The organism is Scytonema hofmannii PCC 7110, assembly GCF_000346485.2.
Taxonomy (GTDB): domain Bacteria; phylum Cyanobacteriota; class Cyanobacteriia; order Cyanobacteriales; family Nostocaceae; genus Scytonema; species Scytonema hofmannii.
Genome location: NZ_KQ976354.1, coordinates 5516457 through 5631799 on the forward strand (window position 1 = coordinate 5516457; position 115343 = coordinate 5631799).

95 protein-coding genes, 5 pseudogenes and 1 CRISPR repeat array (1 of these 101 only partly in view) are annotated in these 115343 nt (G+C 40.9%); of the genes and pseudogenes, 49 read left to right on the top strand and 51 right to left on the bottom strand.

All coding sequences use genetic code 11. The annotated features are described in order from the left end of the window. Positions 1-110: 110 nt before the first annotated feature. Positions 111-734 carry a Uma2 family endonuclease gene (locus WA1_RS22905; RefSeq protein ID WP_017744351.1) on the bottom strand — a complete coding sequence of 208 codons (624 nt, stop codon included), beginning with the start codon at positions 732-734 and terminating at the stop codon, positions 111-113. 57 nt (positions 735-791) lie between these two features. After that, positions 792-1370 carry a Uma2 family endonuclease gene (locus WA1_RS22910; RefSeq protein WP_017744350.1) on the bottom strand — a complete coding sequence of 193 codons (579 nt, stop codon included), beginning with the start codon at positions 1368-1370 and terminating at the stop codon, positions 792-794. Between the two features lie 451 nt (positions 1371-1821). On the opposite strand from WA1_RS22910, the gene abc-f reads away from it, so the two are divergent. Next, complete coding sequence (gene abc-f / locus WA1_RS22915) at positions 1822-3444, top strand: ribosomal protection-like ABC-F family protein (RefSeq protein ID WP_017744349.1); 1623 nt, start codon at positions 1822-1824, stop codon at positions 3442-3444. A gap of 79 nt (positions 3445-3523) precedes the next feature. Here abc-f and WA1_RS22920 read toward each other — a convergent pair whose 3' ends face one another. Together WA1_RS22920 and WA1_RS22925 are read right to left on the bottom strand one after the other, a co-directional pair. Then, positions 3524-3814, bottom strand: a complete 291-nt coding sequence (locus WA1_RS22920; protein WP_026134752.1) for a type II toxin-antitoxin system RelE/ParE family toxin — start codon at positions 3812-3814, stop codon at positions 3524-3526. Between the two features lie 5 nt (positions 3815-3819). Further along, a complete protein-coding gene (locus tag WA1_RS22925) occupies positions 3820-4101 on the bottom strand; it encodes a type II toxin-antitoxin system ParD family antitoxin (protein WP_017744347.1) in 282 nt (93 codons plus the stop codon). A 396-nt stretch (positions 4102-4497) separates the two neighbouring features. On the opposite strand from WA1_RS22925, the gene WA1_RS22930 reads away from it, so the two are divergent. Beyond that, a complete protein-coding gene (locus WA1_RS22930; protein WP_017744346.1) occupies positions 4498-5451 on the top strand; it encodes a pentapeptide repeat-containing protein in 954 nt (317 codons plus the stop codon). A 116-nt stretch (positions 5452-5567) separates the two neighbouring features. On the opposite strand, the gene WA1_RS22935 is transcribed toward WA1_RS22930, so the two are convergent. Next, complete coding sequence (locus WA1_RS22935; protein ID WP_017744345.1) at positions 5568-6890, bottom strand: serine/threonine protein kinase; 1323 nt, start codon at positions 6888-6890, stop codon at positions 5568-5570. Positions 6891-7087: 197 nt separating this feature from the next. Between WA1_RS22935 and WA1_RS22940 the strand changes: the two genes are divergently transcribed. From WA1_RS22940 to WA1_RS22950, 3 genes are all read left to right on the top strand, one after another. Next, on the top strand, positions 7088-7423 hold the full coding sequence (locus WA1_RS22940; RefSeq protein WP_017744344.1) for a DUF6825 family protein: 336 nt from the start codon (positions 7088-7090) through the stop codon (positions 7421-7423). Between the two features lie 68 nt (positions 7424-7491). Then, positions 7492-9177 (top strand): ABC1 kinase family protein, encoded by a 1686-nt coding sequence (locus tag WA1_RS22945; protein WP_017744343.1) that lies wholly within the window; start codon positions 7492-7494, stop codon positions 9175-9177. Between the two features lie 16 nt (positions 9178-9193). Continuing rightward, entirely contained in the window at positions 9194-9919 is a 726-nt protein-coding gene (locus tag WA1_RS22950; RefSeq protein ID WP_017744342.1) for a Stp1/IreP family PP2C-type Ser/Thr phosphatase, read from the top strand. Between the two features lie 45 nt (positions 9920-9964). Here the strand turns inward: WA1_RS22950 and WA1_RS22955 are convergent, their stop codons facing one another. Then, complete coding sequence (locus tag WA1_RS22955) at positions 9965-10198, bottom strand: hypothetical protein (RefSeq protein WP_017744341.1); 234 nt, start codon at positions 10196-10198, stop codon at positions 9965-9967. Between the two features lie 481 nt (positions 10199-10679). Here WA1_RS22955 and WA1_RS22960 point away from each other — a divergent pair, with 481 nt between their 5' ends. Then, positions 10680-10877, top strand: coding sequence for an NblA/ycf18 family protein (locus tag WA1_RS22960; protein WP_017744340.1), 198 nt, complete (start codon positions 10680-10682; stop codon positions 10875-10877). A 448-nt stretch (positions 10878-11325) separates the two neighbouring features. Here WA1_RS22960 and WA1_RS22965 read toward each other — a convergent pair whose 3' ends face one another. From WA1_RS22965 to kdpA, 10 genes are all read right to left on the bottom strand, one after another. Next, positions 11326-12900: a serine/threonine protein kinase gene (locus WA1_RS22965; protein ID WP_017744339.1), complete on the bottom strand. Its 1575-nt coding sequence runs from the start codon at positions 12898-12900 to the stop codon at positions 11326-11328. A gap of 136 nt (positions 12901-13036) precedes the next feature. After that, positions 13037-14548, bottom strand: a complete 1512-nt coding sequence (locus WA1_RS22970; RefSeq protein ID WP_017744338.1) for a group II intron reverse transcriptase/maturase — start codon at positions 14546-14548, stop codon at positions 13037-13039. A 748-nt stretch (positions 14549-15296) separates the two neighbouring features. Next, positions 15297-15746 (bottom strand): hypothetical protein, encoded by a 450-nt coding sequence (locus tag WA1_RS22980; protein ID WP_017744336.1) that lies wholly within the window; start codon positions 15744-15746, stop codon positions 15297-15299. Between the two features lie 126 nt (positions 15747-15872). Beyond that, complete coding sequence (locus WA1_RS22985) at positions 15873-16094, bottom strand: type II toxin-antitoxin system HicB family antitoxin (RefSeq protein WP_026134751.1); 222 nt, start codon at positions 16092-16094, stop codon at positions 15873-15875. 102 nt (positions 16095-16196) lie between these two features. Then, the gene (locus tag WA1_RS22990; RefSeq protein ID WP_066612980.1) at positions 16197-17585 is read right to left on the bottom strand and encodes an RNA-guided endonuclease InsQ/TnpB family protein; all 1389 of its coding nucleotides are present in this window, start codon (positions 17583-17585) and stop codon (positions 16197-16199) included. 161 nt (positions 17586-17746) lie between these two features. Continuing rightward, the gene (locus tag WA1_RS22995; RefSeq protein ID WP_017744334.1) at positions 17747-18967 is read right to left on the bottom strand and encodes an anhydro-N-acetylmuramic acid kinase; all 1221 of its coding nucleotides are present in this window, start codon (positions 18965-18967) and stop codon (positions 17747-17749) included. Between the two features lie 90 nt (positions 18968-19057). Next, positions 19058-20227, bottom strand: a complete 1170-nt coding sequence (locus WA1_RS23000) for a universal stress protein (RefSeq protein WP_017744333.1) — start codon at positions 20225-20227, stop codon at positions 19058-19060. 58 nt (positions 20228-20285) lie between these two features. After that, positions 20286-20891 carry a K(+)-transporting ATPase subunit C gene (gene kdpC / locus WA1_RS23005; RefSeq protein WP_017744332.1) on the bottom strand — a complete coding sequence of 202 codons (606 nt, stop codon included), beginning with the start codon at positions 20889-20891 and terminating at the stop codon, positions 20286-20288. Positions 20892-20961: 70 nt separating this feature from the next. Next, positions 20962-23052 carry a potassium-transporting ATPase subunit KdpB gene (gene kdpB, locus WA1_RS23010; protein ID WP_017744331.1) on the bottom strand — a complete coding sequence of 697 codons (2091 nt, stop codon included), beginning with the start codon at positions 23050-23052 and terminating at the stop codon, positions 20962-20964. Positions 23053-23225: 173 nt separating this feature from the next. Further along, positions 23226-24923, bottom strand: a complete 1698-nt coding sequence (kdpA, locus tag WA1_RS23015) for a potassium-transporting ATPase subunit KdpA (RefSeq protein WP_026134749.1) — start codon at positions 24921-24923, stop codon at positions 23226-23228. A 435-nt stretch (positions 24924-25358) separates the two neighbouring features. Here kdpA and WA1_RS23020 point away from each other — a divergent pair, with 435 nt between their 5' ends. The 4 genes from WA1_RS23020 to WA1_RS23035 all read left to right on the top strand — a co-directional run bounded on the left by WA1_RS23020 (position 25359) and on the right by WA1_RS23035 (position 32119). Beyond that, positions 25359-26039: a response regulator transcription factor gene (locus WA1_RS23020; protein ID WP_017744329.1), complete on the top strand. Its 681-nt coding sequence runs from the start codon at positions 25359-25361 to the stop codon at positions 26037-26039. Positions 26040-26221: 182 nt separating this feature from the next. Next, a complete protein-coding gene (locus tag WA1_RS23025; RefSeq protein ID WP_017744328.1) occupies positions 26222-26464 on the top strand; it encodes a DUF2281 domain-containing protein in 243 nt (80 codons plus the stop codon). A 72-nt stretch (positions 26465-26536) separates the two neighbouring features. Next, positions 26537-26866 carry a PIN domain-containing protein gene (locus WA1_RS23030; protein WP_272819203.1) on the top strand — a complete coding sequence of 110 codons (330 nt, stop codon included), beginning with the start codon at positions 26537-26539 and terminating at the stop codon, positions 26864-26866. Between the two features lie 669 nt (positions 26867-27535). Beyond that, positions 27536-32119: a Calx-beta domain-containing protein gene (locus WA1_RS23035; protein ID WP_017744326.1), complete on the top strand. Its 4584-nt coding sequence runs from the start codon at positions 27536-27538 to the stop codon at positions 32117-32119. 8 nt (positions 32120-32127) lie between these two features. On the opposite strand, the gene WA1_RS23040 is transcribed toward WA1_RS23035, so the two are convergent. Together WA1_RS23040 and WA1_RS53085 are read right to left on the bottom strand one after the other, a co-directional pair. Next, a complete protein-coding gene (locus WA1_RS23040; RefSeq protein ID WP_017744325.1) occupies positions 32128-32445 on the bottom strand; it encodes a hypothetical protein in 318 nt (105 codons plus the stop codon). A 170-nt stretch (positions 32446-32615) separates the two neighbouring features. Then, a complete protein-coding gene (locus tag WA1_RS53085) occupies positions 32616-32909 on the bottom strand; it encodes a papain fold toxin domain-containing protein (protein WP_081403137.1) in 294 nt (97 codons plus the stop codon). A gap of 5 nt (positions 32910-32914) precedes the next feature. On the opposite strand from WA1_RS53085, the pseudogene WA1_RS53090 reads away from it, so the two are divergent. Together WA1_RS53090 and WA1_RS23050 are read left to right on the top strand one after the other, a co-directional pair. After that, positions 32915-33336: pseudogene (locus tag WA1_RS53090) on the top strand (NF041680 family putative transposase); the annotation flags it as partial. A 79-nt stretch (positions 33337-33415) separates the two neighbouring features. Further along, on the top strand, positions 33416-33955 hold the full coding sequence (locus WA1_RS23050; protein ID WP_017744323.1) for a DUF349 domain-containing protein: 540 nt from the start codon (positions 33416-33418) through the stop codon (positions 33953-33955). 84 nt (positions 33956-34039) lie between these two features. Here the strand turns inward: WA1_RS23050 and WA1_RS58755 are convergent, their stop codons facing one another. The 5 genes from WA1_RS58755 to WA1_RS23070 all read right to left on the bottom strand — a co-directional run bounded on the left by WA1_RS58755 (position 34040) and on the right by WA1_RS23070 (position 37773). After that, positions 34040-34225, bottom strand: a complete 186-nt coding sequence (locus WA1_RS58755; RefSeq protein WP_201789112.1) for a hypothetical protein — start codon at positions 34223-34225, stop codon at positions 34040-34042. Between the two features lie 4 nt (positions 34226-34229). Continuing rightward, positions 34230-35354 (bottom strand): mechanosensitive ion channel family protein, encoded by a 1125-nt coding sequence (locus WA1_RS23055; RefSeq protein ID WP_017744322.1) that lies wholly within the window; start codon positions 35352-35354, stop codon positions 34230-34232. A 9-nt stretch (positions 35355-35363) separates the two neighbouring features. Next, positions 35364-36506 carry a mechanosensitive ion channel family protein gene (locus WA1_RS23060; protein ID WP_017744321.1) on the bottom strand — a complete coding sequence of 381 codons (1143 nt, stop codon included), beginning with the start codon at positions 36504-36506 and terminating at the stop codon, positions 35364-35366. 109 nt (positions 36507-36615) lie between these two features. Beyond that, positions 36616-36966, bottom strand: a complete 351-nt coding sequence (locus tag WA1_RS23065) for a hypothetical protein (protein WP_017744320.1) — start codon at positions 36964-36966, stop codon at positions 36616-36618. Between the two features lie 330 nt (positions 36967-37296). Next, complete coding sequence (locus tag WA1_RS23070; RefSeq protein WP_017744319.1) at positions 37297-37773, bottom strand: alpha-amylase family protein; 477 nt, start codon at positions 37771-37773, stop codon at positions 37297-37299. A 641-nt stretch (positions 37774-38414) separates the two neighbouring features. Between WA1_RS23070 and WA1_RS23080 the strand changes: the two genes are divergently transcribed. Next, positions 38415-38741: a hypothetical protein gene (locus WA1_RS23080; RefSeq protein WP_017744317.1), complete on the top strand. Its 327-nt coding sequence runs from the start codon at positions 38415-38417 to the stop codon at positions 38739-38741. 514 nt (positions 38742-39255) lie between these two features. Here WA1_RS23080 and WA1_RS23085 read toward each other — a convergent pair. Continuing rightward, a pseudogene (locus tag WA1_RS23085) lies at positions 39256-39606 on the bottom strand (HdeD family acid-resistance protein); the annotation flags it as partial. Between the two features lie 101 nt (positions 39607-39707). Here WA1_RS23085 and WA1_RS23090 point away from each other — a divergent pair. Then, complete coding sequence (locus tag WA1_RS23090; protein WP_336389845.1) at positions 39708-40031, top strand: DedA family protein; 324 nt, start codon at positions 39708-39710, stop codon at positions 40029-40031. 13 nt (positions 40032-40044) lie between these two features. Further along, positions 40045-40668: a DedA family protein gene (locus tag WA1_RS23095; RefSeq protein ID WP_017744314.1), complete on the top strand. Its 624-nt coding sequence runs from the start codon at positions 40045-40047 to the stop codon at positions 40666-40668. An 88-nt stretch (positions 40669-40756) separates the two neighbouring features. Here WA1_RS23095 and WA1_RS23100 read toward each other — a convergent pair whose 3' ends face one another. The 3 genes from WA1_RS23100 to WA1_RS23110 form a co-directional block, all read right to left on the bottom strand. After that, positions 40757-40975 carry a hypothetical protein gene (locus WA1_RS23100; protein WP_017744313.1) on the bottom strand — a complete coding sequence of 73 codons (219 nt, stop codon included), beginning with the start codon at positions 40973-40975 and terminating at the stop codon, positions 40757-40759. Positions 40976-41503: 528 nt separating this feature from the next. Beyond that, positions 41504-43159, bottom strand: coding sequence for an alpha/beta hydrolase (locus WA1_RS23105; protein ID WP_017744312.1), 1656 nt, complete (start codon positions 43157-43159; stop codon positions 41504-41506). A 223-nt stretch (positions 43160-43382) separates the two neighbouring features. Then, positions 43383-44240 (bottom strand): hypothetical protein, encoded by an 858-nt coding sequence (locus WA1_RS23110; RefSeq protein ID WP_017744311.1) that lies wholly within the window; start codon positions 44238-44240, stop codon positions 43383-43385. A gap of 423 nt (positions 44241-44663) precedes the next feature. Here WA1_RS23110 and WA1_RS23115 point away from each other — a divergent pair, with 423 nt between their 5' ends. Next, positions 44664-45974 (top strand): glycoside hydrolase family 15 protein, encoded by a 1311-nt coding sequence (locus WA1_RS23115; RefSeq protein ID WP_017744310.1) that lies wholly within the window; start codon positions 44664-44666, stop codon positions 45972-45974. A gap of 76 nt (positions 45975-46050) precedes the next feature. Here WA1_RS23115 and WA1_RS23120 read toward each other — a convergent pair whose 3' ends face one another. Further along, entirely contained in the window at positions 46051-47526 is a 1476-nt protein-coding gene (locus WA1_RS23120) for an IS5 family transposase (RefSeq protein WP_026135401.1), read from the bottom strand. 153 nt (positions 47527-47679) lie between these two features. Here WA1_RS23120 and WA1_RS23125 point away from each other — a divergent pair, with 153 nt between their 5' ends. From WA1_RS23125 to WA1_RS23155, 7 genes are all read left to right on the top strand, one after another. Then, positions 47680-48813 carry a glycoside hydrolase family 15 protein gene (locus tag WA1_RS23125; protein ID WP_272819442.1) on the top strand — a complete coding sequence of 378 codons (1134 nt, stop codon included), beginning with the start codon at positions 47680-47682 and terminating at the stop codon, positions 48811-48813. Between the two features lie 21 nt (positions 48814-48834). After that, positions 48835-49857 (top strand): TIGR03885 family FMN-dependent LLM class oxidoreductase, encoded by a 1023-nt coding sequence (locus tag WA1_RS23130; protein ID WP_017740191.1) that lies wholly within the window; start codon positions 48835-48837, stop codon positions 49855-49857. Continuing rightward, the gene (locus tag WA1_RS23135; protein ID WP_017740190.1) at positions 49830-50387 is read left to right on the top strand and encodes a hypothetical protein; all 558 of its coding nucleotides are present in this window, start codon (positions 49830-49832) and stop codon (positions 50385-50387) included. Before WA1_RS23130 ends, WA1_RS23135 begins: the two co-directional genes overlap by 28 nt. After that, on the top strand, positions 50384-50569 hold the full coding sequence (locus tag WA1_RS23140) for a hypothetical protein (protein WP_017740189.1): 186 nt from the start codon (positions 50384-50386) through the stop codon (positions 50567-50569). The genes WA1_RS23135 and WA1_RS23140 overlap by 4 nt, the downstream gene beginning before the upstream one ends. Before the next feature lie 76 nt (positions 50570-50645). Next, positions 50646-51083 carry a hypothetical protein gene (locus WA1_RS23145; RefSeq protein WP_017740188.1) on the top strand — a complete coding sequence of 146 codons (438 nt, stop codon included), beginning with the start codon at positions 50646-50648 and terminating at the stop codon, positions 51081-51083. Positions 51084-51098: 15 nt separating this feature from the next. Continuing rightward, entirely contained in the window at positions 51099-51959 is an 861-nt protein-coding gene (locus tag WA1_RS23150; protein WP_017740187.1) for an HAD family hydrolase, read from the top strand. 667 nt (positions 51960-52626) lie between these two features. Continuing rightward, the gene (locus WA1_RS23155) at positions 52627-58197 is read left to right on the top strand and encodes a translocation/assembly module TamB domain-containing protein (RefSeq protein WP_017740186.1); all 5571 of its coding nucleotides are present in this window, start codon (positions 52627-52629) and stop codon (positions 58195-58197) included. A gap of 337 nt (positions 58198-58534) precedes the next feature. Here WA1_RS23155 and WA1_RS23160 read toward each other — a convergent pair whose 3' ends face one another. Both WA1_RS23160 and WA1_RS23165 read right to left on the bottom strand, forming a co-directional pair. Beyond that, positions 58535-58915, bottom strand: a complete 381-nt coding sequence (locus WA1_RS23160; RefSeq protein ID WP_017740185.1) for a response regulator — start codon at positions 58913-58915, stop codon at positions 58535-58537. Between the two features lie 216 nt (positions 58916-59131). Beyond that, positions 59132-59491, bottom strand: coding sequence for a hypothetical protein (locus WA1_RS23165; RefSeq protein WP_017740184.1), 360 nt, complete (start codon positions 59489-59491; stop codon positions 59132-59134). Between the two features lie 20 nt (positions 59492-59511). On the opposite strand from WA1_RS23165, the gene WA1_RS23170 reads away from it, so the two are divergent. Together WA1_RS23170 and WA1_RS61355 are read left to right on the top strand one after the other, a co-directional pair. Continuing rightward, positions 59512-61191 carry a hybrid sensor histidine kinase/response regulator gene (locus tag WA1_RS23170; RefSeq protein WP_051076989.1) on the top strand — a complete coding sequence of 560 codons (1680 nt, stop codon included), beginning with the start codon at positions 59512-59514 and terminating at the stop codon, positions 61189-61191. Positions 61192-61390: 199 nt separating this feature from the next. Beyond that, positions 61391-61688 (top strand): annotated as a pseudogene (locus WA1_RS61355) (four-helix bundle copper-binding protein). Between the two features lie 26 nt (positions 61689-61714). Here the strand turns inward: WA1_RS61355 and WA1_RS23175 are convergent. Then, a pseudogene (locus WA1_RS23175) lies at positions 61715-62050 on the bottom strand (transposase); the annotation flags it as partial. A 4-nt stretch (positions 62051-62054) separates the two neighbouring features. Here WA1_RS23175 and WA1_RS23180 point away from each other — a divergent pair. Continuing rightward, entirely contained in the window at positions 62055-62204 is a 150-nt protein-coding gene (locus tag WA1_RS23180; RefSeq protein WP_017740181.1) for a hypothetical protein, read from the top strand. A gap of 831 nt (positions 62205-63035) precedes the next feature. Here the strand turns inward: WA1_RS23180 and WA1_RS60125 are convergent. Both WA1_RS60125 and WA1_RS60130 read right to left on the bottom strand, forming a co-directional pair. Further along, complete coding sequence (locus WA1_RS60125) at positions 63036-63203, bottom strand: hypothetical protein (protein WP_017740180.1); 168 nt, start codon at positions 63201-63203, stop codon at positions 63036-63038. A gap of 54 nt (positions 63204-63257) precedes the next feature. After that, positions 63258-63437, bottom strand: a complete 180-nt coding sequence (locus WA1_RS60130) for a hypothetical protein (protein WP_017740179.1) — start codon at positions 63435-63437, stop codon at positions 63258-63260. 39 nt (positions 63438-63476) lie between these two features. Between WA1_RS60130 and WA1_RS23190 the strand changes: the two genes are divergently transcribed. From WA1_RS23190 to WA1_RS23215, 5 genes and pseudogenes are all read left to right on the top strand, one after another. Then, positions 63477-63863 carry a HigA family addiction module antitoxin gene (locus tag WA1_RS23190; protein ID WP_272819205.1) on the top strand — a complete coding sequence of 129 codons (387 nt, stop codon included), beginning with the start codon at positions 63477-63479 and terminating at the stop codon, positions 63861-63863. 384 nt (positions 63864-64247) lie between these two features. After that, a complete protein-coding gene (locus WA1_RS23195; RefSeq protein WP_017740177.1) occupies positions 64248-73862 on the top strand; it encodes a DUF4347 domain-containing protein in 9615 nt (3204 codons plus the stop codon). Between the two features lie 374 nt (positions 73863-74236). Continuing rightward, the gene (locus WA1_RS60135; protein ID WP_017740176.1) at positions 74237-74542 is read left to right on the top strand and encodes a hypothetical protein; all 306 of its coding nucleotides are present in this window, start codon (positions 74237-74239) and stop codon (positions 74540-74542) included. A 241-nt stretch (positions 74543-74783) separates the two neighbouring features. Next, a pseudogene (locus tag WA1_RS23210) lies at positions 74784-75506 on the top strand (tyrosine-type recombinase/integrase); the annotation flags it as partial. A 196-nt stretch (positions 75507-75702) separates the two neighbouring features. Then, complete coding sequence (locus WA1_RS23215; RefSeq protein WP_017740174.1) at positions 75703-76002, top strand: hypothetical protein; 300 nt, start codon at positions 75703-75705, stop codon at positions 76000-76002. 102 nt (positions 76003-76104) lie between these two features. On the opposite strand, the gene WA1_RS23220 is transcribed toward WA1_RS23215, so the two are convergent. The 3 genes from WA1_RS23220 to WA1_RS23230 form a co-directional block, all read right to left on the bottom strand. Further along, positions 76105-76350, bottom strand: coding sequence for a hypothetical protein (locus WA1_RS23220; RefSeq protein WP_017740173.1), 246 nt, complete (start codon positions 76348-76350; stop codon positions 76105-76107). A 489-nt stretch (positions 76351-76839) separates the two neighbouring features. After that, positions 76840-77019 (bottom strand): hypothetical protein, encoded by a 180-nt coding sequence (locus WA1_RS23225; RefSeq protein ID WP_201789113.1) that lies wholly within the window; start codon positions 77017-77019, stop codon positions 76840-76842. A 126-nt stretch (positions 77020-77145) separates the two neighbouring features. After that, complete coding sequence (locus tag WA1_RS23230) at positions 77146-78261, bottom strand: type I restriction endonuclease (protein WP_017740171.1); 1116 nt, start codon at positions 78259-78261, stop codon at positions 77146-77148. 470 nt (positions 78262-78731) lie between these two features. On the opposite strand from WA1_RS23230, the gene WA1_RS57185 reads away from it, so the two are divergent. After that, positions 78732-78872, top strand: coding sequence for a hypothetical protein (locus WA1_RS57185; RefSeq protein ID WP_158516680.1), 141 nt, complete (start codon positions 78732-78734; stop codon positions 78870-78872). Between the two features lie 153 nt (positions 78873-79025). Here the strand turns inward: WA1_RS57185 and WA1_RS23240 are convergent, their stop codons facing one another. Both WA1_RS23240 and WA1_RS23245 read right to left on the bottom strand, forming a co-directional pair. Continuing rightward, on the bottom strand, positions 79026-79325 hold the full coding sequence (locus WA1_RS23240; RefSeq protein WP_017740169.1) for a type II toxin-antitoxin system RelE/ParE family toxin: 300 nt from the start codon (positions 79323-79325) through the stop codon (positions 79026-79028). Continuing rightward, the gene (locus WA1_RS23245) at positions 79318-79545 is read right to left on the bottom strand and encodes an addiction module protein (protein ID WP_272819206.1); all 228 of its coding nucleotides are present in this window, start codon (positions 79543-79545) and stop codon (positions 79318-79320) included. The genes WA1_RS23240 and WA1_RS23245 overlap by 8 nt, the downstream gene beginning before the upstream one ends. Positions 79546-79959: 414 nt before the next feature. On the opposite strand from WA1_RS23245, the gene WA1_RS23250 reads away from it, so the two are divergent. Further along, positions 79960-80295, top strand: a complete 336-nt coding sequence (locus WA1_RS23250) for a hypothetical protein (protein WP_017740167.1) — start codon at positions 79960-79962, stop codon at positions 80293-80295. Between the two features lie 206 nt (positions 80296-80501). Next, positions 80502-81038: a universal stress protein gene (locus WA1_RS23255; protein ID WP_017740166.1), complete on the top strand. Its 537-nt coding sequence runs from the start codon at positions 80502-80504 to the stop codon at positions 81036-81038. A gap of 7 nt (positions 81039-81045) precedes the next feature. Here the strand turns inward: WA1_RS23255 and WA1_RS23260 are convergent, their stop codons facing one another. Then, positions 81046-81291, bottom strand: a complete 246-nt coding sequence (locus WA1_RS23260) for a DUF7219 family protein (RefSeq protein WP_017740165.1) — start codon at positions 81289-81291, stop codon at positions 81046-81048. A gap of 170 nt (positions 81292-81461) precedes the next feature. Here WA1_RS23260 and pnuC point away from each other — a divergent pair, with 170 nt between their 5' ends. Together pnuC and WA1_RS23270 are read left to right on the top strand one after the other, a co-directional pair. After that, the gene (gene pnuC, locus WA1_RS23265) at positions 81462-82031 is read left to right on the top strand and encodes a nicotinamide riboside transporter PnuC (RefSeq protein ID WP_017740164.1); all 570 of its coding nucleotides are present in this window, start codon (positions 81462-81464) and stop codon (positions 82029-82031) included. Further along, a complete protein-coding gene (locus tag WA1_RS23270) occupies positions 81995-82987 on the top strand; it encodes an AAA family ATPase (RefSeq protein ID WP_033334517.1) in 993 nt (330 codons plus the stop codon). Before pnuC ends, WA1_RS23270 begins: the two co-directional genes overlap by 37 nt. A gap of 253 nt (positions 82988-83240) precedes the next feature. On the opposite strand, the gene WA1_RS60140 is transcribed toward WA1_RS23270, so the two are convergent. Beyond that, positions 83241-83402: a hypothetical protein gene (locus tag WA1_RS60140; RefSeq protein ID WP_017740162.1), complete on the bottom strand. Its 162-nt coding sequence runs from the start codon at positions 83400-83402 to the stop codon at positions 83241-83243. A 185-nt stretch (positions 83403-83587) separates the two neighbouring features. Here WA1_RS60140 and WA1_RS23275 point away from each other — a divergent pair, with 185 nt between their 5' ends. The 3 genes from WA1_RS23275 (at position 83588) to WA1_RS23285 (ending at position 84880) form a co-directional block, all read left to right on the top strand. Then, a complete protein-coding gene (locus WA1_RS23275; RefSeq protein WP_017740161.1) occupies positions 83588-83848 on the top strand; it encodes a UPF0175 family protein in 261 nt (86 codons plus the stop codon). Between the two features lie 74 nt (positions 83849-83922). Beyond that, positions 83923-84420, top strand: a complete 498-nt coding sequence (locus tag WA1_RS23280) for a hypothetical protein (protein WP_017740160.1) — start codon at positions 83923-83925, stop codon at positions 84418-84420. 178 nt (positions 84421-84598) lie between these two features. After that, positions 84599-84880, top strand: a complete 282-nt coding sequence (locus tag WA1_RS23285; protein ID WP_017740159.1) for a hypothetical protein — start codon at positions 84599-84601, stop codon at positions 84878-84880. Positions 84881-84894: 14 nt separating this feature from the next. Here the strand turns inward: WA1_RS23285 and WA1_RS23290 are convergent, their stop codons facing one another. From WA1_RS23290 to WA1_RS23300, 3 genes are all read right to left on the bottom strand, one after another. Beyond that, complete coding sequence (locus tag WA1_RS23290; RefSeq protein ID WP_017740158.1) at positions 84895-85422, bottom strand: PIN domain-containing protein; 528 nt, start codon at positions 85420-85422, stop codon at positions 84895-84897. Positions 85423-85639: 217 nt separating this feature from the next. Beyond that, the gene (locus WA1_RS23295) at positions 85640-85870 is read right to left on the bottom strand and encodes a hypothetical protein (RefSeq protein ID WP_017740157.1); all 231 of its coding nucleotides are present in this window, start codon (positions 85868-85870) and stop codon (positions 85640-85642) included. Between the two features lie 8 nt (positions 85871-85878). Further along, complete coding sequence (locus WA1_RS23300) at positions 85879-87489, bottom strand: patatin-like phospholipase family protein (protein ID WP_017740156.1); 1611 nt, start codon at positions 87487-87489, stop codon at positions 85879-85881. A gap of 97 nt (positions 87490-87586) precedes the next feature. On the opposite strand from WA1_RS23300, the gene WA1_RS23305 reads away from it, so the two are divergent. After that, positions 87587-88174: a DUF4291 domain-containing protein gene (locus tag WA1_RS23305; RefSeq protein ID WP_017740155.1), complete on the top strand. Its 588-nt coding sequence runs from the start codon at positions 87587-87589 to the stop codon at positions 88172-88174. A 259-nt stretch (positions 88175-88433) separates the two neighbouring features. Here WA1_RS23305 and WA1_RS23310 read toward each other — a convergent pair whose 3' ends face one another. Continuing rightward, positions 88434-89396, bottom strand: a complete 963-nt coding sequence (locus tag WA1_RS23310; protein ID WP_026134327.1) for an NAD-dependent epimerase/dehydratase family protein — start codon at positions 89394-89396, stop codon at positions 88434-88436. A 692-nt stretch (positions 89397-90088) separates the two neighbouring features. Beyond that, a complete protein-coding gene (locus WA1_RS23315) occupies positions 90089-91513 on the bottom strand; it encodes a PAS domain-containing sensor histidine kinase (RefSeq protein WP_272819207.1) in 1425 nt (474 codons plus the stop codon). Positions 91514-92031: 518 nt separating this feature from the next. Between WA1_RS23315 and WA1_RS23320 the strand changes: the two genes are divergently transcribed. After that, entirely contained in the window at positions 92032-92409 is a 378-nt protein-coding gene (locus WA1_RS23320; protein ID WP_017740152.1) for a response regulator, read from the top strand. Positions 92410-92567: 158 nt separating this feature from the next. On the opposite strand, the gene WA1_RS23325 is transcribed toward WA1_RS23320, so the two are convergent. Then, the gene (locus WA1_RS23325; RefSeq protein ID WP_017740151.1) at positions 92568-94127 is read right to left on the bottom strand and encodes a zinc ribbon domain-containing protein; all 1560 of its coding nucleotides are present in this window, start codon (positions 94125-94127) and stop codon (positions 92568-92570) included. A 53-nt stretch (positions 94128-94180) separates the two neighbouring features. On the opposite strand from WA1_RS23325, the gene WA1_RS23330 reads away from it, so the two are divergent. Beyond that, positions 94181-94366 carry a hypothetical protein gene (locus WA1_RS23330; RefSeq protein ID WP_272819208.1) on the top strand — a complete coding sequence of 62 codons (186 nt, stop codon included), beginning with the start codon at positions 94181-94183 and terminating at the stop codon, positions 94364-94366. Positions 94367-94479: 113 nt separating this feature from the next. On the opposite strand, the gene WA1_RS23335 is transcribed toward WA1_RS23330, so the two are convergent. The 3 genes from WA1_RS23335 to WA1_RS23345 all read right to left on the bottom strand — a co-directional run bounded on the left by WA1_RS23335 (position 94480) and on the right by WA1_RS23345 (position 101633). Beyond that, on the bottom strand, positions 94480-96123 hold the full coding sequence (locus tag WA1_RS23335; protein ID WP_026134326.1) for a hybrid sensor histidine kinase/response regulator: 1644 nt from the start codon (positions 96121-96123) through the stop codon (positions 94480-94482). Further along, the gene (locus WA1_RS23340) at positions 96120-98000 is read right to left on the bottom strand and encodes a histidine kinase dimerization/phosphoacceptor domain -containing protein (RefSeq protein WP_017740148.1); all 1881 of its coding nucleotides are present in this window, start codon (positions 97998-98000) and stop codon (positions 96120-96122) included. The genes WA1_RS23335 and WA1_RS23340 overlap by 4 nt, the downstream gene beginning before the upstream one ends. A gap of 141 nt (positions 98001-98141) precedes the next feature. Then, positions 98142-101633, bottom strand: a complete 3492-nt coding sequence (locus WA1_RS23345; protein ID WP_066612985.1) for an ATP-binding protein — start codon at positions 101631-101633, stop codon at positions 98142-98144. Positions 101634-101866: 233 nt separating this feature from the next. Between WA1_RS23345 and WA1_RS23350 the strand changes: the two genes are divergently transcribed. Next, positions 101867-102847 (top strand): magnesium transporter CorA family protein, encoded by a 981-nt coding sequence (locus WA1_RS23350; protein ID WP_017740145.1) that lies wholly within the window; start codon positions 101867-101869, stop codon positions 102845-102847. A 450-nt stretch (positions 102848-103297) separates the two neighbouring features. After that, positions 103298-103660: a hypothetical protein gene (locus tag WA1_RS23355; protein WP_017740144.1), complete on the top strand. Its 363-nt coding sequence runs from the start codon at positions 103298-103300 to the stop codon at positions 103658-103660. Between the two features lie 33 nt (positions 103661-103693). On the opposite strand, the gene WA1_RS23360 is transcribed toward WA1_RS23355, so the two are convergent. Beyond that, a complete protein-coding gene (locus WA1_RS23360; RefSeq protein WP_017740143.1) occupies positions 103694-104854 on the bottom strand; it encodes an FAD-dependent oxidoreductase in 1161 nt (386 codons plus the stop codon). 131 nt (positions 104855-104985) lie between these two features. Here WA1_RS23360 and WA1_RS23365 point away from each other — a divergent pair, with 131 nt between their 5' ends. After that, positions 104986-105630 carry a TetR/AcrR family transcriptional regulator gene (locus WA1_RS23365; RefSeq protein WP_272819209.1) on the top strand — a complete coding sequence of 215 codons (645 nt, stop codon included), beginning with the start codon at positions 104986-104988 and terminating at the stop codon, positions 105628-105630. 124 nt (positions 105631-105754) lie between these two features. Here the strand turns inward: WA1_RS23365 and WA1_RS23370 are convergent, their stop codons facing one another. Then, the gene (locus tag WA1_RS23370; protein WP_017740141.1) at positions 105755-108364 is read right to left on the bottom strand and encodes a glycogen/starch/alpha-glucan phosphorylase; all 2610 of its coding nucleotides are present in this window, start codon (positions 108362-108364) and stop codon (positions 105755-105757) included. A gap of 399 nt (positions 108365-108763) precedes the next feature. On the opposite strand from WA1_RS23370, the gene WA1_RS23375 reads away from it, so the two are divergent. From WA1_RS23375 to cas8a1, 4 genes are all read left to right on the top strand, one after another. After that, complete coding sequence (locus WA1_RS23375) at positions 108764-109666, top strand: Tll0287-like domain-containing protein (RefSeq protein WP_017740140.1); 903 nt, start codon at positions 108764-108766, stop codon at positions 109664-109666. Positions 109667-109988: 322 nt separating this feature from the next. Continuing rightward, a CRISPR array of direct repeats spans positions 109989-110454; the repeat unit is 36 nt; unit sequence GTGCTCAACGCCTATCGGCTATCAGAGGAAAAACAC. A gap of 745 nt (positions 110455-111199) precedes the next feature. Beyond that, positions 111200-111865 (top strand): type I-MYXAN CRISPR-associated protein Cas6/Cmx6, encoded by a 666-nt coding sequence (gene cas6 / locus WA1_RS23380; RefSeq protein ID WP_017740139.1) that lies wholly within the window; start codon positions 111200-111202, stop codon positions 111863-111865. Then, positions 111858-114269 (top strand): CRISPR-associated helicase Cas3', encoded by a 2412-nt coding sequence (gene cas3 / locus WA1_RS23385; protein ID WP_017740138.1) that lies wholly within the window; start codon positions 111858-111860, stop codon positions 114267-114269. Before cas6 ends, cas3 begins: the two co-directional genes overlap by 8 nt. Beyond that, a protein-coding gene (gene cas8a1, locus WA1_RS23390; RefSeq protein WP_017740137.1) for a type I-MYXAN CRISPR-associated Cas8a1/Cmx1 crosses the window boundary here: on the top strand, positions 114266-115343 show its 5' portion. Its footprint extends 476 nt past the window's final position; 1078 of the gene's 1554 nt are visible here — the first part of the coding sequence; its start codon is at positions 114266-114268; its stop codon lies beyond the right edge, outside the window. Before cas3 ends, cas8a1 begins: the two co-directional genes overlap by 4 nt.

Consider the following 115343-nt stretch of genomic DNA (forward strand, 5'->3'; position numbering starts at 1 on the left):
GGGGGGGGGGCCCCCCCCCCCCGCCACTCATACAGTACGGGCGGGGACGCCCGCACCACAGGAAATTTTGGGATATTACCCGTTCCACAAGAAATTTTAGGATATTAAATCTACAATATCGAATCAAAAATTTGCTGTGCAGTTAGATTCAGTTGCGGAAAAGTAGGAGATACGATACGGTCAGTTTTTCTAAATGGTGTCATCTGGTATTCACCATCAACAAGTTCGCACACAAAAATTGTCGGTTGTTTGGGATTGCCAATAAATTTACGCCCGCCTAACGCCGCATAATCCACAATCCAGTATTCGGGTATTCCCATCTCTTCATAATCCCCAAATTTATCGTGGTAATCATCACGCCAGTTAGTTGAAACGACTTCGACCACTAACGGCACAGTTTCCGGGTAAATAACGGTTGATTGTTTTTTCCACAATGGTTCATTTTTTAGATTGTCACGGTTTACTAACAATACGTCAGGTATGTAGGCAGATTCGGCGGCTTTGGTTCTAACCATAGCTGATTTTAGGATGCGGTAGGGTAGCTTGCACCGCTCAAATTCTGCTGCTATTTTTTGGGTTAAAAAACCTACAACATCTTCATGGTCGCCAGTTGGTGGGGGCATCTCTACAATTACTCCCTTGTGTAGTTCGTATCTTAGTCGTGAATTTTCTGGATACCGTTCAATAAATTCATCAAAGGTAAATAGTTTTATTTCGGCTTGGGTTTGGGTCATCAGCTACTTAGCTTTCTTTAATTTGTATTGAGTGTTTTCTTATATAATAAGTTGTATTTATACCCAAATTCGTTGCATATTCAGTACAAAACCAGGTAAAATATTTTCTCCTGAAAGAGTTGGAGGTAATTTTAAAACTTCCACCTCTTGTCCTGGACGATAAATTTCTACTTCTTGTTTTTTTCTGTTTATCAGCCAACCTAACCGACAGCCATTGTTTATATACTCATGCATTTTGTCTTGAACTTTTTTTAAAGTGTCGGATGGTGACATTATTTCAATAACAAAATCGGGACACAGAGGAATAAATTTTTCTTTTTGTTCTTTAGTCAAAGCCTCCCAACGAGATTTTGCTACCCAAGAAACGTCAGGAGAACGGTCAGCACCATTTGGTAAAGTAAATCCAGTTGATGAATCAAAAACTTCGCCTCCATTGGTTTGATTGTTCCAAAACCATATTTGGGCGTTAATAGTAGAATTACTTTTTCCCGTTTCCCCTCCGGTAGGTGCCATTATAATCAACTCTCCTTGGGCGTTGCGCTCCAATTTTAGATCGGGGTTTTCTTCACACAATTGATAAAACTGCTCTCTAGTCAGTTTAATTACAGAATTGAGGTTTAACGTAAGTGCTGTCATAGGAGTACTACCCCTTTTTGATTCGCTAACTGGGTCACAAACCTGTATCCATTATAAGGAACAGCTATAACGTACCGTTTATTTTCACATTTTTAGTTGCCTTTCCGGAATTCTGTGCTACCATAATGTATCTAGAACCAAACCTCAATACGCCTCAAATAGCTGAAATGAAGTAGTAGCAAAAAACCGTTGCTCAAAAGTAACGGGAACTGACAAAAGAATTTTTTGGCTTTAAGCAATGTCTCACCTCTTGTGGGATGGGCGTCCCGCCCGTCACATTTTGTGGACAACAAGTATTCAAGTTACTGAATAGACGCATGGATTGCCCTCATCCCCAACCCTTCTCCCAATGGGAGAAGGGAGAAGAAATTTAGTAGTTTTCCCTCTCTCTTTGGGAGAAGGAATAGTGAGGGAACTATGCGCTACATAGTTTTATTGAGGTTTGGAAAGAATGCAGAAAAAATCAATATTGTTAGCTGAAAACTTGGGCTATGAACTAAGCGCAACTAGGGCTTTATTTAAAGGCGTTCATCTGAGTATTGTAGAGAACGATCGCATTGCTTTGGTTGGTTCTAATGGAGTGGGAAAATCAACTCTCTTAAAAATTTTGGCTGGTCAACTCAATCCCACAAAAGGTTCTATTACGCGTCAAAGCACAATATACTACTTACCTCAAATCAGCACTATCAGACAGGAAATCAAAGCAGACACAGTTCTTGATTTTCTAACTTCTGTTTCTGAGGAATGGTGGAATATTGAGGCAATTCTGGAAACAAAATTCAATACCAAGCTTGACTTATCCTTACCGCTTTTCAATCTCAGTGGTGGTGAACTCACAAAGCTATTCTTAGCTATTGGTTTAGCGCAACAACCAAAAGTGTTGTTGTTAGATGAACCAACCAACCACATGGATTTGATAGCGCTAGAAAGTTTAAAAGACTTTCTCAATAACTTTGAGGGAGCATTTGTCATTGTTTCCCACAAACCCTTTTTTCTAGACCAAGTGACAGATACAACTTGGGAACTTACGCCAGAGGGAGTTAAAGTTTACGGAGGTCATTTTTCTTTATACCGAGACCAAAAAGAAACAGAGTTAGAAGCAGCCTTGCGATCGCACGAAGTTGCCAGAAAAGAACTCAAACGTGCCAAAGCCTCAGCATTACAAGAACAGCAAAGGGCAGCCCAATCCCACAAAAGAGGTCAGCAACTAGCAAATAGCGGTAGCATTCCTAAAATTGTAGCGGGAGCAATGAAACGAAAAGCAGAGGTGACAGCGGGAATTGCAAAACAAAAACATGAAGTCATTGTCGAGAAGGCAACACAGAAATTTACAGAGACAAAAGTCAGAACGACAAAAGCAACACATATTCAATTGGAAGAAAAAAGTCAAAAACGGAAAAATCTCATTGATATTCAGGGTGCAAATCTTTGGGTAGGTGAACGCTTACTGATTGAAAACATTCAGCTTCATATTTCTTCTGGCGATCGCATAGCCATAGCTGGTGCAAATGGTTCTGGCAAATCAAGTCTGGCAAAAGCTATTTTGGCAATATTGGTAACAGATGATACAACAGAGCTAACACATAAGTTATCGTTCGAGCCTACATTTGCTTTAACATCCACAACCAAAGCTGTATATCTCGACCAAGCTTACGAAATCGTCAATCGCAAGCAGACAATTCTCGAAAATATGCAAGCTGCTAACCCCAATCTTAGCTATCAGCTTTTGCGCCAACAGTTGGGACACTTCCTCTTTAAATATGATGATGTCAATAAACCAGCATCAGTGTTGAGTGGAGGTGAATTAGCAAGGTTAGCGATCGCTATTATCAGTATTTCCGAAATCGATTTACTGATTCTTGATGAGCCAACAAACAATTTGGATATTGAAACCGTCAATCAAATGGTAGAAGGTATCAATGAATATCAAGGTGCGCTTTGGGTTATTTCCCACGATTTGGATTTCTTAAGCCGCATTGATATTACCCAAGCTTACAAGTTGAGCGAGCAAACCTTGCAAATGACCACATACCTACCCAGCGAACCCGAACAATACTATCAAGAGTTGTTGTAAAATGTACTGCCCAATGAGTAAAAAATCTTTCCCCCTCTGCGACTCGCAGCATACTCAACATCGCTATCGCCCCATAGATCTAGATCTCGATATCTGGCAGATGCCTTGCACCATGGACTACACGCACAACTTCAATGCCGTTAAGAATCTCCCGATAAAGAATTAAGTAGTGACCCACAGGGAAATAACGCAAATCTGGGGCAATATCAGGTCGTGCTGAACCAACCCCCGCACTATTAGCCAGCATTTGGCATTTGGCATCGATCCGGTTCACTAATTTATCGGCTGCTTGCTGATTATCAGCAGCAATATACAGCCATATTTCAATTAAATCTTCTTCTGCTCGCGCAGTGCGAATAAGGCGTCCCATGGTCATCAAACTTCTTGATTAGAAACCTGCCCTAAGCGTCTACGGGCTTCCTGCTTGATAGCCTCAATATCGCTATACTGACCAGACCCACTTTCAATGCCCTCCTGCCAAAGGTGACGCAATTCATCAATATTCTGTAACTGAAGCAAGCGCTTCTGCTTCCAGTCACGCAGTGCCTCGCGAATCACTTCGCTGCTGCTAGCATATTCGCCTGATTCCACGGCGTAGCGGACAAAAGCCGCCATTTCTGGTGTCAAGGCAATACTGATTTTTTCAACGTTTGGCATGACTTTTTTCCTATTTTACTCTAAAGTAGCAAAGATTGCTACCAAATCACAATAAAAATCGTTGACGTCACGATATCTCGGCTCCATCAGCTAATTCTTTAACTTGCACAGCCTAACTCTTGTAGAACGGGCGTCCTCGCCCGTCCTACTCTACATTCTTAACCGAAGAAATTCTCAGTATAGGTCTTACACTTTGAAGGGGCTAGTAGGGTTAAACGCGCTGTTTGAAACGTTTCTACAATCCAAAAAATGTAAATTTTTGTACAATATAAAGGATATATGCTTAGATCTAAAAGCCTTATCCTCTTGTTTTAATGTACCTTAGAGTTAGTGCTTTAACTGTCATCTTTATACCTTAACTTTCTCAAATTTAGGAGGTGATAAAACTTGAAAAATATGCAACGCAATATAATCACCTTTTGGAAAAATCACCTAAATAAACTCTGGTTTCGTGTAGTCATTGCTTTTACTATTGCTTACACTGTCATGGTAATAGCTAGTTTTATAGATAAATGGTCTAACAATCAAGAATTGTGCCGACTCCAAGAACCTTTAGCGAATTGTTATTTCAGACAAGCGATCGCTATATTTACACCAAGCAATATTGAAGGTTTTAGTATATTAACCGTAGCAATTTTGTATATCTTAGAGAGTCAAGAGCGTCGAGAAAATAGAATATATGAGGCATGGCAAGTTGTTGATAATGCTGCAGCAGCCAAAGTTTCTACTAGCTATGCAAGAATTAGAGCACTAGAAGATTTGAATAAGTATCGGGTTTCTCTGAAAGGCATTGATGTTCCTGGTGCTAATTTAAGTGAAATTAATCTTAGAAATGCTGACCTTAAAGAAGTTGATTTTAATGATTGTATCTTTAGTAATGCTGACCTTAGCAATGCCGATTTGAATGGTGCTAACCTCAGTGATGCCAATCTTATCTCCGCCAATCTTAGCAGCGCCAATCTCTTTTTTGCTACTCTAAGTGAGGCTAATTTGAGCGATGCTAACCTTAATGGTGCAATACTTTTCTTTGCCGATCTCAACAGTGCTGACCTCAGTAATACTAATTTGAGTGGTGCTAATCTTAACAGTTCTATTCTTAATAATGCCATTCTTTTTTCAGCAGACCTCCGGAATGCCGAACTTTGGAGTGCTAACTTGAGCAATGCCGATCTGAGCGATGCTAACCTGAGTGGTGCGAATCTGAAAGGAGCTAACTTGAGTGGGGCTAACCTCAGCGGTGCTAATCTGAAAGGAGCTAACCTGAGTGGCGCTGATTTCAGAGGGTCTAAAAGCCTTAAGGTTGAGCAAATCAAATCCGCAAAAAATTGGGAAGAGGCATTGTTTGATTAACCTCTGAAAAAATCTTAAATCAATTTGAAAAAAGAATGCAGCAGATAATTAGATGAAATTAAGTTAAAGCAATACTTTTTTAATCCAAAATCCAAAATCCAAAATCCAAAATCCAATCACCTCAGTCCCAGCCAATCTTTCATCTCTTGAACTAGCCAAAGGCATTCTGGTTCAGCAGTTTTAAAATCGAAATCTCCAAATTTATATTTAGTTTCCCCAGCAGCAATAATAATTCTCATGAGTTCTGAAGAATCTTCTCCTCCTTTGGATTGATAAATGTAAATATAAACATTGTGTACATCTGGTGTTTTCCCGTGAAGATATCGGTAGCGCTTACCAAACACACTCCATGTAATGGCAAAGGAATCTCGTTGGAAATTAATGTTTGTTTCAGTCAGAGGAGCAATCAGGTAACCTAGAGAAAGAACTGAGCAGACTAACCAAATCAATGGTGCTAAACCTGTTCCAATACTAAATAATCCAAATAGACTAGACGCAAATAATCCAACTAGTAAGCCAACAAAATCTAAAGCTCTCAGTCCTCGTTTGGGAAGTTTGATGTTGAGTTGGTGGAAAGATTTCTTAATCCGAATTCGGCTGTTCTGTGGCTTGTGAACCGGAAGATGGATTTTAGGATTCTGAGGTGTATCGAGTGCTGTTAAAGCAAGTCTTGCCGTGCTAAACCGCTCCTCTACATCGGGTTCTATCAGGGTTTCAATCCATCTTATTAGATGGGGGTCTATGCTGATGCGATCGCTAAACTGAATCCGCATCTTTCGTTGAGGTAAATCGGCTGGTGGTACTCCCGTCAGCAAATGAATTAAACTAGCCCCTAGAGCGTAAAGATCGCTCGCAGGAACGGCTCGACCCCCAAACTGTTCCATTGGCGCATAACCATAAGTCCCAATCACAGTAAAAGTGGCTCTTTCAGTAATAGCTCGATCTTGTACAGCGCCAAAGTCAACAAGATAAATTCGCTTGTCTTCCCCCAAGATCAAATTACTGGGTTTGATGTCTCGGTGAAGCACGGCTGGGTTAAGTTCGTGTAAATACACCAAAATATTTAAGATATCTGTGGCAATTTGGCGAATTTGCTTTTCCGAAAATTTCTGCTTTTGAGTTAGCAACTCCTTTAAGGAGGAACCGGGTATGTAATCCTGAACTAGACCAAACCAAAGAATGCGATCGTCAATGGCAAAATAATCCCGATATTTGGGAATTCGGGGATGGTCTAATTGCTTGAGAATATCAGCTTCTCGCTCAAAGAGTCTCAGACTTTCCCACTGCACTTGGTCGCCAAATGTCAGCAGTTTCACAATGACACGTTCGCTTGGCTGTGTTGTTAAATCTTCTGCCAGCCAAGTTTGACGACCCGCATTTTGCCCCAGGTTCTCTTTGAGTTGATAGCGAGTTTGTAATATTTGCCCTACTTCTAGCATCGCCAATTCCTCTAAACAAAGTCAAATGAGCCTCAAATCGACATTTATGGCAGATGCGGCTCGCTATCCCATATACCTTTTATAACCTTTGTTTTCTTGAGGTGCTGGTTTCTATACAAAAGTCCAGTACTCAAGCAGAAGCACCAGGGTAAGCGAGCAAGTTATAATTTTTTAGCGAACGATCGTAACAAAAATTTATGAGTAACCCTCTAGTGCAAGCTTTTTTTGTTGGAAGAGCAGTTGCTGAAGTCCTCAGCGAAAAATTGGAATTTGCCGTTACTGATGCTTTAAGCGAACTCGGTAAATGGGATGCTGAACTCAGGGAGCAAATGCGCGAGTTTACAGAAGAAGTCATAGAACGAGCAAATCGGGCTTCTGAAGCGGCTGGTGCTACTTCGACTTCTTCAGTCTACTCTGGAACTAGTTCGGGACCAGTTGACACACAAGCCACCATCGACGACTTGCGAGCAGAAATTGCCACCCTGCGAACTGAGTTGCATCGATATCGCAATCAAAGTAATGCTAATCAGTGACCAGTGACCAGTGACCAGTGACCAGTGACCAGTGACCAGTGACTAGTAACCAGCGGTAAGCAAAGTATATGGAAAAAGGTTATTCGGATAAGGCATACCGTTGGAATCGGGAAAATTACTCTCGCAGACGGCGCTTTGTGGATATTTGGTCTTTTGTCTTGACTTTGATGTTCAAGCTTTGGCGTTACAACAAGTCTTGGAGTTATCCAGGAGGTTTGACGGAAGCTAAGAAAACCGCAAGGCGAAAGGCTCAAGCAGTATGGATTCGCAATACTCTGTTAGATTTGGGACCAACTTTTATTAAGGTTGGACAACTTTTTTCTACCCGTTCTGATATATTTCCCGTTGAATATGTCGAAGAACTGTCTAAGCTACAAGATAGAGTACCCGCTTTTAGCTATGAACAGGTAGAAGCGATTATCGAGCAAGAGATGGGTAAAAAAATTCCTGACCTCTTTCAGAGTTTTGAACCAATTCCTCTTGCTGCTGCTAGCTTGGGTCAAGTCCATAAAGCTATTCTGCATTCAGGGGAAGCAGTTGTTGTTAAAGTCCAGCGACCGGGTCTTAAGAAGTTATTTGAAATAGATTTACAAATTCTTAAGGGAATCGCACGTTATTTTCAAAACCATCCAGATTGGGGGCGAGGTCGCGATTGGATGGGGATTTATGAGGAGTGTTGTCGTATTCTCTGGGAAGAAATTGATTATCTCAATGAAGGTCGCAATGCCGATACTTTTCGTCGCAATTTTCGTGATGTTGACTGGGTGAAAGTACCGCGCGTTTACTGGCGTTATACCTCATCTCGTGTCGTCACCTTAGAATATCTTCCTGGTATCAAAATTAGCCAGTATGAAGCAATTGAGGCAGCTGGTTTAGATAGGAAGGAAATTGCCCGTCACGGCGCGGAAGCTTACTTACATCAACTGCTAAATAATGGCTTCTTCCATGCAGACCCTCACCCAGGTAATATTGCTGTCAGCCCTGTGGGCGCTCTCATTTTCTATGATTTTGGGATGATGGGGCGTATAAAAAGTAATATACGTGAAGGGCTAATGGAAACGCTGTTTGGTATTGCCTCAAAAGATGGCTCGCGCGTTGTTAAATCTCTCATAGATTTGGGTGCTCTTGCTCCCGTAGATGATATGGGACCAGTGAGGCGTTCCGTTCAGTATATGCTGGACAATTTTATGGATAAGCCTTTTGAAAATCAGTCAGTGGCTGCTATTAGTGACGATTTGTACGAAATAGCATATAATCAGCCATTTAGATTTCCTGCTACCTTTACTTTCGTCATGCGAGCTTTTTCGACTCTCGAAGGTGTGGGTAAGGGGTTAGATCCTGAATTTAACTTTATGGAAGTAGCAAAACCATATGCAATGCAGCTTATGACCAATATGAATGGTACAGAAGGCAATAGCTTTCTCAATGAATTGAGCCGTCAAGCAGTTCAAGTTAGCAGTACGGCATTAGGGCTACCGCGTCGGCTCGAAGATACACTAGAAAAACTAGAACGGGGTGATGTGCGGGTGCGAGTTCGGTCTTTAGAAACTGAGAGATTGCTGCGACGACAAACGAATGTTCAACTGGGAATGACTTATGCTGTTATTGTGAGTGGTTTTACCCTTTCAGCAGCTATTTTATTGCTGAAAGACTATATATGGTTGGCTGCGTTTGCCGGTTTAATCGCATCTGCTGTCTCGTGGCTGCTGATTCGGCTGCTCATTCGCCTCGACCGCTATGACCGTATGTATTAAATTTTGTAGAAACTATATGAAAATTAACTCTACTGGGAAAAGTGACCCAGGACTTATTCGTTCTAATAATCAAGATGCATACTACATCGACCCAGAAGATCGCTTTTTTATAGTCGCTGATGGTATGGGTGGTCATGCTGGAGGCGAGCAAGCAAGTCGCATTGCTACACAAGAAATTCAAACTTATTTGACAGAAAATTGGAATGCTTCTAAATCTTCCGAACAATTACTAGAAGAGGCTTTGTTAAAAGCTAATGAAGCAATTTTGCTCGACCAGCAAAGTCATCCAGAACGGGCTGATATGGGAACAACTGTTGTCGCCATCATTTTTCGCGATACGGAGTTACCTTGGTGCGCTCATGTTGGAGATTCTCGGCTGTACCGCTTCCGGGACTCTCAATTGGAACAAATCACTGAAGACCACACCTGGGTAGCACGTGCTCTGAAAATGGGCGATATAACCTCAGATGAGGCTCGAATCCATCCCTTCCGTCACGTGTTATCGCGCTGTTTGGGGCGTGAAGACCTCCATCAGGTTGATGTCAAGCAAGTGGAAGTTATAGCAGGCGATCGCTTGCTATTATGCAGCGATGGACTCACAGAAGAACTAGCCGACCAAACTATTAGTTCTTACCTCCAAGAAAACCCTGGGGGAGATAAAGCAGCTTACTCCCTCATCGAATCAGCCAAAGAGCATGGCGGACACGACAATATCACTGTCGTTATCGTGACAGTTGAGTAATTGGGGAGTGGGGAGTGGGAGAGTGGGAGTAGGGGGAAGAAATTTTCATTCCCTTGTTGTGGGTGCGATTACCTCCGGTACGCTTTGCGAACGCCCATGGGTGTCTAGCATGAAAATAGCTCTTCCCTGACCCCCACTCCCACTCTCCCACTCCCTATTTTCAAGACAGGTTATGAAATTTTCTGACGAACAACGATTAGACACACCAGAATCGGAAATTTCCCACTCCCATTCCCCATTCCCCACTCCCCATTCCCTAATTTTGTTCAGTTTGAGCATTTTTCTGGGTTACAAGTTGATACATATATTCTTAAGCCTCCGTAGCTAGCGACTTCGGAGGCTTAATTTAAGATGTTTCAGTGTAATTGACATCTTGCACCTAATAAGGTATGGCGCATATAATTCTGATTTACTACCTCTCGCATCTCTTGCGGCAGACAAGAGACGTACAGGGAGAAAGCACGACAAAAAGTGGCAATCAAGTCTTTTGCTCTTGGACTTTATGAGTGTTGGTTTTTGTCCCCAAAAACGCCAAATACCCGAAATCCGCTTGAACGGACTTGAGGTGTATATCAGTAGAATGAGTTGCAAGGTGTCTAAACTGGAAAATTATCCATTAAGGATGTGGGCAATTCGTCAAACAGTTGTTATCTTTCGTAATATGTAGAAAGAACAATTGTATGCCAAGTAAGAGTCAATACCAGCAGACCTCTGGTTTTTTCTGACTCTGTTAATTTTACTTATCCTCTTAGGAGAACTTATGAACCAACCAATCGAATTGACTTTAGAACAACAATTCAGCATTCATTCTTTTGCTAACCAGGTTCAAAACATGAGCCACGACCAAGCAAAAGATTTTTTGGTCAAGCTCTACGAGCAAATGGTAGTCCGTGAAGCTACATACAAAGAGCTTCTCAAGCACCAATGGGGACTAGATTCCGGTTCCACTTGGGCATAGATTTGTGATGTCGCAGTGGGCGACCTCCTTCTCTTGCTCTGTTCCAAGGAGGAAAGGAGCTGGGGATGCAGGGGCGTCAACTCCGAAGAGAAACCCAAAATACGAGAGCTTTGATAACGGGTCATTTGCCCAACAAAATACTAACCTGCTTCACTCAAAGCAGTCATATGTTGCTATGGAGTCAATAGCTGTGCAGATCGTCTGCTAGATTTCAGTATGAGAGGCTAGGGCGACAAATTTATCTGCCATTGGTTTTTCCCAAGCGGCACACTAAACATCCAGGAGGGTTCGCACAGCCTCTAGTCTACCCAAGTTTTACACCCGGTAATTTATCTATTTATATTTCTTATAACTTTCTACAGTGTCTTGTATAGAGGTTTTTAACAATTTGTAATATAAACTATCAAGATTGTTGTAGAACTTATATGAATAGTCAAGTATATTTCTCTCAACCAGAAAGGTCAAACGGCGAATCTGTATCTATCGCTTGTATTTTTGCCAAAATTTGGGATTTTATCTTTTCGTACTCAACTTTTAGCAAACTTTTACTGACTTGCGGGTCGGCAGTAGAGATTAATGTTTCGCTAATCTTGACCCAATCGTGCAAGCGATGGCGTTGGGCAGATGCAATACTAGAAAGTAGTACGTGAGCACAGCGATTGGGTGCTTCTCGAGAAAAGAATAACAAGCGATATGAACCTGTTTGTCCCAGTAAGTGAGTCACTTCTTGCCCAAAACTGGTTTTTAGGTCTAGGTAGTACGGCAACCATTTAGGACCTTGTTTGCGATTGTATATAAGGGTAATCCATAGAAGCATGGGGTGAGGAGCCGTGATAAAAAGAAATTGATTGTAACGGGTACAAACCAAGCGCTTCAAAATTTCTTGTTGTGGTAGCATCACCCATAAAGCAGGAATGACTTCTCCCTCAGGACTTCGGATAAGCTTAGGAAAAACAATATCAGCAATAGGTTTACTAGCAGGCCATGAAGCTTGTTGTGCTATTTCATCAGTTAGCATAGAGGGCAGAAGGACGGGTGTCCTTTGCTCCGAGCCTGTTTTTACTGTAGACGCACTAGCAGAAGGTGTATTGGAAAGGACATCACTGTCTGGTTGTGGTATGACTTTACGAGTGCCGTAACTTTGTTCTAATGAGACTAAAACTTTTAGGATTTCATCGATATTTTGAGGGCGCGAACTTGGCGATTTAGCTAAACAACTTAAGACCAAATTTTCCACTTCAGTTGGTACTTGTCGCGTAGGCGCAACCTCCGAGAGAGGACGCGGAATTTGTTGATGATGTAATTTATACCAAGCTCCGAACGAGTGGCTGACAGCGACAAACGGCAATTTACCAGCCAGCATTTCATACATCATCACCCCCAAACTATAGATATCAGCACGGCGGTCTAATTCCTTGCCATCCATTTGTTCTGGTGAAGAATAAGCCAGAGTCCCTAAATAATAATTAGTATAATTAGCATCAGACATGAGTAATTTGGCAATACCAAAATCCAACACTTTCACCAGTTCGCCAAAACTAGCATCTTGGATAACTAGCATATTGCTTGGCTTAATATCACGGTGAATAATTGGGCAAATTTTGCCATCAACCGGGATACCACTGTGGGCGCAGTGTAAACCCAAGCAAATTTGACGTGCAATACTGAGAAATCTTGGTAAGGATAACTGTTGCTTGCGGATGATGTGACTGAGGTTTGTTCCTTGTAAGTATTCCATAACATAGAATGGAGTGCCGCTCTCGTCTACACCATAGTCCATGACTCGGACAATGTGGATACTTTTTTGACCTAGTAGAGCACAGGTTTTTGCTTCTCTTTCAAAGCGTTCCAGTACCCGCATTTTTTGGTTTTGAATTGATAAGGCAAGAAATTTAACAGCAACAGGAACACCACCCAACAAAATGTCCTTAGCACGATAAACTCTACCCATTGCTCCAGTACCGATGATGTCCTGAAGTTCGTAGCGTTTGCTGAGTAAGAGACCAATGTTGGGGTCTGACATAAAAAATTCGACTCCAATATCAAATAATCTAGGAAAATTTCTGCTTTATAGTTGAGGTCGAGGGAGACTATTATGTCTCGCCCCTCCCCGTTCGATCTGGACGTGCGATTTTCACCGCATCCAGCTCTCGATATTCTTAGGTTTCCCTTTTGCCTATGTGCAAATAATCGTGGCAGCTTTCATGCACTGCTATTAGATTATCTTTACGCCAGTTTTCGTGATTCCCATCTATGTGATGAAGGTGAACGCGCTCATCGGAGAGTAGTCTCATTCCGCAGGCTGCACATTTATGGTTCTGCCGTTTTAAGGCAGCAGAGGTTTTGTTGTCGTACAGCTTACTGTTACGTTCACTCCAGTAAACTATGTCACCGTCGAAGGGGGATTTGTTCTCCCTTACGATTATGTGTTTATTCTCGGAGTAAGGAACTGGAGGGAACGCTTTGTCCAACAATTTCTTGCTGGAGTCGCGATTCTGCTTTTGTTCCTTGTTGAATACCTTGAGTGCTCTTGTTTCAATGTGATATAGCGAGAACCTCGCTCCATCCATCCTGCAATAGCGGTGGTAATTCCTCCAACCCCTGACCACAGGAGCCAGCTTTTTAGCCTTCTCTATGGCACCATATTTTGAGTTGTTGATTATGGCTTTAACCTTCTTTCGGAAAGTTTTAAAGTTGTCCTCTGAGGGATAACTCCGAAATTTCCCGTTACCTTGCACTTTGAAGTGCCAGCCTAAAAAATCAAATCCATCTGTCGCTTTGGTTAGCTTGGTCTTTTCTTCACTAATCTCCATCCCCCTGTCAGCAAGGAACTGTTTAATCCTTCCAAGTACCTTGTCCGCATCATCCTGTGGTTTAAGTATAATTACCATGTCATTGGCGTATCTGACTGACTTGTGGATTTCCTCGATACCATTTAGGGCAATGTTTGCCAGAAGCGGGCTGACAACGCCACCTTGCGGTGTCCCTTGTTCGGGAAATTCTGGATTGACCCCCGCCTTGAGGCATCGGAATATACCGAGTTTTATGCTCTTTGGGGCGATAAGTCTATCCATAATTGTGTTGTGACTTATCCTATCAAAACACTTTTTGATGTCCAATTCTATAACGCTTTTTGATATTCCCTTGGCTTTGGAGCTTAGATTATCGAATAGGAATTTCTGAGCATCATGTGTCGATCTTCCTATCCTGAATCCATAACTCCGAGCGTGGAATGTAGCCTCGTGTGCTGCTTCCAATGCGTATTTCACCAGACACTGCCAAGCGCGGTCGCTCATTGTGGGTACTTTAAGCATCCTGGTTTTGCCGTTCTTCTTTGGAATGGGTATTTCACGCAGACCTTGGTGCTGCCACTGTGTCCCGGATTTCCTCAGTTCCTCTGCAAGTTGAAAGCGTTGCTCGAATGAGAGTTTTGCTATCCCGTCAACTCCCGGTGTCTTTTTCCCCGCGTTAAGCTGAGATACTTGTCGGATTGCCAGCATAATTGCTGAGGTGGACTTCAGAATTAGTTTCTGTAGAGACCGCGCTTTCCGGAGATCACCAACACAAACGGCTTTATAAACTCTTCTTTGTAGACGGAATAAATTACGACGGAATTGCTTCCACGGTAACGTCTTCCAGGATTCACTAATATTGCTACTGTGTCTAATCATGTGCTACTCCAATTTGTTTACTCTGAATACCTTGCAAAAATTACTTTGCATCCTACCCGTCTTAGAGGAGTTCCGTATCTCGTCTTACCTACGGGGTTTCGACCTGTCCCCGACCTCTAATCCGTTTTTCTTCGTTCCTTCGGTCTGATATTTCGCCCCTTAGGTGTAGCCATTTCAACCACTGAGTCCCCTGAACTCATACTGCTATTGGCGAAACGATGCAGTGGGGATATTGCCTCAGTCAAGTCGGGCTTTATATATTTGCGCCCCGCTTTCTGGTGAGTTGCTTTTTCAGGCTCTATTTCACCGTAGGATTGCCCCCCATTAACGCCAGTGTCAACCCGCAACGGTTGTCTGTTTGCGTCCTGTTCCCAGCTTCAGCCTCCATAATTCCGAGTATGGTCACTGTGGGCAGGTCGGGATTCACGCCTGAGTTTGGCGGGTAGGGTTTTCACCTACATCTCTGACCGAAAGTTCAGGAATCCTCCACTGAGGTTTTTCATCCTGGTACTGCTTATGGATTCAGCAGTCAACGAATCGCACCACGCCTCCAGATGTTCAAGAGGAGTATGTATCTGGAGTCAGCCAACAAGACCAGTCAATGCGCCCAGTCTTTTTGTAAAATCCAGTACTGTAGTTACTATTTATCTTTCCCAATTTTTACCCGTTAAATAACATTGTTAGTGGATAGTGGTTAGTGGTTAGTGGTTAGTAGCACCAGTAACAAATAACAACTAACAACTAGCCATTAACTAGGACTTTGCCTCTCTAAGTTGGCTTCCATTGTACTGGTCAAAAAATGACCAACTAATATACCACTTGTTAAATAGTAAGTATTATCCGAAACTCGATGTAAGGTTTCAAAGCCACTGCGACGCTGGCGATCGCTCAACACCCAATACCTCTGGACAATCGTTTCTAAGCCAATCCAGCCTTCTCCTTCTACCTGTCCTAATAAATTATGTTGAAGTAAAAAATTATACTGACGTTCTCCGCGATCCAAACGCCCCTTATACTGTAAGGCAATTTCTGAGTGTTCGGTACCGGGAAACATCAATTTTGTCGCCATTGTGAACCAATTGTCTCGATTCCAAGCAACCAAGGTCAAACCTTTGACGCTGATTGGCATACCATCACGTTCTAGCCAGGTTCCTTGTAGAATCCAGCGCCCCGGTTCTAATAAAAAAGTGTGTGGCACCTTGTATGTTCCTTGCTTTGCTCGAGCACCGCCAAGACTGGTATTATGACATAAAGCTTCAGGCGGCAGATAAGTACAGTATAGCTAGTGAGCAGTGAGCAGTGACCAGTGACCAGTTTTTAGGCATCAGATCGCAATCCCTGCTTCAGCAATGAACACTTCTATCGAAGGAGTCTCCTCTAACATTTCCTTGCCAAATACTTCGATATAGCAGGAGATCGCTGACTTGACATCAGATAATGCTTCCTCATAAGTATCTCCTTGTCCAACAATCGCTCCCACTACACCAATTGGGTAAGCCACATATCCATCTGGATGTTTTTCGATTACTATCTTAAACTGTTTCACGGGTTCCTCGCTAGTCACGTACTCCTTACAGAGCGCTTACTATTGATTTAATTGTAGTATGGGAATATTTGAGTTCTCCCTCGGTTTAAAACACGAGGGATTCTACATGGTTGTTACTCCGTGCTCTAAAGAGGCACTCCGTAACGTATTACGAAATGAATTCTTTAGATCGCGGAACAAATCATACCGATGTGGCAGACTCAAAACTGCCCTACCCACCTTAACTAGAACAAGTCCTAGCTGTGTGGCTACTTTCTTTGCAATGTTGGCTGCGCCGTTGCAATCCGCATTGATTAAAAAACCTTTTTTGGTTTTGTAAAGACCACGTTCAATTCTTTCACCTGATGGCTTCCATCCGTCGGGTTTTTCACCAAATGTAGGTAGGAAATCATCATCCAAAAATGAACTCTTGGAGGTGTAGCTCTCTTCAGTAATTGTTAAAACAATCCCGTATTCAGGACAAAGTTGTTTAAGCCGTTCAATCAATCTAGCAGTCGGGATTGGCACAAAATTTTGGTTCCCACGCTTGCCCATATCGGAACCATTTTTCTGCCCTTCATTCCAACCGATAATAAGATTTCCAATACCATCAGCAAGACATCGATTAATAATGAATCTTGCTGCTTTATTAATAGCATCACGCATCTGATTATTGCGTTTGCGTTGAATCCTATCAAGATTTGAATCCCAGTAGAAATCAGACTTTCCCTGCTTATATTTGGCAACAATCCGACAATAAGCTTGATTCATTGAACTTAACTTTCTCCCATCAATGATTAAGCTTTGTCCCAGTGTTGAAACACCTGTTAGCCAGTTATTTCCACCGTGGTCAAAACTCCATGCTTGGGTGTAATCAAGATTGGGATTAATTTCAACAATCTGTTTACCGTCATCGATAACCCAATCAATCCACAACTGACCGTAACAAGGACGAACTGTCACTTCTTTAACCCAATCCGAATCAATGAATTCAGGCAAGGGTAAAGCAATTTCAGTTAACAAATGCGGTTTGGTTTCTCTACTAATTGATGGATAAAAACAACCATCTTTATAAGTAAGTGCTTGTCTTGGGAACGTAACTGCCGCAAGTCCACCGCTTTTCCTATATTGTGGTAACGCGGGTCTGTCTACCTCACCTCTGTAGTAGGCATTAACCAATCCATTGTAAGAAGTAATTGATTCCCCTACAGATTTCAATGTTTGCTGTGCCGCTTGTGCAGCCAGAGCCTTGTAATGTGGATTATCCTTAAGAACTTTATCTAGTTCGGGATAAGTCGTAAAACATTTGTATGTCTTCCAACCGTGCCGCAATTCATCACCACGCCAATAAGTTGTGAATGCATTATCAGACTCTTCAAGTCTTGAATAATGAGTTTGACGAACATGATAAAGAGCACAATTAATCAAACTGTTAGCGTGTTGGCATTGGTCAATCCAAAACGCTTCTTCAATATCTGTGAACCTTGCCTTAACTGGTAAAGTTTTGTACACTTGTCATCACCTCCTGTTGTTGATTATCTTAGTGACTACATACAAAGTCAACAACAGGTTAAAACCTGTTGGGTCGGGTTTCATCCCCTCGTTAAAACTGAGGGGTTCTCACCCTCCCATTATATTTTGATAGTTCAAAAAGACACCAAAATTTTCTGCCTTTACCATCGGAAAACCGATTGGGAAACATCTCCCAAAAGCACTTCTTGAAGTGCGCCTGTAGCTGTTGGTAGGTTCCCAGGAGTTCCCATGTGTCGCCAGTAAGCTAAAACTGCAAAAGCGATCGCTTCTTTAAAATCAGCATTCAAGCCCACCTCATCTGTTGTCATGACTGGTACTGAGGCTAACAAGTGCTGTATCCGATTTTTTAAATAAAGATTGCGGCTCCCGCCCCCACACAATAGCACTCTCTGAGGCAGTTGTGGCAAAAAAGAACGGTAACTGCGAACAATCGAAGCTGCGGTAAGTTCTGCCAGAGTCGCTAGTATATCAGCAGGGCTTAGTTGATAAGCTTCAGCATCTTGCAAGCAATTTTGAAGGTAGGAAGCCCCAAACAATTCTCGACCTGTAGATTTAGGAGGCGGCAGATGAAAGTAGTCTTGACTGAGCCATTTTTCTACCAGGGGATTACAAGGATTGCCACTTGCAGCCCAAGCACCATTTTCATCATAGGTTTTTGTCCCAGACGATAAATGCTCCACCGCCAAATCTAAAAGACTATTGCCAGGTCCTGTATCCCAACCGCGAAGTTTCTCCAACCAATTGCTGTTATGACGCGGCGGTACATAAGCCACATTACCAATACCACCAATATTTTGAATACAACGCCCTTCATTGAAATCACTGAGCAACGCTGCATCTACACGAGGAACCAAAGGCGCTCCGTGACCACCTGCGGCAATATCAGCTGCACGAAAATTACTTATAGTTGTCATCCCTGTAAGATGAGCAATGACTGCACCACGTCCTAGTTGTAAACTGTAACCCAGAGGGGAGTAGGTAGTAGGGAGTAGGGAGTAAGGATGAGGAAGTTCCCCCCTTCTCCCCCTCTCCCCCTCTCCCCCTCCTTTTACAGGTGGTCTATGATACACGGTTTGACCGTGAGAACCAATGAGAGAAGCGGGTGAATGACCGAGTTGAATGTTTTGTGCGGCTTGAGCAAAGGCACAAGCGATCGCATCATCTAATTCTGCCAACTCAGCCATGGAAAGAGCTTTATCCGCACAAACTGCCAAAATGCGCTCTCTTAAATATGTTGGGTAAGGATAAGTTGCACCAGCTACTAACTCAATCTTGATATCTAAATTTGTTCCAGAAACATCAACTAATACTGCGTCTATACCATCTACAGACGTACCACTGATTAAACCTATTACACGCATTTTAAGTAGAAAGTATGAAGTATAAAGTATCAAGGATAAGGTATAGAGTAAGGCTTAGATTGTAGAAATTTATAATTCTTCTCAATTTTTTTATTCTTCATACTTTATAATTTTTGAGGAGTTGCTTTTATCCTCAGAAATAATGTGTAAATCAACATTTTTCAACGATCGCAGCAATTTATGAGTCAGAGATCCTCTAAAGAGAAGTTGCCAGCGCGATCGCTGACTTGCACCAATTACAATTTGAGTGACGCGGTATTGATGAGCAACTTCTGCTATCGATGTGGCTACGTCATGGCTGTTAATACGAAGGAATTCCCCTTCAAATTCTTGACATAGCTTTTCACAGGTTTCCACATACAAGCTTTCCTGCTTGGTGAGAAAGCGATCTGGTTCAGCAACGTACAAACAAAACAGAGGTGCATTCATATAATTAGCTAGCCTAGCTCCTCTCCGTAACAGCTGGATTGAGTTAGGATAAGTCGATACGCAGACTAAAACTCTTTCATGAATGTTGCAAAAAGGACCATTTGGAGTAGTAGCTACGGCATTTTCTTCAACGTTATCGGCAACCTCTCGAAGTGCTAACTCTCGCAAAGCAATCAAATTACGACGTTGGAAAAAGTTATCAAGCGCTTGTTGAATTTTCTGTGGAGCATAGATTTTACCCTCTAACAAACGTTCCTGCAAAGTTTCAGGAGTGACATCAATCACGACAACTTCATCCGCTTCATCTAGAATGCGATCGGGAACACGTTCTCTCACAACCACACCAGTAATTCTTGCCACTAAGTCATTCAGACTTTCAAGATGCTGAATATTCATTGTAGAATAGATATCAATCCCCGCTTCTAAAATGACCTCTACATCTTGGTAGCGTTTTTCTCGAACAGAACCAGGGACATTAGTATGTGCTAATTCATCAACTAAAGCTAATTGAGGTGCTCTAGCTATTATAGCGTCAGTATCCATTTCTGTTAACACCAAACCACCGCGAGAAATTTGTTGACGGGGTATAAGCTCCAAACTCTCTGCTTTTTGTGCGGTTTCTTTTCGTCCGTGAGTTTCTAAAAGCCCAATCACCACATCAATACCTTCACGTTTTAGTGCGTAGGCTTCTTCCAACATTCGGTATGTTTTACCAACCCCCGGTGCCATCCCAATATAAATTTTGTGTTTACCCCGCCGTACCGAGCTAAGGTCATTAAGAACAGCAGATGATGGTTGATTTTGACTGGAAATATTATTTTTATTAATCATTACATTTGTTAGTTGTTAGTTTTTAAAATAAACTATTAACTATTAGCCATTAGCCAAATTACCTATTTTGTTGTTGTCGGTTAAACTCATCTAAATCCAAAGCATAATTCAACTTTAAAACATTCACTCCCGGCTCACCAAAAATACCAAAGAATCTCCCTTCTGTAAATTTATTTATAAAAGGCAAGACCTCATCTGGTCGAAGTTCTCGGGCGCGGGCAACTCTTTCCAATTGTTCGCGTGCTGCTTTTACTGAGATATGAGGATCTAAACCAGAACCAGAGGCATAAACCAAATCAGTAAATGGTTGAATACCTTCATCTTTCAGATAAGTTATCTCTTCTGAAATGCGCTTCATCAAAGCAGGATTTCCTGGGGCTAGATTACTTGCTCCAGATATACCAGTTGGTTTTGCTTCTTTGCCTTCACTGTACTCCACCACACTAGGACGAGAACGAAAATATCGGTCAGATGTAAATTTTTGACCAATCAAAGCTGAACCAATTTGTTCTCCCTGAATATTCTGCACGATACTGCCATTAGCTTCATAGGGAAATACAAATTGACCTACAGTCAGTATAACTAATGGATAGATAATCGCAGTTAACAACCAGAGAATTAAAGTAATACGAATTGCTTTAGTGATTTCTCTAAGAATAAACATAAAGAAATTTTAGATTTTAGATTTTGGATTTTGGATTGAGGATTAGAAATAACTTGGTCACTGGTCACTGTTAAACCAATCCTGCTACTGTTAGCAATATATCAATTAACTTAATGGCGATAAATGGTGCAATTACACCTCCCAATCCGTAAACAAAAATATTACGTTGTAATAATTGATTAGCTGTTAATGGTCTAAACTTTACACCTGTTAGCGCTAAAGGAATCAATGCTGGAATAATCAAAGCATTGTAGATCAAAGCTGATAGCACGGCTGAATTCGTACTGGTTAGTCTCATAACATTTAAACTTTGTAGATTAGCCGCAGCAAATAAAACTGGGATAATCGCAAAATATTTAGCAATATCATTGGCAAGGGAAAATGTTGTCAAAGCCCCACGCGTCATGAGGAGCTGTTTGCCAATAGCAACAATGTCAATGAGCTTTGTGGGATCGGAGTCTAAGTCTACCATGTTAGCAGCTTCTTTTGCTGCTTGAGTTCCTGTATTCATGGCTACACCAACATTTGCTTGAGCAAGCGCTGGTGCATCATTGGTTCCGTCTCCTGTCATTGCTACTAATTTTCCCTCTCCTTGTTCTCTTTGAATTACGGCAATTTTGTCTTCTGGGGTGGCTTCAGCGATAAAGTCATCGACTCCTGCTTCTTTTGCAATGACAGATGCTGTAATGCGGTTGTCGCCAGTTAGCATGACAGTTCGGACTCCCATTCGCCGCAACTGCTCAAAACGTTCGCGAATACCGGGTTTGATAATGTCTTTTAAATAGATTACACCGTATATCTCGCTATCAAAGGCTACAGCTAACGGTGTTCCTCCTAGTTGTGAGACTTTTTCGTAGGCTATATCAAGTTCTGCAGTACCATTTCCGTTACGGGAACGTACAAATCCTTTGATAGCTGAAACTGCACCTTTACGGGCTTGGCTACCATTCGGTAGGTTTGTACCACTCATGCGCGTTTTTGCTGAAAACTCTACTGCTTCTGCTTGGTCTCGTGGAAAATCAATTCTGGCTCCCAATCTTTCTGCTAGCCTGAAAATAGATTTACCTTCAGGTGTATCATCAAATATACTCGCTGCCAAAGCAACGTGGGCGATGTCTTCCATAGAATGACCGTTAATGGGGATAAACTCTTCAGCTAATCGGTTACCCAAAGTAATCGTACCTGTTTTATCAAGGATTAGGGTACTAACATCACCACAGGCTTCTACTGCCCTTCCTGAAGTCGCAATTACGTTAAACTGAGCAACTCGATCCATTCCGGCAATACCTATTGCACTGAGTAATCCTCCAATGGTGGTGGGGATCAATGCTACTAATAGCGCTACCAATATTGCAATATTAATGGAGTTTCCTACATATCCCGCGATCGCAGGAATTGTCATCACAACGAACAAAAAGACTAACGTCAAAACGGCTAACAACACCGTTAGAGCAATTTCGTTGGGTGTTTTTGTTCTTTGGGCTCCTTCCACTAAGGCAATCATTCTGTCAATAAACCCTTTACCTGGGTCTGCTGTAATTCGGATAATCAGTTCATCAGAAATAATTCGCGTACCACCAGTGACAGAACTTGCTACGTCCGATCCGGTTTCCTTAAGGACTGGTGCAGATTCTCCGGTAATTGCTGATTCATCAACACTGGCAACACCCATAATCACTTCCCCATCTGCAGGAATGACATCCCCGGCGACCACGTACACTGTATCACCTGTTCTTAAGCTAGTCGAAGAAACTTCAACAATTGCTCCATCATCTCCAAGTTTTTTAGTAACTGTTTCTGACTTCGTTGAACGTAGGGCATCAGCTTGTGCTTTACCTCTCCCTTCGGCAACTGCTTCAGCAAAGTTAGCAAATAAAACAGTGAAGAATAAAATGCCCGTCACCAATCCGTTAAAAAGACGCAAGTTATTTCCTGTAACCGGACCAAATAGGTAAGGGTTGACAGTCACTAATAAAGTAATGAGGGTCCCAACCCAAACCAAAAACATGACTGGGTTTTTAATTGCATATTTGGGGTTAAGCTTGACAAAAGCGTCTTTTATAGCTCTGCGGTAAATTCCTTTTGTGCGAACTTTCGATTTTTTACGTGCTTGGCGACGCTCACTTTTACGGGAATATGGTGGTCTGGGTGTTGAGTCCATAATGAATTGGGGAGTGGGGAGTAGGGAGTAGGGAGTAGGGAGTGGGGAGTGGGGAGTAGGGAGTAGGGAGTAGGGAGTAGGGAGTAGGGAGTAGGGAGTAGGGGGTTGGGAGTAGGGAGTAGGGAGTAGGGACAGTTCCCCATTCCCCACTCCCCACTCCCCATTCCCTTCATTTAAAGATTAAACCCTTCAGCTATGGGTCCTAAAGCTAAAACGGGGAAAAATGTAAGTACCCCTAAAATTAAAATGACTCCTGCGGTCACTGCTGTAAATAGGGTGGTATCTGTTCTAAGTGTTCCTGGTGTTTCTGGCACTGCTTGTTTGCGTGTCATACTATCGGCTAACAGCAAAATGACAATAATGGGGATATAACGCCCCATTAACAAGCTCAAGCAAGTGCTCAGGTTCCACCATAAAGTACTATCGCCCAACCCCTCTAAGCCAGAACCGTTATTGGCACTGGCTGAAGCATATTCATATACCACTCGCGAAATGTTGTGAAATTCAGGAGTGCCTGTATATCCTGGTGGTGGAACTTGAAACGCTAAAGATGTGGGAAATGCCAAGGCAATGGCACTGGGGATCAACACTGCGATTGGGTGAATCAGCAGCACTACGCTACTCAGAATTATTTCTTGCTTTTCTATTTTGCGCCCTAAAAATTCTGGTGTCCGTCCCACCATTAGCCCAGTCAGGAACACTGCAAGAATCAAGAAAATGAATAGGTATGCTGTTCCGGTTCCCTGTCCGCCCCAGACTATTTGTAAAAATAAGCTGAGCATTGTAGAAAAAATTCCCGGTGGCATTAAGGAATCGTGCATCCCGTTGACTGCACCGCACATAGTTCCTGTTGTCGTAATTGCCCACAGCGCTGTTTGCGCCCACCCAAATCTGAGTTCTTTTCCTTCTAAATTGGGCTGTGCTTCCAATTCTAATGCTTTGTTGACTATGGGATTGCCTTGGTACTCGCTAATGGCTGTTATACCAATCAAAATAACATAAATGATAAAGACCATCCAAAATAGCTGCCACGCTTGTTTGGTATTGTTAGCGAACAATCCGTAAGTAAAAATGAGTGCTGCTGGAATACTCAGCATGGCAAGGGTTTCTATGAGGTTAGAAATACTATTCGGATTCTCAAACGGGTGCGCTGAGTTCGCACTAAAAAAACCGCCACCGTTCTCTCCCAACTGTTTGATTATCTCAAAAGAAGCTACTGGTCCTCTTGCAAGATACTGTATACCTCCGTCTAAAGTTGTTAATTCTAGGGGTCCATTCATTGTTTGCGGTACACCTAAAGCCAGTAATCCGATCGCTCCTACTATTGAGATTGGCAGCAATACACGCGTGATGGAACGGGTTATGTCAATGTAAAAATTTCCTAGTGGTTTACCTGTTAAACCTCGTATAAAAGCAATCCCTACTGCCAACCCTGTAGCGGCTGAGGTAAACATCAAAAAACCCAAAGCTGTACTTTGACTGAAGTAACTGAGAGTGGTTTCTCCTGAGTAATGTTGCTGGTCTGTATTAGTTAAAAATGAAATAGTTGTGTGTAATACAATGTCCCATTTAGGAGCAGCTAATTTTGTGGGATTCCAGGGTAAAAATTTCTGAAGAGCAAGGAACGCACACACTACAATTCCCATCACAAGGTTACTGTACAGCAACGCTCTGATATACTGCCAACCCGTCATAGTGTCTTGTCTGGAAATCCCTACTAATAAATATATAATTCGTTCTAAGGGATTCATGACGAGATCGAGTAGCGTTTTTTCTCCCATAAAGACACGGGCTATGTATCTACCGAATAGCGGCGCGATCGCTATTAAGATACAGAGTGTCACTCCTATCTGCAAAAGTCCTTGTCCCATATATATAGCCCAAATTATAAGTTAGTAGTGTATAATGTTGCAAATCAAGCTAACTAGTCATTTATCATTTTATTATTGGAATATTCACTATGTTGCACCTATCTAATAAATTGCTATAAAATTCTCTTTTGTGTGAATATTTTTTTCTCCATCTATCTGTAGTATAAATTTTAGGTTTTCAAGTAAGTAGAGCTAAATCCCACTAAAAGATGGTGGTGGGCATTGCTACTTACGTATATTTCAAAAATCAGGTAGGATTCCTATAGATAAAAATTACAGATTTTGGCTTCCAAAATAGTATATCTTTCTACTGGTAAACCTAACGAGACTGATTTGATATTTGCTTGATTTACTTACAAATATAACTTTTTATTAAAAAACTCTATATTTGTAGCATTTTGTGAATGCGACTGCATATTCAGCGACCAGTGACAAATGACAAATTTAAAAATATTACTTGTTGAGGATGATGAATTGTTTCGCTTGGGGCTGCGAATGCGGTTGCAGCAAGAACCAGGAATTGAAATTTTGGCTGAGGCGGAGGATGGAGAACAAGCTGTAGAGGTGGCAAATCGCTACACTTTTGACTTAGTTTTACTAGATATTGGTTTACCTGGTATTGGTGGAATAGAAGCTTGCCGTCAAATTAAGCAGCAGCACCCCAATTTACCCGTACTAGTTCTCACATCGCGTTCGGAAAAACCTTTGATTGCAAGACTAATTGAAGCGGGGGCGCAAGGTTACTGTTTAAAAGGTATTCCTTCAGAGTCTTTAATATTAGCATTGCGTTCTGTAGCAGCAGGGGCTTCTTGGTGGGATCGAACAGCAACAACAGAAATTAGGGCAGCTTTTGAAGGAAATCAGACAACGGTTATGCCTGTAAAAACTCCAGAACAATTGGAAAATCCTTTGACAAAGCGCGAACAAGAGATTTTGGCACTTGTGGCTACAGGGAAAAGCAACCAAGAAATTGCAGAAACTCTCTACATTGCCCCCGGTACGGTACGGGTTCACGTTCATGCTATTTTACAAAAATTAGAAGTTCGCGATCGCACTCAAGCCGCTGTTTTAGCGATTCAGAAAGGATTGGTTGCGCCCGAATTGCTGAGAAATTAGGTAGTTAGGGGTTAAGGACTGGGGAAGAGAGATTTTCATGTTTGATGATAAAATTTTTTCATCGGGACTGCCTTTGTTCTTAACGGCGTTGCTAGAGAGTAAGAGGAAAGCGAGGAAGTTTCACTTTTAGAATAAAATTATCAAATCACAATAGAAGTAGTAACAGTAGTAGGTGAATTCTGATGAGTCCAGAACAAGAGTTATTAACAAAGTGGCGTTCCCTTCCACAAGACAAACAGGAGGAGGTTTTAGATTTTGTCGAATTTCTTTACGTGAAAAACTCTGCAAATAAAACTCCCTTAGGAGAACGGTTGCGGCAAATTCGCTCTAGAATTGTTGCTTCTGGTAAATCTTTATTAGATGAAAATGCTATCGAAAAAGAACTCGCCCGTCGGAGAGGTGGGATACAGGGTAGAGAAGAATGAAAATAACTTATATTGATTCAGGGGTATTGCTTACTGCAACAGATGGTGTGGGCAGAATTGCTGAGAAAGCCCTTGAAATATTTAGAAGATTCTCAAAGAAAATTTGCTTCTAGTAATTTTGTCAAATTGGAGGTAAGTCCCAAAGCAATTTATCATAAACAAACTGAAGAAGCTGAATTCTATGAAGAGTTTTTTAGCGATGTTACGTACTGGGCGAGTGATTTGACTCGTATTGTTCAAGAAGCTTATCAAATTGCTTCTCAGTATGGTTTAGCAGCTATGGACGCGCTTCATGTTGCTGCGGCGTTGTCAGTTGGTACAGAGGAGTTTGTGACAACAGAGAAAACAACAAAGCCTATGTTTAAGATATCTAGTATTGAAATAATTTCTATTTTTGATTAATTTGTTTAGGAAAAATTTCCCACTAGAGTGCAGGAGCAATATTATCCCTAATCTCCAATCACTTTTGTAATTTGTGTGTGCTCTTGAAGAAGTAATCTCTGCCATAGTAGAAGGTGACAAGTAAAGTGAAAATTGCGATCGCTACAGGTAGTAATTTGCTTTTGGAAATCACTCTCTTCAGTTTACAAACATTTAGCCAGGAATAATACTGCTTTATCATCTGTCAATTGTCCTTGGTCAAGTAAAAGTGCTTTTCATGATTTGTTATGAGCTTTTCTCGTGAATGGCTTACTGAGAATAAGCACCTTACAGCAGTTTTCAAATAAATGAACCACACTATGCTCTTGTGGTACGGGCGGGGACGCCCGTACCACAAGATGTAGTTTATGAAGACTTTCTTTCCAATTAAGTACTAATTAATACTGCTGTAATAAAATCTCCAATCTCATCAGAAAAGCATCAAAGGCAGCAAAACCCTGTTACAGGGTATTACTCAATTAATGATGTGTCATTTTCAGTATGACAAAATTTAGTAGATTTACGGGGACAAAAAGTTTATTATTTGACTATAACTTTTATTAATCTTCAATAAACGTGTTGAACTGCACAACGGCTAGTTAACAGTCCAACCAAAAATTTCCTTTTGGATAAATATTAAAGGATATATCTGTGGCACCTACTATTTTGAACCCCGGCGATCTTGCTATCGTAGGTTACGTGACTAACGGTAGCCCTGACCTGTTCTCATTCGTTAACCTGGTTCCCATTGAAGCAGATACTGTAATTTATTTTACAAATAATGGTTGGACTAGTACTGCCTTTCAGGGTGTAACTTCTACTGATGCTGATGGCGACGAGAACTTAATTCGATTTACCGCAAATACTGAGATTGCGGCTGGTACAGTTATTCGCACTACAGATACTTCTCCCAATTTCACCTGGACGAAGTCAGGATCAATCGGTGCTGGTGGTGAGTATGCTGACCTTTTCTTAACTGAGTCTGAAGACCAGATAGCAGTTGTGCAGTCAACCAACAGCACAAACCCTCTATTGTCTGATTTTACTCCTATCTATCAGATTGATAATACAGGTTTTTTTGAAGATGCAACTAGCTCAAGCACTGGTAACGTTATCATAGGATTGTCTGAAAATAACAAGACAGCAGTGCTTCTCAATAACACCGAGACTTCTGCAACATTTAACTTTAATGCGCTTTCCAGTGGAACTAAGGAAGAATGGCTACAGGCTATTGGCAATTTTGCAAACTGGACATTTGGTAGCGACACGTCCTTACCCTCTGGTAGTATTACTGTTTCTCAAACTGCTAACCCAACTCCCAATAATACCCCGACTGCTGACAACAATATTGTTAGCTTGAACGAGGATACAGCTTACGCTTTTACTACTACTGATTTTAAGTTTGCTGATACTGACAGTGGAGATACACTGAAATCAGTAGTCATTACTGAACTACCAATCAAAGGTCAGTTGTTCTTGGATAGTGACAATGATGATAACCAAGGCACTAACGAAGCGATCGCACAAAACCAACCTATCCAAGTTGATGATTTCAGCAAGCTAAAGTTCAAACCTGCTGAAAACGCTAATGGCGATAACTATGCTAGCTTCCAGTTTAAGGTAAATGACGGCAAAGACATCAGCACCTCAGCCTACCAAATGACGCTGAATGTGTCTCCTGTCAACGATGCTCCTACTGCTGCCAACGGGACTGTCAATCTCATCGAAGATGCTGTCTACGCTTTTAGCAACGCTGACTTTAACTTTACAAGTATTGACAGTAATGATTCACTGCAAGCAGTGCAAATTACCCAACTGCCTAGTGCAGGTAAGTTGTTCTTAGACGAAAACAATGATGGTAACCAAGATGCTGATGAATCCCTCAGTGCAGACCAGATTATACAAGTCGATAACCTCAGCCAACTGAAGTTTAAACCTGACAATAATGGTCACGGCGACGGCTACACCAGTTTCCAATTTAAGGTGAGTGATGGCAACGAGATGAGCGCTGAAGCGTACACGATAACGTTGAATGTGACTGCTGTTAACGATGCGCCGACTGCTGAGAACAACACTGTTAACCTGGACGAGGATAATGCCTACACCTTTAGTGCTGCTGACTTCAAATTTAAGGATGTTGACACTAGTAATACGCTGCAATCGGTACAAATTACGCAACTACCTACTGTAGGTCAGTTGTTCTTGGATGGCAACAATAACAACGAACAAGATGGTGGTGAAGCCATTGCTCAAAACCAAACTATACTAGAGTCTGCATTGGGTAACCTGAAGTTTAAACCAGGGACTGACGGTAACGGCGACAATTACTCTAACTTCCAGTTTAAAGTCAGTGATGGTACGGACTTAAGCGCTTCAGCATATACCATGGGATTTAACGTTGCTGCGGTCAACGATGCTCCTAGTTTTAATATTGGAGCAGATCGAAGTGCAGATGCTTCTACAGGAGTGCAAACTGTTGATGCTTGGGCAACAGGATTCAATCCGGGCGGTAGTACTGATGAATTAACTCAAAGTCTTGTTGCTTACCATATTGTCAGCAACAGCAATTCTGTGATATTTGCAGTTGCTCCTATGATTGATGCGACGGGCAAACTCACCTATACTCCTGCTGCTAGTTTGGGTAAAACGGGTAATGCCATTATTGGTGTGACAGTTCAAGACAATGGAGGTACGGAAAAGGGTGGGGTAGATACTTCAACAACTCAATTTTTCAATGTTACTGTCAATGGCAACATTGCTTCTAGGGATATTGTCATTAATGAAGTTGCATGGATGGGAACCAGTGCAGATAGTAACGCTGAATGGATCGAACTCTACAACACGACAAATAAAGACATTGATTTAGGCGGTTGGACGATCAAATCTAGCAGTGGCGGTCTGAATATTACTATTCCTACAGGAGCAGTCATTAAAGGGGGTCAATATTTCTTACTTGAAGGTGGTACTGATGAGACCATAAAAGATATTTTTGCTGACTTGGTCTTTACAGGAACGCTGAGTAATGCTGGAGAATCCCTGACCCTCAAAACACCAGATAATGTTGCTATCGATACTGCTAATGAAGCTGGTGATGCATGGTCTGCAGGAGTTTATGCAACGGGTTCTCCTAATGTTGGTATCAGTATGGAACGAGGCAATCCTAAACTTGTTGATGCTGATAGTAATTGGCACAACAATAATGGTGTGAAGCGTAATGGGACTGATGCGAATGGCAACCCGATCTATGGAACTCCAAAAGCCACAAATTCATTTTATATTCCGCCTGAAGTCATCGTCAATTTAGCATCTGGGTTGACAACGACAGAAGAAGGCGGGACAACATATTTTACCGTGAATTTGAAGACAATTCCGACTGCTGATGTCACTATTAACTTGAATAATTCTAATTTAAAAGAAGGACAACTTTCTGCAAACTCTTTGACCTTCACGCCTAATAATTGGAATATGCCACAAACTGTCACTATTACCGGGCGAGATGACAGTATGGTTGATGGGAATATTGACTACGCGATCGCACTGCAACCAACCATAAGTACCGATCCAAATTACAACAATATTGATCCTGAAGATATCACTTTCATTAATAATGATAACGATATCTTAACTGTTCAAATCGCCTCTTTAAAAACCGATGTCAGCGAAACGGGATCGAATCAGAGTTCTTTCCGCGTCAGTCGCAATAGCATCCTTGATGATTTAACAGTCAAGTTTGTTGTTACTGGCACTGCCAATCAAAAAGATTACTCTCTTTCTACTGATGGATTATCAGTTGTGATTCCTGAAGGGCAAAGTTATGTTGATGTCACTTTTACGGCAATTGATGATGCTATTCCTGAATCAGAAGAAACAGTGCAATTTACTTTAGCTTCAAGTAGCAATTATAAAGTAGATTCAAGTAAAGGCAATGTAGCGCTAACAATTGCTGCCAATGATCCTGTTTCCTACAGCCTTTCTACAACAACAAACACTGTGACAGAAAGCGGGAATCAACAACTGACTTTTGATGTGATTCGCAGTGGCGGTATTGGGATAGCAAGTACTGTAGACTATGCCTTTAGTGGAACGGCAGTTTTTGACAAGGATTACAACAACGTACAATTTGCCGGGACTCCAATTACCTCAAGTGGAACTTTAAGCTTTGCACCAGGAGAAGCAACAAAGAGTATTACACTGAATGTTGTTGATGACAGCGATTTTGAAACCCAAGATGAACTCGTACTTACGCTTAAAAACCCCAATCTAACTGCACCACCAGAAAGTTCCCAAATTAGTCACCCAGAAGCAACTGTTTCTCTTACTGATAATGATTCTAAATCTAGCATTAAGATCGACGATTTCACTATCAAAGAAGGTAAAGCAGCCTCGGTTACAGTTAGTCTTTCTCATGAAAGTTATCTGCCAGTTACGGTAAACTACAAAACTGTTGATGGAACAGCTAAAGCGGGAAGCGATTATAATAGTACTGGATTAAAACAACTGATTTTTAACCCAGGGGAAATTAGTAAAACTATTGAGGTTGTAGCAAAACGCGATATTGAGTTTGAAGAATCAGAAACATTCTTGGTGGAACTTAGCAATTCCTACAATGCTGTTATTGAGAAGAACCAAGCTATCGGTACTATTAGTCTTCCGAATATGCTTGAGGGTACACCTAATACTGATTCTTTAATGGGAAGCAATGAAAGCGATCGCATTCTTGGTTACGATGGTGATGATGTCATTATTGGTGGATTGGAAGGCGATGAAATTGATGCTGGTGATGGCAATGACACTGTATTTGGTGACTTGATTAATAGTGTCGCTGATAGCACTTCTTACTCAGAAGATATCATCAAAGGTGGTAATGGTGGCGATCGCATTTTTGGTGGTGATGGGGATGATGTGCTCTATGGTGAGGCTGGTGATGACTTAATTTGGGGTAACGACGGACAAGATCGACTTTGGGGTGGTGCTGGAAACGATTACCTGACAGGCGGTCAAGGAAATGATACCTTTGTTTTGGCTGTAGAGGAAGGAACTGATACTATCAACGACTTTCGTGTAGGAGAGGATATCATTAGTTTATCTGGAGGTTTGACGTATTCTGCTTTGACTATCAGTCAAATCCTTGACAACACCTTTATTTTTGACAATTCCAACCACGAAATTCTGGCAATCTTAAGTAGTGTTCAAGCCACAACTGTCAAAGCTGACTCTTTCACGATTGCAGTTTAAAAGTAAATCTATGAAACTTGGTTTGAACTCTTGTTGCGGTTTAAGTATTCCTCGAACAGTTCAAAAAATCTTTCTAGAGCTTCATACTCATCCATAGAATTAAAGAGAATTATTTTAGCCCATGATTGAGATACTGTAGTTTTTCCTCTTTCTTGTATCCATTCTTGAAATCCATCCATTGGACAGCCTTCTTGCAAGAAGCCCAAGTGCCTTAGAGTTGTTAAATAACCAACTAATAATGAATGAAGGCAAGTAATTGATGGCTTGCCTAAGTATATGACTGGGTTATCTTTAATGTCTTGGAGAAATATTGAAAAATTCTTCATATTAATTACCTACAATTGAATTTAACGAGACAGAGGAAAGAAGAAAGAAATTTTCTTTCTTCTGAGTAAACGAGTTTAAGTCCCCCACCAAATGGAAAATTGGTGATCTACAATTGGTGACTCTTTTAAATTCCCCACCAATTGCCCTTCTTCCTTCTTCCTTGATTGGTTTAAAATTGGTATCCTTTTTGCTTGAATTTTGTTCCTAAATTTATTTTACTGTCAAATACTAAATTGTTCTCCCACTGTTCAGTTGGAACTCCATTTGGAAATTCATCACGAAGAAAGTTATCAAAAACCCTTTTTTCTCCATTTACACTAATCTCAACTCCTTCATGATGACCGTTCGTTGCAATAGCATCTGTTCCGGGTGGGAGGCTATCATCAATTATATAACCATCAGCTTTTGTTAGTCTTGGTGTATCAAGTTTAATCCGTCTTCCACGAATGTTTTTCTCTTTTATTGGACTATAGACAACGTTATGATATCGAGCACTTTAATCGATTTGGAAAACAACGTTTATTGATGACGGAGTTTCAAACCCCAGAGGTCAAACATGAGGAAAATTGGATACGATTAGTACTGTTGGCTTACGTACAGCTTTGCGCTGCAAAGGACTTAGCTCAACACTTACCTAGACCGTGGGAGCGTTATTTAAAACAAAGCCATGATAAGATTGTAGCTCCAAGTGTGGTGCAACGTGATTTTGGGAGAATTATTTCAGAGGTTGGTAAACCAGGGCGTTCTCCCAAACCCCGTTCGCGAAGCGTGGCGTCAGCCATGGAAATTTTCCAGGTAGGGTAACCGATCAGACTCAACCAAAACGATCTAAGCAGAGTGTTGTTAAAAAAGGCAAAAAAACGAACACTCCTAAAGAGAAAGCTGCGTAATTTTCTGGCTTATATAATTGTTTGACTCAGATGATTTCCCTCTGAGATAAAAAAGTTACGTTCATTTTATAATTCGCGAATGTCATACGCGAACTCTCTTTTTTGTCCAAAGTCCAAGCAATATGCCCAACCAACACCCAATCAAAACGCTCTCGATTATTGGGAGCAGCTCAAAGAAACTTTACAACCGACTTTTGACACTATCAACTCCCAATTAACAGAACACCAGCGATTGCTCAAAGAAAAAGCCGCACTCGCCAAAACCGCTCATGCTTCCGAACGAGAAAGACAGAAGTTACTTGAGCGCCTGCAAAATCTTGAATTGACCTTGGATTTATGGAAAGCCCAAGCAAACAGAGTCCGCGACTTACCTTTGGAAGATGTTGCTTACCATTTGGGACTCCATCAGGATAATAAAGCCCAGCACAAGTGGAAGGGTAGCGAGCGCATTATCAGTATTATTGGCACGCGATTCTACGACTTTACGGGAAACCAAAAGGGTGGGGGCGGTGCTACCGATTTGGTGATGCACGTTTTGGGTTGCGGTTTCCAAGAAGCAGTGCTCTGGTTGCAAGACCAGTTTGGGGAATCGGTAATATGTATCGGAAACAAAGTATAACCAACTCCTCTTGGTGCGATCGCACTGCCCATTTATTTTAAATTAAACTAGTATTATAAGTTCAGCCTAAATTTATTGGATAAGTTATCTTATAAAAATTATTAAACCTTTGTTGGAGAAACTAAATCTTGTCGGTGACCAACCAAAGAGAGCGCGATATTCGGAAGCGATCGCACAGGTTGCAAATAGCAAGAGGATATTAGAGTTGGATACCGTTTGCTCTGAAGAAGCAAACATCAATTCTGCTGTATGGGCAAGGGCAAGGAACATATACTTATATTGTGACAGGAGATTCTACGTAGATAGTCGGTTCTTGCATTTTAAATGCAATTCCATAATTGTGAAGTTGCTTGGAAATTTTCTCATGTGCTAACTCCAACAACCTCTTTCTTAATTGGATTGAATTGTCACTGGAACCTAATATAAAAAATGTGACTCTAGCATGGGTTGTCATATTTTCAGAATCGTCTGTTAAGGTAATATTGGTACTGCCTGGGTCAATTCCAAATAAAGAGTTAGTACTCTTGGAAATGACTTGTTGCACTAGTGCTTGCTCTCGTTCTTCTAAAAACTTTAAAAAATCGATATAAAGTAAGACCATTACCTTCTTTCCTCTAGTAATATTTTCAATTTCTAAATTTGCTAATATAGAATTTGGTACAATAAAAAGCGTGCTTTTTGCTGCTGTACGAATCTTGGTAGAGCGTAAACCAATGGATTCAACTCGACCAAAGAGACCTTCAGGAATTTGTTGAGAACGCTGTAAGCGAATGTATTCACCAGGAACAAAGGGGCGATCTAAATACAATACAATAGTTCCGAGCAGTTGCTCTAAAGTCTTTTGCGCGGCAAAGGCAACCGCTACTCCCGCAATTCCCAAGCCTGTCACTAAGCCAATTAAGTCAAATCGGTTCTTGGCAAAAGCGAGAACGGCAAAAAAGCCAATAATCACATTTGCTAAAGTCTCAAATACCAATAGTAGCTCATCAACTTCCCGACCAAACTTCCGGAGTAAGTCTATTCCATAAACAAGGAGAAATTGACGAAATAAACGGGAGACTAGCCAAGCAACGCTAATAATGACGGCTAAATCAATAAAAGGGTTAATAAAGTTATAGACAGCTTGGTACTCTTCAATCCAATTGAAAGATAAAGAAATTAAAATTAATGTACTGGCAAGTTTGACTAGGTTTTTAACAGGGTGAATTAATTTTTCATAAACTCTTGTCAGTTGTTTTGGAAAGAATTGTCCGATCAGCAATCTTATAAAAAAAGGAGTAGATCTTCCTATGAGAAAAGATAACAGTAAAAACAGTAGAAATATTCCTATTTTAATGAGGACTGGTTGAGCAACTTCTTCAAATTGATTAAGATTTTCAAGAATTCCTGAAAAATTCATAAATGAGCTTTAAATTGTAATAGGAGAATCAACATAGATAGTGGGATCGCCAATATCAAAGGCAATACCGTATTCCTTTAAGCGTTGGGTAAGACTTTGATTGGCAAGAGCGAGAAGTTGACGCCGCAGTTCCATGGAAACTTCACCAGAACCTAAGATAAAAAAGGTAATTTGTGCCTGCGTTCTCTTTGTGGTTTTAAGCTTAGAAGGCTGCCCTACTTGCTCTTGCAAATCTTTAAAAATGACATCCGTGCTACGCGTATCAATGCCAAAGATATCAACTGTACTTTCAAGGATAACCTGGCGAATCAAAGCTTGTTCTTCATTCTCGATCACCCGATAAAAGTTTAAATAAATAATTGCCATAACTTTCTTCGCGCCAGTGAAGTTTTCAATGTTAACCTGGGTTAGTGAACTGTTAGGGACAATCATTACCGTACCTTTACCAGATGTGCGAATTTTAGTGGAACGCAAGCCTATTGATTCAACTCGTCCAAAAGTTCCATCCGGTAAGCCAATATAGTCATCAATAACAAAGGGACGATCCAGATAAATCACTACACCACCTAATAGTTGTTCTAGTATTTTCTGGGCCGCAAAGGCAATAGCAAGACCACCAACTCCTAAACTAGCTAATATTCCAAAAATATTAATTTGATGAGTTTGAGCAAAAAGAAGAATTGCTATAACTACAATAATCGTATTCGCGAATAACTTAGTAACAATCAGTAACTCACTATTAACTTTTCGTCCACTTTTAATGGCTGCTTCTAACAAATAAAAATCAAAAAAATACTTGAAGAATTGAGAGCCTAACCAGCTGACAGTAATAGTTAAGGCTAATCCGATAGGAATTTCTATAAGCCTAGACCACTTAGAATCTGGTAATGCAATTGCAAAGATATCGGTCAGAAAAAGACCAAAGGCAACTACCAGCCAACCTTCATAAGGCTTGACGACTTTTTGATAAGCAATTCTTTCTTTGAAAGCAGTAAAACGAGCTAGTTGCGATCGTGCAAAACTGGCAGTACACAAACTCACTAGAGGTAACATGAAGCCACCACTGATGAAAGCCAACAATCCAATCACTCCTAAAGTGCCGACTTCTAATCTCCTATCGTTACTCAAAACTTCAAGCAAGGAATCTAGCACTAGTAAACTCCTTTCAACTGATATATGCTATGAGATTTCACTGAAATAGAACTGAGTTTCTAGATATTCGAGCAATCCTCTAATCGGAATCTCCATTTTAGACTTAACTCTAGATTTGCCCTAAAATCAAGTGAATTCCTACTTTTCTGCCCATTTCACCTATCCGTTTGCAGGTAGACTCAAACAGGGATTTAAGCTCTTTCTCTCCTATTAAATCAGTGCCCTTATTAAAGACTACAGCGATGTGAGCTATTCGTTCATTTCCTATTTTATTGTAGCTGTCAAGATTGACGACCTTTACACTTTTAAGCATCTTATAGCGCTTATTCATTTCATCTTCTAGCAGAGATAAAGCGCAGAGAGCGGAAACTACATCTTGGCAATTTGCACGCCACAACCAAGGGGTACTTCTCCCAAATTTTGGAAGAGAATTGTCACGATTGTTGATAATTTGTACCATTTAAGCATTCATCCTCCAGCTAAAAAAATCAATTTTTAATGCGTTAATTGTGAGCTAATATTGCTCTTGGCAGTGAGAAAAGATCATTTTACACTTTGATAGGCAAATATTCCGAGTCAGTCTTGGATTGTTACATTACACTAAAATTTGTCAAAAATCCGATCGAATAACCCTACCCTATTCAGATTTTTTAAACTTTTCTCCTCTTAGGTATATGTTAATTAAACCATGAAACTTTAACTAGTTTCAAAAGTTAGACCTAATGCTTGCGAAATTTCTAACTTTTGATAGAAGTTAGCAAGATTGTGAGTGTGTTCCACAAGTTTTCCACTATTTACATATATCTTCAAACCAGAAGCGAGTGTTCTTTAGTGGAATATCTTGGTATACCTGACCTTTACAATTTCCTTCCTCTGGAGGATAGATATGGAGAATTAACCTTTCTTCCACTTCCATTGGAAGGATACTACCTGCCTTTACTAGCAGAGGTATTTTTTCTAAAGGTGCTGCCATCTCAATTTGCTTTCCTCCTTCTATCAAAGCATCGTTCCAGAAGTTGTACCAGTATCCTTTCGGTAAAGTCGCTTTGCGTGAAGTCGCTCCTTCTTCTACAATTGGGTAAACTAAGAGTGCATTGCCTAACAAAAAAGCATCTTCAATATTCCACAGGTTTTGACGATCGGGCTCCATCCAGAACAGAGGTCGCACGGGGGAATGTCCAGTAAGAGTCGCTTCCCACGCTAAGGTGTAGAAGTAAGGCAACAGTCGATAGCGCAGGTGCAAGAATTCTCGAATAATATTGAGCACCTCTTCACCATATGGATAGCTGCTTTATCTTTTCCTTTCTCATAGGAGCCTCTCAACGTTTTTCCGTCAATGGCGATGACTTCTCCAGGCGATCGCAAATTCACAACTAGAGTCACATATGGTTAAAATGTCTTCTTCTAAATATGTTATTAATCATATCAATTCTCCACGACTTTTCCACTATTTAATTGTTAAGTTGGAGAAACACAGCAGTTCTATTTGATCTGTGAAAATTATCAACCACTCCTGAACCAAGAGTGCTAAGAAAAGAGAGAAGAGAGAATTTGACGCGTGATTTAGGATTACTAGAGTATCTTGTTCGTTTATAGTTTTTTTACTTGGAATGAAAAATCATATATTGCACCTGTTCCAAAAATCGTTTTTTTTTGCAATTTTTACAGTCTATGAATCCGTTTTCTTTGATAATAGCGCTGATTTGATGGAAGCCAAAGAGCTTAAATCCATATTTGAATCTACCTGTAAGCGGATAGGAAAAATCGGTGAGGCTGTCGGAATCCATGTAATTTTGGGGCATTTGTAAAGTTTCATTAAGTTAATAGACAAATATTTAGGGTCTGACTTTATCTTGTTTTTTTTCCTGCCCTATCTATAGACCGTAAAGTTTTTAGTTAGGAGAGTTTATGAATCAACTCAATCACCTAAGCCAAAGAAGTATTGAGCTAGTGGAAACAATTTGGGCGACACTCTGGGTGAGGCTACTGATTGTTCTTTTAGCTACTCTTTTATCTGCAATTGCAGGTCCTGGTTCCGCGCTCAATCCCGATCTCTGTCCTGGCTTTTTGTATAGAGAGCCTTACAACCATAGGGTCTTGGTTCCTCAGTCATGCCCACCTAATACTATAACCCAACAGCAGCTTGCGCGAGCACAATCTCCTAATCAGTTTGAGGAATGCAGTTACACCAAGGGCTTGTCCTGTTCAATCGCCTCTGTTGTAGAATTGCAATAACGCGACATATAGGTGGCGGGCATTCGACGCCATCGTTCTAACTTTAGAGCATAGATAATCAAGTGTTTGGCGCTGTTCTTGATTAAAGCATATGGAGTTGACTAGTGCTGGATTCGGTGTTTTTAAATAAGGATGTGAGATTACAAATCGGTTGGCTGGGATTGGTTATGCTCTTGGCGTTCGTTAGTGGTGGTTTGTTTTTCTCTAAAAAAAACGCTATAAACTCCCAAAACTCGGAAACAATTAATCGTGTACGCGGATTCATGCCAATGCGAGGCTAAATCGCCAACAGTGTCGAGGATTGAATCACTCTTTTTTTTCACGAGACTCAATCGCGAATAGTCTTCGTATTACACCGTTTATCTGACAATGCTTTTTCCAAGTGTTACACGGTATCACCTTTAGAAGATCCAGAATCACCTTGTTTCCTTGGACAGTAAGGTGTTAATTTCTCTCACCCTTCAAAAATCAGCGAACGTACAGTCATAAGCTCAACTCCTGTTCTTTTCAGGTACTACACTCTTCGTCTGCCCCAATTCCGCAATCGAAAAGCAAGAATTAACAGGAGCACGCCAAAGAAGATTGCATATGCTGCAATAACCCATAGTATTGCTAATGCCCCTGCACCAGGCCAAATAGCTAGTAGCAAACCGAAAAGTACTGATGCGACGCCAGCCATTGCCAGCAACCACTCATTCTCAATCTCTTTTCGTAGTTGAATGGCAGCAATAATCTCGAAAATACCAGTCACAAGCGCCCAAGCGGCAATCAAGTACAGCAGCAACAATGCTGTAATTCCTGGCCAAAAGAAGGTTAGTATTCCTGCCGCAATACCAACTAAACCCTCCAATAAGAGCAACCATCCCTGTGCATCCGATCTCCAATCTCTCAATGCGTGTAGGTGAAAAACGCTTACGACGGTGGGTAGAAGAGCATGGCAAGTAGCTGACTTTATCTGGTGAGGATATTGATAAGTCCAAGCAGTGGTTCAAGAAATATGGAGGAATTGCTGTGTTTTTCGGTCGCCTCATTCCTGCTATTCGTACTTTGATTTCTGTTCCTGCAGGTTTTGAGGAGATGCCATTTCTACTCTTCCTAGCCTACTCAACAGTTGGTACTCTTTTATGGGTAGGACTATTAAGTTATGCAGGCTTTGCGTTAGGGCAGAATTATCAACTGGTGAAAAAATATCTTAGTCCTATTTCCATAATTGTGGTGGTGTTACTCGTTCTCGGTTTGGGAATTTGGTTCATCCATCGCCGCAAAAAAAGGAAAAAGCGCAAAAATTAACTAAATAAACTTTATGGTTGAGTGGATTACTAACGTTATTTCTTCCCTTGGTTATCTAGGAATCGGTGTATTGATGACGATAGAAGGCTTTTTCCCACCCTTACCCTCCGAGTTGATTCTGTCCTTAGCAGGATTTAGTGTCACTCAGGGGAAGTTAAGCAGTTTACTTTGGGTAGTTGTGGCAGGGACAATAGGCTCTGTAATAGGTGTTCTCCCCTGGTATTATATTAGCAAGCTTGTGGGTGAACAACGGTTGAGAGAGTGGATAGACAAACATGGTAAGTGGCTGAGGTTATCTGGTAAGGACATTGACAGAATGAACCATTGGTTTGGAAAATATGGACGAAGGGCGGTGTTATTTGGTCGGCTTGTTCCAACCATTCGCACCTACATTTCTATCCCTGCAGGTATAGAAGCGATGCCTTTGCTGCATTTCTTACTCTATTCCGTAGTAGGTATTTCCTTGTGGGTGGGACTTTTAGCATACGCAGGCTATGTACTGGGACAAAATTACCAACTGGTGAAAAAGTTCTTGAGCTTCATTGTTCTGGTTATAATTGCAGCAATCGTAATTGTTTATGGAAGTAGGTTCATCATGCATCGGATGCGTAAGCAAGCAGGAAAGAGCAGACGCTAAGTAAGCTTAATGTAGAGCGGGCATTAGGCATTACCCCACCCTACAGTACTCATGAATGATTTAGGATTGCTGCTACATAACACAATAATCATTTTTGAGGGTTAGCGATTTTTTCAGTTGAATTTGCTAATCGCTCCAGTGCTTTTGTTTGTTGTTCTATTTGTTCGGTTTGCTTTTCAAGTTCTTTCAATTGCTTTGTCTGAGAAAGCGCATCACTCGTATGAGGGATAAAGAACTCACAACCTGACAGTAGGATGGAGATTAATATGATGAAAATCAGAACATAACGTATTTGATATTTCCTCATAAATTATTCACACGCTATCAATAATATTTCCTTGTGATTGGCGGTATATTTTCGTACAGAAGTGCTAGATATAATGACTCCATCGGCAATGCGATCGCAGGTAGAAATTTGTCAGTAGAAAAGCGGATTTTCTAGGCAGTAACTGAGAGTTCTCGCAGCGATGTAACCATTTGTCTTAAAAAGGGTATGAGGTATGTGAAGCTTTAAACCGTTTGGGTGTAGAGTAATATATTCGTCATTATCACTGAAAATTCATCAATTGCTTACACCCAAATTTCGGTAAACTAGATAGTTTCAGGATAAGGACTGAAAGATTTATACGGTGGGCACTTCAAAAAACGGGATTTTATAGTGATTCGGGAGTAGCATGGAGTTAGCATTACTATTTATTTAAAACATTTAAGTGGGAACATTTAGATAAATAAAGATGTTTTATTTTTTTAGCTCAGGAGTTATACCATTTGTATATAAACAAACCTGTAGATTATGATTTCTCAGTTTCATTTTATAGGTAGACTTAGGCAGGCTTTATCGAGCAGTTTGTTCAAGCTGAGTGGGGGTAAGAGATGTCACTAACGAAAGCGGTAGTGGCTTCTGACTGATAGCATTGACGTAATCTGCACTTAGGTAGCGACGGTAACTTGCTCGATCGATGACGTAAGTTAGAAAAAAAGGAACACTCAAAGCTTGAACGTAACTACGCGCTAAAACAGGGCTAGGACCAGTAACCTCTGTGGGAACGGGAATAGCAGCATTCGGTGATTCTGCGATCGCGGAAAAATGTGTACCGCCGTTAATGAGCACCAAATACTTATTTGGTGTTGTTAACCAACTAAAGGGTTGAATTTGTTCTAACAAAGCAGGAGCAATTGTATCAGCACTGCTACTTACAATCATGACTGGAATTTTGATTTGGCTAAGACTATCTTGCCCCATAATGATGCTATCGACAGGGTTAATAGCAATGACTGCCTTCACTCGTGGATCGAAGAGGTTATATTGAGATGGTGGCAAACGCAGCGCTAAACATTGAAGCAACTGCGAAATATTGAGTGTGTCCTCCAACGCTGGACAATCCTTACTAAGTTGTTGAAAATTTATTGGCGCTCCTGCCAGTGCTAATGCTGTGTATCCACCAAACGATTGCCCCACCACACCAATCTGTTGCAGATTCAAACGTTCTGCGAATGCTGGGTTATTCTTAGATAGGCGAGTCAGTTCATCCAACAAATACTTGACATCCAATGGTCGGTCAATAAATTCTCTGGGGTTCGTAACTCGATCCGCCGTACCTTCTAACAGTGCTTGCAACTGTTGTGAATTACTGCCCGGATGCTCTGGAACAGCAACCACAAAACCATAAGAAGCAAGGTGACGAGCCAGGTAAGCAAAACTAGTTCGGTCAGAGCCAAGTCCGTGGGAAATAACAATGATTGGACGAGGGCTTGAAGTGATTGGCAGGTAAATGTCGGTGGGAAAAGTACGATCGCGGGATAAGTCATTGAGCGTAATAGTTATCTTTTGCCAATTAAAGGATCCCAGTTTTTGGAAAGAAGGAACTTCAACGGCAGTGAGGTCGGGGGTAGTGGCTGCCTCAAGGGTTGATTGCTCGTTAATAAGTGCTATCGCATTTTGAGTTTGATTGACTAAAGCCCTTAACTCCCGAGCAATTGTGAGACTGCGGGCTAAATTAATCGAAATCGTGCTTGAAGGAAACTTGCGTAGTACATTCAACAGCGTTAAACCTTGCGGATCTGCTGTAGCTAGAATCAGCGCGGCTCGAATTGCGTAGAACCCTGATAAGCGAGATTCCGTCTGAATGATTTCTCCCAAACGTTTTAATAATCTCTCGCCAATGGGCGTGTAAAGAAATTGTGAAACTTCTACTACATCTAAGGGAATAGGAGTCAGCAAAATCTGCCGTAGTTCACTGAGTTCTTGAGAACTGACGTATCGTGCATAGACAGCCAAGTTATCATTCACAATGCCAGTCTTTGCATAGGCTTCGAGAGAATTAATAGGGATAGACCGTTCTAAGATCCCATAGGATAACTCAACGCGTTCTGCACTTGACGCAGGATGGGTGGTCAAAATAGGTATGAGGCAAGTGTTTAAAGTTCCTAAAGCGACTTGCAGCCATATTAATTGCTTATTAGGTCTCAAGCAAGTTTTGGTTCCTCCCATTTGTTATATTTGTTAGCCGTCCTTCATGAGTTCTGAAGTTGAGATCGCTCAGTTGGCAGAAGTTCAATTAACGTAGTTGAAGTTTAAGTCTCAAAGGTGGATAACACTTGGCATCTCTTATATCTCCTTAACCTTCCAATCCAAAGTATCCACTCCGAACGGTGGGTGTACCCTATTACAGTCATAGGTGTGCTATTAGCAGGCAAAGCAAAAGCAGCAAACCCTATTTAGCGCTTTGTGGCAATGCTGATGGATATATACCTTCAACAATCAACACAGGCTTAGTGTTATAATCTGCTTCTAGCTGTTTTCGCAACTGTGGGTCAAAAGCAAAATTGTAGTCTCTCTCAAGCTCAGCGATAACGAATTGGCGAAGTGTACCAGTAGCAACAATCCTTTCGCCTTGTTTAATAGGAGCTTTGTCCTTTAGTTGATTTGTAACCAAGACTAACAATGGGTTATTGCCAAGGAGTGTATCATCTTCAAGAACAAATGCATTAGGACCATAAATTCTTGCAATATCAGCAGGTACAGCAATAACTTTGTTGTAGTAAATCTTTGGATTTTCGGCGATTTCACCTGGTACCGGTGCTAGTGCAATCGATCGTGCAATAATTGCAGGTCTACCTTCATATTCTCGATACAAATCTTGTTGACCTAAATCCAAGCCGTACTCTTGCTTAATAGCATTGATGTTAAACTTAGCAACCGTACCGGTAACTTGCAATCTTGCATCCTGAGGTTCAGATAAGTTAACAGGCTTACCTGTATTATTCACAACTGCAATTCTTTCACCACCAAAAACTTCCCTATCAGTAATTGTAAATACGTTATCACTCACCCTATTGATAGGTTGGCTCCTAACAGTAACGAGTTTACCGATGAGGGCATCTGTATTCTTGCTAACTTCTGGTGCAGTAACGTTTTCTTTTTCTGCTATAGTGTCTGCCGTCGGTTCAGAAGTAGTTGCTTGCTGCTCATTGTTGGCACAAGCGGGAAGAAGTAAAGCCGTTAATGCAATGGCTGTGGCACTTATACGAATATTCCAACTTCCTTTGTAATTATGATATTTATTCAGCATTATCATTTTTCCTCCTTTACTCTTTCCCGGGTACTAAGATTACCGATGTAATTTCTTCTCCCCTGTTCGCTAAAAGCAGCTAACCCAAAGTAGTTCTTGCCTTGCGGACTTAGCTTGTATAGCTGCGAATTCTATTCGCTAGGTATTTTGACAAAATTGGCATAGTACCGTAGTTTAAGCATAAGTCTCAAAGGTGGAAAACTGGTGGAGAACGCTAGGAATTTTTCAATTGGCTTTCTATTTCTTATTTCTCGTACAACTGTAGAGTTTAGGGATTTCCAAATCAAGAAATAAATTATCCCGGAATGTTGTATGGGCGTCGTCACTGCCCAGTTTATAGGACGAGCTAGAAGCCCATTCTAAAAAAAGTTCAGGCTGCAATCGCACGCACTCCCTGGAAGTGGATGGCTGTTCTGTGGGCTGATGTCTGCACTCCAGATGCGGGGATTCAGAACGGGTCGCGTGGGACTAGGAGCTATCGACTTTTGGGATGCAGTCTATTTTCTCATTGGTCTTACAAAACCCTGTTGGACTCAAGGCAATAAAGACGGGGTAGGAACTGCTTGCGCCGTCTCCAGTCGCACGTGGTTCACCCTTTCTAATGGCATTCTCAATGAAGTTTATTACCCTACTATTGACCGTCCCCAAATCCGAGATCTACAATACTTGATTACTGATGGCTCTAGCTTTTTCCATGAAGAACAGCGCCATCTGCATACCAAAACTGAACGTATCGTCCCTCACGTTCTTGGATACCGCATTACCAATTCCGATCCGGAAGGACGTTACACTATTACCAAGGAAATCATTACTGACCCGCGAGATTCATGCATTTTGCAACACACGCGCCTTACAGGTCATCCAGAAGTACTAGCAAAACTTCAGCTATATGCGCTCTGTGCGCCACACTTGGGTATCGGCGGCTGGAATGATAGCGCCAGAATAGTAGAAGTAGCAGGAGTAAAAATTTTAACAGCTCAACAAAATGATAATTGGTTGGCAATGACAGCAACGGTTCCCTTCACACGCGCCTCTTGTGGCTATGTCGGTGAAAGTGACGGTTGGACAGACTTGGCAGATAATTTCCAAATGGATTGGGAGTTTCAGCAAGCCCAAGGAGGGAATGTTGCTCTAACAGCCGAAATTGACCCAAAGAATAATCAAGAATTTACGTTAGGGCTGGCATTCGCTAACCACCTCCACGATGCAGTGACAACGCTTTTGCTGTCCTTGGATGTACCTTTTGAAGAACAAAAAGTCCGCTATATCAACCAATGGAACAATGCCTGTGAAAACCGCCTACCACTAGAACAAGTATCGGGGGATGGAGGTAATCTTTATCACAGTAGCTTTAGCGTGCTACTAGCACATGAAGACAAAATCTATCCCGGTGCAACGATCGCATCGCTGTCAATTCCTTGGGGTAATGCCCACGGCGATGAACAACAAGGAGGTTATCATCTGGTTTGGGTTCGCGACATGGTAAATAGTGTAACAGCACTGCTGGCAGCCGGACACAAAACAACTGCCTTAGAAGCATTGATTTACCTCGCTGCTAGTCAACAAGCAGATGGTGGTTTTGCTCAGAACTTTTGGATAAACGGCGAGCCATACTGGACGGGAATTCAGCTTGACCAAGTAGCTTCTCCAATTATGCTGGCATGGCGACTTTATCGGCACAATGCCTTACGCCAATTCGATCCTTATCCAATAGTGATGCAGGCAGTTAAGTAGGGCTTGCTGAAAAAGTCAGAAAACAGCAAGATAAGAATTGATTAGTTACTCAACAAGGGTCTAATATAAGCAGATGCTATCTATGATTTAAGGACTGATTATTTTCAATAATAGTAAATGGGGAAAAAGGTGTAGTTTTAAAAAATAGACATAAAAAAGCATAAAATAGCCGCGAGAGCTGAGTAGAAAGATTCATCACTAAAAAAGTAATAGCAATTGCAGTTTCAGAAGTATGAGCAAGTTTCGTCATCACGCGATTGAGGCTAAATCTTCTTTTCCCCTGTCCAAATTTTCCCTCAATACAATTACGAATTCTCTCAGATTCTAAATCTTGTTTCTTTTTTTCTTTACTAACATTAGCTGGGGGTCTTCCTAAAGGAGGTCCGCTCATTATAATACCTCTTTCTTTACACCAAGCTCGGTTCTCTCTTGTGCGATAAATTTTATCAACATGAACAGATTCTGGATAGTACCCTGTGTAATTTTTAAAGGCTTCTACTTGAGCTTTTAAGTCTCCTGATTCATTAAAATTATCCCAACTTATATGGTCTAAAAATATATATCCTTCAAAGCAACTAGCAGACAATTTTGCCCCAAATTCTACCGATTTACCAGCTTTCCCTCGGACAATTGGACGGATATGTGGTTGGGTTAAACTGACAATGCGGTCGTCAATACTCTGTTTTTTATTTTCATACAACCAGAGTTGTTGACGGTAGACTTCTGCAACTACAAGCAACATCTTATATTGTCTGTGACTTAAATCTTCCAGAGAGGCTCCTGAAATAATTAGCTGTTCAATATGAGATAAGTTTCTTTTGATATATTGAAGTTGTTTTCTAATTGCTTTTCTCCTGTCTTTTTGGGAAACGCGACGTTTTTTAGCGACTGCTAGATAATCCTTTCTAGCCCTCTCTCTATAGGTTCTTGGTTTTTTCTCTAATTGACCCAAAGTCTGTTCGTAAAGTAAGTCTATAATTTTCTCTGTCTGTTTTCTTGCTTGATTGAGTAGCTCTAAATCTGTCGGATAGCTGATATCACCCGGAGCACAAGTTGCATCTATTATTAATTTTCCCCGATTTTTGGGTGTCTCACCTTCTTCTTCTGGTGATTCTGTTTTTTTTTCAGATAGTTTAGAAGATGTTGCTTCTAGCATCTTCTTCACCATTTCTTGATTCACTTTGTTAACAAGCTCCACACTAATTCTTTCCCGAAAATGTACCAACATTGATGCATCAAATGGAGCTTCATTACTATAATATGACATTCCTATAAAGTACTGTAGATAAGGATTTTCTTTAATTTGCTCTACTGTTTCTCTATCGCTTATCCCCAACTTTTCTTTGATTATTAATGCCCCTAATGCCATCCGAAAAGATTTGGCAGGTGCTCCCATCTCTACTGAGAAAAATGAAGAATATTCTTCTTCAAATTCTGTCCAAGGAATGAAAGCAGCCATCATTACCCAACGATTATCTTCTGATAACTTGCCCTCGAACGGGAGTTCAAAGTTTTCAGTTGGGATTGAAGTTTGTCCCTGTTTTCGGTACATGGTTACTAACAGCATACTTGATGCTGCCGATCGCAGTGATGCAAGCATTTTTGGCTATTCTACCCTCCTCTCTTGCACCTGAATATACTTCTATAGTCTGAGAATTTAGAGACTGTCTCCTTTTTTTCTTTTTCAGCAAGCCCTAAGTACTTAATTAATTACGGTCCCGCTACCCAGCAAGAACGATGGGAAGAAGTTAGCGGTTATTCGCCTTCAACCCTTGCCTCAACTATTGCTGCACTCATTTGTGCAGCAATTTTTGCCCGCGAACGAGGAGATAAGAGTACTGCTCAGTTGATTGAAGAGTACGCCGATTTCCTGGAAAGTCACTTAGAAACCTGGACGGTGACAACTGAAGGAACTTTAATTCCTGAGATTAAACGGCATTACATTCGGATTAATCCGGTGGATGTTCACAACCCATACCCAAATGAAGACCCGAATCAAGGAGTGCTATCAATTGCTAACCGTCCTCCTGGTAGTCCGTGGCAATTTCCAGCAAAAGAAATTGTTGATGCAGGTTTTTTGGAACTAGTGCGCTACGGTATTCGCTCTCCCTACGATCCCGTGATTGTTGATTCTCTCAAAGTCGTAGATGCAGTACTGAAAGTTGACACTCCCTTGGGTTCCTGCTGGCATCGTTACAATCATGACGGTTATGGACAACGAGAAGATGGCGGTCCTTTCTTGCATTACGGCAAAGGACGAGCTTGGCCTTTGTTGACTGGAGAAAGGGGACATTACGAACTCGCCGCAGGGCATGATATGCAACCTTTTATACAAGCAATGGAAGCCTTTGCTTCAGACACGGGATTGTTACCAGAACAAATCTGGGATGAGCCAGACCTTCCAGACTCTCACTTGTACTTTGGAAAACCTACAGGTTCAGCAATGCCTCTAGCATGGGCGCACGCAGAGTATATTAAACTACTACGTTCTGTGCGAGATGGCAAGGTGTTTGATTGGATTCCAGAAGTAGCAAATCGTTATTTGGGAAATTCCAAACCAACTCAGTTTCTTGAAATTTGGAAATTCAATCGTCAAATCCGCAGTGTGAAGGCGGGATACACTCTGCGAATTCAAGCATTGGCTCCCTTCCAGTTGCACTGGTCGAATGATAACTGGCAGACGATACAAAATACTGACTCAACAGCAACTGCAATTGATATTGAATTCGTCGATATTGCTATTTCTTCGAGTCAGCAATCCCCCATTAACTTTACCTTTTTCTGGACTAATTCACAAAACTGGGAAAACTGCAACTATCAAGTAACCATAATGAGTTAACAATACAAGGGAGAAAATTTTATGGTCAAGATTGGATATCACGCTTCCCATGAACAATTTAAACCCAGCCAATTGTTAAAGTACGTACAGATGGCAGAACAAGCAGGCTTTACCCTTGCTCTGTCTTCCGATCACTTCCACCCCTGGAGTGAAGACCAAGGACAAAGCGGTTTCGCTTGGTCATGGCTGGGTGCAGCAATGCAAGCTACTTCGGCACTTTCCTATCGGGTTGTTTGCGCTCCTGGACAACGGTATCATCCCGCTATTATTGCCCAAGCAGGAGCAACTTTGGCAGAAATGTTTCCCAACCGCTTCTGGCTCACCGTAGGTAGCGGTCAAGCACTTAACGAACATATTACTGGAGAACACTGGCCTTGCAAGAGCGATCGCAACGCCCGTCTCAAAGAATGTGTTGATGTTATCCGCGCTCTTTGGGCAGGGGAAACAGTCACTCATCACGGCAAGGTGTGCGTTGAAGAAGCAAAACTTTATACCCGACCGCACACCCTTCCTGCAATCATTGGTGCTGCCATCACTGCTGAAACTGCGGAATGGCTGGGCAATTGGGCAGATGGATTAATTACCATATCTCGCCCACCAGAGAAGTTACAAAAAGTTGTCGATGCCTTCCGTAGAGGAGGTGGCGAAGACAAACCGATGATTTTGAAAGTGCAGCTTTCTTATGACCGTGACGAAGAGACAGCATTACAAAAAGCACATCAACAATGGCACAATAACATTTTTAAGAACATTGTGATGACAGAGTTGCGAACTCCTCAACAATTTGATGCAATGGGTAAATTCGTGCAGTCAAAAGAGCTACACGAACACGTTCGCATTTCGGCAGACATTCAACAACATATTGAGTGGTTGCAAAAAGATATTGAACTGGGGTTTGATGAACTGATTTTGCACAACGTCAACCGGGAACAGGAGCAGTTTATCGAAGTTTTTGGTAAGAAGGTTCTTCCTGCTTTGACAGAGGAAAAAAATAGGATTGCCAAAAGGAGGAAAATATGTCTAACCGACAAGCGAAATCACTAGAAGAGAGAGTTACCGAGTTTGTAAAGTGTGCTCAACGTCGAAATATCCGTGAGACAGTGGTTGCAGGCGCTCTCATTGCGGTCTTTGCTTTTATTATGGCTTACGATATTTATAAGCAGCCAGAAGACACTCTCTCAATCATTGGGAGCGGAGTGATAATCTTCGCTCTGTTGCTGAATATTACTATCATTTGGTGGAAACTGCACATCCCCAAATCGGAGCTATCTACGTTCCCCCCAACTCAGTTTCCAGACAATTGGAAGCAACATCTGACCCATCAGGCTCGTATGCTCAGGCTCGTTTGGCTATGGTATCTTCTGCCTTTATTCTTAGGACTTGTTATTTATTTACTGAGCGTTTACGACGCATCTTCCGGTGCTATCATCATACCACTTTTGATTGAAGTAGTTGTCTTTACCGGAATCTGGCGGTTGAATCTAAAAGCAGCCAAGCAGCTCGAACGAGATCGTGACGCTTGGTTTGGCAATTCGCGTGTTGGCTTACATAAGCTGGGAGGAATAAAGCGATGAGTTCAATCGGCAACCAGATCGATGTTTTGGTCGTGGGAGCTGGTCCTGTCGGATTAGCGATGGCCGGACGTGCTCAGGAGTCAATCTCGCCAGAAATTAAAGCACGCTTAAAAGCTTTAACGGTTGATGTGCAAGATGTTAAGACACCTCAACGACCTCCTAGGACAGAAGTAGAGAAATAAAACTCAAGTACAATCGCTACAAGTTACAGTTACTGGGTATTACTAGATAAGCATGGAGGTTAAAAGTTCAAGTTATATGAGTTACGCAAATAAAAAATCAAAAGGATACATAGCATCTGTAGTTGGAGGACTCAGTGGTGCATTACTATTTATAGCGTTAGGACTTTTTCTAACAGGGTTTTACATAACTCAAATTGAACTCCCTACTCTCGCAACAACTCCCCTAATATTTGGCTTTACAATATGTGCTAGCTTGGGAGAAATATTAGGTTGCTGGTTAATGCTTCGCTGGAGAAGGTATAAGTTGGCTGGACGTACCACAATACTTTTAGCTGTCTTAATTATTCCTAGTTTGTTATTATTTTTAGGACTCATCTTTTTAACGCGATCGCTAATTTTTGCCACATCTATAACGCTAGTTCTTTTGCCATTAATTGCTCGACTTTTAACTAATAATCCTAGCTACTTGAGGATTTTATCTAAAATTACCAATACTTTTGCCAAAAGACCATAGTGAGAGCCTTTTATTATGACTGTTTCGACCAAACCTTTTTCTAACCGTATCGCTGTAGTTTTCGACTTTGACGATACCCTTGTACCAGATACCGTTGATAGTCTGCTCTCTAGCTTAGGTATTGACGCTCTTAAATTTCGTCACGAACAAATTCAACCTTTGATTGATAAAGGCTGGGATAAAATTCTTGCCAGATTTTACGCCCTGATTGAAGAATCAAAACGACAAGACAACAAAATCACACAGGAATATATTGCCAAATTTGGTCAAGAATTAGCTCCCTTTGATGGTGTTACTAAAATGTTTGAGCGTTTGCGACAAAGCGCTAGTGAAATTAACCCAAAGGTAGAAGTTGAATTTTATCTCATTACCTGCGGTATGGTAGAAGTTGCTTGTCACAACTGCATAGCCCCCAATTTTAAAGGAATGTGGGGCTGTGAATTTCACTACAATCAACATGGTGGAATCGAGTTTTTGAAGAAAATTGTGACCCACACTGAGAAAACTCGGTATTTATTTCAAATTGCAAAAGGAATTGAGCATCAAAATGATGATGGGCAGACTTTTGTCTATCGAGATGTCCCAGCACAAGAATTGCACGTACCACTCACGCAAGTTATTTATGTAGGGGATGGTGCATCAGATGTTCCCTGTTTTTCCCTAATGAATCAAGAACAAGGTACAGCTATTGGTCTTTATAAGGACGGTAAGCCAAAAGATTGGGGGCGGGAATTAAGAATTACTCAAAGTCAGCGAGTTGCCAACCTTGCACCTGTTGACTATAGCGAAAATTCTGAACTGATGCGATCGCTGACACTAGCTGTAGAAAGTATCAGCAAACAGATTTCTTTACAGCAATTGAGCGTCGGTGAATAAAATTTTTAAAAACAACTCCATCATTGGAATGACAAAATTCTCCGCACACGAGTCTTTTCCCCCCCTTTTTAAGGGGGGCTAGGGGGGATCGATGGTGCTTAAAAACACAAGAAACCACTTTTCAAACAACCTCTAACAAAACCCAAATGTCAAATTAGTAATGCGCTGCTCAACACTCCACAAGTTTTCCACTTTTTGAAGATATCCTCAAGTTAAATGCAGTTAAGTAACTAAGACTTACGTATAGCCCTCCTTTCTAAGGAGGGTCGGGGGGATCTACAACGCGTGAAACCCTCAAAATACCTTTAAGGTTGCGTAAATCCTGTAACTTAACTGCCGTTCAACAACTTAACCTCAATTTGCTCTCTTACTCATTGTTAGGTGTTGCACATTTAAAATGGTTTAGAAATAACTAAATATCTAAATTAATATTTGAATTGTGCAATGCCTATTTTTTAAAGGATGTTTTAAAAGGCTTGGGCGAATATAATTTGCTGCTATACAAACGAAACCCTTCTTGTGTGGACTCGTAAAAATCAAGGTTTTGAAACCCACGTAGGTGGGTTTTGCTTGTGTAGCCGCGATTTCTAATTGCAAAGCAAGTATTTTACCCAAAGCAAGCGCACGCCAACTACGCGATAGCGATCGACAATGCTGGTAACGATTTATGAAGGGTTCTCCACATTCAGGAAATGAACAAGAGCCAAATCGTCCTCTTAATTCTCGTTTAAGGCTCTTCCTATTAGGACGTACTAGTTTGATTTTATATGCCATTCTGCTAGTTGCGATCGCTAGCGGTGCTTTGTGGCTGCGAAACTTTCTCTATCAAGATTTAGCGCCTTTAGTTGAGAGAAATATCGAACAATTATTAGGAAGACCTATAAAAATAGGAAAAGTTGAGCGATTTTCCCTAACAAGTCTTAAGTTTGGCTCTCTATCAATACCAGCAACCCCCACAGATCCAGACCGGGTGGCTGCAAAAGCTGTGGAGGTTCAGTTTTCTCCGTTAGAACTCCTTTTCACTCGGACTTTGGAGTTAGATGTCACTCTTGTTCAGCCGGATGCTTACATTGACCAGGATAAGCAGGGACGCTGGGTAACGACTCAACTTAAGGCTGGAGAGGGAAGAGGTTTTATTCAAACTGAACTACAAACTCTTCGACTTCAGAATGGTACTGTGGTATTAAATCCAGTACCCAGACCGGGTAAACCTAATGGTGATGTGACGTTAAACTCTGTCAATGGGATTGCTCGAATTCCATCTCAAAGTCAAGAAATTAATTATCAAATTAGCGCTCAACCTACCAGGGGAGGCGTATTACAATTAAATGGAGAGACGCAACTCAAAACACTGCAAACAAACCTCAAAGTCCAAGCGCAAAATGTACAAGCTGCTGACCTCAGTCGATTAGTTGAGTTGCCAATTATCTTACAGGCGGGTCGCGTAGATGGCGATTTAACAGTTCAATACCAACCAACGGCTCAGCCAGAAATTGCTGTGACAGGAACAGCTAACGTCGATCGCGTCACTGCTCAAATTCAAAACGTTCCACAAAAGTTCACCGATGCAAGTGGGAGATTAGTCTTCCAGGGTCAACAGGTTACTTTAGAGAACCTGAGCGCAAACTATGGTAAAGTTCCCCTTGTAGCAAATGGAACAGTTGGTACTCAAACAGGATTCAATGTCGTAGCTCAAACCAAACCAGTGAGTGCTAAAAATGCTGCAGACACACTGAATGTCAATTTACCAGTTCCAGTGGAGGGGGAACTGCAAGCAAACATTAAGTTGACCGGATCGATCGAACAGCCAGTTTTGAGCGGAACCGCCACCACCACAAAACCTGCTCAAATTGACCGCGTTCCTTTTAAGGATATTAGCACTGCCTTCCGATTGAATATAGCAGAAACTGCATCTCAACTTGCTGTATCCAACCTGCGGTTAACCCCAGTTGCAGGAGGACAAATCGTCGGGAACGGTCAAGTTCAACTCGGACGCCAACAAAATCAGGTGAATTTTGACTTTCAAGCCCAAGGAGTTCCAGCAGATGTGATCGCACAGAAATATGGCTTCTCAACTCCCATTACCATTGGTAATGTCACCGGTGATGCCCAAGTGACAGGCTCTGTCGGCGGTAAACAGCCTTTAACGCTTTCTCTCTCCAATGTTCGAGCGACTCCACCAGTCGGAGGACAAATTACGGCGAACGGTCAAGTTCAACTCTCACCCCAAGGTAACGTAGCGCTCAATATTCAAACTCAAGGTTTACCAGCAAATGCGATCGCTAAAGCTTACGGCATTTCTGTTCCCATCAACATTGGTGGTGTCAGCGCTGAAGCTAAAGTTTCTGGCTCTGTTGGCGGTTCGCAGCCTTTGAAAGTAGCTATTTCCAAAATTCAGGCGACTCCACCAGCCGGAGGACAAATTACAGCAAACGGTCAAGTTCAGCTCTCACCCCAAGGTAGGGTGTCATTGAACGTGCAAGCACAAAACCTCCCAGGAGACGCAATTGCAAAAGCTTACAACACTTCACCCCCCATTGATATTGGCAATGTTTCAGCAAATGCCAAAGTGACTGGTACCCTGGGTAACCTGCAAGCAGTAGCCTCTGTGAAAGCACCTGAAGCCACTTATCCCACCACTGGAAAAGCTGTCATCTCCCAACAGGGGGATAATATTGTCTTCCAAGATGCTGTTGTGAACCTTGCTGGTGGTACAGTTACCGCTAGAGGTCAGGTTGGAGAAAGACGCTGGCAAGCTTTTGTGGACGCCGAACAGATACAATTAAGTCGTTTCGCCCAAATACCACAGCAGTTCCAAGGAGTGTTAAGTAGTGAGTTGAACTTGTCGGGAACTACTACTTCCTTCCAACCCGAAACCATCCAAGCTACAGGACAGGCAAGTTTAAAAGGTGTAGCAGGAGGTACAGTTAACCTAGATAATATCACCTTAAATAATGGGCGTTGGCAAGCGATCGCCAATGTATCCCAACTTGAACTTAACCAAGTTTCAGAGCAGCTGCGGGGACAACTTAGCACCAACCTACGTGTTGCAGGAACAACCTCTACACGCCAACTTTCAGATATTCGAGCAGCAGGACAAGTACGCTTTTCAGAATTAGCCCCCCTCGAACAACCATTGACCGCTCAAATTCGATGGAATGGTCAGCAGATTATTGTTGAACGCGCAACGGCACCAGGATTGAGCGCTGATGGTACAATAGCCTTAAATGTACCAGAAACAGGGACACCGCAAATCGCTGGATTTAATTTAGATGTACAGGCACAAGGTTACAATCTCAAACAGATCCCCGTTAACCTTCCCGGTAACATAGCTTTGGCTGGGTTGTTAGACTTCAACGGACAAGTCACAGGTACCCCAACTTCTCCTAATGCTCGAGGAAACATCCGGCTGCGAAATCTTAATGTCAATAGTTTAGCCTTTGACCCGTTACTAACTGGGAATGTAAATTTTCAGGGAGGAGAAGGGACAGAGCTGCAACTTGCAGGTACCCAAGACCGGATTGCAGTTAATCTGAGTCAAAACAATCGCCCAATTTCATTTTTCATCAGACGCAATGGAACTGTCGCAACTGGTAGAACTGAGGGAGAGACCTTGCTCGTCAACGTGCAAGACTTTCCTGTGGCGGTTCTGGGAAGCTTCATTCCTGGCGATAATCCCAATTTACAACCTCTAGCCGGAGAAATATCCGGGGATTTAGCGATTAATTTAGACCAGTTTACAGTTGTAGGAGACGTAGCGATCGCCCAGCCTAGAGTTGGTAGAGCCACAGCAGATGAATTCCGTGGGCGTATTAATTTTGTTGATGGCGTTGCAACGTTAACCGATGGGGAGTTATTTTTAGATGGTAGCCGCATATCCGTAAGTGGAAACTTACAAACTGGAAACAACCCTCAATTTCAAACCCAAATTAGTTTTGACTCTGCCAGAATCCAGAAAATATTACAAGCATTCAACATCTTTGGTTATCAAGACCTTGCTTCCGGATTGCAGGCTCCGGAATTGGCGGGAGCAGAAGTACTTCAAACAGAGCCAATTGGTTTACCCAATGCAGATTTGCTCGTTCAGCTAGAGTTTTTCGAGAAAATAGAGAACCTGGTGGCACAACAGAGCACACAGCGTGAAGAAACGCAGAGATTGCCAACACTGGCAGAATTACAGGGGACTCTCACGGGACAAATTAAGATAGCAGGCTCGTTGCAGACAGGATTAAATGCAGACTTTAATCTTCAAAGCGCTCAGGCGCAATGGGGAGAATACACTATTGAACAATTCATAGCTAGAGGAACTTATGCAGATGGTACCGTCACACTGTTACCCCTGCGTGTTAATTTAGGTCAAGGACTATTAGCTTTCACAGGACAGTTAGGAACTCAAGAACTATCCGGACAAGTGCGCGTTTCAGATCTACCTCTATCATTATTACAGCCTTTTATAGAAGAATATCCAGTTGATGTCACAGGTCAAGTCAATGCTGTCGCCACTCTAGGAGGGAGTTTAGAAGACCCCCAAGCAATAGGAGAAGTCACGTTGGTAGATGCAACCGTAAATGAGCAACCCGTGGAGTCAGGAGAACTGAGCTTCAACTATAACGATGCTCGTTTCAATTTTGCCAGTAACGTGTTAGTGGCGGGTACGCAGCCATTGGAAATTCAAGGAAGCGTACCCATTGCCTTGCCGAGCGCTGACACGCAGCCAGATAGCAATCAAATTAGCGTCACAGCCAACGTGCAAGATGAGGGCTTAGCGCTGTTAAATCTATTTACCGATGCAGTAACTTGGGTCAATGGGACTGGACAACTGAATGTAAAAGTTGGAGGTACCTTAAACCAACCAACGATCGCGGGAAATGCCACCGTTCAAAATGCAACTTTGCAAGCCACCGCGCTGACTGAACCATTAACAGATGTGACAGGAACGTTGCAATTTAATGGCAATAGGGTGATAGTCGAAGGCGTTCAAGGGGAATACGAAAGGGGTCGATTGACTGCGGAGGGAGTTATCCCCATTTATGGCGCACCTCAAGCACAACAGGCAACTACTAATAATCCTCTCAGATTATCGCTACAAAACCTGGAATTGGAAGTACAGGAGTTGTATCAAGGCGATGTCAGTGGTGATGTCGTCATTGGGGGAACAGTGCTTAACCCAGAAATTGGCGGAGAGATTCGCTTGAGCGATGGACAAGTCAAGATTGGACAAGATGCTAATACTTCCCCTACATCCCCTACATCAGCAACCACAGCCTCTGGGGAGAGCACAGAAGCAGATAGTTCAACGAGAAGCGCTGCAACTACAACCGCCCGTTCACCCATACCCATAGAGTTTGAAAATTTACGGCTGATTCTAGGCGATGATGTTCAGATAACAACTCAGCCGTTATTTGGAGGCTTTATCCCAGGAGGCGATCTCCTGAGTCAATCCATACTAAGTTTTGAAACAAAAGGCGACCTAACTATTAATGGTACCTTAGCCAATCCCCGCCCTCAAGGTGTTATCCGTCTTACAGGAGGACAAGTTAACTTATTTACCACTCAGTTTACCTTAACGCGGGGTTACGAACACACTGCAGTCTTTACTCCTAGTGGAGGACTCAACCCCGTCCTCGATGTCCGACTTGTAGCATTTGTACCAGAGACAACAGGAGCGTTATTGACTGGAAGCCGTATTCAAAACTCTCCTTTTTCTGCTGAAATTAGCGATATTCCAGCTGTCACCAGTTTAGGGACTTTAGAAACTGTTCGCGTTGAAGCCAGAGTCAGAGGACCCGCGAGTGAATTAGCTGACAATCTGGAATTGACGAGCACACCCGGTCGTAGTGAATCAGAAATTATTGCGTTGTTAGGTGGTTCTATCATTAATACTTTAGGTCAGGCAGACTCAGCATTGGGAATTGCTACCTTTGCTGGTTCTACTTTGTTGAGTGGTTTGCAAGAAAACATTAGTGCAATAGGACAAGCGATCGGCTTTAGCGCCTTCCGCGTGTATCCTACCACTGTCGCTAATGAATCATCACGAGCTTCGGTATTGAGCTTAGCAGCAGAGGGAGTATTTGATATTACTGAAAATTTCTCTGTCTCCCTATCACGAGTGTTTCTGACTAATGAATCTTTCCGTTACAATGTACTCTACCGAGTCAATGACGACATTCTGATGCGAGGCTCTACCGATTTGGAAGACGAAAGTAGACTTGAAATTCAGTATGAGACAAGGTTTTAAAGAACTTCCAAATAAAAAATCTCCCAAAATTTTTTGTGGTGCGGTACTAACAGCTCCTTACTAGTAAGATGCTGTTGGCGAATGATAAGTCCGATCCCCTCGTTCCGGTGGCTCCGCCTGGGAATGCCTTCATGGAGGCTCCGCCTCCTGTATGCAGCACAAAAGGTGCGAGGCAGAGCCTCGCGGTCTGCATTCCCAGGTAGAACCTGGGAACGAGAGGATTACTTTTAAAATTTTTTACGAATGATTTAGGATTGCTACATTACGAAAGGCAAAACCAATTTCAGCTATAGTGAAAAACTCAATGTAGAATTTAAGTACAAGCTAACAATATGAATTAAACACTTGAGCCTAAAGCAGCTGCTACTTGGTCAGCCAGTTTATGAGGATTGAAGGGTTTATTAATCACGCCAGTCACCCCTAGTTGAGCAAACAAACGGTGGTCAGCACTTTGTCCCCTAGCTGTCAGTAAAATCACAGGGATATCCCTAGTAGCTGGATTTGCCTGTAGCTCTTGAAAAGTAGTTGGACCGTCTATCTCAGGCATCATGACATCAAGAAGAATAGCATCAGGTTGAGCAGCCTGAGCCAATAACAGCCCTTCATGACCTGATGTAGCGGTTAGCACCTGCCAGCCCCCCATGATCTCTAAACAGGTTTGAATCAACTTGCGAATGTCATCTTCATCATCAATAACTAGGATTTGCTTGGCTGTCATTGTTATTGTCTTCCGTTCTATTGTTCTTACCATTGTCTTGCAATTCTTCAAAACTTTTTGTCCTAACAATAACTGGACTTAACTATACTTTTTCAGGAACTGTGTAAAGTTACTTAAGGTTCCACTAACTCTATTACAGAAGTTTGCTTTCATTTCTTGTTATCTGCTATATATAGGAGTTTTTACGTGTCCTCATAGAGAACACAGGAACATCCGTTAGTCTACACTCCAGTAGTAACTTCCAGGAATTGTGACTGCAACTCCTTTTAACTTATGCAGAGCGTCATGACAAATTGCCAAAGGTGCTGTTTTGCCATAAGTCCATCTTTCTTGATTAAAGCTTACTGCAAAGGGTAGACCTGGAAAAGCATTAGACTCACAACGAGATATTTCAAAGTGAGGACACTCGTAGTTTTCCAAAACGTTGGCAACCAGTTCTAAGGCTGCGTTAATATCTGTTGAATATGGACGTGCGGGTAAATTAAACTGTTCAGATACAATCTGGTCTAAATCAGCGAGCGAGTTCAGCTGAATAGTTTCAGTAGCGTAGCCAAGATGGTTCCGTTCTCTGGGCAATCGTTTCGACCAGTCCAATCTTGGGCAAAACAGGCGAGTTGATTGGCACACTTTTTACAATTGCAGATGTGACTGACCGCAAGCAAACAGAAGATGCCCTTCGAGCCAGTCAAGCGCTATTTGAATCTTTCATGAATCATAGCCCGGTCACAGCTTTTATAAAAGACTCGACAGGGCGCTACGTCTATGTCAACCAAGTGATGGAACATCTGTTTCACCGAAAGCAAGCTGATTGGTTGGGGAAGACGGATTTTGACATATTTCCGCCATATGCAGCACAACAGTGGCGTAATAATGACGTAGTTGTTCTAACCACAGCTACAATGATGCAGACGTTGGAGACGGTGCCATACGATGATGGCGAACATTACTATATGTCCTTTAAGTTTCCTGTCACAGATGTCTCTGGGCAAAGACTGCTTGGAGGAGTGTCAATTGACATCACTGAACTCAAGCAATTAGAAGCAGAACGCAACCGACTGTTAGTGCAAGAGCAAACCGCACGTGCTGAAGCCGAAAAAGCCAACCGCTTAAAGGACGAATTCTTAGCTATAGTTTCCCATGAACTACGCACTCCTTTGACTGCGATCCTTGGATGGATTGGGATGTTGCAAACAGGGATGTTAGATTCAGAAAGAGCAACTCTCGCGCTGGAGACGATTGAGCGCAATGCCAACTTGCAGATGCAACTTATTGAAGACCTGCTTGATGTTTCGCGCATTATCAGGGGGGAACTCTCGTTGAACTACGACTGGGTTGACTTAGTTGGAGCGATCGCAGCAGCGATTGAGGTTGTACAACCAGCTGCAGATGCCAAGGCTATTCAATTGGAGTCCGTGCTTGATACTTCGGTAGAGCCAATTTGGGGCGACTCAGACCGCGTGCAACAAGTTGTGTTAAATCTATTTTCTAATGCAATTAAGTTCACACCCAATTGTGGACGGGTTGAGGTGCGGTTGTCAAAGGAAGGGAGTGGGGAATCGGCAAGTTATGCCCAGATTCAAGTAAGCGACACGGGTAAGGGTATCAGCGCTGACTTTTTACCCTATGTTTTTGACCGCTTCCGTCAAGCAGATAGCACAAGTACTCGCTCAAATAAGGGGTTAGGATTGGGCTTAGCGATCGCAAGCCATCTGGTAGAATTGCACGGCGGTACTATTGGTGCCCAGAGCCAGGGAATAGGACAAGGGGCAACGTTTACAGTAAAGCTACCAATCCCGATACAGAAGAAAGAGAAAAAAGACATCAGCCTAGAGGAGGAAAAAAGTTCTTTGGGCTCAAAGTTCCTGTCTTGTGGTTCCTGTCCTGCAAGTCTCAACGGTCTGCAAGTGCTAGTTGTGGATGATGAAACTGACGTGCGAGAATGGATAACTACAGTGCTTACTGAGTGTGGAGCTCAAGTCATTGCTGTTGGCTCAGTAGGCGAGGCGCTGGCAGCACTCGAACAATTTAGACCAGATGTGCTAGTCAGTGACATTGGGATGCCCAACGAAGATGGCTACACATTTATCCGTAAAGTCAGAGAACTTGAGCAGAACCAAGGCGATCGCATTGAATATGCTAGGAGTGTTATTCTTACGTGCTTCTCATCCTCCTGCTGCTGCAACCACCCTCCTCGTTGCTCTTGGTGGCTTCAAACCGACAGTACAAGACGCCCTAACGATAATGATTGGAGTTTTGATTATTGCAACAATTGGTGAGGGACTTCGACGTTTTCGACTAGGGAAAGTAGTAAGTTAATCAGCATCATATATAAATGAAATTCACATGAAATACCAGTGTTTCATAGGTAACAAAGATTCCTTATTGCTATTGATAGACGTATTTGTATCTCTACATTTATAAAGTAAGTTTAAAGGCAATTATGCCTGCAATTTAGTAAATACAGAGGTAAAAATCATGGCTATACAACAACTTACCTTGAATCAAGTTAATCAAGAAATGCAGCAGTGTATTCAAAACTGCTTAGATTGCCATAGTATTTGCTTGAATACTGTAAATTACTGTTTGCAAAAGGGCTTTTATGCTGCGGACTTCTGACCTTCATACCCGTACCTGTGGCGTTTGTGCGGAAGTGTGTGAGCGGTGCGCTCAAGATTGCGAGCGCATGGGTGATGATGCTCAAATGAAAGCTTGCGCTGATATGTGCCGCCGATGTGCTGAATCTTGTCGGCAAATGTCAATGGCAACTGTATAATATGATGTCCGGTTAATTAACCGTAATTAAGCAGCAAATTTAGACCACCAGTAAAAATTAGTCAATCCGCGAATGAAATCAGGGCGATCAAGGATTTGGCGACAACGTTGAAATAGAGCTTCTTCAACAGCATCCAAATTTTCAAAACAGTGATTAGCAATTGGTTCATTCGTAAGTGTCCAAAGGCGCTCTGCAGGTTGTAGTTCAGGCGAATGCGATGGTAGAAATGACAGATGGATGCCTTCTGGAAGTTTAACTTGGTCACTCGTATGCCAACCAGCTCGATCTAAAACCAAAACAACCTGCTTATTTTTACTAATACAAAAATGGCGAGCAAAATCTTCAAGTACTCGGTTAAACAATTCGATGGATGCTGTTGATAAAGTTGCATCTGAAAAAGGAGAAAGCCTGACAATAGAACATCACTCAACTGGGCATTGGACTGAATGGTTAGTAGAAGATGAAACAGGAATTAGGCACTATCATTGTGTTGGTATTGGTTATGTGAAATTCTAACTATTTTAGAAATTTAACCTATAGCGGATTTCAGGTAAATGTGAGCCACCATTTTTTTAGACATTCTCTTAATTATCTATGGTCTTATTTCATTTACCTACAAAGCCTTGTGCCGCTCATCTTTTTATTTACACATAATTTTTTATCAAAGGTCAGCGTACAGTATTTTATTTGATTATCAGATTCTTATAAATTATTAATAACCAACATTCTGAGCAACATTAAATTATCCAGCGTGCTAACTTTCGGTTTCAAAATTCGGTCGGAGAGACGCTAGTTGTCGCAAACAGTTTTTGTGGCGTTGCCCCAACGACTATCTAGTCCCAACGAAATGTTTTATTGGAGCAACGCTGGCAAAAATTGGAAGAATGTAGCAGCGACGACTAGTACATCGCGGCGGAAATAAACCAACCATTTCAAACCGACGAAAGCCTTAATTTATAATACTTTTGACTTTTGACTTTTGACTTTTGACGAACGCGCAGAGGTACTAGCGCTTCCTTGCTTAAAAATTAAGTTTTGTGGTGTCGTATATTTTTTCACTATTTCATCACAGGAGTTTATTGAATGTACGCTGAAATTTGATCCTCTTGGCAAGTTGTAATTTTAGCACAAGCTGCCAGAGTATTTACTACTATGCCCAAAACCTAACTTCATAGAGTTTTTAGTTCATGCTTGAATTATTAAATGCTCCTAACTATTCACATTGTAGACACTGTCTACAATGTAAAATCAACTTGTGGCTGGACTTTCAGCCATTTCAAGAGTTGAGACTATATATAAATCTGCGAACCCACATTTGCGAATAATATTCGCGAACAAAATGATTGATTAATCTTGCTTATATTTTTTAGCTTCGTCTATCAAATCAGCTGACCCTTGGAGTAAAGTATCTATAGCTCGTTGCAGTCCTTCAATCTTGGCTCGAATAGCGACTTGCTCAACTGCCATTAGGTAAGCTTGACTACCAGCTTTGCCAAGATGTTTATATTTAGTCAACTTCCCTTTGGTTTTTGTGGGGAAGATGGCGGCGGTTGCTTGTAACTTATAGTATCAGTAAGCTCCGCTTTTCCCTTTAGCTAAGTAGCGCACTATCCAGCAACCAGGAGGAGCAACTAATCCAGTTGCTTGGAGATCTTTAATTTCTTTTTCTAAACGCTCTATTGCACTAACTAATTGGTCAGTACGTATAGCTAAATCATTTTGTGAGGAGCCTTTAACATCTGATGGCATTTACGTTCCTTGCGTTTAAATAGCCAGTGGCGTCTAATCGTGACACTGGATGAGGATGAACAGGGACATTACCTCACAATAATCGATATCGAAGATTACCCTAACCGGAGCAGCAGGGGAGATAGCAATATGAGCCAGAAGCTAACACCAGCGAGAGTATCAACACCAGGAAAAATTTTATGTAGAGAATTAGAAGCGCGTGGCTGGACACAGAAAGATTTAGCAGAAATTATGGGTTGTCCAGTTCAGACCATTAACGAAATAATCCGAGGAAATAAGCAAATTACACCAGAAACAGCTATCGAACTCTCTCAAGCTTTAGGGACTTCTCCTGAGTTCTGGACAAACCTTGAGACAAAATATCGTCTTCACCTAGCGGGAAAAGAAAAAAAGGAGCAAGACATAGCTCGGAAATTGGATTGGTAACTAGGTTAACCTAGTTGGTTAACATAACCATGTATTTTATCAAAGGAAGCCGTCCTTGAACGCTATTTTCAGTAAAACTACGCTAGTTGTTAGCTCACACAGAGCATAAATTGTGATAGAGACCGAAAGTTATAACTGCTAATAGGCAGCAACGTTGCCTTGCTGTTGGCTTTTGGAATTACTTACTTCGGTACTACTTGATTACCTACGAGCGTAGGGTGGGCAATGCCCACCATTTGCTGTTGGTGGGCATTGCCCACCCTACAAGAATTGGTAATTTTAGAGCGGAAAGGGAGTAACGTTACGTAAACAAATTGATAACACTAACTTTTAGAGTCAGCAGATACCTGTTTTGACTCAAATTTCTATTGGAATAAAACAACTATGATGAATTCGACAGAGCATACTACCCAAACTTACAAGAAAAATTATACTCAAAAATCAGTCTTTACAAATCATGACACAGACAATCTAAATATTGTCTTTATAGATACATCGGTGCCAGATTACCAAAGCTTAATATCTGGTGTAAAACCCGGTTACCAAATTGTTCTCCTAGACCCCACAAAGGATGGAATCACCCAAATTACAGAGTTTTTGCAGGGAGGGATATACCAATCCGTTCACATTGTTTCCCATGGTGCAGAAGCTAAGTTACAACTGGGGTTAACCCAACTTAACAACGAAACTCTAGGGCTTTACCGATCGCAGTTGCAGCAATGGGCAAATGCTTTAACTGATGCTGCTGATATTTTCCTTTACGGTTGTAACGTCGCATCTGGTGAAATCGGTCAAGCTTTTGTACAGCAACTGGCAGAAATTACGGGGGCTGATGTCACTGCTTCTGAAGACGTTACGGGAAACGCCGAACTGGGAGGAGATTGGGATTTAGAAGTTAAAACAGGGGAAATTGAGTCCAATGGTGCTTTTACACGAGAGGTAAGGAATAGCTACAAGTCAATTTTACCCATGTCCTTCACAAGCTTTGCCGACATATCAGGCTCAGCGCCCTATTCTGTCACGGTGGGTGACTTTAACAAAGATGGTAATTCTGATATTGCGGTAGCAAGACAATCCAACAGTGTTCTCGTGCTGTTAGGTGATGGTAGTGGCAACTTTAATACTGTTGACGAGTATACAGTGGGAGCAACTCCCGTTTTCGTGACGACAGGTGACTTTAACAGTGATGGTTACCTGGATTTGGTGACAGCCAACTCTGGATCTAACAATGTTTCTGTGTTGTTAGGCATTGGTGATGGCAGTTTTGGCACTACCACCAATGTTCTCGTTGGGGCGATTGGAACAAATCCCACTTCTGTTGTGACAGGTGACTTTAATGGAGATGGTGCTTCTGACTTGGCTGTAACGACAAACACGAATAAAGTTTCAGTCGTCTTCAGGAAGAGTGACGGTACTTATGGTAATCCTACACTCTATGATGTTGGAACAACTCCCAATTCCATTATCGCAGCTGACTTCAACGGCGATGGCAAACTTGACTTAGCAGTCGCAAATTCTGGTTCCAATAATATTGCTATATTGTTGGGTAACGGTGGTGGTGTCTTTAGCAATGCCACTTTCTCTGGATTGGGTTCAGGGGTTTTAAATCCCAAGTCTATTGCTGTCAGCGATTTCAACGGGGATGGTAAACTTGACCTAGCAGTCGCAAATGGCTCTAACAACGTTTCTGTTCTGTTGGGCAATAATAGTGGTGGTTTTGGAAATGTTATCAATTATGGAGTAGACACAAGCCCTTCATCTATTACTGTTGGTGATTTCAATCAGGATGGAAAATCCGACTTAGCAGTTGCAACAGGTTCTAGTTCTGGTAGCATCTCGCTATTATTAGGTAATGGTAGCGGTGGCTTTAGCAGTACTAATAGCGTGACTGTTGGGTCTAATCCCGTGTCTGTTGTTGCTAATGACTTTAATCAGGATGGGAAATCTGACTTAGTTGTTGCCAACTTTGGTTCTGGCAACTTTTCGGTACTGCTGAACGAATCAATTAATAGTGCGCCTATCAATACAGTCCCTAGCAGTCAAAGTACTAAAGAAGAGACAGCACTGACTTTTAATAACATTTCTATCAATGATGCAGATGCATTGAACAATCCAGTAGAGGTCATATTAACGACTAGCGCTGGTACTCTCTCTTTAGGAACTACGACAGGGATTAATGTCCAAGGTGATAAAACTGGTACTGTTGTGCTTCTGGGAACGGTGACCAATATCAATGCTGCTTTAAATGGTCTGAGTTTTACCCCAAATCAAAACTTCAATGGCACTGCTACAATTCAGATTAAGACGAATGACAAAGGTAATACGGGTGCGGATGGAGCTAAGATCGCTACAAATACTTTTAGTGTCAACGTTACACCTGTTAATGATGCTCCTGTCTTGTTCTCCAACTCTGTTACAGTTTATGCAGAAGCTGATGCATGGGTAGACTCATCCGATGTTCAAGCAAACTATGGTAGCAGCACGGCTTTGAGTGTAAACAATCAAAGCGACACTCAGTCTGAAGCATATATCCGATTCAATCTGAGTTCCTTGCCTAACGGTGTGAGTAACGTATTGACTGCTGCAACTTTCCGGGTCACAGGCTCGACTTCTAGCGGTAGCTACACTCACAATCTCTATCATATTAACAGCGATACTTGGCAAGAAAATTCCATCACTTGGGCAAACAAACCTGTTTACCAACAGATACAGTCTTGGTTGCTACCGTTTAACAACGGTGGTTCGATTCAATCACAAACTGTAGATGCAACAGCCTCGGTGCAGGCTGAACTTTCGGGTTCGGGTAACAAAAAACTGTCATATGTTATCAATAATTCTAGCACTTCAGGTCATCTCGTTGATTATTACTCTAGAGAAAGCGGTTCAAGCTTCGTTCCGAGACTGGAACTGTCTTTCTCTCCCATCACCTTAACTGCAATAGATGAGGACGATACTCAAAATAGCGGTACTTTGGTTTCTACAATTGTGAATGGTCGCATTTCTGATGCGGATTCAGCAGCACAAAGAGGAATCGCTGTTATTGGGAGTAATAACAGTAACGGTCAGTGGCAATATTCAATAGATGGCGTAAGTTGGACTAGCTTTAGCACTTCGCTTTCTTCTAGTTCGGCTTTATTACTGGCAGCAGATAATAGTACAAAAGTTCGTTTTGTACCTAAACTCAACTTTACTGGCGCGATCGCAAACGGTATTACCTTCCGTGCTTGGGATCGAACAACTGGTAGTAATGGCGGTACGGCTGATACTTCTATCAATGGCGGTACAACTGCTTTCAGCATGGATATTGCAACTGCTGACATCAAAGTTAACGCTATCAATGATGCTCCTGTTATTACCGCACCTACAGAATTGACTGCGGAAGAACACCAGCCTTTGGCGATCGATACAAGCAATGGTGCTATTTCTATTAGTGATGTGGATGCTGGTAACCAAATGGTTGCAGTGACTCTTACTGCTACGAATGGCACTATGAGTTTGAATAGCAATGCGGGATTGCTTACTTTCACCAATGGTGATGGTGTTGAAGATGTCAGTATGTCCTTTACTGGGACTCTTAGCAATATTAATGCTGCACTTCTAGGCATGAAGTTTTATGCAACACCTAACACGACGGATGGTAAAATCGCTATTACTGTGGATGACTTAGGAAAAACTGGCGCAGGAGGAGCAAAAACAAGCGATCGCACTGTCAATATCAAGATTAACCCTGTTAACGATGCTCCTGTCAACACAGTCCCTACCACATTACAAACCACCGCAGAAGAAACCGCACTCGTCTTTGGTGAAAATCAAATTCAAATTAGCGATCCTGATGCTACAGACAAAACAGTTGAGGTCAAATTAACGGCGGCTAACGGGACTCTGAGCTTAGCAAGTACAACTGAGGTTAACATTACAGGTAACACCACAGGGCAAGTCACAGTCACCGGGACAATCCCCAAAATTAATACAGTCCTAAACAGCCTCAGTTTCACCCCAGCACTCAACTTTAATGGTGAGACAACAGTTCAAATCACCACAAATGATAAGGGGAATACAGGTGCGGGAGGAGAAAAAAGCGACACAGATACCATTAATATTTCTGTCTCACCCGTCAACGACGCACCTGTCATCCTTTCCAACTCTGTTACAGTTAAGACGGCAATTACAGAAGATGACACCAACAACAACGGTGTTTTAGTCTCTGAAATAACCACTGGTAACGTAAATGACCCAGATGCAGGAGCGTTACAAGGCATTGCGATCGTCAAAACCAACAATACCAACGGTCAATGGCAATACTCAACGGATGGAGGCAGTTCTTGGAACGAGTTTGGTACTGTTTCTACAAGTCAAGCATTATTACTGTCATCCGATCCTAGCACAAAAGTTCGTTTTCTACCCAACGCTAACTTTACAGGCAACATTAGTGACGGTATCACCTTCCACGCTTGGGATCAAACCGATGGTTTCAACGGTGGAAAATTTGATGTCTCAGTCAACGGTCTGACCACTCCCTTCAGTTCTACCACAGCCACTGCTGCCTTTACAGTCAGCCCCGTGAACGACGATCCTGTCATTAACTCACCAGTGCAATTGACTGCAGATGAAGACACACCTTTGGTTATTGATGCAAGTAACGGTGTTATCTCCATTGCTGATGTAGATGCAGGTGATAGCAGTTTAGTCAGCGTGACACTCAATGCCATTAATGGCACTCTCAGTTTGAATGGTACTAAAGAAGGATTAGTCTTCACAAGCAACGGTAGCGATGGTATTGAAGATGCTACCATGACTTTTACTGGTACTATTGCCAACATTAACACTGCACTTCTAGGGATGAAGTTCCATCCCAATCTCAACTCTGTCCTTGAAGGTAAGATAGATATTACCGTTGATGACAAAGGAAATACAGGCAGTGGAGGGGCAAAAACTGCTACGAGTAGCGTTATAGTTAAGATTAATCCTGTTAACGATGCTCCCGTCAACACGGTTCCGACTGTACTGCAAACGACAAATGAAGACATGGTACTTGTCTTCAGTGCAGCAAAGGGCAATCAAATTCAGATTGGCGATTTAGATGCAGAAGAGAACTTAGAGAACAAAGATGTTCAGGTAATGTTAGCTGCAACCAATGGGACTCTTACATTGGCAAATTTTGATGGCATTACAGCCACAGGGGATAGCACGAGCAGCATTACCCTCACTGGTAGAGTTCCCAACATTAATACTGCCCTAAACGGGTTGAGTTTCACCCCATTCCAAAACTATAGTGGTGTTGCTGAAATCAAAGTCACCACAAATGACCAAGGCAATACAGGTGCGGGAGGAGCAAAAATTGACGAAGATACCATCAAGATTGCTGTTAACCCGTTTAATGATGCACCTGTTCTTGTCTCTGATACTGTCACTGTCTATGCTGAAGCTGATGCATGGGTGAATTCGTCTTCTCCATCTAAGAACTACGGTAGCGACACAACCTTAAAAGTGAGAGGTGTCCAAAACGGTTCCCAACAAACTTACCTTCGGTTTAACCTTGCTTCTCTACCCAATGGTCTTGCAAGTGTTCTGAAGACTGCGACTTTTCAAATGAGTGGCAGTAGTTCAGAATTTGGTAATGAGGACTATCACTCAATTTATTTTGTATCTAATGATACATGGACAGAAAATACCATCGCTTGGAAAGACAAACCAGCTTATCAAACTCAGGCTTTGGGGACATGGGCGATCGCATATAATGGTTTTCAACAACACGCTGTCGATGTGAGTTCCCAATTTCTCACAGAACTGTCGGGGGACAAAAAAATATCTTTAGTTGTCAACCACATTGACTTCAATAAACCTGGGCTTGTTTACAATTACCAATCCAGAGAAAACCAAACTGATGTTCCCCAATTGACTCTTGCTCTCAATCCGATCTCTGTCGCAGCAATTGATGAGGACAACACCAACAACGAGGGGACACTTGTATCTGCCATTATTGCAGGTCGCGTGCTTGACACCGATCCTCAAGCATTGCAAGGAATTGCAGTTCTTGCGAAAGACAACACAAACGGGAAGTGGCAATATTCTACAGATGGTACCTGGATTGACTTTGGTAATTTATCAGAAAGTGCGGCTCGATTGTTAGCAGCCGATGACAAGACGAAAGTTCGCTTTGTCCCAAACACTAACTTTACTGGTGCGATCGCCCAAGGAATTTCCTTCCGAATTTGGGATCGAACCAACGGTAGCAACGGCGGAATTAGTGACACAACCAACAATGGTGGTTCAACTTCCTTTAGTTCTGCCATTGCTCATGCTGAGATAAATGTCAAGGCGGTGAACGACACTCCCATCATTAATGTCCCTGCAAAGAAAACAATCAAAGAAGACACAACCCTCGTCTTCGCACAAACTGGTGGTGTCATTTCCATCGGCGATGTCGATTTAGGCGATAGTAATCCGCTTGAAGTTGAAGTCACCCTGAAAGTCGTCAATGGCAATGGAATTGTCAGTTTAAACGATACTTCAGGATTGAGCGTTACAAGTGGCAATGGGGCAGAAAATATGACCTTGACTGGTACCATTGCTAGCATCAACACTGCACTAGCAAGCATGCAGTTTCTTCCTAAATCCAACTTCTTCGGTACTGAAACCGTAGAAATTACTGTCAATGATAAAGGAAATATTGGCAGTGGAGGAGCAAAGACAATAACTAACAGCGTTAGCATTGATGTCCAATCCATTAACGATGCTCCTGTCAATACCGTACTTAATAAAGAACTGACAACTCTGGAAGACACACCCATTGTCTTTAGTGGTAACAACCTCATCTCTATCAGCGATTTAGATGCAGGAAATCAACCAGTTCAAGTCACACTCACTGCTACCAATGGCACTCTCACTTTAAGTAGCACGAATCAATTAACATTTTTATATGGCAGTGATGGCATCAGCGACACTGGTATGGTTTTTGAAGGCACTATCGCCAACATCAACACCGCACTTGCTGGCATGACTTTTAACCCAACTCCCGAAATTTCCGGTGCAGCCAGCGTAAAAATAACGACTAGTGACTTGGGGAACAGTGGTAGTCCCAACACTCCAGATGCTGATGAAGTTTTGACTGCTACAGACACGATTAACATCAATATCCAATCTGTTAATGACTCTCCTCTCAATCAAGTCCCTGGAAAATTGACAACAGATGAAGATAAGCCGATAATCTTTAGTAAAGAAAATAACAATCTCATATCCATTAGTGATGCCGATGCTGGTTCCAATTCAGTCCAGGTTACTTTAGTAGTGACTAATGGTACCGTCAGTTTAAGTGGTACTACAGGATTATCATTTTTAAACGGCAATAGTGATGGTCAGAATAATGCCAGCATGACTTTTACTGGCACTCTTGCAGATATTAACACTGCTCTTGCTGGCATGAGCTTTAATCCAACACCCAACTACTCCAGTTCCACGCCAGCAACTATAGAAATGACAACCGACGATTTGGGGAATAGTGGTGGTCCCAATGCAACTGACAAAGACACAATTGAGATTGCGATTAACTCTTTTAATGACGCTCCCGTGCATACGTTCCCAAACGAAGTCACCACACAGGAGGACACAGCATTCATCTTCAGTGGCGAACAACTCATCTCTGTGAGCGATGCAGATGCTGGTTCTAACCAAGTCGAGGTGACACTGACTGCTACGAAAGGAAATCTCAGTTTAAGTGGGACTGCGGGATTATTCATTACCACGGGTGATGGTATTAATGATGAAACAATCATCTTTAAAGGGACTCTAGATCATATCAACGCTGCTCTTGCGGGGATGACTTTTAATCCTGCGGCTAATGTTTTTGGAGAAGGTGGTGTAACAATTACCACTAATGACTTGGGGAATACAGGTGGTTCTGCTGTTACAGTGACCAACACCGTCAAAATCATTATTGAACCAATTAATGAACCTCCTGTTAACTCAGTACCTATAACAGCCCAGTCTACCATCGCAAACACACCGCTTGTCTTCAGTCAAGCCACCAACAATCGCATCTCTATTAGCGATATCGATGCACTCAACAACCCCGTTAAGGTGACACTCACTGCAACTCATGGCAATCTCAGTTTAAATGCCAACAGCATTACGAAATTAGACTTTTCTCAAGGCGCAGGCGATGGCACCAATGATGTTAGCATGACCTTTACAGGTACTATTGATGACATCAACGCTGCACTTGAGGGTATAAAGTTTAATCCAGAGGCTGATTTCTCAGGTGCTGGAAAAGTCGAAATTTTGACTAATGATAGGGGTTACACTGGCAAGGAAGGAGAATTTGGAGCTTTAACGGATAACGATTTTATTGACATCACTATTACCCCAGTTATCAGTATTACAGCCTTTGATGCCGTAGCGAATGAATTAGGGAGTGAACCCGGTACTTTCCGTATCAGTCGTACTGGTACAATTGGCAATTTAACAGTGAATTTTGCGATCGACAATGCAAGTACGGCAAGTGTTAATGATTACACGCTTAACTTGAGCGATCAAAACAAACTGTCTGTAGAGATTCTTGATGGACAAAGTTTTGTTGATGTCATTCTTACACCGAATGATGATACTTTGCCGGAGGGAGAAGAAAGCTTGCAGTTTAACTTAGTTGCAGGTAGCGGTTACGTTCTTGACACAGCTAAGAGCAATGCTCAGATTATCATTGCGGCTAATGACGCCATTACCTACGATATTGCCTCGAATCTCGCACCTAACAACAGTATCAATGAAGATGACACTGGCGTCAAAACTCTCACCTTCACCGTAACAAGAAGTGGGGGAATTGGGATAGCAAGTCAGGTAAACTATGCCCTTCAGGGAACAGCAGAGTTTGGTAGTGATTACAACAACATACAAGTTACGGGTGGAACACCTGCTAAAACTGGAACTCTCAACTTTGCAGTTGGTGAAACAACCAAAACCATTACAGTCGATGTTCTTGGGGACAAAACATTTGAAGAAACTGAAACTCTTGCTGTTGCTCTGAGCGATCCACATCCGACGGAAGCGCCAGCTAGTGCTACAATTACTACCAATCTCGCTGTAGTACAAATCACCAACGATGACAGTTTTTCTGGCATTTTTATTGATGATGTCACTGTCAATGAAGGAAACACAGCAACATTTAATGTCATCCTCTCTAACCCCAGCTACCAAAAAATTACGGTAGATTACAGCATTGTTGATGAAAGTACCACAGCTAACTCTGATTACACGGCGACACCATTGACAGGAACTCTTACCTTCAATCCAGGTGATACGAGTAAAACGATTGGTGTGACAGCATTGGTTGATGGTCAATTTGAAGACGCAGAAACCTTTGCTGTTAAACTAGCTAACTCTACCAACTCTGAAATTAAAGATACATCAGGAATTGGTACGATCGCTCCTCCAACTGAAATCATCGGTACACCTGGGATTGATAACCTCATGGGTACAACAAATAGCGATCGCATCTTTGGACTTGAAGATGATGATGTTATTATTGCTGGATTGGGTGCTGATGAGATTGATGCTGGAGATGGCAATGACACAGTCTTTGGGGACTTGATTACTGCTGTAGCAAATACGACCTCTAACACCAGCGATTTGATTAAAGGTGGTAACGGGAGCGATCGTATTTATGGTGGTGAGGCTAAGGATTGGCTTTACGGTGAAGCGGGAGACGATCTCCTTTGGGGTAACGATGGTGCTGATGAACTCTGGGGAGGATTGGGTAGCGACTACCTAACGGGTGGGAAAGGCAATGATATGTTTGTTCTAGCAAGGAATGAAGGTATTGATACCATTAACGATTTCCGTGTAGGAGAAGATATCATTCGTCTATCAGGTAGCTTAACCTACTCTGCCCTATCAATGGTTCAAGTTCTGAGCAACACTATTATCTTTGACAATGCCAATCAAAAACATCTGGCAATCTTAACCGGAGTTCAAGCATCCACTTTGAATATTTCAAATTTTATCTAAAAAATCTAATAGTTAAAAAATACCTTTAAAAATTCTTTTGTCTGCAAAATGTCGTCAAGAATTTTAAAGGTTGAAGACAAAGTTACCCAAAGATTTTAAAATACTTTTGAGAGTTAAAAAATCTTTTGGTAACTTTGGAATTGATTCCATGACTAGAAGTAAAAAGGGTGATATATCTATTAGTTTAAGAAATGGCAACCATCAGCTTTACTGGAGATATAACCTACCTTCCGCACCCTAAAGTGTCACACTACGAATTTTGAACGTTTGAGGATTTGGGGTTAGTGATCGCCATCGCCATTTTCCCATTTTTGTATAAAATACAGCCTTTATAGTTAGTAAAAATCCGAAAAAACCGATTATGACAGTAGGGGGTGCGGAAGGGGGGATATAAAGGAAAAAAGTTTTACTTATCTCCAGGACTATCGGAATCCAAAGTTAATGCGATCGCGGTAAATAAATTAGCAAATGAAATTAAGATTGATATACTTTTCGGAAACTTTGATGAAACGTTAAAAAAATATAAACCAGAAAAACTAATTAATAAAGTTAGCGAAAATAGTAAAAATTTTGATATAGATTCGCGGTTTAATCGTCTAATAATATCCCGTGGAATCACATCTCAAATCACCATAAAAGTTTATCAAGCTGCTATCAAATATTTTATTTTTTTTTCATGATCAAAATGAAGTTAATGATTTAAACGATTTGCAAAAATTCGTACAACATCTGAAAGATAACGATCTAAGTTTAGTAACCATTAAATCTTATGTTATAAAACTAGCTGCAATATACAATAATACAGAAATTTTGGAAGAAATTAAAAAGCAAATCAAGTTAAATCCAGTTCAACCAAAACCTTTCACTAAAGAAGAAGTTTTTAGAATTATATAAAATTGTCCAAACAATTATAGAAACTTTGTAAAATTCCTATTCTATAGTGGTTGCAGAATAGGTGAGGCTATTAATTTAAAATGGGAAAATGTTTCTGAAGATTTCTCAGCAGTTTGGATATTAGCCGAAAAGACTAAAAAAGCTAGAAAATTGATTCTATCCGAAGAATTAAAAAATATTATTCTTGATTCCTCAGAAAGAGGTAAATCTGATATTTACGTTTTTACATCACCCAAAGGTTTCCGAATTGACAATCGAAATTTTTGGAAGCAGGTTTGGAAACCTTTACTTAAAAAATTAAACATAGAACATCGAAAACCTTACTATACTAGAGCGACCATGATAAGTCATTCTCTGAAGGCTGGAGTAAGTCCTCTAAAGCTTGGCATGAATATTGAGAATGCTTTAATATCATTCGGATATGATGAGAAAAAATACGCTGACTCTTATCAAGCTAGTCAAAACTTAAGCGCTTTAAGAGCAGTTAGCTTGAATAGTGAAAATAGACTAATTTATGCTACTACCAGTGATGTGATCGGAATTTTAGAAACTTCAGTATCAATCGATAATTCGATTAGTCCTCTAAAGTTTGGATTCTTAGAGGACAATTCGTTTAACTGGGAACCTCAAAAAGCGATATATCTAGAGCGCCGGTACAGAAATCACAAAAACCCGGTAACTTCATCGTTGAGCATACGAGATATCAAGCTTTCCAACAGAGAGAAACCGGGTTTTTTGCCTTCTTTTTGAATACTGTACCGGCGCTCTAGGGAATGATGGAACTTTAACCCAAAGTACGTCTAATACTGAAGTAAAGATTGGTTTTCCCCTGAGTACTATTAAAATGTTTGTATACTTAAAATCTGAATAATTTCTCAAATAAATGTTAAAAACTAGATTTTTTTGGGAATAATATAACAGTTAATCTTTCAAGGAAAGTCTAGTTATGATGGATAGAGTAATATACGGAAAATTACTTAGAACTATTGAAGACTTACAAAATTTTCAACGAGAAGGTTATGATTACATTCTTAACACTACAACTAATAAATTACATAAGTGCAGTGATTTTGAAGGTTCGCATAATCTTTTATACGCGAATTTAGAAAATTTTATAGGTATTAGTAATCTAGGAGTTATACTTATTGACAAATTAGAAGATGGTGCAATAATTCCAATTTTTGACCAAAATACTGGAATATATATAGGAAATTATATTCTCAATAAATGTGAATATTGTTTTTAATCATTTATAAAACCCTCCTAATATCTTCAACACTGCCAATAGTCGGTAATATCCCCCCAATACCTGTTTGTGATATTGGGGAGTTATTTTAAGTAATTTGAGTTACAAAAAAAGATTCATGTTTAAATCAACACAATTAGTCTTTGATAAACCTTCAACTTTTTCAAGTATGTGTTTTGGTGAATCATCTGAAAATTCAATTTTATAACCATAAGTAATGTCATCATTACCAATATTTTCGTGTATCTTCCATTTCAATTCTTCTAACTCATCAATTGGTATACCTAATTCAAAAGCTAAACGTTCCATAAATCTTTTATCTTGATAATCTTCAAATTGTTCTTTCATATATCATTCATCGAGAGATAACTCGTTTAGTATTCCCAGTTTTTATTAAAAACGAACATTCCCATACATATTAGACACCTCCCCTATACTCCTTCTTCTTTATCAACTAACCATAGAATAGTACAAATAATAGTACAAATAATAGTATAAACTTGTTATATTTCTTAATACTCTGTTAGCTTTCGGATGGTTAGTAGCATGGTTTGCAGTCATGTCCGAATGATTCCCGGTAAAGTTTAGCGATCGCACAAAAGCGCAAATTATTTATTCTGGCATCTCCACAAGTCCTTCATTTTGTTGCTGTAACCTGAATAGTATGAACTGCCAAGGAAACTTGAGACAGATTCATTTATATGTAACTTCTAAATTTAACCACTGGGAATATATAAAGCTCTGCATTCTGGAAATATAAGCCAACCTTTTTTTGATGCTCTGCTAAACACAGAGCATTTTTTTTTAACTTTGCATGGCTGCAAATGGTTCATGTAGTTATTGGTACTTTAGACTACCATCTTCATTGTACTCAAGCTCGTGATACTTACCGCCTAACCCTAAATCATACAAACAACGTTGATAATTTTTAGAACCCATATCAAATGGATTGACTCTATTCAATTTCGCCCATTCAGCTATCCTTAATTGGTTGGTTAAACCAGAAGAATCACTCACGAATTTTATAAGGTTATCAAACATTTACTTCCTCTGAATATGGACTTAATAATTCCCAAGCGGTTGCAAGCTACCAAAACTCACCACAACTTAAACAAAATTGGTTAAATTTTGAAAACTCAGTTTTCAAAATTCGCTGATATTATGTATCGGAGATTCAAAGTTTTCTCCTTCAGTCAAAAACTTTGCTCTGTCCTTTAAAATATTTGCAACTTTATAAATATCATTTAGAGTTGCAATTGGATGTTTGACTTCATTATTATCAACATCCATTATTCCAATGTGTTTTTTACCACCATTAAACCTTAATCTACATACTGTTTTTCTATTTCCAGTGTCAACATTAATACTGAAGTATGCACGGTTATCTTTGCATTGGATGCGATTCACGTCTATGACTTCTCTCAAAATTGCTTCGACAATATGAAAAGCTTTTATTTTTTCGTTGGATGAACTATTATCTGTTATTACACTTTTTTGATTTTCTATAAAATCTTTCGTTTCTGGCTCTTTTTCATCTAAATCAGGAGGATTAATTACATCTTTTATTTTTTTGGTAATTCTTTCTTCAAAGTAGTCTTCTACAGACTGTTTTACTAAATCTGTAAATTTATCTATGACTGAAGTTGTTAAATTTTTACTATAAACTTGGCTGGCGAAAAACTTAACAAAATCAATAGAAGGATTATTTAATTGTTCTGACAACAATCTTTTTATTTCTTTTGTATAAAGCATATTTATAGCAAAGTTTTTCATACCTTGCGGATTAAATTCTGCTTTAGAGAATTTTTTTAAAACATTAACTGAAGATTTGGTTATTTCCTCTAAGTTAAATTCAAAAAAAGGTTTATCATCCATTATATTGTCTTTATCAATATCGGTATAAAATTGATATAATATTCCATTAGTTAATATTGCGAATCTAACAGCAGTGGCATTGAAATACTTGAATAACTGGGAGCTATGCTTTGGATGTTCTAATCCTTCATGACAACATTTACATTCAATAAGAATAACTGGTTCAGTGTTTATTTTGATTGCATAGTCAACCTTTTCTCCTTTTAAGCCAGGGGACGCGGCTACAAACTCTGGCTCCACCTCACCAACATCGAACACATTGTATCCTAAAGCTTTAATTAGAGGTAATATAAAAGCTGTTTTCGTAGCTTCTTCATTTTTTACAAGACTTTTTTGCTTCTGTACATTTTGAGAAAGTTGCTTTATTTCATCACTAAAGTCCATAGGTTTTTATTTTTATATAGTAAATTAATATAGGCTATAAACAATTTCAAAATGTAATACAAATATCCGGAAATATATCTATTTATTATGCTTATAACAAGATTTTTATAATTACAATCCGCTTTCTTTATTTTATAAAATTATCTACAACCAGAATTAAATTTAGAAAATGAAGACGCTTGCCGCATCCGTACTGGTCATGCTCCACAAAACTTATCATTGCTGCGTCGAATTGCAATTAATGCATTACCTTGTTGCAATCGTTAAAGCGCAGTAATCGTCAAAAATCGAATCGGGCGGCTATGGATAACAACTATATGTTGACGATTCTTGCTGCTTGTTTATCTCATCATAATCATGAACCCTCAGAAGCCCCTTGTCAATAAGTTTTGAGATGCGCTTACCCTGGTGTTAAAGATGATAAACAGTGCAAATCTCTGTTAAAGATTGCTGTTAGTGAGAATTTGTCTTTGAGTCAAATTAAGGAAAAAATTGCCAATCTGAAAACAGAGACAAAAGAAGAAAAGAAGGGTGCGGATCGGGCTGTTGCTTATTCGCAACGTCTAAAAAATATTTATACGAAAGCGAAAAAGATAAAATCCTTGGATTAGAAGCAACAGCGGGAATTGGATGACCTATTGAAAAAGCTGGAAGAAATATTTCAAAGTTAACTTGCGTCGTGCCATATTAAAAATTTTCACGCCGAGAAATTCCGAATCAGACGCTCTTTTCCTTTGGCTGCAGAGTTTTCTATTCTTCCTGGGCTATTGCAAGCGTTCGCGCCACTTTGAAGGGTCTTGGCGGCTATCGAAAACGGCATACACAACAATTTCAGTATCCGTTTCTTCGTAGAGAACGGCGTAAGGGAAGCGTCGAATGACTGCTCTGCGATAGCCTTTGTACAAAACCTGGTATAGTTTCGGATTGCGATGGATGGACTGGATGCACGCATCGACTGCGGTTAGAAATTCTCGCCCCAAGCCGATCCGTCTGCTTTCGTACCAGAAATATGCCTGATCTGAATCTTCCTCGGCTTCTGGTGTGAGGACGACAGGTTTAGCCATGCCGCTCAATGATTCGGCGTTTCACGTCATCCCATGAGCGCCCAGAACCAGGGTTCGTCTCATAAATGGCTTTTCGGCGATCGAGTTCCTGCTTCTGCCATTCAGAAAGGGGAATATCCTCGACACTGAGGCTGTCCCACAGGTCTTGCGCCAGCAAAAGCCGTTCGGAAGGGCTAAGATTGAAAAGCGCTGCGTGTTTTTCGTTCATAGGGACTACCAACAATTATCCTCACATTATACATCACGCATGTTTATGGATCGCGATCTGCTGGCGTAACCGCCAGACATCACGTTTCTGCTGGGCGATCGCAACTCACAGGGGTAGGTTTTTTACAAATCGAGGAAGACAAGAGGTATTGTAGACAAGGAAGCTTCTGACTCATTGAAAAAAGTGAGATTAGGAGCTATTAACTGCAATGGGTTGAGAGAAGGTTTTTTGGAAAGGAAATAAGCCGTTTAAAGAAATACTTTTACCATTAAGTAAGTCAGGAGTCTTACACGTACAAAAAAGCGGTAGTCTTTGTCTCTGCTCGGTCTCTCACTATTCTAACTCCATATGTAAAAAACCTACCCTTGTGAGTACTCCCTTCCCCCTATTTGGGTTAAACTGTGCTTGGTATAGAGGAGTTTTTAGATGAGTAAATTTCAGCAAATTAATATTGACTTTAGCAGTATAGATATCGCCTCTCTCGATACAGATGACGAATTTCGTCAAGAAGCAAAAAGATTATTACCGAAAGCACTTGTCCAACTAGGTGAAATCGTTGGTGAAAAAACTTGGGAGGATTTACAGAAAAGCCTCAAAAAACCAGGTGGTAAACTCAGTTCTTCTCAAAGTGAGAAACGTAAGTTTATTCAAGAAACTGGAAGAACTTATCACAGACATGCTAGCAGCCGCGAAAGGCAAGAATTAGAAGATTATATAGTAGAGCAATTACGCGCTACTCAAAACCTTAATAAATCTATATAATAAACCAAAGAAACTGGCAGCGCAATGCTTTTGGAGTATGAGGGAACGCTTTGTCCTACAAGGTTTTCTCAACTCCCTACTATGCCCTTCACAAGTTCCTCAAATTGTTTTCTTATAAATATAAGCAAAAGCGATCGCCAAGAACGCAAACGCAGAGTCACGAGTAGCTAAAAAGCTCGCGCAAAACAGTTTGGAGGCGCATTTATATGTTTCACAAAATACTGGTTGCATTGGACACATCTACTAGCGGTAAGAGTGTCTTTGAGGAAGCACTTGCCTTAGCGAAGGCTTTAGGAGCTAACCTGACGTTGTTGCACGTGTTATCGCAACAAGAAGAGGGAAGCCCAGATATTTCTTTACTGTCCAGCCCTGAATACTATGTGGGGCTGGGGATGAGCACCGAAATTTTGAAATACAGCGCTGCTCAGTGGGAAGAGTTCGTTAATCGGGGACTAGAGATGTTGCGATCGCTTGCAGATAAAGCCACTGCTGCTGGTGTTAGTTGTGAATTGACTCAAAAACTTGGTAGTCCTGGGCGCACTATCTGCGAATTTGCCAGTCATGGTGGATTTGACTTAATTGTCATCGGGCGTAGGGGTCGCTCTGGTCTGTCTGAGTTGTTTTTAGGTAGTGTCAGCAATTACGTTCTGCACCATGCCTCGTGTTCGGTCTTGACTGTACGGCATCCTGTGACTGCAAGTAAAAGTGAAGCCGCACAGGCAGAAGTGGCACCATCCATCTAACACATTGCTAATTTTCTAGATTATTATACCCCAGTGATGAATAGCTGCTTTTTAGCTGGTTCCAAAGAGCGTCAATTTGCTCGTAAGATTCTGCTGGAGACAGCTTTCCAAGAGTTTGTAGGTTGGAGATGTAACTGACTCTTGTTGCAAATTCTTGTAAGTTAGCGTTGAATAATAAAGCTGCTGGATTAAACTGACCGCGATATGTTCGTTTTTGATAAAGAAAATCATGCTTGTCTATCTCTTCTAACATAACCCACCTCTTAAATAAACAATACTATTGAGAAAACTTTGTGTTTTAATCTGCTTTTCCATCTTTTACCTCTTGAACAAAGAGTTTTATTTGCCTAATTCCTTTTTATATTATCTAAATGATAAAAGCAAATATTATTATTTTTGGATTCGATAAATAAAATTGATTAAATGAATTCTCTTGAAATCGTTGCTGCCATCATCGGTCTGGTTAGCGTTTGGCTGACTGTTAAAGAAAATATCTGGTGCTGGCCTACGGGCATAGTGATGGTGTTTTTATATATCTTTATTTTTTATGAAGCCCGTTTGTATTCAGATGCCATCTTGCAAGTCATCTACGTTTTTCTACAAATCTACGGCTGGTATGTGTGGTTGCATGGAGGTCAAAATCGGGGAGAACTTCGGGTCAGCCGTATCAAGCAGGTACAGGCAATTATTTGGAGTGGAGTTGCGATTGTTGGGACTTTCTCTCTTGGTTTTGTCATGCATAGTTATACAAACGCTGCTTTACCTTACCCAGATGCCGCTATTACTGTTATGAGTCTTATTGCTCAGTGGTTGATGGCAAAGAAGATTTTGGAGTGCTGGTTGATTTGGATTGCAGTGGATATATTAGCAGTTGGCGTCTACGCAGCTAAGCAACTTTATCCAACAACAGGGCTTTATGCTGTGTTTCTTATTTTGGCGGTACTGGGGTATTTGACATGGAAAAAGGCTTACAAAAAACAGGTACTGGGATGATACTGGGCAAGTTTATGCCTCCTCATTTAGGACACCAGTATCTTATTGATTTTGCCCGAAACTACGTCGATCGCCTCACAGTTCTTGTTTGTTCTATTCAATCTGAACCGATTCCCGGATATCTTCGCTACTGTTGGATGCGGGAAATGTTTCCGGATGTGGAGGTGGTGCATGTGACTGATGAAATTCCCCAAGAACCAAAGGAGCATCCTGATTTTTGGCAAATCTGGTATGGTACCATCCGCAGAGTACTGCCCACACGTCCAGATTATGTATTTGCCTCTGAAGATTATGGTTGGAAACTGGCAGAAATTCTTGGGGCAACTTATATACCTGTAGACCATATGCGTAGTACGGTAAATATCTCTGGAACTAAAGTCCGGCAAGACCCCTTCGCTAACTGGAATTACATACCGCCCTGTGTTCGACCGTATTTTGTTCGTCGCATCTGCATTTTTGGTCCCGAATCTACAGGCAAATCGACTTTGGCACAAAACTTAGCGTCTCACTACAATACTGTTTGGGTCAGCGAGTATGCTCGTGGATTGCTTGATGTTAAGGGAGGATGGTGCGATTTTGAGGATATTTCCAAGATTGCGAGAGGTCAAATTGCTTCAGAAAATGCTTTAGCCCGACAAGCAAACCGTCTTCTTTTTTGCGATACAGATTTGCTGACTACGACTATTTGGAGTGATGTCTTGTTTGGGGAGTGTCCTGAGTGGATACATGATGAGGCAAATCGACGGACGTATGATTTGTATTTATTGTTGGATGTTGATGTTCCTTGGGTTGATGACAACCAAAGGTTTTTACCTCACCTTAGAGAAGAATTTCGCGATCGCTGCATTCAATCGCTAGAATCTAGAGGCAGGCGTTTTGTCGTTATTCGAGGGACTTGGGCAGAACGCTTTGAATTAAGTGTTGCTGCGGTGGATGGGATATTACACAATGGTTAATTCTTTGATTTGTTTATGGAACCGCAGATAAACGCAGATGGACGCGGATAATGATTGGTTTATGTATGTGGTTTTAGGTTACAAAAAACCTCGGTTTGACAGCCGAGGTACATTGAGGAATCCAAATGTCGATGGGACTAATCTGAAAACTTTTTCTTATTTTTATTAATTTATATAAATAATTTTAACAAAAATTATTACTTTTTGTCAACAGGAGTTGACGAAAACAGAAATTTTGACTAAAAACACAGAATTATTGTGGAAGGCAATAGTCCCCGAAACTACAAATAACTGCTTTTGTAGCACGTGTCACTGGATCTTTGGAACGAGCGAGGACGCCCATCCCAACATTTCGGAGATAATTGGTTTTCCGCAGTTTTCTAGCAACCAACCACTGACCACTAACCAAATTCATGGAAGAAATTACGGATGCAGAATTGAAGAAATTGTTGAATTAGGGATTTCCAAGAAATAAACTACCGATCGCTGTATTCAATCGTTAGAATCTAGGAGTAGGCGTTTTGTTGTTATTAGAGGTAGTTGGGAAAAACGTTGTGAATTAAGTGTTGCTGTTGTGGATGGGATATTACACACCTTATCATGTTAAATATAAGTACAGTTCAACTTGAAATTCCTGAAGAAGTATTAATCAGCCTTAAAGAAACACCGGAAACGATAGCCAAAGAACTGCAAATTCTAGCAGCCGTCAAACTTTTTGAACTTGGCAAATTATCATCAGGTCGTGCTGCTCAATTAGCAGGAATATCGCGAGTACAATTCTTACTATTGTTAGGACAATATCAGGTATCGCCTTTTGCTTTAACAACTGACGAGTTAGAACGAGATGTGAATAATGCCTGAAACAACAGTCATAGTTAACACATCACCATGACTCTATATATTGCCTATTCCACAACGAACTCAAAACTGCTAGTATGTTAAGGTTGCTGCTCAATTCCTCGCGTTTGATGATATTACCACTTGATGAAGCGCTTTCCAAAGAAATAGCCCAAAGTATAAAAAGCAAGGCGAAGACTCCATTTGATAATGCTTACAAAGCAGCCTTGAAGACTGAGGGAGCAACTTACGTCCAGGGCTTTTTGGCTTTTGCTGGCAAACCTTACAAACCTATCGAACACGCTTGGGTTGAATTGAGCGATCGCATTCTTGACCCTACATTACCCTATCTCAAGCAAGATCCACAAGAGCTTCTGTATTTTCCAGCACAGCGAATCAGCGTAAAAAAACTGAAAGCCATTATAGAAGAATCGAAAGAAGATTATCCAGAAGATGACCCCTTACCCATCTATGGCGAGCCTCCTTATGACTATTACGGAGATGTGATGCTAGGTGGTAAAGAGTACTTAGCAGCTTATCAAGCAGCTGAAGCGAAGTGCAAAGAACTCAACCAGCGCAGAGCCGAAAGTAATTAAATTTTGCTTAAGGGAACTTTCAGATAAACAATATTTAATTGACTCAATTCATCGTTGTAAGTGTGGGGTGTCACATGAAAAAATCATGAGAAAAATCTCATGATGTATAAAAAATTTTTAATAACGTATAGGATTGTATGTATGAATTTTAATACTTGTGTCTTTACCAACTTTAATCATGAAATCACAAGCTTACCCTTTGCAGTCTGAGAATTTTTTTGATGAGACAGAATTGATTAAAAAAGAAACCCAACGATTGGTGTATGAGCGGTTTTGCGTTATAGCTAAAGATGCCGTAGACGGAAGTTATTATGTTGGGCGTATTTTACCGAATGCAGATCAGCCTGATTATTTTTATTGGTGTAATGCTTGTCAACAGTTGAATCTCAGAATTTTAGTAAATGGCTACTTATCTGAATCTATTGATATGAAGAGTATACCTTTATTAGTCATCAAATAGATTATTGTCACTGGTCACTGGTCACTGTTAAGATTCCATTTGATAAGTTCTCCTAAGCCTTGCTTAGCAGCCCAGACGGAAATTAAATTGATTTTTTTCTGATGCAGAACTTCGTTCATTTTACTTGCAAACTCGCGTCCTAATAAATCCCATAGTTCCCCTAACTGGGGGACTTTGTCATAATAATTGATAATTAAATCATGAGATTTTTGAGTTATATAATAACACTGCTTTTGCTTGGCACACTCTATTTCTACTGCTGTTTCAAAATCTAGTGGGGACTTTCGCGATTCTTGCAAAAGATTGTAATCAACAGGGCATATTTTTACGACTCCTTCTAAGTAAAAAACAAAATCATTGGCTTTAATTCCGTTAAATTCACTCAGGATAAGATGAATTTTACCTATACCGATTTTTGTCATGTAGCATTCTATAACATGACTGTTGATTAAATACCAGATAATTTCGACTTCTTCAACAATAGGGCTGCGGTTGAGTATCCACTCTAAAGCAATATCTGCATCCAGTAAAACTTGTAGCACCCTTACCTCCTGAACAATTCATAATTTATAAGGGGTGTCAGAACTCCGATTTCTTGAAGAAACTGGGATTCTAACTTCGCAATCCTTCCCAATGACGAATGACAAATGACTAATGACTAATCAATACTACTCGGATAAGAATTTTGTGGGTTGGGCTTTCCCCTTGGGGAAACTCAACAATGTCCTGTAAATGTTGGGTTTCGTTCCTCAACCCAACCTACTTTAATTGTGCTGACTTACTGACTAATTTTGTTTCTGTTCCAAATTCTTTTCGCCAGTCTTCAAGTGATTCTTGGGAAGCAGTGGTTTCTGCTTTGACAATGGAATGTTCTGTAAAATACTCATAAACACCTTCATAGGTATTTTCTATACTATATAAACCCGGATTGACTTGTCTTACCTTCAATTTATGGTTTGGCAAAGGTTGGATTCCACTGGGATCGATCATCTTGTCTCCTACTTTAATGTTCCTGAGAGTATACTCGCTCCTACCATCATAGTTCGATAAATCTGAGTTAGCATATCTTGTGAATTGAGCACTTCCTCAATTTCAGTAGTGGTATCAAGTGCGAGAATCCCAATCAATTCATAATTTTCAATAATCTGCTGAAAATTTGTGGATTCAAATTGAATAAATTTTTCAAAATCTTCTTCTGTCATTTCTGTAATAGTTTTCCAATTGAAGATCGGTACAGTCACTATCGTTTTTCTATCTTTAGGAATTTTGTTAACTTGAGGTTTTGTCATGTTAAATACAGAAGGTTCTTGTTTTAAGTTCTTAACATTGAGTAAAAAAAACTTTCGCTCTCTCCATGATTCTCCCCAAGCACCTTTGTTATTTATGTCTATCTGCCAATCTACATCTGGATCTTCATCCATATTATATTGATATGCGATCGCAAACCGACTTTCCTCTTTTGGTAGCATGATATAAGCACGGCAATTCCTGAGATTTGTGCTTTCTTCTATTTCTCTAACAATTGTTTTGAGAGTAGGTTTAACCAAATAAGGTGGCGCGTGTAAAGCTTGCAATTGCTCGATAGTATTCGTTGCTTTTTTCCATTGGGGTAAATTTAATATCAGAAAGCTAGCCGTTGCACTATATCCTCGATAAAAAAGACTTTCTCTTAATTCTACGTCCATAGAAAAATCAAGAGTTTTAATATTAGCTGGTATGGGAACGCGGACATGATAAACTTTGTCTATAACAGACCTGAGTAAATCATCGCTTGAATCTATTATAGTAGCTAACATATCACTGCAAAACTGACCAAATTCATATTTAGGCTTTGGGTGAGTAGAAGATTTTGGAGCTTCTTGATTGTATAAATCAAAGGCGATAACTGGTCTGGAATTTTTCCTTTGCTCTTCCTTAAACAAAAAGACTGGCAAATTACTACTTAAACCTCCATCTACCAAAACACTCTCATCTTCTATGACTGGAGTAAACACGAAGGGATAGCTCATAGATGCTCTGACGGCTGCGATCGCAGAATAATTTAAAGCTTCCTCCCCTTCATTTTCAGGATAGATAACAGCTTTGTGATTTTTGATATCTGAAGCTACAATTTTTAGAGGAGGACATCCTATATCTCTGAGATTTTGAAAAGTAATATCTGTTGCATTCTTAAGTTGTTGTTTTAAATAAAACTCACTGTTTTCCAATTTCTGACTGTTTTGGATCTTCTTTAAAAGAAAATTAGTGAGTTTATTACCATTACAAAACCCAAAATTTTGTCTGAGTTCATTAATTAAATCTAAATTTTTTAATAAAACTAAATCTTTAGAAATACTTTTAGAGAGATTTTGGGGTAGCTCTTTAAAACGCTGTAATTTCCTTTCTGCATCATCTAAAAAATCATGAAAATTAATTTCCTCTACCATAATCTTTCTAATTTCTTCTGGGGAGTAGCCCACATTTGCAAGTAAAGCGACGATACTTCCAGCTGATGTTCCGCCGTAACCTATAAATTTTATACCCTGTTCTGCTGCTGCTTTTAAACACCCGACTAATGCAGCACCTTTGACTCCACCACCATCTAAAATAGCATAAGCTTCCACAGACATGGAAAAGTATCCTCTATATAGCTTTCCTCTGAATCTATTTTGGCGTGATATTCTCCTGACTTTGTAGTATTTTTGTAGCATAAAGAGGAATTTCAATATGCAACAACAAATCCTTGCCGGTTATGATAAAGAAGGTATTTTTGTCTATCAAGCATTTAAACCTTCCATTGCTGATGAAGCTGTACTTAAAGGTACCTTTGGCAAAGGCTTTAATTTAGATAGGATGACTTGGATCAAGCCATCCTTCGGTTGGATGTTGTATCGTTCTGGCTATGCAACCAAGCACAGACAAGAACGCATCTTGAAAATAAAACTCAGTCATGAAGGTTTTCAGACAATTCTGGCACAAGGAATACCGACAACGTGCGATCGCAAAATCTTTGCATCCGAACAAGAGTGGAGACGAGCATTAGACAACTCAGAAGTACGCTATCAATGGGACCCAGACAGAAATTTATCACTGCATCGACTCGAACGCCGTGCGCTACAAATAGGTATTCGTGACAGTATAGTTCAACAATATGTCAATACTTGGATTTTAGCAATAGAAGATGTGACCCAATTAGCTCATGATATCAAAGTCGCTGTGGAAACAAACCAGAAACAGATGCCAGTGGTTCCTCAGGAGGATGTCTATGAGGTGAGTTTAGATATTCTAAAAACTTTAGGCATATCATGTCCTTAGAGCTTCAATTACTTTTGAACCTTACTAGGCACAGAGAGCACAGAGAGCGCAGAAGAAAGAGCCCTAATACAGCATTCAAAAAGGAGGCAAAAAACCCAGTTTCTTTGTAGAGACTAGCCATGCTTAGTCTCTACTTCCAAATAAAAAATATCCAACTTTCTCTTTCTCTTGTGGGACGGGCGTCCTCGCCCGTTCTATATCAGGTGCAGGCTAGAAGCCCATCCCACAATCACCGGATAATTTATTCCTTGGACATCCCTTATTCCATTTCTAACAATCCTTCTTGTCGTGAAATCACTGCTGTGTAACCCAGTTCGCGTCGAGCCTTAGTATCATTTACCGTAACTTCAGACCCTATCATAGACAAAGCTGTTCGGGTGATAGGAGGTAAACCCTCAAGTTTTAACAAAGTCCACGCGCTCTCTAAAATCCATGCCCATGTCCAGACCAACCAACGTGGTAGACTGCGTGTACCTGGTTCAACTCCTTGAGTCTGTAATAACTCTGTAATAAAGCTGCGAAATTCTACAGGCGCACCATCGGTGATGAAATATATTTCACCGCCTTTTCCTTTTTCTGACGCCAGAATCAGAGCTTCACACAAATTTTTGACGTGACAGGTAGAAGTCAAATAGCGACCTCCGGAAATCCAAGCAAACTCTTTATTGTGGATGGCTCTAATAAAACGTGCTAACAGTGTGGTGTCTCCTTTTCCCCAAACAAAACGCGGACGAATCACTACTGTTGTGAGTTCATCTGAGTTTGCTGCAATCACTTTTGTTTCTGCGATCGCCTTAGTCAGTGCGTAAAAACCGAGTGGCTTTTTTGGAAGGTGTTGGGTTTCATCAGCATTAATAATTGGTTTTCCTCCGATCAACACAGCATCCGTACTCACGTACACAAGACGCGATACACCTGTTTCTTTTGCAATGGCAATAATTTGTTCTGTTCCACTGACGTTAACTTCCTGGAAATCCTCGAAAACTCCCCAGTCATCTACCTTTGCTGCAGCGTGAAAGACAACACTACATCCTGTCATCCCAGACTTTAAAACTTGTGAATCATTGATATCCCCAAAGATGGGGATAGCCCCATAAGACTTGATAATTTCAATTTCCGCTTCCCATTTTACAAGCGATCGCACTTCCACTCCCCGTTGTACAAGAGCCGTTATCAAGTTGCGACCAACAAACCCCGATCCACCTGTAATAAAAACACGCATTTGTTTATTTCCTAAGTTTGAGTCCATTGACTGTTTAAGTTAAAAAAGACACCATTTAAACGCATCGAAACGAAGCATATTTTCTAATTTTTAAAAACACGCATAATGTTTCTAAATTTTTCACTAAGCTTTAAGGAAATTTGCAATGCTACTTAAAGTACTAGATGGGAGTAAAAACCCTGATTTTTTTGTCCTCTTCACACTCTGAAGTTTGAGTAGTAAGCTATCTCTCAAAAAGCACGATCTAGTCTCAATTTAATTGAAATAATTCCTACCACATCTAGTATAGAGAATTTCATAAAAATTGACATCAGACTTTAGTCATAATGCCAATCAAGACAAAAGTACTATAGCACCCTAAATCATTCGTAAAAGTCCAGAAACATGGTTTCTTAAGAAAACCGATTTTCTGAAGGGTTGAATTTTTACAAATAAAATAGGATGACTGTTAATTAAGGCAATTCAATTAGTTTTTGTTTGTATCATAGGAACATTATCAATATGTTTTTTAGTTAATAGAAAACAATTGAAAATGAAGTATAGTGGGCTAAAGCCCACCATATGATGTTTATGGTGGGCTTTAGCCCTACCTACTAATTTGTAGACGATGCACGATTCATTTCTGGAGATGTTTATTTACGATTCAATGTAATGAATAAAAAAATATTTTTTTTGCCTTCTGCCCTTTGCCTTCATAATAAAGGAATAGTAAAAAAGAAAGTGCTGCCCACATCTATTTGACTTTCAGCCCAAATTTTTCCATCATGTTGTTGTATAATGCTGCGGCAAATAGCCAAACCTAAACCAGTACCACCATGCTTGCGAGAATCAGAAGCATCCACTTGATGGAAACGTTCAAAAATAGTTTCTATGTTGTCCGCCGGAATACCTCTGCCTTGGTCTTGTACCTTAAATAATACAACAGAAGAGGAATCGTTTTTTTCTGTAACTTTTTCTGCTATCATTGTAACTGTAGAACTGTTAGGCGAAAATTTAAGAGCGTTACTTAACAAATTTGTCAGGACTTGGATAATGCGATCGCTATCTACGTTCACTTCAAGAGATTGAGTTATAATTGATATTTTAATATCAGAATTATTAGCTGTAAACTGCATTGTCTCTGCTGCTTTAGTTAACAGTTTATTAGTATCAACTTTTTGTTTAGATAAAATAATTTTTCCAGATTGCAATCTTTCTAAATCTAAAATATCGTTAACTAATCTCACTAAGCGTTCGGCATTTTCAGAAGTAATTTGAATCAATCGCTTACCCTTTTCAGACTCAGTAGGGACTAAACCGGTTGCTAACAAGTTTAAACCTCCATGAATTGAAGTCAGAGGAGTACGAAGTTCGTGACTGACAACTGAGATAAACTCATCTTTGATTTTATCCAACGCGTGACGTTGAGTAATGTCCTCACCAATGCTCATAATACCTACAATTCTGCCTTTTGAATCTCGCAGTACAGTATGATTCCAAGCAATCAGTCGTTCTTCTCCAGATTTGGTAAGAATATAGTTTTGAGAATGAAGATGTAATTCGTGCTGTAACATTTCTGTCAAGAAATCTTTTACATCCTGTTGCTGATGCTGCGGAATACAATTTTCCATCCAATCCTTTCCTAAAATTTCATCTTGCGTATAACCAGTTAATCTTAAAAAGAAAGGATTGAGGTATTCAACTTTACCTGTACTGTCAAGCCCTGCAACCAACAATTGCACGTTGTCCAACAAGCTGCGCCAGCGACGTTCAACTTCTCGAAGTTGCGCGTCCATGTCTTGCTGGCGTTTAATGACATCTTCTAAAATACTAATTAATCTGTGCAAATGTAAATTTTTTGTAGTTAATTCAGATGTTCGTTCTGCAACTTTTGTCTCTAAGTCTACTGTTGCTTTTTGCAGTGCGGTTTCCGCTTCTATACGCGCTGATTGTTCGCATAACATGAGATTTGCTAGTTGTTCTGCATTCTGCAATGTCAAAACTTTCTGAACTTGAGCATCGGATACATCTAAAGCATCAATCTCACCCATAGTAATAGCTCTTAAAGTTTCTTTTAAAACTTGGATCTGATTGCGGAGGGTTGCATTCTCAAGTTCAAGCTCTTGATTTGTTGTCACTACAATCACCTAATTTCTTAAATATTTTGAGTGGATAATTGCGGTATTCTCCAAACCGCTAAAAAGGACTGGTATAATATATGATACTCTTCTTTTTAAGACTTGTTTAGCTGCAATATCCCTTGATTCTCTGACATAAGTTATCATTCGCTTCCTTGGCTATCTCCAGAAATTAATTGTGCATTGCGTACAATCTCTGTAAAGACGGTTCAAACAGCGCGTCTCTACATTATTTTTTGGAAAGGTCTCTTAGATACTGGCGTTACAGTAGCAACGCTTCGACTTTTGAAGCCAAAACACAAGCAACCAAATTCGAGAATCAATGTATTATTTTTAACTATTGTTGGTGTTACGTTTTTTTAAGTTTTTGAAGAGTTCACAAATTATTCACAATATAGAGTTAATTTCTTATTTATAGGTATATGTGAACTGCGGATCTCAAAAAAGGATTAATGAACTGGTGCTCTACTCCCTAGTTTTTCAACTAAAAAGTCGGAGATAAGAAATAAAGGAAAAATATGACCAAACGAGTCTTAGTGATTGATGATGAAGATGGGGTAAGAAATATTATCCAGATTTCTTTAGAGGTCGTTGCTGGATGGGATGTGCTAAGTGCTACTTCAGGTATGGAGGGGATCGCAATTGCAGCCGTTGAACAGCCTGATGCTATTCTGCTGGATGTAATGATGCCTATGATGGATGGTCCAACAACTTTTAAGCAGTTACAAGCAAATACCGTTACTTGTCATATTCCTACTATTTTGCTGACAGCTAAGACTCAGTTGAGCGAACAGAGACAGCTTCTTAACTTAGGGGTGGCTGGAATTATTACCAAGCCATTTAATCCTCAAGATTTGGTTAGTAAGGTTTGCAACATTCTTGACTGGGTGGAGTGAGAGGACTGAAGGGGTAAACTAAATCTACATAAAGCTATGCAATAAGCAGAAATGTCATTAATTGCTGGTGTCATCCAAACTGGTTACTGCGTTTGAGAGCGTTGTCGTTTAATTGGTTTAAACTTCCAGCCGTTGGAGAGTGACCGTACCTACTACCCCTATAGGTAATACTCACTTTCATAATTCAGAGCTTTCACTTTAAATTTAGTTGGCAACCAACCGCGATCTAAAGCGTCTGACACCGAACACCCAATTGAATGTAAGTATTGAACAGTGCGATCGATAAGAATCGCTTCCACCTCAAGTGATTTCATAGATCGCGTGATTTGGTTATCCTGTTCGCGATTGCAGATATTTATTGCAGCAACCACATCAGCGTGTAAAACATCCCCCGTAAAACGAGTAAAACGATCGCCAAGTCTTTGACCTAACAGCGTCCCAGTCACGCAATCAATTTGCGATGTATAAGCAGGATTGACCACTGATATTGTCGATCCTGTCTCCACAGAGATTTTCTCCAATGAAGCTTGTAATTCTCCCTTCATCCAAGAGTTAAGCTTGCGGTTGATGCGTTTCGCTTGTCGCTTACCCTTAATTGGTTGAGTGAGATCTTCGCAGATGATATCGACGGGCGTTGTAATATTCCGTCGTAAATCAGAGCGAATAAAATTTTTAATAGTTTCTTTCTCGCGTTTTAATTTCCGAGACTTTACTTTATAACCTAAATTATTTTTGAGGATACGTGCTGCTTTTTGAGGATCGTGTGGTGCAATACTTTCCCCAAAAGCCCGAATCCGATAACGATTGCGATTGGTTTTTGCGATCCGCTCGGTCTTTTCAGTCATTAATTTACCAAGACCAGGAGCGATCCTTTTCCCAAATGAAGTATAAAATCCTTCTGTGTACCCTTTGTCAATTCCGAATTTTTGAGTAGGCTTACCCGAAGGTAGAATTAGCGATCGCGATCGAGTACAGTGTACTTCAAGCAGTCCAAGCTCGTTCCGAATAACCCGAATCTGACCTTTAATAATGTGACGACACCTTAGTCTTAGAGTGATTCTTTTACCACGTTCTAGTCCTTGGATTTGCAGCTCTACAAAATGACGATTAATCCGCCGACAGCTATAACCAGCGTTTTGATACACTATTTGATTTCTGACAAATGTGTGTCCTCGCTGGTATTGAATTCGGAACTGGCGATGAAGCCAATGATCTCTAGTAGGATCTGTGTTTAATAATTCAAATAATCTGTTACGCGCAATTTCAACTGAACAAAGTGGAAATAGTTCCAAGGCTTTTTGTTTAACAGCTTTAAGTTCATCCCCTTTTTTCTTGCCTTTGTTCTCTTTTATCCATTCGAGTCTTTGTCGTTGATTCGCACTTATGGGATATTTTCGCCATATTTCCCGTATCAGAAAAACTTTCGCTGCTTCTTGTTGTGCGGAAATCGCTTTCATTGCGTCGCAGACTGACCATTCCCATATCTTTGCCGGAAGCCCAATCTCATCAGGAGTGATAATTCTCCTAACGATGGAATCCGCTTTTTTCCAATCAACACCCCAGCCTTGTAACGACCCTAGCTTGTTATAGGTGATTGATCGTGGAATGCCGCACAGATGCATAATTTCGTTTACCTGTGCCTCATCGGAGCAAAAAACAACAGGCACGATCTGCGTATAAACGTATTCAGTTTGCCGTTGCTTTTTGCTTTTAGCCATTGACTTGACCCTTAAGATATTGCTATATATTGTTATATCAATATATAAAAATAATGTCAATGCCTTTCCAGAAAAATCACAACTTTGGTTTTGTGTCAAATGCCCCGCTAGACCGCAGGGCATTACAAATTAATCTCAAGCCGGGACTCAGAGAAAGAATTATGGCAATCCCCGATTGGAAGATTAAGCTACGAAAAGAGTTAGAAATCTGGTTAGCCAATTGGGAAAACCAAGATTAACTAGATTTGCATAGATTTAAAGCTTACTGCTCAACCGCAGTTTCGATAAAAAAATTTCATCACCAATCATGAACATCCCTCTTCTCTACTCCCTACTCCCTACTCCCTACTCCCTACTCCCTACTCCCAAGACAGTCAGACAACGTTAAAGGCAGTTGAACCGTGAAGATTGTCCAGCCTTGAGTGTTTGTAACTTCAATCGAACCTTGGAGAAAGTTCACCAGCTTTTTCACTAACGCCAAGCCCAATCCCGTACAGCTATTTGGCTTAAGTTGGCTAGATGGAGTTTGGTTGGACAAATCAAAAATGTTAATTGGTTCTGTTGTTTGACTTTGAGGCAGTTGGTAAAACGGCTCAAAAATGCGATCGCGTTCTTGTTCCGGAATTTCTACTCCTGAATTGCTAATCAGAATTTGCAAATACGAACTTTGAGTATTGGTATTATCAGCAAGTCGAGCTGTGACTGTAATATTTTCTCCACAAGGAGTATACTTGCAAGCATTGTTGAGTAACTCTGATACAATTCGAGTTAAAGTTGGTAAATCGGTCATAAGAGATGGTAAATCTCTAGGAACCTCAATTGTTAAAGTTTGTTGTTGAGATTGAGCCAAGTTCTGAAAACTCTCAACACAATGAGGTAACCAGTATTGGAGTTGGACTGAAGTTAATTCATAGCGATAGATATCAGCATCAAGGAGCCGAATGGTGAGTAAATCATCCACCAAATCTAACTCCCGTTCAGACTCGTAACGCAAAATACTTAAGCAACGCTCTATAGATGTAGCTTCTGATTGCAAGATACCTTGCCGATCCAATAGATTTTCTAGTAATGAGATTGCCGTTATTATATTTGATAAGGGAGTTCGCATTTCATGAGAGGTAACTGTCAAAAATTCCTCTTTCAATTTGTTTAAGCGTTGGAGTTCTGCAATCTGAATTTGTAGTTGTTGGGCGCGTTCCGCCGCTAGGTTTCGTTCTTCGATTAACCTGCGTTGGGTGTCATCCCGAAAAACCATGACGGCTCCAGTAATTGCACCGTGATTATCTTTTATTGGGGTAGCACTATCAGCTATAGGAGTTTTTGTGCCATCTTTGGCAATCAGTAAAGTGGGATCGCTCAAACAAATAGTCGTTTCTTGTTGTAAAGCTAGGGTAATTGGGTTCGTTACTCTTAGCTGAGTCTGTTCGTTGATAATCTGGAAGACTTCATCTAACATTTGCTCTTTTGCTGTATCAAATAGCCAGCCTGTGAGAGATTCTGCTATCTGATTCATGTACTTGACGCGCAGCTGCGTATCAACCACAATCACTCCATCTCCTATTCCCCGCAGTACGGAAGTCAAAAATTGCTCGCGTTCATAACGGTTGAGTGCTGTTTGAATTGCTACATACAGTTCTTGTTCTCTGACAGGTTTGAGGATGTAACCAAAGGGAAATGTCAGCGTTGCTCGTTCTACAGTACTTTTGTCAGAGTGTCCAGTTAGGTAAATGATAGGAATTTGTAAATGATTCCAGATTTGCTCTGCTGCTTGAATGCCGTCCATTTCTCCCTGCAGACGAATATCCATAAGAATCAAGTTTGGACGCAACTCGGTTGCTTTCGCAATTGCTTCTTCTCCTGAATCTGCCGTATCCATAACTGTATAACCTAAAGTCTCTAAACTTTCTTGCAAGTTGAGTGCTAAAATATACTCATCTTCTACAATTAAAATTTGAATATTCTTAGTTTTATAAGTGTCTGATGATAGGGTCATCATGGTATATCTCTACTTTTTTTGAAAGTGATTTTGAATTCCGTTCCTTGCTGAGAGTTAATCTCAATGCTTCCCCTTAATTGCTTCACCAAACCCTGAATAAGGTTTATACCCAGTGTTTTTGTCTTTTTCTTATCAAATTCTACAGGCAAACCCACTCCATTATCTCGAACAATTAGTATTAAATGATGCTCATCTTCATATAATTTCACTATAATTTCTCCTGTTTGTTTGTTGGGAAAAGCGTATTTTAAAGCATTAGAAATGAGTTCATTGACAATCAAACCACACGGAATAGCACTTTCTATATCCAAACCTACATCCTCAACTTGAAAATGGAGTTTGATGTGACTTGACCTTATATTATATGAATCAAATAAGTGAGTGACTAAGTCAGGAATGTATTGAGCAAAATTGATGTTGGTCAAATCTTCAGAGCGGTAGAGCTTTTCATGCACCAAAGCAATAGAGGCAATGCGATTTTGACTATCAAGCAAAATTGGTGTTACTTGCAGGTCTTGGGTACGCCTGCACTGCATCTGCAACAAACTGCTGACAATACCTAAATTGTTCTTGACGCGATGGTGTATTTCTTTGAGTAATACCTCCTTTTCTTTCAGAGATCTTTGAATTTTTTCCTCAGCTTGCTTGTGCTCAGTGATGTCTTGTTGAACAGCAACAAGGACAATTCCATACTCAGGATGTTTAAAAACAGATGTAGTTGCGCGACACCAGAATGGTGTGCCATCTTTCTTAACATTGTGGACTTCATAGGTTGCTTCCCCCTGTTGCAGGACGGCAGCACGAATTGCTTGGTTAACCTCTTCAGCCGTCATGTTTTCATCTTCGTAATTTACAATTGATACATGCTGACCTGTGAGTTCACCACTATCATAGCCAAACATCTTCTCAAATTTGAGGTTGGCGTATACAATGATTCCATCAGTGGCTCGAACCAGGCAAATTCCCTCCGCCATGTTTCGGGTAATCACAGCTTGCAATTCTAACATCTGTTCGGCGCGTTTGCGATCGCTGATATCTGCGATCCTTACTAAATTCATCACTTGATCGGCAACTGTAATTTGCTTGACTGCTATGTTGCCCCAAAATTCATTGTTTTTCTTTGTAACATATTGAAGTTCCTGGCTCCAAACCCTTCGCTGATTAATTTCTGCCACAATAGCACTTAACTCATCGGAACTAAACTGTTGTTTTTGCAGTGCCTGACCTTCAATATTTATGATTTCAGCCTTGCTGGAAGCTTCAAAGAGTTCCACTGCCCGTTGGTTACAATCAGTGGTTATTAATGTTTCCGCATCCACTAGAAAGATCGCATCAGCAGACTCATTATACATGACTTCTAGCAGGTCACGGCTCTTGATGATTTCTAACTCTGTTTGTTTGCGTGCTGTAATATCCGCCAGAGAACTAACTGCCCTTTTGGCATCAATTGTTTGTTGTAAAGTCTCGAACGCAAAATTGACTCTAATTGATTCTAGCACCCGCAATACACTAGTTTGGGTGACAATTCCAAGCAGTTCTCCATTATCCATCACTGGTAAGTGGCGAATACCATGCTGGTGAAATTTTTGCAGGACAATAGCAATATCCTCAGCATCTGCCTTACTTATAGTAATCACAGGTTGGGTCATAGCTTCAGCCACGGTTATGTTCTCAAATAAAGTGCGATTGGCGATCGCCCGAACCGCATCTCGTTCTGTGAAAATGCCAACCAATTCCTGCTGCTTTAACACAAGTGCATAGCTGGTTTGAGCGTGGCTCATTTGCTCTATGATATCAACTACTGGCATATTTCCTGTAACTGTCAGTAATGATTGTTGATAGTTTTCATCGAACAAACGCCGTTTAGAAATATCCATCTATAGGACTCCTGTTTGATTTTTGAAATCTACAAAAATGCAAAAAAATCAGCATAATTTTTGCTCAATAATTAAGCGAAACTAATAGAATAGCGCTCGGATAATACGTAAGTTTTAGAATAATAAATGACAAATAACGCTTTATTTACCTTTTTTCAAAGTGATTTTGAATTCCGTGCCTTGCTGAGAGTTAATCTCAATGCTTCCCCTTAATTGTTTTACTAAACCCTGAATAAGGTTTATACCTAGTGTTTTTGTCTTTTTCTTATCAAATTCTACAGGCAAACCCACTCCATTATCTTGAACAATCAATATCAAATGATGTTCGTGTTCATATAACTTCACTAGGATTTCCCCCGTTTGTTTGTTGGGAAAAGCGTATTTTAAAGCATTAGAAACGAGTTCATTGACAATCAAACCACACGGAATAGCGCTTTCTATATCCAAACCCACATCCTCAACTTGAAAATGGAGTTTGATGTGACTTGACCTTATATTATATGAATCAAATAAGTGAGTGACTAAGTCAGGAATGTATTGAGCAAAATTGATGTTGGCCAAATCTTCAGAGCGGTAGAGCTTTTCATGTACCAAAGCAATGGAGGCAATACGGTTTTGACTATCGAGTAAAATAGCAGTGGCTTGTGAATCTTGGGTACGTCTACACTGCATCTGTAACAAACTACTGACAATACCTAAATTGTTCTTGACGCGATGGTGTATTTCTTTGAGCAATACCTCCTTTTCTCGCAGTGAGGCTTCGATATGTTCGGAAAAACTGCGAAGGGTTAATTCATTTTGTTGTAACTCGGCATTGAGCCGACTTAACTCAGCTGTACGTTCGGCAACTCGAATTTCTAGCTCTTGTTTGGACTGTTTCAATTTTGCTTCGGCAAGTTTGCGATCGCCAATATCGCGAAAGAAAATCCCCAGCCCTTCTGTTGATGGATAGGCATGGATTTCCAGCCACACATCATAATCGGGAGGAGAGTAGTAATGCTCCTCAAAGTGAACGGGTACTTGATGTTCCATTGCATATCGGTATTGAATTTCCAAATTGCTGTTCACCGATGCAGGCCATTCTTCCCAATGGGTTTTTCCCAGCACTTCACTGCGGGGCTTGTTATTGTTAACTCTTTCTGCGGCGGCATTTTGATAAGTAATCCGCCAATCTCGATCCAGGGCAACAAAAGCATCACTCATACTTTCCAAAATATGAGATAGCCGTTGAGCAGTTGCCTCTGCTTCCTGTTGTGCTTTTTCAGCTGTAAGACGAAGTGCCTGTTCCTGCAAGGCCGCTTCTTTGCGGATCTGTGCCGTCTTTAAACTGGCTTCTATCCGTGCCAACAGTTCGCGGGTGGAGAAGGGCTTAGTCAGGTAATCATCTGCTCCTGCTTGCAGCCCTTCAATGCGCGCCTCCTCACCAGCACGGGCAGACAGAAGGATAATTGGCAGTTCTCGTGTTTGGGGATTTGCCCGCAGTTCTTGCAGCAGTCCAAAGCCATCTAAGCGAGGCATCATCACGTCTGTCAAAACCAAGTCGGGAAGGTGTTGCCGAATAGCAGTGAGTGCTGCTATGCCATCTTCTACAGCTTCTACTTCATACTGTTGTTTCAGCAACCGCTTCACGTATTCCCGCATATCAGCATTATCATCCACTACGAGAATGCGAGCTGAAGAGGAGTGGGGGCTAGGGGTCCCCTCTGGGGTTGGGGGCTGTGGGGGAGTGGGGGCTAGGGGTCCCCTCTGGGGTTGGGGGCTGTAGGGGAGTAATTGTTCATTCCCCCCCTCTCCCTTTCTCCCCATCTCCCCCTCCTCTTCTTGGGGAAGCCACCGCAGAGCTTCTTCAAGAAAGGGCATAGCTCCCATTGCTGTTGATGCCAAAGTGCGAGCTGCGCTAATTCTTTCGCTTGGCAAATGAGCAAATCCTGTAGGAATTGAAACTGTGAAGCAACTGCCCTGTCCCAATTGACTGGTTACACAAACACTACCACCGTGTAGTTTAACTAACTCCAGAACCAGTGACAAGCCAATGCCCGATCCCTCAAAACTCCGCCCTTGAGCACCTTTAACGCGGTGGAAGCGTTCAAAGAGAAGGGGAATTTCATCGGGTGGAATGCCAATTCCCGTATCTTCCACTACTAGTTCAACACGGTCGGCAAAACCCCGCAAGCGAACAGTAATTTTTCCAGTGAATGTAAACTTAAATGCATTTGACAACAGATTCAGCACAATCTTTTCCCACATTTCGCGATCAATATAAATGGCTTCGCGCAAAGGGGGGCAATCCACGACCAAAGACATTCCAGTGCGTTCAATTAAGGAGCGAAATGTACTGGCAAGCTCAGCAGTCAATGTTGCTAAATTAGTAGGCTCATATACTGACTGTATTCTTCCAGCTTCTATGCGGGAAAAATCAAGGAGCGTGTTGACTAGTTTGAGCAAGCGCAGGCTGTTACGCTGTACAATTTCTATGCGATCGCGTTGGGCAGGCGGTAATGGATCTGCCGTGTCGGTTAAGGCATCCTCTAAAGGAGCTAACATAAGAGTGAGCGGCGTGCGAAATTCATGGGAAACATTGCTGAAGAAAACGGTTTTGGCGCGATCTATTTCTGCTAGAGCTTCTGCCCGTTGGCATTCGGCTTCATAGGCACGAGCATCAGCGATCGCTGATGCCACTTGTCCTGCTACCAATTCCAAAAATCCCTGGTAATCATCGTCAAGAGCGCGACGAGAACTAATACCTGCCACTAGCAATCCCGCAGGACGTTCCTGTCCGGGAGATGCTACAGGTAGAACTAAAGCAGTGTGGGGGGATTCGTCCCAAAGACCAACCTTTAACTCACCAAACCGCTTGATAACATCTTCAATTCGCTCTACCCCAGAGGTATGAGCCACTTTTGCCAAAGGCCAACCTGACGATTCCGTTAAATCCGAAAGTTCAATGAAATTTGGACTCGCGGGTGTATTTGGTTCCAAACCTGTGCTTCCTGCTAGATACGCGTGCTTCCCTTCAGGGTCTAGTAAATAAAGCAGTGCAAATGGAATGTCAGCTGCATTATTTGCCAGCGTTCTCACTGCAATTTCACAAGCGGCTTCAGTAGTTTTCGCTTTACCTGCTTGTGCCGCTAGATCGCGCAAAGTACGGAGCCGTCGCTCGCTCAAAACTTGTTTTGTTGTTTCCATACAGGCACAAAACAAGCCACCAATTCCGCCCGTCTCATCTCGGATTGGGCTGTAGGAGAAGGTGAAGTAGGTTTCTTCTAAATAACCACTGCGATGCATGAACAGCTGAAAATTATCTGACCAGGTTGACTCCCCATGAGTGATGACTCGATCCACCATTGGTCCAATTGCATCCCAAATATCAGGCCAAACTTCAAGTGCAGGGCGACCTAACGCTTTTGGATGTTTTGTCAATCCTAGAACGGGGCGGTAAGCATCGTTATAAAGTTTAACCAGATGAGGACCCCAAAAGGTGAACATGGGGTAGCGGGAGTTTAATAAAATGCTCACTGTGGTACGCAAACTTTGCGGCCACTTTTCTACAGGTCCGAGTGGTGTTTGCGACCAGTCGTGTGATCGCATTAAGGCACACATTTCCCCATCGCCTGCAAATAAACTGTCATGCATATTGGAACCGAGCCACTGACAAGCTTGTTTTGTTTAAACCCTTTATTGTAACAGTGACCAGTGACCAGTGACCAGTGACCAGTGACCAGTGACCAGTAACCAGTGACCAGTAAATTTCCATATTTATATAAGTGGTACGGGCGTCCTCGCCCGTCATAGGGTACAAATTCAAAGCACAATAGCTTGTATCATGAGTATTTTCCTCAATGTGAAGTCATCTACTAGAGCGTTATATGTTAATTCTCCTTACCTTTGCTCAGAATCACATAGATTCATTCACAAGTTGGGATGTAGAGGCTGTACTGAAAAGGATTAATGGTTCTCAAAATATCTGGCTGCGTTGTATTCACTTCCGCGATCGCACTGGAATCGCCAAAATCATCAAGCACTTTGGACTCAATGCATCCCGTGTTAACATGATTTTCAACTATTCTCCTATAGGAATTGACCAAGACATTGAAGATTGTTTATTTAACAGCTATGAAATTCTGACTCATGAAATCAATAATCGAGAGTTTGAAGTAGCGCGTGGTAGTATTGTGATTGGAAACAATTTTATCATAACTTTTGAAATTACCGAAGTCAAAATCTTCAGTCTACTCATTAACAAACTTCAAAAGCCAACTCTAGATATTTCACTTTTGGGAATTGACTACCTTTTTTATCTCATTTTTAAAGATATTTTAAATAATTACTATACTGTATTTGATTATATTTCGAGTCAACTTGATGATTTAGAAGATGAAGTTTTAGAAAATTCTGGTGATGAATCAACGTATCAAAAAATTGCGACGATGAGGCAATCGACTCGTTTTGTCCGTAGGAATTTTCAAAGCATTAAAACACTGCTAGCTATGATAAATGACGAAGATTTTCAGTGGTTTTCTCAATCAGTGAAAGCATTATTTAATCAAGAATTAATTCATCAAGTTGATAATCTCTGGCAAGAATATCAAGCGCTAAGAGCCTGGATGTCAGAATTAATGGAAATTCAACGCGATAATATTGCGAGTAAAACCAGCGAACGAATTAATCGCCTCACTCTGCTCTCGAGCATATTTTTACCAATTACTTTCATTGTCGGTCTCTATGGTATGAACTTTAAATATATGCCGGAATTAGATCAACCTTTGGCTTATCCTGCTGTTATTACTGTAATGATATTAATTGTTATTGGTAGTATTGTATATGCTAAACAACAACGTTGGTTATAAGCTGTTGCGCTTTTAATTTGCACAACAGATAATTTGCACAACAGCACGGGCGAGGACGCCCGTGCCACTCACAGTAACCCCAGATTTCTCACAGTAACCCCAGATTTCTCACAGTAACCCCAGATTTCTCACAGTAACCCCAGATTTCTCACAGTAACCCTAGATTTCTCACAGTAACCCCAGATTTCTCACAGTAACCCCGGATTTCTCAAAGTAACGCCTGTCCCACTTATAGTGACGTAGCGAGAGTTGATGAATTGTTAAGATTAATTGCTTCAGTTGAATTAACTTGCAAGAGTGAGTGATAAAAACAGTATACTTAGTAAATCACAAAGTTTTACAACAGACATATCAGAAGCTTCTTGGGTGCATTACTGTAAGCGCAAACATCTACACTTGGGAAAAAACAATCTCCCTAACTCGTAAACAGCAATCCCAGGAATTAATCCCATGATTGTTAACACTTTAAATAGTACAATTCCGATTGACACCATTGAGCTTGGTACAAAGGATTTTGAACGGGCGATCGCTAGTTGTCGCAAAGATTGTGAAGAGGCAGCAGCGCTTGCTGGGTTTCCAAAAGGAGCAGGGTATGATGTTCTGATTGGCTGCATTGCTAAAGCTGTTGATAGCTGGTCGTTTGATGAGTTTCAGCAGTGGACTGAGAGAGTCGCGGAAAACTATGGCAATGCCAGTGCCAGTGGGGTGACCATTTTGCAGCTTGTAGACCTGGTGAGCTTCTTGATGATCGAACCACGGCATCGTGTAATAAGAAGACTGGAACGTGCTGCTTTAGACTCGCAATGCAGCTAAGTAAGTCAGCAACTCTAGCTGGTTGCTCGTCAACTATCTGTCGCATTCTTTGTTCAAATTGATATCAGCTCGGTAAGCATGAAAAGACTTGAAACTGTTGCCGATCGCTGAACCCATTGCCTTCATAAAAGTATTGCGAAGTCCCACAGCTACCGGGTTTTTCAATTCCCCCATCTTACCGGATTGCCTTGATGCAAGAACGATCTCCTTGGTACGTGGAAAACGCTCTGACTCATACTGTTGAAAAGCAATAATTGGATCTGGTTGTGCTTGCAAGCATTGGGCGACGACATAAGCATCCTCCAAGGCTGTACAAGCGCCCTGTCCCATCGTGGGTAGCATGGGGTGAGCAGCGTCACCGAGTAGCGTCACATTTTGCTGACTCCAAGGCTGTTTTATCGGACGATCGTACAAATCAGTGGTCAAAATATTGGCTTCGTCTGTAGCAGCGATTAATTCAGGAATGGCTCTGAACCAATCCTGATACATTGTCAATAGCTCTTTTTTGCGACCGATACCAGCATCTGGTTGTGCTGGGCATGCAGTTGCTGCTGCATACCAATACATTTTTCCAAGCCCAAGCATCATGAAACCAAATCCTTTACCGCGTCCTAAAAATTCCTGAATGTACCCGGGACAGTATGCACTAGGAATATAATCGGTCAAACCACGCCAGGTCTTAAAATTTCGATAAATGGGAGCCTCGTCGCCTAAAATAGCGGCTCTGACTCGCGAACGCAATCCATCTGCGCCGATTAACGCATCCCCTTCAACGCTCAAACCTGAAGCAAAATAGGCACGAACCCAATTTCCCTTGCGCTCAAATCGCTCAAAGGTTTCTCCCAAAATGAATTTTTCACTCGCTACATTGCACCACAATAGCTGATGCAGTTGTGTACGATGAATTCCGATAACAGGTAACTCAGAGTTATCAAGTGCAATATTCACTAACTCAAAGCCACGTTGCGAATTAAATTGATAGTTGGTAATGAAATAACCAACCCGCATCGCTTCTTCCAATAAGCCTAAGTTCTTCAAGATATGGGTTGCGTTTGCCCAAAGCGCAATCCCAGCCCCGACTTCTCGTAACTCTTTGGTTCGCTCGCAGACAACAGGTTCAAAACCAGCACGAAGAAGAGCGAGTGCAGTTGCAGCACCGCCAATTCCACCACCAATGATGATAACTTTTTTCATAATTTTTCATTTACCGACAGACTTGTCAGTTGGTTAATTTTTATCAAACAGGTTTTCTGTAGTTTTGTCAACTGACTATTCAGTCGGGAAAAGGTATACTGATTCATAAGTTTTTGAATCCTGTAACAACTGTGGCGCGTACAAAATCTGAAAAAGTAAAGAATACCAAGCAAGAGAGAGATGCTGAGGCGACTCAATCTGCAATTTTGGCAGCAGCGGAAGAAGAATTTGCCCAACATGGTTTTACAGCGGCGCGAACAGAAGCGATCGCAGCCAAAACAGGTGTTGCAAAGTCGATGATTTATTACTACTTCAAAGATAAAGAAGGTTTGTATCAAGAGGTTTTGGAGCGATCGCATACGGAGCTTTTGCAAACAATTCAGCAATTACAGTTGGAGCATTTGTCTGCTGAAGTCGCGTTGGAAAGATTTTTGAGAGCATTGCTCGATTGTGTATCGCGTAACCCAAAACTCCCGACTATCATGTTTCATGAAGCAGTGCAAAACCAGGGAAAGTACTACAAACGCAGTAGTTCTGTGAGTATCGATACGGCTTTGATCGCAATACTGGAACAAGGGGTGGCTGAGGGGATATTTCGTCCACTCGATCCGTTTCAGTCTGCAATTAATATTATGGGAACCTGCTTGTTCTATTTTATTGGTGCGGGAAACATTCAGCAAATTCCCCAAGGTAAGCGGCTTTTGAGCAAAGCAATGCTCGAACAACACACCACTGAAGCGATCGCGCTCATCCTAGCAGGTGTGCGACAATCCTAACTAGTAGTCCACCACACCAACGCCTGCTAGATGATTAAAAAACCACAAAGACGCAAAGAGCGCTAAGGGAGCGGAAAAAGAGATGCTGCACTTCCATGCTGGGATTTTTTTGAGTGACAGTACTTTATAATTTAGAGAGCGGTGCTTTGAGTTGTATTGCTGCGTTCTCTTCTTGCTCGTCTTCTAGAGTTATGGGGATTGGCTGAACTTGCCAAATATCTCGCGCATACTCGCAAATTGTCCGATCAGAAGAAAAGTATCCGGTGCGGGCTGAGTTGAGAATTGATTTTCGCCACCAGGTATCGCGATCGCGGTAAGCTTCATCGACTCGTTGCTGACACTCAATATAAGACTGGTAATCAGCAAAAAGCATATAGTCATCCCGGTTTTTTAGGGATTCCACAAGCGGTTTAAACAAATTGCTGTCACCTTTGGAGAAATAGCCCGATGCAATTTGGTCGATCGCCTGTTTGAGTTGGGGATTGCTGTTGTAATAGTCCCAAGGATGATAGCCTTGAGCTTTCTTCTGTAGGACTTCTGCTGTATTCATCCCGAAAAGAAAGAAGTTCTCATGTCCGACGCGATCGCGAATTTCAATGTTTGCTCCATCTAGAGTTCCGATAGTGAGAGCGCCATTCATAGCAAATTTCATGTTACTTGTCCCGGAGGCTTCCTTACCTGCGGTTGAAATTTGCTCGGAAAGGTCAGCAGATGGATAAATTCGCTCTGCTACCGACACGTTATAATTTGGTAAAAATACAACCTTCAGGCGATCGCCAATATCTGGATCGTTATTTACTACATTTCCCACTGAATTAATCAGTTGAATGATAAGCTTTGCCATTGCATAACCTGGAGCTGCTTTACCTGCAAAAATTGCAGTTCGCGGTACAACATCTGCATTTGGGTTCTGCTTAATATAGTTGTAAAAAGTAATGACCCTCAGTAAATTCAAATGCTGGCGCTTGTACTCGTGAAGGCGCTTCACCTGGATATCAAACAGAGAATTAGCATCAACATGAATACCAGTTGTTTGCAAAATATATTCTGCTAAATCCTGCTTGTTGTCTTGCTTAATTTGTTGCCAGCGATTGCGAAAATCTTCATCTTCTACAAATGCTTCTAACTGCTTAAGTTCTTCTAAATTTTTAATCCAACCCTTGCCAATTTTTTCTGTAATCAACAGGGCTAGTTTGGGGTTAGCAATCAACATCCAACGACGGGGGGTCACTCCATTGGTTTTGTTGCTAAACTTTTGTGGAAACACTTGATAGAAATCTGGGAAGAGATTGTTCTTCACCAGTTCGGTGTGCAGTGCTGCTACACCGTTGATTGCATGACTTCCAACACAAGCAAGATGTGCCATTCTTACCTGTTTTTCTGCTCCTTCTTCAATCAGAGACAATCGGGAAAGTTTTCCATCATCCCCAGGAAACTGCGATCGAACTCCATCGAGAAACCGTTGGTTAATCTCAAAAATAATTTCCAAATGTCGGGGTAAAAGTCTACCAAATACACTAATAGGCCAACGTTCTAATGCTTCAGGGAGCAAGGTATGATTGGTAAAACCAAAAGCTTTTTGTGTAATGTCCCATGCTTCATCCCATCCTAACTGATGTACATCTAATAGTAGCCGCATCAATTCAGCAATACCAATAGCAGGATGAGTGTCATTGATTTGGATTGCACATTTATTGGGGAATTGGTCAAAATTGTTGTGACTTCGCAAATAGGTGCGGATAATATCTTGGAGGGAGCAGGAAACGAAAAAATATTCCTGCATCAAGCGGAGTTCTCTACCTTGGTAGTTATTGTCGTTGGGATAAAGAACTTTGGTAATGTTTTCTGAGTAAACTTTATCAGCTACGGCATTGGCAAAGTCGCCGCTATTGAAAATCTGTAAGTTAAAGTCTTCACTGGCTTTGGCACTCCACAAACGCAAAGTGTTAACGGTATTTGTGTTGTACCCCACCATTGGAATATCGTAGGGTGTTCCCAGTATGGTTTTTTGAGGAATCCAACGTACTTGGTAGCGTCCTCGTTCATCCGTGTATGCTTCTGTGTGTCCGCCAAATTTGACTTCTACAGTGTAATCGGGACGTGGAATTTCCCAAGGATTCCCAAAGCGCAACCACCGATCCGGTACTTCTACTTGCGTACCGTTACGAATAGTTTGTTGAAAAATGCCGTACTCGTAGCGGATACCGTAGCCAATAGCGGGAATTTCTAAAGTTGAGAGAGAATCCAAAAAACAAGCCGCGAGTCTTCCCAAACCACCGTTACCCAATCCCGGTTCGTCTTCCTGTTCGAGCAAATCGTATAAGTCTAAGCCTGCTGATTCCCGCACCACCTGACGGGCTTGCTCGTACATCCCAACATTTGTTAGGTTTTTACTGAGTTGCGGTCCGATAAGATATTCAGCCGATAGGTAGCATACGACTTTGACATCTTTTTGAAAGTAGGTTTGCTCAACAGTTTTCAGCCAACGATGCAGCAAGCGATCGCGAACAGTATACGACAGTGCCATGAAAAAGTCATGTGCTGTTGCCCAACCCTTATCTTTTGCTTGGATGTAGTAGAGGTTGTCTAAAAAAGCACGTTTGAGCGTTTCAATATCCATTCCAGTGCGATCGTCCTGCACTTGAATGGGAACGTGCTCTGTACGACAGATGTGCTTTTTCCAATGGGGAGCGTGTTTGCCATCGTGATTTGTCGAGCCGTTGTCATGATTCATGGTGACAATTCCTAAACGAACGCTGAATTTATTCTCGAACCTATATAACTTTTAGAAGGAGTTATGAGTTTAAAACCTCTAGCTTAGGGCGCACACTTATCTTGCTATTGCTCCTGTTGCTGTTTTTGTCGATCTCTCGACTTAGAGATTTCCAAGAAATAAATTATCCAATCTTGTGGGACGGGCGTCCTCGCCTGTCCTATACCAGTGGCGGGCGGGACGCCCGCACCACAAGAGAAAATTGAATATTTTTTTATTTGGAAATCCCTTAACCTGAATTTACCTGAATTCTCAATGTCCTGAATTTAACTCAACTATTTCGTTTCAGTATTAAACATAATATAAGAGGTTTTTTACAAAGGAAATTTTAAATTTTTATTTCTACCTCCCCCAAATATTATGTTAAAAAATTTTAAATTGAGACAAAAATTTACAGTTTTACTACTCCTAATTCTTGTAGTAGGTTTGAGTTTAAGTGGGCTAGCTCTTTCTGCATTGCTGAGACAGAATGCGACAAATGAAATAGCCTCAAGAGCTTTAACACTCATTGACACAATGACTTCTATACGGGAGTACACACTTACCCAAATCTATCCAGAACTCTCTTTGAAACTGGAAGACAAGTTTCTGCCTCAAGTTGTATCCGCATATTCAGCACGAGAAGTTTTTGACATTCTCCGGAAAAAACCAGAATATGGGGACTTCTTTTATAAAGAAGCTGCAACAAATCCTACAAATCTTCGGGATAAAGCTGATAGTTTTGAAGCTAACATTTTAGAGCGTTTTAGAAAAGAAAAAGATTTAAAACAGGTAAGTGGATTTCGTTCGCTTCCTGGTGGCGACATATTTTATATTTCCCGTCCGCTATCAATTAGCCAACAAGCTTGTCTTCAGTGTCATAGTACTCCTGATGCTGCTCCAAAAACTATGATTGACCGTTTTGGAACAGCCAATGGATTTGGTTGGCACTTAAATGAAATTGTAGCAGCTCAATTTGTATCTTTACCAGCAAGTAAGGTTATTGAAAAAGCTCATCAATCCTCTTTATTAATTATAGGACTTGTTTCTTCTATTTTTGTCGTGGTTATCCATTTAGTCAATGTCTTTTTGAATCGACAAGTTATTCTTCCTCTTAAGCGGATAACTCGTATTGCTGAGGAAGTGAGTACAGGGCATTTAGATATCGACTTCGATGGAGTTTCTAACGATGAAATTGGTAATCTTGTCAATGCTTTCAGACGAATGAAATTAAGTTTAGAAATGGCAATGAGAAGAATCAAGCGTACAAATGGTGTTATGTAACAAATTATTTTCTGCTCTGCGCTCAGAAAAGTCTAGGTAGGTTGGGTTGAGGAACGAAACCCAACATTTCATCAAATTCTTATGTGTCAACATTCTACCCAACCAAAACAATACATTTGGTGATTTAAAATTTAATTTGTAAAAAACCTCTCAACCCCTATTGGCTATCTAAGATATAGCAATTCTCGCTTGGGTACAATACACAGAAAAGTTATGGAACCGCAGATGAACGCGGATGCACGCAGATGAAGACATTATTTAGGTGAAAATTGCTGCTGTAAAGTATCTTTACGAGCGTACACTCGATAAATGAAATGCTGTAGTGCTCAACGCCTATCGGCTATCAGAGGAAAAACACACTCAATATCAAAACAATTCAGCGCGGGGTACATCACGTGCTCAACGCCTATCGGCTATCAGAGGAAAAACACCCATCCCAAGGTCTCATGTATTGGTAAGCTAACATGTGCTCAACGCCTATCGGCTATCAGAGGAAAAACACAACCTCCTGATAGAAAAGTTAAAGCGAAATTTCATAGTGCTCAACGCCTATCGGCTATCAGAGGAAAAACACTCCCCAAAATCTGCTGGGTTCCATCGGTCATCGCTAAGTGCTCAACGCCTATCGGCTATCAGAGGAAAAACACATTCCTACATCTATTTTTTGAGCGATTCGAGCTTGTGCTCAACGCCTATCGGCTATCAGAGGAAAAACACGATTATCTGATACTTGTTTCGCAATTGCTCTTTGAGTGCTCAACGCCTATCGGCTATCAGAGGAAAAACACAGCGAGCTTGGGAATATTGACTCCGAGTGCTTCTCTCTTAAATTTTACAAGCACCTCTAACATAGACACAATAACTTAGCGAAAAAACGGCTGAAACAGCATTTTTGAACGAGTCGAGTAATTGCTATAATCTTTATATTATGAGCAATATAGCCATTTTGCAAGCACCTTCCAGTAACTTTTTTCAATTTAAACCCTTATCAGGTAAGACTTACATCTACTTTTATTTGCAAATCGGGTTTCACAAAAAGAGATGCTTGCAGTTTTCAGTAACAAAGAAAATTAAATAGACCTCTCAGTTTCTAAGTTATTATAGTTTTGGGTATTAAAGACTTTGATGCCGTTGAACACCGAGTAATCATCAGGCGTTGAGCACTTTCGTGTTTGCCAGGTGTAGAACCTCTAAGCGATACAGGGCGGATGGGCTTAACATTACCCTTCTCGCTCCTAACCTAAGATGCCGTTAGGCGATAAACAGACTTTAAATAGTACTTGACAGAAGAGTTTTTTTGTGCATATAATAATTTATCGATGTTTCGAGTTAGACAGGTGGTACCAACTCTTGTCGAAATTTAAATATAAATTTAGGTTTTAGCTCAAATGGTGGCGTTACTAACTGCGATCGCCCCAAGAGTTAATCCCAAACTTATGTATTCTTTCTTTCCTCAGATGCCTTTTTAGGTTTTGAACATTACTTAGGTATTTCAATAAGTACCTGAATAGTTGAATTTAGGGGAATCCTGAAATGATTGCATCGGTGGGTTTTTCGGCGTCTCAGGATGTAGATTTAGGGCTTGAGCCATTCGTTGAGCTATGTTTTCCAGTGCGAGGAAAATATTTACCTGCGGATCATGGCTATGCACTCTTTTGTAGTTGGGTTGATCTCGATTCAGAAATACGCAAGCAGAAAACTGTCAGTATTTTGACTGTTCCTGGCTTTCCTGACAAACAAGGAAAAATAATTCTGAACGAATATTCGTGTTTGCGTGTTCGCGTACCAATCCCATTAATTCCCTTGGCTTATAAGTTGGCTGGAAAATCTATTCGTTTGGGAATACATGAAATTCAAATCGGTATTCCCGAAATATTTACATTGAAACCTGCTAGCAAACTCAAGTCTAGAATTGTTGTCATTAAGGGACATAGCGAACCTCAATCGTTTCTAGTAGCAGCACAACGTCAGCTTGATGATATGGAAATTTCTGCTCAAATTTCCATCCCTAAAGATAGACAGGGCGAATTCTGTCGCAAAACTATCAAAGTTAAACGTTATACGATAGTGGGTTTTACAACGGAAGTTTCTGATTTGAGTGACGACGATTCTATCAAGTTACAACAATGGGGAATTGGTGGTAAAAGACACATGGGTTGTGGATATTTCTTACCTTTTAAGGGAGGTAGAAATGTTTAAAAGATTGTTAGCTAAATCTTATCAAAAAGACGAAAATGATACGAGAAAAAAAGGTGCTGCAACGTACACTGGACATATCAGTTTTGTCATGCAAGCAGCTGATGTTTTGGTAGATAAATTGGGTATGGCTATTCTCCAACAATTGGGAATACAGCATATTGGTTTAGATTCCTTGGCAGCCACAGTCAAATTAGGTGCATATTTGCACGATTGGGGTAAAGCTAATCAACACTTTCAAGAAATGGTTTACTTTAAAACCATCGACCCAAAATCGATAGACCCAAACATTCAAAATTATAGAAAGAAGATTGGAGACTCTTTAAAAGCACGTTTAAATAGACAAATGTTGCGTCATGAAGTGATTAGCGGCATTTTAGCACTACAAGTTCCCTGCTTTCGAGAATGGCTAGAAAAATGCCCCAATGCAAATTTAACGATCGCAGTTTGGGCTGCAATGGGACATCATTTAAAAATTGGTTCAAGCAAAGATGGGACGCCATCAGGTTGTATTGCGGAAATTCCTTCTGGTACGGGAGATGAATTAAAAATCTACACCTCTCATTCTGATTTTCTCACAGTTCTAAAAATGGGAAGTCAATCTTTGGGATTGCCCAAACAATTACCAGAATTTCCAACGAAAATTTGGACTGACAAGCAATTATTAACAGCTTTAACAAATTTACGTAATGAATTTATTGATTTTGAACCTGATTGGGAGCAACAAAAATTTATTGCAGCAGTCAAAGCAACAGTCATCGCAGCAGATTTAGCTGGTTCTGCACTTCCCGAACTAGAGGAAGATTTTCAAGAATGGATTAAAGAAGTTTTATCACTACAACTCTCAAAGCAAGAGTTAAATAAACTAGTCCAACAACGGTTGAATGGTAAAAAATTACGACAATTTCAAGAGTTAATTGCTAAATCTAAACATCGGGTGACGTTGGTGAAGGCTGGTTGCGGAACAGGTAAAACGGTTGCAGCGTATGCTTGGGGGGAAAAATGGGCTGTTGGGCGTAAATTATTTTTCTCCTATCCAACAACAGGTACAGCATCTCAAGGTTATATCGACTATGCAGATGGAACGGAAATTGAAGCAGCTTTAATGCATTCTCGTGCTGATTTAGACAGGGAATTACTATTTTCTGGAGATGAAGACGATCGTGAAAGCATCGATTCTAAACTGATGGCTTTTCAAGCAGGGCGCAAAAAATTAATTGTTTGTACAGTTGATTCAGTGTTAGGTTTAATTCAAAATAATCGTAAACCGCTTTACTCATGGTCTGCATTGGCACAATCTGCTTTTGTCTTTGATGAGGTTCATGCTTTTGATTTGCGTCTGTTTGGAGCCTTATTAAAATTTATTAAAGCTTTTAGAGGTGTGCCAATTTTATTAATGAGTGCAAGTTTTAGTCCTCAACAGTTGTCAGCGATTCAACAAGTGTTGGCAGAACAGGGAGAAGATTTAGGAGAACCAATTGAAGGGCCAAAAGAATTAGAAGAATTGCCCCGTTATGACATCACTTATATTCCCGAAATCAGTAACTTTGAAGAACTAACAGAAGTTTGGGAATCTGTTATTGAAGCCTTACGAAACCAACAAAAAGTGTTATGGGTAACTAACTCAGTAAAAACTTGTATTGAAATTTATCGGATTGCACAAGTAAAACTTGCGGAACAATTACCAGAATTTTCGATTACTCCATTAATTTATCACAGTCGATTCCGTTACAAAGACAGGGTGAAAAAACATCAAGCTGTCATTGAAGCATTCAAACAAGATGAACCTGTTTTGGCTATTACTACTCAAGTCTGTGAAATGTCTTTAGATTTGAGTGCTGATTTATTAATTTCTGCGATCGCTCCTGCAGCAGCTTTAATCCAACGATTAGGACGCCTCAACCGCAGGATGAGTAAAGTAGAAGAAGGAGCAAAACTAGCAATTATTTATTCTTGGGATAATCCAAAACCCTACAACGAAGTAGAAATCTCTACAGGGAAGCAGTTGATTCAAGAATTTTCAGGAAAGACAGGTATTTCTCAACGAGATTTAGCAGAATTTTCAGCAAGTCTTAATTCTAAAGAAATTCCAGAAGTTAAATCAAATTGGCTAGAAGATAATTGGTGTACGTATCCAAATTCTTTACGGGAAGCAGGATACACAATGACTGTTCTTTTGGGTGAAGATGAACCAGAAATTTGGAAAATTGCCGAACAAAAAGAACAGGAATTATTAAAAAAACATCAGAATGTGTCGCGTATCAAGTTATTTAAACAAGAAGCACAGAAATGGACAGTACCTATCCGTATTGAATCAGATTATTATACCTGGAAACGGAGAGGATTTTATCCTGTAACACCAATAGGCAGAATTCCCTACAGTGAAGAGGTAGGAGCAGAACAGTGAATTTAGAATTGGATTTAGGTAATCCTTGTTTTACCTTGTTACATCGTGCTGGTTTAGCTGGATTATGGATGACTTTAAAGCAATTAGAAAAAGAAAAAGTTAAAGTGCCATCTGAATTCAATTGGCAACTTAGCAAACGCAAAGTCAACTTAAATTGGAATGGAAGCGATCGCGACATTTTAGAATGGTTTCTCAAAGAGTCTTTTCAATTAAATGATGGCATTATCGCATTACGTGGGTTGGATACTCAATCCATGCGCGAAGATGCACAGGTAATAGTCCATCAAGGAATTTTAGGGACTCTTTTACAGCATACTAGTACTCACAAATCCGATGGAGTTGTGGCAAAATCTTTATCTTTAGGAGAGAATGAGCCAGAAATTCAAGTTAAATACAAAAGTTTGACAAGTTATGCGTATCAAGAATTTGCTGGTAATTTATGTGATAAAAATGGACAATTTTTAACTAATCCAATTAGTGTTGCTGGGTGGTTAAATCCTGGTGCAGCCGTCAGACATATTGCTTTTAGTTCCGATACAAGTTTTGAGGAAAACCCAGAAAATGCTTTTATTTTATTATTTGCACCTGTTGCTTGTTATTACTATATCCTTCGTTCTAAATTGCGAGACAAACGCGCTCAATACGCTTTAGTTATTCCAGAAATTACCGATTTAGCAAAGTATGCAAAGTATCGGCAAAATCAGCAATTACGAAATGCCATTTATAAAGATTTTCATGCTTCTGGTTTAGGTGATGCTGGTTTGAGATTTTTAACAAAGGACACAACTGTTGATATTACTAAAACTTTTGGTATACAGCGTTGTCAAGTTTTGACATTAGGAACTGTTGCATGGGCGACTCAACAAAAAACTCGTACAGATATGTATGTAGTGGAAGCAACTGATGAGAATTGCCATAACTATCAAGTTTGTGATGCTTGGTTACCAGATAGAGCGATCGCAGGTAAAGAAGGTGGATTTGTGGCTACAAGCTTTGCCAAGGAATTAATTGCTGAAAATTTAGCTAAAAAGCTACCTTGGTATTCTGGAATCTCAGAAAAAGTAAATAGTAACG

What these genes read in the sequence shown, in the direction of transcription:
- WA1_RS23325 (WP_017740151.1), bottom strand. Translation starts at nt 94,127, where the DNA reads ATGGCTAAAAGCAAAAAGCAACGGCAAACTGAATACGTTTATACGCAG.
- WA1_RS23095 (WP_017744314.1), top strand. Translation starts at nt 40,045, where the DNA reads ATGGTTGAGTGGATTACTAACGTTATTTCTTCCCTTGGTTATCTAGGA.
- kdpB (WP_017744331.1), bottom strand. Translation starts at nt 23,052, where the DNA reads ATGGACTCAACACCCAGACCACCATATTCCCGTAAAAGTGAGCGTCGC.
- WA1_RS23240 (WP_017740169.1), bottom strand. Translation starts at nt 79,325, where the DNA reads ATGGCTAAACCTGTCGTCCTCACACCAGAAGCCGAGGAAGATTCAGAT.
- WA1_RS23370 (WP_017740141.1), bottom strand. Translation starts at nt 108,364, where the DNA reads ATGAATCATGACAACGGCTCGACAAATCACGATGGCAAACACGCTCCC.
- WA1_RS22950 (WP_017744342.1), top strand. Translation starts at nt 9,194, where the DNA reads ATGAAAATTAACTCTACTGGGAAAAGTGACCCAGGACTTATTCGTTCT.
- WA1_RS23105 (WP_017744312.1), bottom strand. Translation starts at nt 43,159, where the DNA reads ATGGGAGGAACCAAAACTTGCTTGAGACCTAATAAGCAATTAATATGG.
- WA1_RS23055 (WP_017744322.1), bottom strand. Translation starts at nt 35,354, where the DNA reads ATGAATTTTTCAGGAATTCTTGAAAATCTTAATCAATTTGAAGAAGTT.
- WA1_RS23270 (WP_033334517.1), top strand. Translation starts at nt 81,995, where the DNA reads ATGGAAAAAGGCTTACAAAAAACAGGTACTGGGATGATACTGGGCAAG.
- WA1_RS23335 (WP_026134326.1), bottom strand. Translation starts at nt 96,123, where the DNA reads ATGATGACCCTATCATCAGACACTTATAAAACTAAGAATATTCAAATT.
- WA1_RS23285 (WP_017740159.1), top strand. Translation starts at nt 84,599, where the DNA reads ATGAAATCACAAGCTTACCCTTTGCAGTCTGAGAATTTTTTTGATGAG.
- WA1_RS23340 (WP_017740148.1), bottom strand. Translation starts at nt 98,000, where the DNA reads ATGGATATTTCTAAACGGCGTTTGTTCGATGAAAACTATCAACAATCA.
- WA1_RS23375 (WP_017740140.1), top strand. Translation starts at nt 108,764, where the DNA reads ATGTTAAAAAATTTTAAATTGAGACAAAAATTTACAGTTTTACTACTC.
- WA1_RS23360 (WP_017740143.1), bottom strand. Translation starts at nt 104,854, where the DNA reads ATGAAAAAAGTTATCATCATTGGTGGTGGAATTGGCGGTGCTGCAACT.
- WA1_RS23130 (WP_017740191.1), top strand. Translation starts at nt 48,835, where the DNA reads ATGGTCAAGATTGGATATCACGCTTCCCATGAACAATTTAAACCCAGC.
- WA1_RS23310 (WP_026134327.1), bottom strand. Translation starts at nt 89,396, where the DNA reads ATGCGTGTTTTTATTACAGGTGGATCGGGGTTTGTTGGTCGCAACTTG.
- WA1_RS22945 (WP_017744343.1), top strand. Translation starts at nt 7,492, where the DNA reads ATGGAAAAAGGTTATTCGGATAAGGCATACCGTTGGAATCGGGAAAAT.
- WA1_RS23355 (WP_017740144.1), top strand. Translation starts at nt 103,298, where the DNA reads ATGATTGTTAACACTTTAAATAGTACAATTCCGATTGACACCATTGAG.
- WA1_RS23305 (WP_017740155.1), top strand. Translation starts at nt 87,587, where the DNA reads ATGCAACAACAAATCCTTGCCGGTTATGATAAAGAAGGTATTTTTGTC.
- WA1_RS22910 (WP_017744350.1), bottom strand. Translation starts at nt 1,370, where the DNA reads ATGACAGCACTTACGTTAAACCTCAATTCTGTAATTAAACTGACTAGA.
- WA1_RS23120 (WP_026135401.1), bottom strand. Translation starts at nt 47,526, where the DNA reads ATGTACCGAAAACAGGGACAAACTTCAATCCCAACTGAAAACTTTGAA.
- WA1_RS23140 (WP_017740189.1), top strand. Translation starts at nt 50,384, where the DNA reads ATGAGTTCAATCGGCAACCAGATCGATGTTTTGGTCGTGGGAGCTGGT.
- WA1_RS23255 (WP_017740166.1), top strand. Translation starts at nt 80,502, where the DNA reads ATGTTTCACAAAATACTGGTTGCATTGGACACATCTACTAGCGGTAAG.
- WA1_RS23065 (WP_017744320.1), bottom strand. Translation starts at nt 36,966, where the DNA reads ATGGTACAAATTATCAACAATCGTGACAATTCTCTTCCAAAATTTGGG.
- WA1_RS23295 (WP_017740157.1), bottom strand. Translation starts at nt 85,870, where the DNA reads ATGATCGATCCCAGTGGAATCCAACCTTTGCCAAACCATAAATTGAAG.
- WA1_RS23155 (WP_017740186.1), top strand. Translation starts at nt 52,627, where the DNA reads ATGAAGGGTTCTCCACATTCAGGAAATGAACAAGAGCCAAATCGTCCT.
- abc-f (WP_017744349.1), top strand. Translation starts at nt 1,822, where the DNA reads ATGCAGAAAAAATCAATATTGTTAGCTGAAAACTTGGGCTATGAACTA.
- WA1_RS23280 (WP_017740160.1), top strand. Translation starts at nt 83,923, where the DNA reads ATGTTAAGGTTGCTGCTCAATTCCTCGCGTTTGATGATATTACCACTT.
- cas6 (WP_017740139.1), top strand. Translation starts at nt 111,200, where the DNA reads ATGATTGCATCGGTGGGTTTTTCGGCGTCTCAGGATGTAGATTTAGGG.
- WA1_RS23145 (WP_017740188.1), top strand. Translation starts at nt 50,646, where the DNA reads ATGAGTTACGCAAATAAAAAATCAAAAGGATACATAGCATCTGTAGTT.
- WA1_RS23150 (WP_017740187.1), top strand. Translation starts at nt 51,099, where the DNA reads ATGACTGTTTCGACCAAACCTTTTTCTAACCGTATCGCTGTAGTTTTC.
- WA1_RS60140 (WP_017740162.1), bottom strand. Translation starts at nt 83,402, where the DNA reads ATGAATTTGGTTAGTGGTCAGTGGTTGGTTGCTAGAAAACTGCGGAAA.
- WA1_RS23230 (WP_017740171.1), bottom strand. Translation starts at nt 78,261, where the DNA reads ATGGACTTTAGTGATGAAATAAAGCAACTTTCTCAAAATGTACAGAAG.
- pnuC (WP_017740164.1), top strand. Translation starts at nt 81,462, where the DNA reads ATGAATTCTCTTGAAATCGTTGCTGCCATCATCGGTCTGGTTAGCGTT.
- WA1_RS22905 (WP_017744351.1), bottom strand. Translation starts at nt 734, where the DNA reads ATGACCCAAACCCAAGCCGAAATAAAACTATTTACCTTTGATGAATTT.
- WA1_RS22940 (WP_017744344.1), top strand. Translation starts at nt 7,088, where the DNA reads ATGAGTAACCCTCTAGTGCAAGCTTTTTTTGTTGGAAGAGCAGTTGCT.
- WA1_RS23110 (WP_017744311.1), bottom strand. Translation starts at nt 44,240, where the DNA reads ATGCTGAATAAATATCATAATTACAAAGGAAGTTGGAATATTCGTATA.
- WA1_RS23100 (WP_017744313.1), bottom strand. Translation starts at nt 40,975, where the DNA reads ATGAGGAAATATCAAATACGTTATGTTCTGATTTTCATCATATTAATC.
- WA1_RS22955 (WP_017744341.1), bottom strand. Translation starts at nt 10,198, where the DNA reads ATGCTCAAACTGAACAAAATTAGGGAATGGGGAGTGGGGAATGGGGAA.
- WA1_RS23000 (WP_017744333.1), bottom strand. Translation starts at nt 20,227, where the DNA reads ATGATTAATAAAAATAATATTTCCAGTCAAAATCAACCATCATCTGCT.
- WA1_RS23195 (WP_017740177.1), top strand. Translation starts at nt 64,248, where the DNA reads ATGATGAATTCGACAGAGCATACTACCCAAACTTACAAGAAAAATTAT.
- WA1_RS23020 (WP_017744329.1), top strand. Translation starts at nt 25,359, where the DNA reads ATGACAAATTTAAAAATATTACTTGTTGAGGATGATGAATTGTTTCGC.
- cas3 (WP_017740138.1), top strand. Translation starts at nt 111,858, where the DNA reads ATGTTTAAAAGATTGTTAGCTAAATCTTATCAAAAAGACGAAAATGAT.
- WA1_RS23320 (WP_017740152.1), top strand. Translation starts at nt 92,032, where the DNA reads ATGACCAAACGAGTCTTAGTGATTGATGATGAAGATGGGGTAAGAAAT.
- WA1_RS23135 (WP_017740190.1), top strand. Translation starts at nt 49,830, where the DNA reads ATGTCTAACCGACAAGCGAAATCACTAGAAGAGAGAGTTACCGAGTTT.
- WA1_RS23345 (WP_066612985.1), bottom strand. Translation starts at nt 101,633, where the DNA reads ATGCATGACAGTTTATTTGCAGGCGATGGGGAAATGTGTGCCTTAATG.
- WA1_RS23025 (WP_017744328.1), top strand. Translation starts at nt 26,222, where the DNA reads ATGAGTCCAGAACAAGAGTTATTAACAAAGTGGCGTTCCCTTCCACAA.
- WA1_RS58755 (WP_201789112.1), bottom strand. Translation starts at nt 34,225, where the DNA reads ATGTTCCTTGCCCTTGCCCATACAGCAGAATTGATGTTTGCTTCTTCA.
- WA1_RS23040 (WP_017744325.1), bottom strand. Translation starts at nt 32,445, where the DNA reads ATGAAGAATTTTTCAATATTTCTCCAAGACATTAAAGATAACCCAGTC.
- WA1_RS22960 (WP_017744340.1), top strand. Translation starts at nt 10,680, where the DNA reads ATGAACCAACCAATCGAATTGACTTTAGAACAACAATTCAGCATTCAT.
- WA1_RS23330 (WP_272819208.1), top strand. Translation starts at nt 94,181, where the DNA reads ATGTCAATGCCTTTCCAGAAAAATCACAACTTTGGTTTTGTGTCAAAT.
- WA1_RS23350 (WP_017740145.1), top strand. Translation starts at nt 101,867, where the DNA reads ATGTTAATTCTCCTTACCTTTGCTCAGAATCACATAGATTCATTCACA.
- WA1_RS23180 (WP_017740181.1), top strand. Translation starts at nt 62,055, where the DNA reads ATGGATGCTGTTGATAAAGTTGCATCTGAAAAAGGAGAAAGCCTGACA.
- kdpA (WP_026134749.1), bottom strand. Translation starts at nt 24,923, where the DNA reads ATGGGACAAGGACTTTTGCAGATAGGAGTGACACTCTGTATCTTAATA.
- WA1_RS23300 (WP_017740156.1), bottom strand. Translation starts at nt 87,489, where the DNA reads ATGTCTGTGGAAGCTTATGCTATTTTAGATGGTGGTGGAGTCAAAGGT.
- WA1_RS23115 (WP_017744310.1), top strand. Translation starts at nt 44,664, where the DNA reads ATGTCTGCACTCCAGATGCGGGGATTCAGAACGGGTCGCGTGGGACTA.
- WA1_RS23215 (WP_017740174.1), top strand. Translation starts at nt 75,703, where the DNA reads ATGATGGATAGAGTAATATACGGAAAATTACTTAGAACTATTGAAGAC.
- WA1_RS22995 (WP_017744334.1), bottom strand. Translation starts at nt 18,967, where the DNA reads ATGCGTGTAATAGGTTTAATCAGTGGTACGTCTGTAGATGGTATAGAC.
- WA1_RS23260 (WP_017740165.1), bottom strand. Translation starts at nt 81,291, where the DNA reads ATGTTAGAAGAGATAGACAAGCATGATTTTCTTTATCAAAAACGAACA.
- WA1_RS22935 (WP_017744345.1), bottom strand. Translation starts at nt 6,890, where the DNA reads ATGCTAGAAGTAGGGCAAATATTACAAACTCGCTATCAACTCAAAGAG.
- WA1_RS22930 (WP_017744346.1), top strand. Translation starts at nt 4,498, where the DNA reads ATGCAACGCAATATAATCACCTTTTGGAAAAATCACCTAAATAAACTC.
- WA1_RS23080 (WP_017744317.1), top strand. Translation starts at nt 38,415, where the DNA reads ATGAATCAACTCAATCACCTAAGCCAAAGAAGTATTGAGCTAGTGGAA.
- kdpC (WP_017744332.1), bottom strand. Translation starts at nt 20,891, where the DNA reads ATGTTTATTCTTAGAGAAATCACTAAAGCAATTCGTATTACTTTAATT.
- WA1_RS23275 (WP_017740161.1), top strand. Translation starts at nt 83,588, where the DNA reads ATGTTAAATATAAGTACAGTTCAACTTGAAATTCCTGAAGAAGTATTA.
- WA1_RS22970 (WP_017744338.1), bottom strand. Translation starts at nt 14,548, where the DNA reads ATGATTAGACACAGTAGCAATATTAGTGAATCCTGGAAGACGTTACCG.
- WA1_RS23050 (WP_017744323.1), top strand. Translation starts at nt 33,416, where the DNA reads ATGTCATACGCGAACTCTCTTTTTTGTCCAAAGTCCAAGCAATATGCC.
- WA1_RS60130 (WP_017740179.1), bottom strand. Translation starts at nt 63,437, where the DNA reads ATGCCATCAGATGTTAAAGGCTCCTCACAAAATGATTTAGCTATACGT.
- WA1_RS22920 (WP_026134752.1), bottom strand. Translation starts at nt 3,814, where the DNA reads ATGGGACGCCTTATTCGCACTGCGCGAGCAGAAGAAGATTTAATTGAA.
- WA1_RS23160 (WP_017740185.1), bottom strand. Translation starts at nt 58,915, where the DNA reads ATGACAGCCAAGCAAATCCTAGTTATTGATGATGAAGATGACATTCGC.
- WA1_RS23220 (WP_017740173.1), bottom strand. Translation starts at nt 76,350, where the DNA reads ATGAAAGAACAATTTGAAGATTATCAAGATAAAAGATTTATGGAACGT.
- WA1_RS22965 (WP_017744339.1), bottom strand. Translation starts at nt 12,900, where the DNA reads ATGTCAGACCCCAACATTGGTCTCTTACTCAGCAAACGCTACGAACTT.
- WA1_RS22925 (WP_017744347.1), bottom strand. Translation starts at nt 4,101, where the DNA reads ATGCCAAACGTTGAAAAAATCAGTATTGCCTTGACACCAGAAATGGCG.
- WA1_RS23250 (WP_017740167.1), top strand. Translation starts at nt 79,960, where the DNA reads ATGAGTAAATTTCAGCAAATTAATATTGACTTTAGCAGTATAGATATC.